The 111,819-nt window shown below is 70.5% G+C and carries 111 protein-coding genes, 5 pseudogenes and 3 riboswitches (2 of these 119 cut by a window edge); of the genes and pseudogenes, 51 read left to right on the top strand and 65 right to left on the bottom strand.

Annotated elements, in window-relative coordinates:
- The 3 genes from QP939_RS11450 to QP939_RS11440 all read left to right on the top strand — a co-directional run.
- Nucleotides 1-886, top strand: partial view of a sensor histidine kinase gene (locus tag QP939_RS11450; protein WP_285456683.1) — the 3' portion only. The gene continues 470 nt to the left of window position 1, outside the view; only the last 886 of its 1,356 coding nucleotides appear in the window; its start codon lies beyond the left edge, outside the window; it ends in the stop codon at nucleotides 884-886.
- Nucleotides 887-891: 5 nt separating this feature from the next.
- Nucleotides 892-1,572: a response regulator transcription factor gene (locus QP939_RS11445; RefSeq protein WP_285456682.1), complete on the top strand. Its 681-nt coding sequence runs from the start codon at nucleotides 892-894 to the stop codon at nucleotides 1,570-1,572.
- A 106-nt stretch (nucleotides 1,573-1,678) separates the two neighbouring features.
- Nucleotides 1,679-1,981, top strand: a complete 303-nt coding sequence (locus QP939_RS11440) for a hypothetical protein (RefSeq protein ID WP_285456681.1) — start codon at nucleotides 1,679-1,681, stop codon at nucleotides 1,979-1,981.
- A 91-nt stretch (nucleotides 1,982-2,072) separates the two neighbouring features.
- Here the strand turns inward: QP939_RS11440 and QP939_RS11435 are convergent, their stop codons facing one another.
- The 5 genes from QP939_RS11435 to QP939_RS11415 all read right to left on the bottom strand — a co-directional run bounded on the left by QP939_RS11435 (nucleotide 2,073) and on the right by QP939_RS11415 (nucleotide 7,407).
- On the bottom strand, nucleotides 2,073-2,867 hold the full coding sequence (locus QP939_RS11435; RefSeq protein WP_285456680.1) for a type 1 glutamine amidotransferase: 795 nt from the start codon (nucleotides 2,865-2,867) through the stop codon (nucleotides 2,073-2,075).
- Nucleotides 2,857-4,119 (bottom strand): DUF1727 domain-containing protein, encoded by a 1,263-nt coding sequence (locus QP939_RS11430; RefSeq protein WP_285456679.1) that lies wholly within the window; start codon nucleotides 4,117-4,119, stop codon nucleotides 2,857-2,859. The genes QP939_RS11435 and QP939_RS11430 overlap by 11 nt, the downstream gene beginning before the upstream one ends.
- Nucleotides 4,120-4,226: 107 nt before the next feature.
- The gene (locus QP939_RS11425) at nucleotides 4,227-4,979 is read right to left on the bottom strand and encodes a COG4705 family protein (protein WP_285456677.1); all 753 of its coding nucleotides are present in this window, start codon (nucleotides 4,977-4,979) and stop codon (nucleotides 4,227-4,229) included.
- 170 nt (nucleotides 4,980-5,149) lie between these two features.
- Nucleotides 5,150-5,824, bottom strand: coding sequence for a response regulator (locus QP939_RS11420; RefSeq protein WP_285456675.1), 675 nt, complete (start codon nucleotides 5,822-5,824; stop codon nucleotides 5,150-5,152).
- Nucleotides 5,821-7,407 carry an ATP-binding protein gene (locus tag QP939_RS11415; protein WP_285456674.1) on the bottom strand — a complete coding sequence of 529 codons (1,587 nt, stop codon included), beginning with the start codon at nucleotides 7,405-7,407 and terminating at the stop codon, nucleotides 5,821-5,823. The genes QP939_RS11420 and QP939_RS11415 overlap by 4 nt, the downstream gene beginning before the upstream one ends.
- 188 nt (nucleotides 7,408-7,595) lie before the next feature.
- Here QP939_RS11415 and QP939_RS51810 point away from each other — a divergent pair, with 188 nt between their 5' ends.
- Nucleotides 7,596-9,284 carry an ATP-binding cassette domain-containing protein gene (locus QP939_RS51810; protein ID WP_352251017.1) on the top strand — a complete coding sequence of 563 codons (1,689 nt, stop codon included), beginning with the start codon at nucleotides 7,596-7,598 and terminating at the stop codon, nucleotides 9,282-9,284.
- A gap of 38 nt (nucleotides 9,285-9,322) precedes the next feature.
- Nucleotides 9,323-10,369, top strand: a complete 1,047-nt coding sequence (locus tag QP939_RS11400; protein ID WP_285456673.1) for an ABC transporter substrate-binding protein — start codon at nucleotides 9,323-9,325, stop codon at nucleotides 10,367-10,369.
- 236 nt (nucleotides 10,370-10,605) lie between these two features.
- Here QP939_RS11400 and QP939_RS11395 read toward each other — a convergent pair whose 3' ends face one another.
- The 17 genes from QP939_RS11395 to QP939_RS11320 all read right to left on the bottom strand — a co-directional run bounded on the left by QP939_RS11395 (nucleotide 10,606) and on the right by QP939_RS11320 (nucleotide 24,385).
- Nucleotides 10,606-11,394 (bottom strand): sulfite exporter TauE/SafE family protein, encoded by a 789-nt coding sequence (locus tag QP939_RS11395; protein WP_285456672.1) that lies wholly within the window; start codon nucleotides 11,392-11,394, stop codon nucleotides 10,606-10,608.
- Nucleotides 11,395-11,397: 3 nt separating this feature from the next.
- Nucleotides 11,398-12,780, bottom strand: coding sequence for an MBL fold metallo-hydrolase (locus QP939_RS11390; protein WP_285456671.1), 1,383 nt, complete (start codon nucleotides 12,778-12,780; stop codon nucleotides 11,398-11,400).
- A 36-nt stretch (nucleotides 12,781-12,816) separates the two neighbouring features.
- The gene (locus QP939_RS11385; protein WP_285456670.1) at nucleotides 12,817-13,131 is read right to left on the bottom strand and encodes a rhodanese-like domain-containing protein; all 315 of its coding nucleotides are present in this window, start codon (nucleotides 13,129-13,131) and stop codon (nucleotides 12,817-12,819) included.
- Between the two features lie 81 nt (nucleotides 13,132-13,212).
- Nucleotides 13,213-13,482, bottom strand: coding sequence for a metal-sensitive transcriptional regulator (locus QP939_RS11380; RefSeq protein WP_285456669.1), 270 nt, complete (start codon nucleotides 13,480-13,482; stop codon nucleotides 13,213-13,215).
- An 89-nt stretch (nucleotides 13,483-13,571) separates the two neighbouring features.
- On the bottom strand, nucleotides 13,572-13,739 hold the full coding sequence (locus QP939_RS52380; RefSeq protein WP_491624968.1) for a DUF8730 family Cys-rich protein: 168 nt from the start codon (nucleotides 13,737-13,739) through the stop codon (nucleotides 13,572-13,574).
- Nucleotides 13,740-13,956: 217 nt separating this feature from the next.
- Complete coding sequence (locus QP939_RS11375) at nucleotides 13,957-14,349, bottom strand: DUF302 domain-containing protein (RefSeq protein ID WP_285456668.1); 393 nt, start codon at nucleotides 14,347-14,349, stop codon at nucleotides 13,957-13,959.
- 152 nt (nucleotides 14,350-14,501) lie between these two features.
- Nucleotides 14,502-15,077 (bottom strand): DUF2231 domain-containing protein, encoded by a 576-nt coding sequence (locus QP939_RS11370; protein ID WP_285456667.1) that lies wholly within the window; start codon nucleotides 15,075-15,077, stop codon nucleotides 14,502-14,504.
- A 23-nt stretch (nucleotides 15,078-15,100) separates the two neighbouring features.
- Entirely contained in the window at nucleotides 15,101-15,838 is a 738-nt protein-coding gene (locus QP939_RS11365; RefSeq protein WP_285456666.1) for an FAD:protein FMN transferase, read from the bottom strand.
- Entirely contained in the window at nucleotides 15,835-16,302 is a 468-nt protein-coding gene (locus QP939_RS11360; protein WP_285456665.1) for an FMN-binding protein, read from the bottom strand. The genes QP939_RS11365 and QP939_RS11360 overlap by 4 nt, the downstream gene beginning before the upstream one ends.
- A gap of 15 nt (nucleotides 16,303-16,317) precedes the next feature.
- A complete protein-coding gene (locus QP939_RS11355; RefSeq protein ID WP_285456664.1) occupies nucleotides 16,318-17,730 on the bottom strand; it encodes a ferredoxin reductase family protein in 1,413 nt (470 codons plus the stop codon).
- Nucleotides 17,731-17,780: 50 nt separating this feature from the next.
- Complete coding sequence (locus QP939_RS11350) at nucleotides 17,781-19,019, bottom strand: HAMP domain-containing sensor histidine kinase (RefSeq protein ID WP_285456663.1); 1,239 nt, start codon at nucleotides 19,017-19,019, stop codon at nucleotides 17,781-17,783.
- Nucleotides 19,020-19,163: 144 nt separating this feature from the next.
- Nucleotides 19,164-19,853, bottom strand: coding sequence for a response regulator transcription factor (locus tag QP939_RS11345; RefSeq protein WP_285456662.1), 690 nt, complete (start codon nucleotides 19,851-19,853; stop codon nucleotides 19,164-19,166).
- 78 nt (nucleotides 19,854-19,931) lie between these two features.
- Nucleotides 19,932-20,912 (bottom strand): hypothetical protein, encoded by a 981-nt coding sequence (locus QP939_RS11340; protein ID WP_285456660.1) that lies wholly within the window; start codon nucleotides 20,910-20,912, stop codon nucleotides 19,932-19,934.
- A 206-nt stretch (nucleotides 20,913-21,118) separates the two neighbouring features.
- The gene (locus tag QP939_RS11335) at nucleotides 21,119-21,631 is read right to left on the bottom strand and encodes a DoxX family membrane protein (protein WP_285456658.1); all 513 of its coding nucleotides are present in this window, start codon (nucleotides 21,629-21,631) and stop codon (nucleotides 21,119-21,121) included.
- 85 nt (nucleotides 21,632-21,716) lie between these two features.
- Complete coding sequence (locus tag QP939_RS11330) at nucleotides 21,717-22,511, bottom strand: nucleoside phosphorylase (RefSeq protein WP_285456657.1); 795 nt, start codon at nucleotides 22,509-22,511, stop codon at nucleotides 21,717-21,719.
- A 45-nt stretch (nucleotides 22,512-22,556) separates the two neighbouring features.
- Nucleotides 22,557-23,714, bottom strand: a complete 1,158-nt coding sequence (locus tag QP939_RS11325; RefSeq protein ID WP_285456656.1) for a cysteine desulfurase family protein — start codon at nucleotides 23,712-23,714, stop codon at nucleotides 22,557-22,559.
- Nucleotides 23,711-24,385: an ArsR/SmtB family transcription factor gene (locus tag QP939_RS11320; RefSeq protein WP_434219644.1), complete on the bottom strand. Its 675-nt coding sequence runs from the start codon at nucleotides 24,383-24,385 to the stop codon at nucleotides 23,711-23,713. The genes QP939_RS11325 and QP939_RS11320 overlap by 4 nt, the downstream gene beginning before the upstream one ends.
- A 74-nt stretch (nucleotides 24,386-24,459) precedes the next feature.
- Between QP939_RS11320 and QP939_RS11315 the strand changes: the two genes are divergently transcribed.
- Together QP939_RS11315 and QP939_RS11310 are read left to right on the top strand one after the other, a co-directional pair.
- Nucleotides 24,460-25,839: an MBL fold metallo-hydrolase gene (locus QP939_RS11315; RefSeq protein WP_285456655.1), complete on the top strand. Its 1,380-nt coding sequence runs from the start codon at nucleotides 24,460-24,462 to the stop codon at nucleotides 25,837-25,839.
- Entirely contained in the window at nucleotides 25,836-27,095 is a 1,260-nt protein-coding gene (locus QP939_RS11310) for an MFS transporter (protein ID WP_285456653.1), read from the top strand. The genes QP939_RS11315 and QP939_RS11310 overlap by 4 nt, the downstream gene beginning before the upstream one ends.
- Here QP939_RS11310 and QP939_RS11305 read toward each other — a convergent pair.
- Nucleotides 27,073-27,705, bottom strand: coding sequence for a class I SAM-dependent methyltransferase (locus QP939_RS11305; RefSeq protein WP_285456652.1), 633 nt, complete (start codon nucleotides 27,703-27,705; stop codon nucleotides 27,073-27,075). The two genes, QP939_RS11310 and QP939_RS11305, sit on opposite strands and share 23 nt — an antisense overlap.
- 68 nt (nucleotides 27,706-27,773) lie before the next feature.
- Here QP939_RS11305 and QP939_RS11300 point away from each other — a divergent pair, with 68 nt between their 5' ends.
- Nucleotides 27,774-28,208 (top strand): MarR family winged helix-turn-helix transcriptional regulator, encoded by a 435-nt coding sequence (locus tag QP939_RS11300; protein WP_285456650.1) that lies wholly within the window; start codon nucleotides 27,774-27,776, stop codon nucleotides 28,206-28,208.
- Nucleotides 28,205-29,260, top strand: coding sequence for a flavin-containing monooxygenase (locus QP939_RS11295; protein ID WP_285456649.1), 1,056 nt, complete (start codon nucleotides 28,205-28,207; stop codon nucleotides 29,258-29,260). Before QP939_RS11300 ends, QP939_RS11295 begins: the two co-directional genes overlap by 4 nt.
- Nucleotides 29,261-29,439: 179 nt before the next feature.
- Here QP939_RS11295 and QP939_RS11290 read toward each other — a convergent pair whose 3' ends face one another.
- Nucleotides 29,440-29,616, bottom strand: a complete 177-nt coding sequence (locus QP939_RS11290) for a hypothetical protein (RefSeq protein ID WP_285456648.1) — start codon at nucleotides 29,614-29,616, stop codon at nucleotides 29,440-29,442.
- A gap of 544 nt (nucleotides 29,617-30,160) precedes the next feature.
- On the opposite strand from QP939_RS11290, the gene QP939_RS11285 reads away from it, so the two are divergent.
- Nucleotides 30,161-31,183: an LppP/LprE family lipoprotein gene (locus tag QP939_RS11285; protein WP_285456647.1), complete on the top strand. Its 1,023-nt coding sequence runs from the start codon at nucleotides 30,161-30,163 to the stop codon at nucleotides 31,181-31,183.
- Between the two features lie 176 nt (nucleotides 31,184-31,359).
- On the opposite strand, the gene QP939_RS11280 is transcribed toward QP939_RS11285, so the two are convergent.
- From QP939_RS11280 to QP939_RS51805, 3 genes and pseudogenes are all read right to left on the bottom strand, one after another.
- Nucleotides 31,360-34,842 carry a tetratricopeptide repeat protein gene (locus QP939_RS11280; protein WP_285456645.1) on the bottom strand — a complete coding sequence of 1,161 codons (3,483 nt, stop codon included), beginning with the start codon at nucleotides 34,840-34,842 and terminating at the stop codon, nucleotides 31,360-31,362.
- A 50-nt stretch (nucleotides 34,843-34,892) separates the two neighbouring features.
- Entirely contained in the window at nucleotides 34,893-35,612 is a 720-nt protein-coding gene (locus tag QP939_RS11275) for an ATP-binding protein (RefSeq protein WP_285456644.1), read from the bottom strand.
- 184 nt (nucleotides 35,613-35,796) lie between these two features.
- Nucleotides 35,797-35,991, bottom strand: a pseudogene (locus QP939_RS51805) (STAS domain-containing protein); the annotation flags it as partial.
- A 564-nt stretch (nucleotides 35,992-36,555) separates the two neighbouring features.
- Between QP939_RS51805 and QP939_RS11265 the strand changes: the two are divergent.
- Entirely contained in the window at nucleotides 36,556-36,687 is a 132-nt protein-coding gene (locus tag QP939_RS11265; protein WP_285456640.1) for a hypothetical protein, read from the top strand.
- A 9-nt stretch (nucleotides 36,688-36,696) separates the two neighbouring features.
- Here the strand turns inward: QP939_RS11265 and istB are convergent, their stop codons facing one another.
- Complete coding sequence (gene istB / locus QP939_RS11260; protein ID WP_285456638.1) at nucleotides 36,697-37,497, bottom strand: IS21-like element helper ATPase IstB; 801 nt, start codon at nucleotides 37,495-37,497, stop codon at nucleotides 36,697-36,699.
- Nucleotides 37,494-39,131, bottom strand: coding sequence for an IS21 family transposase (istA, locus tag QP939_RS11255; RefSeq protein WP_285456636.1), 1,638 nt, complete (start codon nucleotides 39,129-39,131; stop codon nucleotides 37,494-37,496). The genes istB and istA overlap by 4 nt, the downstream gene beginning before the upstream one ends.
- 370 nt (nucleotides 39,132-39,501) lie before the next feature.
- Here istA and QP939_RS11250 point away from each other — a divergent pair, with 370 nt between their 5' ends.
- Both QP939_RS11250 and QP939_RS11245 read left to right on the top strand, forming a co-directional pair.
- A complete protein-coding gene (locus QP939_RS11250; protein ID WP_285456634.1) occupies nucleotides 39,502-40,014 on the top strand; it encodes a chemotaxis protein CheB in 513 nt (170 codons plus the stop codon).
- Nucleotides 40,015-40,434: 420 nt separating this feature from the next.
- Nucleotides 40,435-40,743, top strand: coding sequence for an STAS domain-containing protein (locus QP939_RS11245; protein WP_285456632.1), 309 nt, complete (start codon nucleotides 40,435-40,437; stop codon nucleotides 40,741-40,743).
- A gap of 270 nt (nucleotides 40,744-41,013) precedes the next feature.
- Here the strand turns inward: QP939_RS11245 and QP939_RS11240 are convergent, their stop codons facing one another.
- Genes QP939_RS11240 through QP939_RS11230 form a run of 3 tightly spaced genes read right to left on the bottom strand, consistent with a single transcriptional unit; the run spans nucleotide 41,014 to nucleotide 43,186 of the window.
- On the bottom strand, nucleotides 41,014-41,334 hold the full coding sequence (locus QP939_RS11240) for a hypothetical protein (protein ID WP_285456631.1): 321 nt from the start codon (nucleotides 41,332-41,334) through the stop codon (nucleotides 41,014-41,016).
- Between the two features lie 6 nt (nucleotides 41,335-41,340).
- Nucleotides 41,341-41,808 (bottom strand): MarR family winged helix-turn-helix transcriptional regulator, encoded by a 468-nt coding sequence (locus QP939_RS11235; protein ID WP_285456630.1) that lies wholly within the window; start codon nucleotides 41,806-41,808, stop codon nucleotides 41,341-41,343.
- Complete coding sequence (locus QP939_RS11230) at nucleotides 41,795-43,186, bottom strand: MFS transporter (protein ID WP_285456628.1); 1,392 nt, start codon at nucleotides 43,184-43,186, stop codon at nucleotides 41,795-41,797. Before QP939_RS11230 ends, QP939_RS11235 begins: the two co-directional genes overlap by 14 nt.
- A 401-nt stretch (nucleotides 43,187-43,587) precedes the next feature.
- Here QP939_RS11230 and QP939_RS11220 point away from each other — a divergent pair, with 401 nt between their 5' ends.
- Nucleotides 43,588-44,163, top strand: a complete 576-nt coding sequence (locus QP939_RS11220) for a Chromate resistance protein ChrB (protein WP_285456627.1) — start codon at nucleotides 43,588-43,590, stop codon at nucleotides 44,161-44,163.
- A gap of 7 nt (nucleotides 44,164-44,170) precedes the next feature.
- Here the strand turns inward: QP939_RS11220 and QP939_RS11215 are convergent, their stop codons facing one another.
- From QP939_RS11215 to eno, 6 genes are all read right to left on the bottom strand, one after another.
- Nucleotides 44,171-44,374 carry a hypothetical protein gene (locus QP939_RS11215; protein WP_285456626.1) on the bottom strand — a complete coding sequence of 68 codons (204 nt, stop codon included), beginning with the start codon at nucleotides 44,372-44,374 and terminating at the stop codon, nucleotides 44,171-44,173.
- Nucleotides 44,371-45,144: a COG4280 domain-containing protein gene (locus QP939_RS11210; RefSeq protein WP_285456625.1), complete on the bottom strand. Its 774-nt coding sequence runs from the start codon at nucleotides 45,142-45,144 to the stop codon at nucleotides 44,371-44,373. The genes QP939_RS11215 and QP939_RS11210 overlap by 4 nt, the downstream gene beginning before the upstream one ends.
- Before the next feature lie 129 nt (nucleotides 45,145-45,273).
- Nucleotides 45,274-45,609 (bottom strand): hypothetical protein, encoded by a 336-nt coding sequence (locus QP939_RS11205; protein ID WP_285456624.1) that lies wholly within the window; start codon nucleotides 45,607-45,609, stop codon nucleotides 45,274-45,276.
- Nucleotides 45,606-46,154, bottom strand: a complete 549-nt coding sequence (locus QP939_RS11200; RefSeq protein WP_285456623.1) for a hypothetical protein — start codon at nucleotides 46,152-46,154, stop codon at nucleotides 45,606-45,608. The genes QP939_RS11205 and QP939_RS11200 overlap by 4 nt, the downstream gene beginning before the upstream one ends.
- Nucleotides 46,151-46,327, bottom strand: coding sequence for a hypothetical protein (locus QP939_RS11195; RefSeq protein WP_285456622.1), 177 nt, complete (start codon nucleotides 46,325-46,327; stop codon nucleotides 46,151-46,153). The genes QP939_RS11200 and QP939_RS11195 overlap by 4 nt, the downstream gene beginning before the upstream one ends.
- The gene (gene eno / locus QP939_RS11190) at nucleotides 46,324-47,616 is read right to left on the bottom strand and encodes a phosphopyruvate hydratase (RefSeq protein WP_285456621.1); all 1,293 of its coding nucleotides are present in this window, start codon (nucleotides 47,614-47,616) and stop codon (nucleotides 46,324-46,326) included. The genes QP939_RS11195 and eno overlap by 4 nt, the downstream gene beginning before the upstream one ends.
- Before the next feature lie 282 nt (nucleotides 47,617-47,898).
- Nucleotides 47,899-47,961: riboswitch (Fluoride riboswitch) on the top strand.
- 20 nt (nucleotides 47,962-47,981) lie between these two features.
- Between eno and QP939_RS11185 the strand changes: the two genes are divergently transcribed.
- Nucleotides 47,982-49,511, top strand: a complete 1,530-nt coding sequence (locus QP939_RS11185; RefSeq protein WP_285456620.1) for a MutS-related protein — start codon at nucleotides 47,982-47,984, stop codon at nucleotides 49,509-49,511.
- The gene (locus QP939_RS11180; protein ID WP_285456619.1) at nucleotides 49,508-51,022 is read left to right on the top strand and encodes a MutS-related protein; all 1,515 of its coding nucleotides are present in this window, start codon (nucleotides 49,508-49,510) and stop codon (nucleotides 51,020-51,022) included. The genes QP939_RS11185 and QP939_RS11180 overlap by 4 nt, the downstream gene beginning before the upstream one ends.
- Before the next feature lie 141 nt (nucleotides 51,023-51,163).
- On the opposite strand, the gene QP939_RS11175 is transcribed toward QP939_RS11180, so the two are convergent.
- The 10 genes and pseudogenes from QP939_RS11175 to QP939_RS11130 all read right to left on the bottom strand — a co-directional run bounded on the left by QP939_RS11175 (nucleotide 51,164) and on the right by QP939_RS11130 (nucleotide 61,090).
- Nucleotides 51,164-51,442: a DUF3040 domain-containing protein gene (locus QP939_RS11175; RefSeq protein WP_285456618.1), complete on the bottom strand. Its 279-nt coding sequence runs from the start codon at nucleotides 51,440-51,442 to the stop codon at nucleotides 51,164-51,166.
- A 25-nt stretch (nucleotides 51,443-51,467) separates the two neighbouring features.
- Nucleotides 51,468-52,888, bottom strand: a pseudogene (gene glnA / locus QP939_RS11170) (type I glutamate--ammonia ligase).
- 43 nt (nucleotides 52,889-52,931) lie between these two features.
- Nucleotides 52,932-53,303 (bottom strand): hypothetical protein, encoded by a 372-nt coding sequence (locus tag QP939_RS11165; protein WP_285456617.1) that lies wholly within the window; start codon nucleotides 53,301-53,303, stop codon nucleotides 52,932-52,934.
- A 122-nt stretch (nucleotides 53,304-53,425) separates the two neighbouring features.
- Entirely contained in the window at nucleotides 53,426-53,674 is a 249-nt protein-coding gene (locus QP939_RS11160) for a B-box zinc finger protein (protein WP_285456616.1), read from the bottom strand.
- 22 nt (nucleotides 53,675-53,696) lie between these two features.
- Nucleotides 53,697-55,739, bottom strand: a complete 2,043-nt coding sequence (locus tag QP939_RS11155) for a proton-conducting transporter transmembrane domain-containing protein (RefSeq protein ID WP_285456615.1) — start codon at nucleotides 55,737-55,739, stop codon at nucleotides 53,697-53,699.
- On the bottom strand, nucleotides 55,736-56,518 hold the full coding sequence (locus QP939_RS11150) for an NADH-quinone oxidoreductase subunit B family protein (protein ID WP_285456614.1): 783 nt from the start codon (nucleotides 56,516-56,518) through the stop codon (nucleotides 55,736-55,738). Before QP939_RS11150 ends, QP939_RS11155 begins: the two co-directional genes overlap by 4 nt.
- A complete protein-coding gene (locus tag QP939_RS11145) occupies nucleotides 56,519-57,982 on the bottom strand; it encodes a hydrogenase large subunit (RefSeq protein WP_285456613.1) in 1,464 nt (487 codons plus the stop codon).
- A complete protein-coding gene (locus QP939_RS11140; RefSeq protein ID WP_285456611.1) occupies nucleotides 57,979-59,436 on the bottom strand; it encodes a proton-conducting transporter transmembrane domain-containing protein in 1,458 nt (485 codons plus the stop codon). Before QP939_RS11140 ends, QP939_RS11145 begins: the two co-directional genes overlap by 4 nt.
- A 2-nt stretch (nucleotides 59,437-59,438) precedes the next feature.
- Nucleotides 59,439-60,128 carry a hydrogenase gene (locus QP939_RS11135; protein ID WP_285456610.1) on the bottom strand — a complete coding sequence of 230 codons (690 nt, stop codon included), beginning with the start codon at nucleotides 60,126-60,128 and terminating at the stop codon, nucleotides 59,439-59,441.
- Nucleotides 60,128-61,090 (bottom strand): respiratory chain complex I subunit 1 family protein, encoded by a 963-nt coding sequence (locus QP939_RS11130; protein ID WP_285456609.1) that lies wholly within the window; start codon nucleotides 61,088-61,090, stop codon nucleotides 60,128-60,130. Before QP939_RS11130 ends, QP939_RS11135 begins: the two co-directional genes overlap by 1 nt.
- A gap of 135 nt (nucleotides 61,091-61,225) precedes the next feature.
- Nucleotides 61,226-61,292, bottom strand: a riboswitch (Fluoride riboswitch).
- A gap of 89 nt (nucleotides 61,293-61,381) precedes the next feature.
- A riboswitch (Fluoride riboswitch) is annotated at nucleotides 61,382-61,459 on the top strand.
- 33 nt (nucleotides 61,460-61,492) lie between these two features.
- On the opposite strand from QP939_RS11130, the gene QP939_RS11125 reads away from it, so the two are divergent.
- From QP939_RS11125 to QP939_RS11095, 7 genes are all read left to right on the top strand, one after another.
- Nucleotides 61,493-61,861 carry a DUF190 domain-containing protein gene (locus tag QP939_RS11125; RefSeq protein WP_285456608.1) on the top strand — a complete coding sequence of 123 codons (369 nt, stop codon included), beginning with the start codon at nucleotides 61,493-61,495 and terminating at the stop codon, nucleotides 61,859-61,861.
- Nucleotides 61,862-62,208: 347 nt separating this feature from the next.
- On the top strand, nucleotides 62,209-62,703 hold the full coding sequence (crcB, locus tag QP939_RS11120; protein ID WP_352250987.1) for a fluoride efflux transporter CrcB: 495 nt from the start codon (nucleotides 62,209-62,211) through the stop codon (nucleotides 62,701-62,703).
- A 1-nt stretch (nucleotide 62,704) separates the two neighbouring features.
- Nucleotides 62,705-63,046, top strand: coding sequence for a DUF190 domain-containing protein (locus QP939_RS11115; RefSeq protein ID WP_285456607.1), 342 nt, complete (start codon nucleotides 62,705-62,707; stop codon nucleotides 63,044-63,046).
- Nucleotides 63,043-63,411 (top strand): fluoride efflux transporter CrcB, encoded by a 369-nt coding sequence (crcB, locus tag QP939_RS11110; protein ID WP_285456606.1) that lies wholly within the window; start codon nucleotides 63,043-63,045, stop codon nucleotides 63,409-63,411. The genes QP939_RS11115 and crcB (QP939_RS11110) overlap by 4 nt, the downstream gene beginning before the upstream one ends.
- A 224-nt stretch (nucleotides 63,412-63,635) precedes the next feature.
- Nucleotides 63,636-63,893 carry a hypothetical protein gene (locus QP939_RS11105; RefSeq protein ID WP_285456605.1) on the top strand — a complete coding sequence of 86 codons (258 nt, stop codon included), beginning with the start codon at nucleotides 63,636-63,638 and terminating at the stop codon, nucleotides 63,891-63,893.
- Nucleotides 63,894-64,714: 821 nt separating this feature from the next.
- Entirely contained in the window at nucleotides 64,715-65,872 is a 1,158-nt protein-coding gene (locus QP939_RS11100; protein WP_285456604.1) for a type IV toxin-antitoxin system AbiEi family antitoxin domain-containing protein, read from the top strand.
- On the top strand, nucleotides 65,820-66,707 hold the full coding sequence (locus QP939_RS11095) for a nucleotidyl transferase AbiEii/AbiGii toxin family protein (protein ID WP_285456603.1): 888 nt from the start codon (nucleotides 65,820-65,822) through the stop codon (nucleotides 66,705-66,707). Before QP939_RS11100 ends, QP939_RS11095 begins: the two co-directional genes overlap by 53 nt.
- Nucleotides 66,708-66,763: 56 nt before the next feature.
- On the opposite strand, the gene QP939_RS11090 is transcribed toward QP939_RS11095, so the two are convergent.
- Together QP939_RS11090 and QP939_RS11080 are read right to left on the bottom strand one after the other, a co-directional pair.
- A complete protein-coding gene (locus tag QP939_RS11090; RefSeq protein ID WP_285456602.1) occupies nucleotides 66,764-67,330 on the bottom strand; it encodes a hypothetical protein in 567 nt (188 codons plus the stop codon).
- 465 nt (nucleotides 67,331-67,795) lie between these two features.
- Nucleotides 67,796-69,739, bottom strand: coding sequence for a hypothetical protein (locus tag QP939_RS11080; RefSeq protein WP_285456601.1), 1,944 nt, complete (start codon nucleotides 69,737-69,739; stop codon nucleotides 67,796-67,798).
- A 72-nt stretch (nucleotides 69,740-69,811) separates the two neighbouring features.
- On the opposite strand from QP939_RS11080, the gene QP939_RS11075 reads away from it, so the two are divergent.
- Together QP939_RS11075 and QP939_RS11070 are read left to right on the top strand one after the other, a co-directional pair.
- The gene (locus QP939_RS11075) at nucleotides 69,812-69,955 is read left to right on the top strand and encodes a hypothetical protein (RefSeq protein WP_285456599.1); all 144 of its coding nucleotides are present in this window, start codon (nucleotides 69,812-69,814) and stop codon (nucleotides 69,953-69,955) included.
- Between the two features lie 285 nt (nucleotides 69,956-70,240).
- A complete protein-coding gene (locus QP939_RS11070; RefSeq protein WP_285456597.1) occupies nucleotides 70,241-70,846 on the top strand; it encodes a Clp protease N-terminal domain-containing protein in 606 nt (201 codons plus the stop codon).
- Between the two features lie 70 nt (nucleotides 70,847-70,916).
- Here the strand turns inward: QP939_RS11070 and QP939_RS11065 are convergent, their stop codons facing one another.
- The 9 genes and pseudogenes from QP939_RS11065 to QP939_RS52375 all read right to left on the bottom strand — a co-directional run.
- Complete coding sequence (locus QP939_RS11065; protein ID WP_285456596.1) at nucleotides 70,917-71,561, bottom strand: hypothetical protein; 645 nt, start codon at nucleotides 71,559-71,561, stop codon at nucleotides 70,917-70,919.
- A 191-nt stretch (nucleotides 71,562-71,752) separates the two neighbouring features.
- A complete protein-coding gene (locus tag QP939_RS11060; protein ID WP_285456594.1) occupies nucleotides 71,753-72,178 on the bottom strand; it encodes a hypothetical protein in 426 nt (141 codons plus the stop codon).
- 174 nt (nucleotides 72,179-72,352) lie between these two features.
- Nucleotides 72,353-74,113, bottom strand: a complete 1,761-nt coding sequence (locus tag QP939_RS11055; protein WP_285456593.1) for a hypothetical protein — start codon at nucleotides 74,111-74,113, stop codon at nucleotides 72,353-72,355.
- Between the two features lie 216 nt (nucleotides 74,114-74,329).
- Nucleotides 74,330-74,563: a hypothetical protein gene (locus tag QP939_RS11050; protein WP_285456592.1), complete on the bottom strand. Its 234-nt coding sequence runs from the start codon at nucleotides 74,561-74,563 to the stop codon at nucleotides 74,330-74,332.
- Between the two features lie 27 nt (nucleotides 74,564-74,590).
- Nucleotides 74,591-74,827: an ATP-binding protein gene (locus QP939_RS11045; RefSeq protein ID WP_285459712.1), complete on the bottom strand. Its 237-nt coding sequence runs from the start codon at nucleotides 74,825-74,827 to the stop codon at nucleotides 74,591-74,593.
- Between the two features lie 8 nt (nucleotides 74,828-74,835).
- Nucleotides 74,836-75,219, bottom strand: a complete 384-nt coding sequence (locus QP939_RS11040) for a sensor histidine kinase (RefSeq protein ID WP_285460054.1) — start codon at nucleotides 75,217-75,219, stop codon at nucleotides 74,836-74,838.
- Between the two features lie 168 nt (nucleotides 75,220-75,387).
- Complete coding sequence (locus QP939_RS51800) at nucleotides 75,388-75,840, bottom strand: tyrosine-type recombinase/integrase (RefSeq protein WP_352250977.1); 453 nt, start codon at nucleotides 75,838-75,840, stop codon at nucleotides 75,388-75,390.
- The gene (locus tag QP939_RS11030) at nucleotides 75,758-76,513 is read right to left on the bottom strand and encodes a site-specific integrase (RefSeq protein WP_285456589.1); all 756 of its coding nucleotides are present in this window, start codon (nucleotides 76,511-76,513) and stop codon (nucleotides 75,758-75,760) included. Before QP939_RS11030 ends, QP939_RS51800 begins: the two co-directional genes overlap by 83 nt.
- A gap of 21 nt (nucleotides 76,514-76,534) precedes the next feature.
- Nucleotides 76,535-76,726 (bottom strand): annotated as a pseudogene (locus QP939_RS52375) (Arm DNA-binding domain-containing protein); the annotation flags it as partial.
- Between the two features lie 1,330 nt (nucleotides 76,727-78,056).
- On the opposite strand from QP939_RS52375, the gene QP939_RS11025 reads away from it, so the two are divergent.
- The 8 genes and pseudogenes from QP939_RS11025 to QP939_RS10990 all read left to right on the top strand — a co-directional run bounded on the left by QP939_RS11025 (nucleotide 78,057) and on the right by QP939_RS10990 (nucleotide 84,643).
- On the top strand, nucleotides 78,057-78,557 hold the full coding sequence (locus QP939_RS11025) for a SigE family RNA polymerase sigma factor (protein ID WP_434219643.1): 501 nt from the start codon (nucleotides 78,057-78,059) through the stop codon (nucleotides 78,555-78,557).
- Nucleotides 78,554-79,075 carry a hypothetical protein gene (locus tag QP939_RS11020; protein ID WP_285456587.1) on the top strand — a complete coding sequence of 174 codons (522 nt, stop codon included), beginning with the start codon at nucleotides 78,554-78,556 and terminating at the stop codon, nucleotides 79,073-79,075. Before QP939_RS11025 ends, QP939_RS11020 begins: the two co-directional genes overlap by 4 nt.
- Nucleotides 79,060-79,557, top strand: coding sequence for a SixA phosphatase family protein (locus tag QP939_RS11015; protein WP_285456586.1), 498 nt, complete (start codon nucleotides 79,060-79,062; stop codon nucleotides 79,555-79,557). Before QP939_RS11020 ends, QP939_RS11015 begins: the two co-directional genes overlap by 16 nt.
- Before the next feature lie 151 nt (nucleotides 79,558-79,708).
- Nucleotides 79,709-80,742: pseudogene (locus QP939_RS11010) on the top strand (xanthine dehydrogenase family protein molybdopterin-binding subunit); the annotation flags it as partial.
- On the top strand, nucleotides 80,740-81,963 hold the full coding sequence (locus QP939_RS11005; protein ID WP_352252615.1) for a xanthine dehydrogenase family protein molybdopterin-binding subunit: 1,224 nt from the start codon (nucleotides 80,740-80,742) through the stop codon (nucleotides 81,961-81,963). The pseudogene QP939_RS11010 and the gene QP939_RS11005, both read left to right, overlap by 3 nt.
- Nucleotides 81,960-82,793 (top strand): FAD binding domain-containing protein, encoded by an 834-nt coding sequence (locus tag QP939_RS11000; protein ID WP_285456582.1) that lies wholly within the window; start codon nucleotides 81,960-81,962, stop codon nucleotides 82,791-82,793. The genes QP939_RS11005 and QP939_RS11000 overlap by 4 nt, the downstream gene beginning before the upstream one ends.
- Nucleotides 82,790-83,254 carry a (2Fe-2S)-binding protein gene (locus QP939_RS10995; protein ID WP_285456580.1) on the top strand — a complete coding sequence of 155 codons (465 nt, stop codon included), beginning with the start codon at nucleotides 82,790-82,792 and terminating at the stop codon, nucleotides 83,252-83,254. Before QP939_RS11000 ends, QP939_RS10995 begins: the two co-directional genes overlap by 4 nt.
- A gap of 87 nt (nucleotides 83,255-83,341) precedes the next feature.
- Complete coding sequence (locus QP939_RS10990; protein WP_285456579.1) at nucleotides 83,342-84,643, top strand: alginate lyase family protein; 1,302 nt, start codon at nucleotides 83,342-83,344, stop codon at nucleotides 84,641-84,643.
- 47 nt (nucleotides 84,644-84,690) lie between these two features.
- Here the strand turns inward: QP939_RS10990 and QP939_RS10985 are convergent, their stop codons facing one another.
- Complete coding sequence (locus QP939_RS10985; protein ID WP_285456578.1) at nucleotides 84,691-85,407, bottom strand: S1 family peptidase; 717 nt, start codon at nucleotides 85,405-85,407, stop codon at nucleotides 84,691-84,693.
- A 246-nt stretch (nucleotides 85,408-85,653) separates the two neighbouring features.
- Here QP939_RS10985 and QP939_RS10980 point away from each other — a divergent pair, with 246 nt between their 5' ends.
- Nucleotides 85,654-87,513: an ArnT family glycosyltransferase gene (locus QP939_RS10980; RefSeq protein ID WP_285456577.1), complete on the top strand. Its 1,860-nt coding sequence runs from the start codon at nucleotides 85,654-85,656 to the stop codon at nucleotides 87,511-87,513.
- Here QP939_RS10980 and QP939_RS10975 read toward each other — a convergent pair.
- Both QP939_RS10975 and QP939_RS10970 read right to left on the bottom strand, forming a co-directional pair.
- Entirely contained in the window at nucleotides 87,503-87,874 is a 372-nt protein-coding gene (locus QP939_RS10975) for a hypothetical protein (RefSeq protein ID WP_285459711.1), read from the bottom strand. The genes QP939_RS10980 and QP939_RS10975 overlap by 11 nt on opposite strands.
- A gap of 22 nt (nucleotides 87,875-87,896) precedes the next feature.
- On the bottom strand, nucleotides 87,897-88,262 hold the full coding sequence (locus QP939_RS10970) for a hypothetical protein (RefSeq protein ID WP_285456576.1): 366 nt from the start codon (nucleotides 88,260-88,262) through the stop codon (nucleotides 87,897-87,899).
- Nucleotides 88,263-88,711: 449 nt separating this feature from the next.
- Between QP939_RS10970 and lanKC the strand changes: the two are divergent.
- From lanKC to QP939_RS10950, 4 genes and pseudogenes are all read left to right on the top strand, one after another.
- Nucleotides 88,712-91,277 (top strand): annotated as a pseudogene (gene lanKC, locus QP939_RS10965) (class III lanthionine synthetase LanKC).
- Between the two features lie 39 nt (nucleotides 91,278-91,316).
- Complete coding sequence (locus QP939_RS10960) at nucleotides 91,317-91,460, top strand: SapB/AmfS family lanthipeptide (RefSeq protein ID WP_285456575.1); 144 nt, start codon at nucleotides 91,317-91,319, stop codon at nucleotides 91,458-91,460.
- 127 nt (nucleotides 91,461-91,587) lie between these two features.
- Nucleotides 91,588-93,255, top strand: a complete 1,668-nt coding sequence (locus tag QP939_RS10955; RefSeq protein ID WP_285456573.1) for an ABC transporter ATP-binding protein — start codon at nucleotides 91,588-91,590, stop codon at nucleotides 93,253-93,255.
- On the top strand, nucleotides 93,252-95,195 hold the full coding sequence (locus QP939_RS10950) for an ATP-binding cassette domain-containing protein (RefSeq protein WP_285456571.1): 1,944 nt from the start codon (nucleotides 93,252-93,254) through the stop codon (nucleotides 95,193-95,195). The genes QP939_RS10955 and QP939_RS10950 overlap by 4 nt, the downstream gene beginning before the upstream one ends.
- Before the next feature lie 212 nt (nucleotides 95,196-95,407).
- On the opposite strand, the gene QP939_RS10945 is transcribed toward QP939_RS10950, so the two are convergent.
- The 3 genes from QP939_RS10945 to QP939_RS10935 all read right to left on the bottom strand — a co-directional run bounded on the left by QP939_RS10945 (nucleotide 95,408) and on the right by QP939_RS10935 (nucleotide 98,390).
- Nucleotides 95,408-96,310: an IS5 family transposase gene (locus tag QP939_RS10945; RefSeq protein WP_285449251.1), complete on the bottom strand. Its 903-nt coding sequence runs from the start codon at nucleotides 96,308-96,310 to the stop codon at nucleotides 95,408-95,410.
- 392 nt (nucleotides 96,311-96,702) lie between these two features.
- On the bottom strand, nucleotides 96,703-97,116 hold the full coding sequence (locus QP939_RS10940; protein WP_285456570.1) for an acyl-CoA thioesterase: 414 nt from the start codon (nucleotides 97,114-97,116) through the stop codon (nucleotides 96,703-96,705).
- Nucleotides 97,110-98,390, bottom strand: coding sequence for a hydroxyacid-oxoacid transhydrogenase (locus QP939_RS10935; RefSeq protein WP_285456569.1), 1,281 nt, complete (start codon nucleotides 98,388-98,390; stop codon nucleotides 97,110-97,112). Before QP939_RS10935 ends, QP939_RS10940 begins: the two co-directional genes overlap by 7 nt.
- 135 nt (nucleotides 98,391-98,525) lie before the next feature.
- Between QP939_RS10935 and QP939_RS10930 the strand changes: the two genes are divergently transcribed.
- The 13 genes from QP939_RS10930 to QP939_RS10870 form a co-directional block, all read left to right on the top strand.
- Nucleotides 98,526-100,184 (top strand): thiamine pyrophosphate-binding protein, encoded by a 1,659-nt coding sequence (locus QP939_RS10930; protein WP_285459710.1) that lies wholly within the window; start codon nucleotides 98,526-98,528, stop codon nucleotides 100,182-100,184.
- A gap of 203 nt (nucleotides 100,185-100,387) precedes the next feature.
- A complete protein-coding gene (locus QP939_RS10925) occupies nucleotides 100,388-100,561 on the top strand; it encodes a hypothetical protein (RefSeq protein ID WP_285456568.1) in 174 nt (57 codons plus the stop codon).
- A 207-nt stretch (nucleotides 100,562-100,768) separates the two neighbouring features.
- Nucleotides 100,769-100,972 carry a cold-shock protein gene (locus QP939_RS10920; protein WP_004563013.1) on the top strand — a complete coding sequence of 68 codons (204 nt, stop codon included), beginning with the start codon at nucleotides 100,769-100,771 and terminating at the stop codon, nucleotides 100,970-100,972.
- 64 nt (nucleotides 100,973-101,036) lie between these two features.
- Nucleotides 101,037-101,261, top strand: a complete 225-nt coding sequence (locus tag QP939_RS10915) for a heavy-metal-associated domain-containing protein (protein ID WP_285456566.1) — start codon at nucleotides 101,037-101,039, stop codon at nucleotides 101,259-101,261.
- A 117-nt stretch (nucleotides 101,262-101,378) separates the two neighbouring features.
- A complete protein-coding gene (locus QP939_RS10910; protein WP_285456564.1) occupies nucleotides 101,379-102,413 on the top strand; it encodes an ATP-NAD kinase family protein in 1,035 nt (344 codons plus the stop codon).
- Nucleotides 102,410-103,219, top strand: a complete 810-nt coding sequence (locus QP939_RS10905) for a thiamine pyrophosphate-dependent dehydrogenase E1 component subunit alpha (RefSeq protein WP_285456563.1) — start codon at nucleotides 102,410-102,412, stop codon at nucleotides 103,217-103,219. The genes QP939_RS10910 and QP939_RS10905 overlap by 4 nt, the downstream gene beginning before the upstream one ends.
- A gap of 11 nt (nucleotides 103,220-103,230) precedes the next feature.
- Nucleotides 103,231-104,103: an alpha-ketoacid dehydrogenase subunit beta gene (locus QP939_RS10900; protein WP_285456561.1), complete on the top strand. Its 873-nt coding sequence runs from the start codon at nucleotides 103,231-103,233 to the stop codon at nucleotides 104,101-104,103.
- An 84-nt stretch (nucleotides 104,104-104,187) separates the two neighbouring features.
- Nucleotides 104,188-105,450 (top strand): GAF domain-containing protein, encoded by a 1,263-nt coding sequence (locus QP939_RS10895; protein ID WP_285456559.1) that lies wholly within the window; start codon nucleotides 104,188-104,190, stop codon nucleotides 105,448-105,450.
- Between the two features lie 9 nt (nucleotides 105,451-105,459).
- Nucleotides 105,460-106,587 (top strand): sensor histidine kinase, encoded by a 1,128-nt coding sequence (locus QP939_RS10890; protein ID WP_285456558.1) that lies wholly within the window; start codon nucleotides 105,460-105,462, stop codon nucleotides 106,585-106,587.
- Complete coding sequence (locus tag QP939_RS10885; RefSeq protein ID WP_285456556.1) at nucleotides 106,584-107,213, top strand: response regulator; 630 nt, start codon at nucleotides 106,584-106,586, stop codon at nucleotides 107,211-107,213. Before QP939_RS10890 ends, QP939_RS10885 begins: the two co-directional genes overlap by 4 nt.
- A 94-nt stretch (nucleotides 107,214-107,307) precedes the next feature.
- Complete coding sequence (locus QP939_RS10880; protein WP_285456554.1) at nucleotides 107,308-108,729, top strand: GlnX family signal transduction membrane protein; 1,422 nt, start codon at nucleotides 107,308-107,310, stop codon at nucleotides 108,727-108,729.
- Entirely contained in the window at nucleotides 108,726-109,697 is a 972-nt protein-coding gene (locus tag QP939_RS10875; protein WP_285456553.1) for a glutamate ABC transporter substrate-binding protein, read from the top strand. Before QP939_RS10880 ends, QP939_RS10875 begins: the two co-directional genes overlap by 4 nt.
- A 55-nt stretch (nucleotides 109,698-109,752) precedes the next feature.
- A protein-coding gene (locus QP939_RS10870) for a serine/threonine-protein kinase (RefSeq protein WP_285456551.1) crosses the window boundary here: on the top strand, nucleotides 109,753-111,819 show its 5' portion. Its footprint extends 612 nt past the window's final position; 2,067 of the gene's 2,679 nt are visible here — the first part of the coding sequence; the start codon lies at nucleotides 109,753-109,755; its stop codon lies beyond the right edge, outside the window.

Here is a 111,819-nt window from a genome sequence, read left to right as displayed (position 1 = left end):
GCTGCGCCCGGTGGAGGTGATGCGACGTACCGTCGCCGACATCTCGACGGCGGACCTCACCGCCCGGGTGCCACTGCCGCCGGCACAGGACGAGATCCATCGGCTGGCGACCACGCTCAACGCGATGCTCGGACGGCTGTCATCGGCGCAGATGGCGCAGCGCCGGTTCGTGGCCGATGCCGGCCACGAGCTGCGATCTCCGCTGTCCACCGTCACCGCGACGCTGGACCTCGCGGCACGTCACCCCGAGCAGACCAGCCTGGCCGAGGTGGTCGACACCGCGGGCGCGGAACTCGGCAGGCTGCGTGAACTGGTGGACGATCTGCTGGTGCTCGCGCGCACCGACGACAGCAGCGACATGCCACCGATCACCGACGTCGACCTGGACGACGTGATCCGGGCCGAGGCCGCGCGGCTGCGGTCGACCACCCGGATGGCGGTCGATGTCCGGGCGCAGCCCGCAAGAACCCGGGGCAGTCCGGCCCAGGTGGCCCGCGCCGTCCGGAACCTGGTCGACAACGCTGCTGAGCACGCCGAAGCCGCTGTGTCGCTGAGCTGCCGTCGCGAGGACGAATGCGTAGCCGTGGTGGAGATCCTCGACGACGGCCCGGGCGTCCCCGCGGCCGACCGGGTGCGCATCTTCGGCCGGTTCGTGCGCCTGGAGGCCGAACGACCCCGCCACGCGGGCAGCACTGGACTCGGCCTGGCGATCGTCGCGGGGATCGCCGCCCGCCACGGTGGGAAGGCGGCGTGCGTCGAACCGCCGCGCGGTCATCGGGGTGCCTGTTTCCGGCTCACGTTCCCGGCCGTGTCGGCTGGGCCCGTCGGCGGGGCGCTTCCCCGGTACGCGAGCGTCCCGCGGGGCCAACCTGAGCACGGAAGGTGACGGACATGCGTGTTCTGCTCGTGGAGGACGAACCCCGGCTGGCCGACGCCGTACGCCGGAACCTGGTGGCCGACGGCTTCGCGGTGGACGTCGCGGCGACCGGGCCGGACGGGCTGTGGGCCGCGCGGGAACGCCCCTACGACGTCATGGTGCTGGACATCATGCTGCCGGGGCTTTCGGGCTACCGAGTGATCGAGGCGCTGCGCGCGGAGGGGAACTGGGTGCCGGTCCTGATGCTGACCGCGAAGGACGGGGAATACGACGAGGCCGACGCGTTCGACCTCGGGGCCGATGACTACCTGACCAAGCCCTTCTCATTCGTCGTACTGCTGGCCCGGCTGCGTGCGCTCCTTCGCCGCGGTGCCCCCGAACGCCCCAGCGTGCTCGAACTGGGTGACCTGGCGCTGGACCCGGCGCGGCGGACGGTGCGGCGCGCGGGCACCGTGATCAGGCTGACTCCTCGCGAATTCAGCTTGCTGGAGTTCTTCCTGCGCCGCGCCGGCGAAGCGCTGACCAAAGCCGAGATCCTGGCCCACGTCTGGGACGCGCAGTTCGACGGCGACGAGAACGTCGTGGAGGTCTACGTCGGCTACCTCCGGCGCAAGATCGACGTCCCGTTCGGCCGCGAGACCATCGAGACCATCCGTGGTGTCGGCTACCGGCTGAGGAACGACGCCGGACGATGACCCGCTCGTCTCTCAGGTTCGTTCAGGGTCTGGCCAGCACCCGTGTGCCAGCGTGGAGGTGTCGGTCCCGCTCGGGGATCCGACGTCCCGGCACCAGGAGGAAAACATGAGACGACGCACGCGCATCGCCGCGGTCGTGGGCGGTGCGGCAGCCCTGCTGGCCGCCACGCTCGGCACGGCCGCGGCCACGGCCGCTCCCAGCCCGTCGGCACCCGCGTCCGTGCCCGCACCGGCGGCCGGCGTCCAGGAAGGCGATCAAGCCGCGCCGGACCGGCCGGGCGCACCGGAAACGGAGAAGGCCGGCGAAGCGACCGGGGTGGAGCAGGAGCCGGCGACCGAAGCCGACGGCCCGGGTGGCCACCAGGATCCCGCCGGCAACGTCGATCACCAGTTCCAGGGCGAGGAGTAAGTCCGGCTCGCGGGAAGCCGGCCGGGGCAGGCGGGGAACTCACCCGTCTGCCCCGGCCGGCCGGGGTGGGGGTGCCGTGTCCGGCGTTCGATCAACCGTGGGCCGCTGACGCCGCGCGTCGCGACGAGCGGCCGGGTATCCCGACCAGCCGGCGAAAGTCGTTCCACGACTGTCGTCGGTGATATCGAGCCAGCCGTTGCCGCCTCAGGTCGGTCAATCCGACGAGCTCGACCGGGGACAGTGGGCGGCCGATGACCCAGCTCAAGAGGAGATCCGCGAGTTCCGGATTGCGGGCGAGCACCGGGCCGTGCAGGTAGGTGCCGATGACACGGCCTTGCACGATGCCGTCGAAGCCGGTGCCGTTGCCGACGCCCCGGATGACGCGGCCGAGCGGTCGCGCCGCAGGGCCCAGCTCGGTGTGTCCCTGGTGATTCTCGAATCCGGTCAGCGGTTCGCTGAGCGGGCCTGGTTCGGGCTGGGTGATGACTTCGCCGATCGCGCGGTGCGTCGCCGCTGTGGTGACGAGATCGAGCAGACCGGCACCGGGCCGGGGCCTGCCGTAGTCCACTGTGAACTGTTGTCCGAGCAACTGGAGGCCGGCGCACACCGCGAGCACCGGGGCACCGCGGTCGACGGCGCGGAGCAGGCCGGGCTGCCGGGTCAGGGCATCGGCGGCCAGCGTCTGGGCGGAGTCTTCACCGCCACCCAGGAGATAGACGTCCAGTGAGGCAGGAATGGCGGTGCCCAGGGGGAGGGCGACGACCGCCGCCGGGATGTCCCGCCACGCCAGGCGGCGATGCAGCACTTCGGCGTTGCCGCAGTCGCCGTAGGTGCCGAGGAGATCCGGTAGCAACAGGCCGATGCGAACGACGGATTCACCGGCCATGCGAAAGCCTCGCTGTCACGTCGCGAAACGCCGTGTAGTTGGCCACGAGGTCGACTGGTCCCGGCGGTAGGCGAGTGATTGCCTCGAGTGGGTCCGGCTCGATCCAATGGGCGACTTCGCCGTAGCTCAGCCGTACCGAGAGGTCCATCAGCCGCTCGCCGGAGACGACGACCCGGCGGCCACGCAGGCCCTCGAAGGTCACGTCCCACAGCCAGGAAAGGTCGGCTCCGTCGGCCTCGCGCGCGTTGACGGCGAGTACCGCCGGGGCGGCATCGGACCCGAGGATGCGCAGGGTTTCGGCCCAGCCGGCCGGGTTCTTGGCCAACAGGACTCGCACTGTGTGCTCGCCGTAGGTGGCGAGGCGATAGCGGCCGTCGACCTCGCTGACCGCTCCGGCGGCCGCGGCGGCCGCGGCCGCCGGGACACCCAGCGAGGCGGCGGCGGCCGTGGCGAACGCGAGATTGCCCCTGTTCACCTCCCCGGGCAACGACGTGGCCAGAGGCACCCGGAGCCCGCCCGTGTGCGTCAGGTCCCCGCCCCGTTCGACGGTCCACCGCGGTTCCGGGCGCGCGAAGCCACAGAAGCAGGACCAGCGGCCAACGGTTTCGCGTATCGCGCTGCCGCACCGGGGGCAGGTAGCGCCGTCGCCTCGCCACGTCGTACCCGGTGATATCCACACCGGCATCGCGGCACCCCATGCCGCCGACGTCACCAAGACATCGTCGCAGTTGGCCAGCACGACTGTCGACGAGCACCGCGCGAGCGCGGCTCGCAGCACGCTCTCGGACCGGCGTACTTCGCCGGTGCGATCCAGCTGGTCCCGGCTGAGGTTGAGCAGCACCACCATGGCGGGGGTGACTTCGGCCAGCACCGCGGGCAGATGGCCTTCGTCGACCTCGAGCACGGCGCACGGCGCGTCCGGCGCGGCCGCGAGGGCCGCGACCAGACCGTCCGGCATGTTCGCCCCGCTGTCGTTGCACGCGACGGCGGCCAGCACGTTCATCGCACGAGCCAGCATGCAGGTGGTGGTCGTCTTCCCGTTCGTGCCGGTGACCAGCACCACGACCCTGTCGCGACACAGATCGGCGAGTGCGGTCGGCTGGAGGGCGAGAATGACCCGGCCGCCGATGATGGCGCCGCGGCCCAGTCCGGCTGCACGGGAGCCGCGGGCCGCGAGCCCGCCCAGTCTGACGGCCAGCGCCGTCCTGACGGGCAGGGTGGGCCGGGCGCGAAGAGCTGACGAACCGGTCATGCTCGTGAGAGTAGGAATGTCCGGGTGGAAGGCCACCTAACACCGGGTTAGCGCCCCGCAAAACTGCTCGATTCACTCAACTGAGGGACACGCGTCATCGCCGGAGATCACCGGGCATATTCCGGCAGCCGCTGACGTCGTTTCTGCCACGAGGTGTAGAGAATCAACGCGGCCAAGGTCGAGGACAGCAACAGGGACGCACCGGCGGTGCCGTAGCCCATGCCGCCGTCGGTGACCGGCTTGCTGACGAAGTCCCCGGCCGAGGCACCGAGTGGCCGGGTCAGGACGAAGGCGATCCAGAACAGCAACGTCCGCGAAACGCGAGTCGTCTTCATCGCCACCACGGCCAGCACGAGCACACCGCTGATGAGGAGCGCGGTCGCGCCGAAGCCGAGGCCGGAGTCGTCGGCGAGGAAGTCGCCGAGCGAAGTGCCGAGGGTGTTGGAGAACAGGATCGCCGTCCAATACAGGAGCTCGCCGGAGAACGTGTCGATCTTCCGCACGTCGAACGACTGCCCGCTGGCCTTCCAGATGACGAACACGGTGCCGAGTGCGCTGATCAGGACCAGCGCGCCGGTGGCGTAGCCGAGTCCGGCGGTGCGGTTCATGAAGTCCGACATGGTGGTGCCGGCGGTACTGGTGGACAGGATGACCGTCCAGTAGAGCAGCGGATGGAAGCTCTTCACGGCCAGCTGCGTGACGAGACTCGCGAGGAACAACACGATGAGGACGATCGAACTGACGAGGTAACCCACCTGCAGCGTTTGGGCAAGCAGGTCGCCGGCCGTCTCGCCCAAGGTCGTGGCCGCGATCTTCATGACCCAGAAGACCACCGTGATCTCAGGAAGCTTGGTGTTCATGATCGCCATTGAAGCGGGCCACGCACCTCTGCCGGCTGTCCGTCAGCCCATCTGATGAACACCTCGTCAGAATATTTTTGCCGAACCTTAACCGTACTCCGGAACGTTTTCCGGCGCCGAAGTCGAATTGCGCTCAGCGGAGACAAAACGGACGAGTGCCGGGCCGCGATTCACCGTCTCTTCTCCGTCGAGTGGTATCGGTGTTCGGGCCGGCCGGCGGTGCCGTAGTTGAGGGAAAGATCGATGAGGTCTCGGCGGACGAGGTCGGCGAGGTAGCGTTGCGCGGTCGCCCGGCTGATGCCGAGCCGTTCGGCGACCCCCGTGGCCGGCAGTGGTTCGGCCGATTCGCGCACCGTGCTGAGGACCTGGGCCATCGTGGTCGGCAGGCGCCGGTCGCCGGCGCGGTTCGCGGGACCACGCAGCAGGCCGTAGAGCGCGTCGACGGTCTCTTGGCTGGCGACCTCGGCTTCGCTCAGCCCGTCCCGCAGCCGCCGGTAGGCGGTCAGCTCTTCGCGCAGCTGCGCGAAGCCGAACGGCTTCACCAGGTAGTACACCGCGCCGAGGCGGATCGCTCGGCGCACGCTGTCGATGTCGCGAGCCGCGGTGATCACGATGAAGTCGGGTTGGCCGGCGCCACGCAGCCCGCTGATGAGATCCAGGCCGTTGCCGTCGGGCAGGTAGAGATCGAGCAGCAGCAAGTCGGGCTGTACGGTCCGCACCATCGCCCGTGCCTCGGCGAGTGAATGAGCTTCGCCGACGGGGACGAAGGGGTCGATCCGGCGGATGCTCGACGAGTGCGCCTTCGCGATCCGGTAGTCGTCGTCGACGATCAACGTCCTGATCACGTCCGCACCACCGGCCGGGCGGCGGGCAGGCACGTGGTAAAGGAGCCGCCGGGCCCAGGCGCGCAGGTGATCGTCCCGCCCAGCCGGGTCACCAACCGGTGCACGAGAGCGAGCCCGAGCCCGCGGCGGACCCCGGCACGTGTCGGTTTCGTGGTGTAGCCGTCGGTGAACACGCGGTCGGTGTCGTCGGCGGCCACCCCTGGACCGGTGTCGGTGACCTCGATCGTGATGACGTCGGCGTCGTCCCGGAGCCGTACGGTGATCTGCCGCGGCGCTGGGCTCTCGGCCACGGCGTCCAGGGCGTTGTCGACGAGGTTGCCGACGATCGTCAGGAGCGCGCGTGGGTCGGGGCCGGGGTTCTCCAGCCGGGAGTCCCCTGCCACGGTGAGGAGAATGTCCCGCTCGGCGGCGATGGTGATCTTGGCGAGCAGCAGCGCGGCCAGCGCGGCGGGGGTGATCTGGGCTCGCAGCTGTTCCGCCTGACCGGTGCTGGTCGTCGTGAGCTCGTCCAGGTAGGACATCGCCTCTTCGTGCTCGCCCATGCCGACGAGCACCGACAGCACGTGCAGCCGGTTCGAAAACTCGTGCTGCTGGGCGCGCAGCGCGTCGGTCAGCCCGGTGACGCTGTCGAGTTCGCGCAGCAGGCCTTCCAGCTCGGTGCGGTCTCGCAAGGTCACCACGGAACCGACGTCCCGCCCGCCGAGCCGGACCGGCATCCGGTTGACCACCAGCAGGAACTCGTCGGTCAGCACGACCTGGTCGGCTCCGGCGTCGGTGCCGGCCAGCACGTCGCGCAACCGGCCGTCGGGCAGCAGGTCGTCGAGGGTGACACCGATCGTGGCGTGCCGGAGCTCCAGCAGCCGCCTGGCCTCGTCGTTGATCACGCTGAGCCGCCCGTGCGGGTCGAAGGCGACGACTCCCTCACGGATTCCGTGCAGCATCGCCTCCCGTTCCTGCAGCAACCCGGCCAGGTCGTCGAGTTCGAGGCCGAAGGTCATGCGCTTGAGCCGGCGCGCCAGGAACAGCGATACCACCACGCCGACCGCGAGCGCGCCGCCGGTGTAGAGCGCCAGCAGCGGGATCTCCGACCACAGCCGGCGTGACACCGTGCTTTCCAGGATTCCGACGGAGACCGCGCCGAGCAGTGTGCCGTCGGCGGCGCGCAGGGGGGCCTTGCCGTTGGCGGACGGACCGAGGCTGCCCTGGTCGATGCCGACGTGGGTCTGCCCGTCCAGCGCGCTCGCCGGGTTGTCGAGGAGCTGTCCGATGAGCGCGGGATTGGGGTGGGAGTGGCGGACCCCGGCGCGGTCGACCACCACCACGTAGGCGGCGTCGTCGGCGGCGCGGACCCGCTCGGCCAGCCGGGCCACTTCGTGGCCGGGGTCGCCGGCGGCGAGCGCGGTGCGGATGCCTTCGTCGGCGGCGACGGACTGGGCGATCGCGAGCGCTTGGCGCTCGGTGTCCTCGTCGAGGAAGCGGCCGCTGACCCGGGTGTAGAGACCGAAACCGAGGCCCATCGTGACGACCAGGATGACGAGCACGTACGTCAGGATCAGAGACGACAGCGTGTGGGGTCGGCGCACCGCGGTTCCTCTCCGTGACCCCCGTTGGACCAGGTGAGTGTCCCTCATCGGACCCGTTCGCTCCAGGCGTGGACCGAGCAGAACGAGCAGAACCTGCACTTTCGCTGTTTATCCGGCAAAGCAGCACAAGGCTGTCGAGGCCGGCTGTCGCTGCCTAGCGTGACCGGTCATCCATGAAGGAGTGATCGATGACCAGCTCACCACCCGCGATCGTGCTGCGGGACGTCACCAAGCGGTTCGCGACTCCGGCCGGCGACGACTACACCGCGCTGCGGGACCTCGACCTGGAGATCGGCGCCGGGGAGTTCTGCGCCGTGGTCGGGCCGACCGGCTGCGGCAAGTCGACCACGCTGACCCTGATCTCCGGTCTCGAAGGCGTTACCGAGGGGCAGGTTCTGGTGGACGGCGCGCCGGTCACCGGTATCGGCGACGGGATCGGGTTCGTGTTCCAGAACGACGCGGTGCTGCCGTGGAAGAGCGTGCTGGCGAACGTGGCCGCCGGACCGCTGTTCCACGGTGTGTCCAAGAAGGACGCCCATGCGCGGGCCCGGGACTGGCTGCGCCGCGTCGGGTTGTCCGGCTTCGAGGACCGCTATCCCCACCAGCTTTCCGGTGGCATGCGCAAGCGGGTCGCGCTGGCCCAGAGCCTGATCAACGAGCCGCGCATTCTGCTGATGGACGAGCCGTTTTCCGCGCTGGACGTGCAGACCCGCTCGATCATGTCCGACGAGCTGCTCGCGCTGTGGGAGCTGACGCGGCCGTCGGTCGTGTTCGTCACCCACGACCTGGAAGAAGCGATCGCGCTCGCCGACAAGGTCGTCGTGCTGACCGCCGGGCCGGCCACGGTCAAGGCGGTGTTCCCGGTTGACCTGCCACGGCCGCGCACCGTGCAGGAGATCCGCTTCGACGCGCATTTCGTCGAGGCTCTACCAGCGGATCTGGGAGTCCCTGCGCGACGAGGTCCAGCTGGCCTACCAGCGGCAGACGAGCGCGGCATGACCACCGCCGAGAGGGACACGATGAACATCGCCGAACCGATCGTGAAGAACACGGTGACCAACGCCAGGAAGGCCGCCGCTACCCGGCGCCGCTGGTTCGTCTACTCCGCCAGGCTCGCCGTCGCCGTCATCGTGGTCGGCGGCTGGCAGCTCGCGGCCGGGGCCGGGATCGTCGACCCGTTCTTCTTCGGCCAGCCCAGCCAGGTGGTCGCCCAGATCGTCGACTGGGCCCAGCACGGCACCTCCGTCGGTCCGTTGTGGACCCAGGCGTGGGTCACCCTGGAAGAAGCCATCCTCGGCTTCGTGATCGGTGTCGTGTTCGGCATCGTGCTCGGCATCGCCCTGGGGCGGATCCGAGTTCTCGCGGACATCTTCGGCCCCTACATCAAGATCATGAACTCGATCCCGCGGATCGTGCTCGGCTCGATCTTCGTGGTGTGGCTGGGTCTCGGCCTGAGCTCGAAGGTCATGCTGGCCGTGGTCCTGGTGTTCTTCGCGGTGTTCTTCAACGCCTTCCAGGGCGCCCGCGAGGTCGACCGCAACCTCATCGCCAACGTGCGGATCCTGGGCGCCTCGCGCGGTCAGGTCACGCGTCAGGTGGTGCTGCCCTCGGCGGTCACCTGGATCATCGCGAGCATGCACGTCAGCTTCGGCTTCGCGCTGATCGGCGCGATCGTCGGGGAGTTCCTCGGCGCGGACCAGGGGCTGGGCCTGCTGATCCGGCAGGCCCAAGGCACCTTCAACCCCAACGGCGTCTTCGCGGCCATGCTGATCATCGCCGTCGTGGCACTGATCGCCGAAGGACTCATCACCCTCCTGGAAAACCGCCTGCTGTCCTGGCGGCCCCCGGCGCTGTCCACCGACGCGGCCGGACTCTGAATCTCCGAAACCCCGCTGTGAACGAAGGAGTTCCCCTCATGGTGTCCCGAAAACTGCTCGCCCTCTCGGCGGGCGCCGCGCTCGCGGTGTCCCTGACCGCGTGCGGCAGCTCGCCCGGCTCCACCAGCAACGCCCAGGGCCAGCCCGTCGTGACGATCATGGTCGGCGGCCTGGACAAGCAGATCTACCTGCCCGCGATGCTCGCCCAGCAACTCGGCTACTACCAGCAGCAAGGCCTCGAAGTCCACCTCGAGGACGAACCGGCCGGGGTCAACGCCGAAAACGACATGATCGCCGGCAAGATCGACGGCGTGGTCGGCTTCTACGACCACAACATCGACCTGCAGGGCAAGGGCAAGGCCACCGAAGCGGTGGTGCAGATGCTGCAGGTGCCCGGCGAAGTGGAGCTGTGCCGGTCCGACGTCGCAGGCCAGATCAAGTCACCGGCCGATTGGAAGGGCCGCAGCCTCGGGGTGACCGACATCGGCTCGTCCACCGACTTCCTCACCCGCTACCTCGCCGTCCGCAACGGCGTTCCGGTCGACCAGATCCACGAGAGCGGCGTCCAGGCCGGCAACACGTTCATCGCCGCCATGCAGCACAAGAACATCGACTGCGGCATGACGACCGAACCCACGGTCTCCGCCTTGCTGAACAGCGGCCAGGCGAAGATCCTCCTCGACACGCGCACCGCCGACGGCGCTCGCGCCGCTCTCGGCGGCGTCTACCCGGCGTCATCGCTGTACATGAGCACCGACTACGTCACCAAGCACGCCGACATCGTGCAGAAGCTCGCCAACGCCTACGTCGAGACCATGCACTGGATCAGCACCCACACACCCGAAGAGATCGCCGACAAGATGCCGGCCGACTACTACAAGGGCGTCGGCAAGGCCGCCTACGTTGCCGCGCTGAAGAGCGAGAAGGGCATCTACACCACCGATGGCCTGATGCCCGCGGACGGCCCGCAGACGGTGCTCAACGTGCTTTCCGCCTTCAACCCCGACGTCAAGGGGCACACGATCGACCTGGCCAAGACCTACACCAACGACTTCGCAGCGAAGGCCAACCAGACCCTCAAGTGACACGCGTTCGGCCCGTGCGCGCTTGGTGACGAGCACGCACGGGCCACGGTCACGAACGGCCTCGGGACACCTGCTTCGTCGCAACTGGAACGAAAGGGGCGCAGGCCCGGGCCGGCAATATCCTGAGAACGGTCCCGTTTCCTTTACCCAGGCAACACTTCCTCGGGGGCAGATTCGCGTTTCTGCGCTGCAGGCAGTCGGCCGGGGCACCCGCTCTTTGCGGCGGACAGGTGCCGTCAGCGGGTGGGCAGGGTGGCCGGCGCGACGATGGCGGTGACAGCGATGGCCGCGGCGATGACCAGGACGAGGTAGGCGAAGCCGCGGCGGATGGTCCGGACGGGTAGCCGCCGGGCCAGCCGGCCACCGGCCAGCGCGGTCAGGACGGCGGCGGCGCCGAAGACGCCGGTGGTGGTCCAATCGAGGGGCGCGCCGGCGTGGGCGGCGAGCCCGGCGGCGGAGTTGAGCACGATGATGACCAGCGACGTGGCGACCGCTTCGCCGGCGTCCAGACCGAGCAGCAGAGTCAGGGCGGGCACGATGAGGAACCCGCCGCCCACGCCGAACAGCCCGGTCAGCAGCCCGACGATGAGCCCGGCGGCGAGGGCCTTGGGCAGGCACGCCCGCCAGTCGACCCGGCCGCCGCTGGTCCGGCACGCCGCTCCACCGGTGCCGGTGGGTTCGCGGAGCATCCGGACGGCGACCACGGCCATCAGGACGGCGAACCCGAGCAGCAGGAACCGCGGCGGCACCAGACGCCCCAGAGCCGTCCCCGCGAAGGCGGCGGGAACACCGGCGGCGCCGAAGACCAGCGCGACCGGCCAGCGCACAGTGCCGGCCCGCAGCCGCGGGATCACCGCCGCGGCCGAGGATACGCCGACGATCAGCAAGGAGGCCGGGATCGCGGAGGCGAGTGGCTGCCCGGCGGCGTAGACGAGAGCGGGCACGGCCAGGATCGACCCGCCCGCGCCGAGCAGTCCGAGCGCGAACCCGATCAGCAGCCCGGCCAGGGCGGCGGCCACCAGCATCGGTCAGGCCGCCATGGGGACGCCGGCGTCGGCGGCGTCGGCGAAGGCGTCGTCGACCAGCACCACCGCGCGGCCCGCGCGGGCGAGCAAGGATGCCGCGGCGGCGGCGCGGTAGCCGCTGCCGCAGTGCACCCACACCGGGCCAGCGGGCACCTCGTCGAGCCGGTGCGGGAGCTCGGGCAGCGGGATGTGCACGGCGCCCCGCACGTGGGAGTCGCGCCACTCGTGGGCCAGCCGCACATCGAGCACCACGGTCGGGGCGGGCAGGTGGTCGGCGTGGCCGTGCCGCAGGGCGTGGGCGAGGTCGGTGAACGACGCGGTCACCATGGTGGTGACCTGCTCGTGGCGGCCACCGGCCCACTGGGCGGGGTCGCCGGTGGCCGCGGCGGCGGGCCGGTCGATGCCGATGCGCGCGAGTTCCCGCTGCGCCTGGGTGACCTGCTCAGGGGTGTCGCCGAGCAGGGTGATCGGCGCGCCCCAGTCGATGAGCCAGCCCAGCCACGTGGCCATCGGCCCGTCCAGTCCGAGGCTGATCGTGCCGGCCAGGTGCGAGTGCACGAAGGCTTTGCGGGAGCGCAGGTCGACGACCCATTCCTGGGCGTCGACCCGGCGCCGCAGCTCGGCGGGGTCGGCGGTGCGGACGGGGGTGAGGTCGATCGGGCCGGGTCCGGCGGTGTTGCGCGCACCCATGTGGGCGTAGTAGGCGGGGTAGGCGTCCAGGCCGGCGAGGGTCTGTTCGACGAACTCGGCCTCGGCCAGGGTCAGGGCCGGGTTGAGCTGCTTCTCCCGGCCGATGGTGGAGGCGTCCCCGTCGGCCTGGGTGGCCGAGCAGAAGCTGCCGAACCCGTGGGTGGGCCACACGTTCGCCCCGTCCGGCAGCAGCTGTGCCAGCCGCTGCGCGGAGGTCCGCTGCCGGCGGGCCAGTTCGTGCGCGTGGTCCTGGCCGAGCAGGTCCGTGCGGCCGGTGGTGCCCAGCAGCAGCGAGCCGCCGGTGAAGACCCCCTCGGGCCCGGTGGGACCGTCGAGGAGGTAGGAGAGGTGGTGGAAGGTGTGGCCCGGCGTCGCGACCGGCCGGATCCGCATCCGCGCCGACACTTCCAGCACGTCCCCGTCGTGCAGCGGCACCCGGTCGTAGGGCACCTCGTCGGCCGCGGCGATCCCGTAGCGGGCGCCGGTCAGCCGGGCCAGCTGCAGCCCGCCGGAGACGTAGTCGTTGTGCACGTGGGTTTCCAGTACCCACTCGATCCGCACGCCCAGCCGGCCTGCCAGGGCGACGATCCGGTCGATGTCGCGCTGCGGATCCACCACGACGGCGGACTCGCCGTCGTGGGCGAGGTAGCTGCGGTCTCCCAGTGACGATGTCTCGATCACCTGCACGTCCAGCATGTGCTGTCTCCTTCCCGCGCGAGTGCGGTTACTGCCTCAGTTGGTTCCGGTTCGTACGGGCCGGCCACCGCGCTGCCAGCCGGCGGTGCCGCCGGCCACCGACACCGCTGCCACGTCGAGGGCATCCAGCGCCTGCGCCGCGCGCAGGCTGCGCGCCCCGGACTGGCAGATCAGCCACACCCGCTGCCCGGCCCACTCCCGGCCCGCGTCAGGGATCTGCTCCAGCGGCACGTTGACCGCCCCGGGGACATGCCCTTCGGCGAACTCACCTGGCGTGCGCACGTCCACCAGCCGCGCACCCTCCGCCAGCGCCCGCTCCAGTTCCTCGATTGTCGCTTCCCGCACTGCCACGTCGTACCTCCACACTCATCAGGTACCCCCGGGGGTATCCATGAAACACACGTCGGCGCTGGAATTTCTGCGCCGACGTGGTCAGGCCAGAGCCAGGAACAGTTTCTCCAGCTCTGCCTCGGTCATCGGGGGCTCCTCGCCCCGGTCGCGGGCGGCCTGGCAGTGCCGCATCCCGCTGGCCACGATCTTGAACCCGGCCCGGTCCAGCGCCCGCGACACCGCCGCCAGCTGGGTCAGCACCGTGGCGCAGTCGTCGCCGGTCTCGATCATGCCGATCACCGCGGCCAACTGCCCCTGCGCCCGGCGCAATCGCACCAGCGCGTCACCCACCAGTTCGGGTGTCATCTCCATGTCCCACCTCCGCAGCCTTCAACATACCCCGGGGGGTAGCAATTCCGCGGCCTCGCTCAGCTGTGTCCGGCATCGCGGGCAGGAACGGGTCAGTCCCGGCCGAGCAGCCTGCGAAACATGCGGGCCACGGCGCCGGGCTCGGACGGGCGTGCGCACCGCCGCGAGGCCGGCACACCGGCAAGCACCTGCTCCACGTGCTGGCCGCACCCGGCGTAGGTGGCTTTCCCGCAACGCGAACACGTCACACGACGACACATCCGTGGATCTCCTTCACTCGACGACCTGTCACTGTCAAGGTACCCCCGGGGGTATGCAGGTGTCAGTGTCTGCGGCGTAAACCACATCCTCGAAACACGGGGAGCCTGCCGCTGGAAGGACGGTGCTGTCACCATCGTCCGAAACTCCGCAACACCCAGGCTTGCCGGTGGGTCGAGAATGTGGCCTCGGCAGACGCTGCGACCGGCGCGATCACCGTCAGCCGTCGTTCACCGCCTGCAACGCGGTACGCAAGCGCCGCCCGGCTTCGTCAGCGATCGGCTGCAGCCGGGCATCGCCCGGCACGCTGACCATCACCTGCGGGTCCAGCGCCTCCACCACCGTCGACCCGCCCTCGGTGCGCACCACGACGTTGCACGGCAACAACAACCCGATCCGCCGATCCACGCCCAGCGCCTGATGCGCCAGCTGGGGGTTGCACGCCCCCAAGATCAAGTAAGGCTCGCTCTCCTCGCCGAGCTTCGCCCGCAGCGTCGCTTGCACGTCGATCTCGGTCAGCACGCCGAACCCCTGCTGGGCCAGGGCCGCCCGTACCCGCTCGACCGTTTCGCCCATCGGCGCTGCCGATCGAACAGCGAAGCCATACTCCATCGCCGATCACCTCTTTCGTCGTCTTTCGACCACCGGATACACCCGGGGGTATCCGGGGTGGCCGGGTCCAAACCTGTCTTGATCGACCTGCGTGGAGCAAGCATCGGCCGGAAATGCGCGGCGATTCCGGAGCCGACCTGACAGTCGTAGACTCAGTGCGAGGGACGCGGCGCGGCGGCGGTGAACTGCCCTTGCCAGCTGGCTTGGGCACCGGAGTCGCCGATGCGGTAGATGTCGTAGCAGGCCGCACCGGCGGCCACGACCGCGAGCACCGCGATCACGACGGTCACCGCCTTCGAGGCAGGAGCGAGGAACGTCCGGCGGGGCGTGGTGACCCGGCTGGTGACGACGGTCCAGCCTGAGTCGTGTCCGGCTGCCGGTTGCGTGGCGGAGAGGCCGATCGACAGGCTTTCGCGGCGCCGCCACCAGATCACCGAAGCCAGCACGGCCACGGGGATCGCCACCCACAGCGCGGTGTCGCCGAGTTCGGTGTGCGTGCGGACCAGGGGGCTGGGTGCGACACGGCGTTCGAGCCATTCGCCCGCGTCCGTCGTGATCGGCACCAGAACCACGACGAGCAGCGACAGCAGGGCGTTCGGTCCGGCCAGCTTGCGGCGTGCCGCGGGCCATACCGCGCTCAGCACCAGGAGCAAGGCGGCGAGCGGCAGCAGCACGACGATGGCGTGCACGAGCAGGACGTGGGCGGGCAGGCCGTTCAGGGTGGTCATGAAGTCCTTCACAGTGTCGGGTCTCAGGAGGCTCGGAGGACGGCGAACGCCTGGTAGTCCGGCGCCCGCGCGCGGATCCAGCGTTCGACGTCGCCGCCGCGGGCGATCGCGGCAGTGGCGTAGACGTCGGCCCACAGCAGCGTGGGACCGGCGACCGTCACCGACCGGATGGCGGTCGGGTGGCCGCCGGTGCGCGGGTCGACGATGTGGGCGCCGCCGGCCGCGGTGCCGGACGTCGCGAGACCACCGGTCCGCAGCTCGCGGACGGAGAGCAGCCGCGTCCGGTCACGCGGGTCTTCGATCCCCACGCGCCAGGCGGTCGCGCCGGGCCGGACCACGGCCGCGATGTCGCCGCCGGCGTTGAGGTAGTGGTCGTAGGGCCCGAGCCGGGCCAACTGCTCGACGGCGTTTTCCACCGCCCAGCCCTTGACGAGCCCGGACGGGTCGAAGCCGCCGGGGAGCCAGGCGTCGAACCAACCGTCGCTCCGTTCTCGGGCCCGCTCACACAGCCGGACGACCTCGCTCACCCACGGATGCCACTGCTCCGGGGGCAGCACGTGGCGCCGGATACGGCTGATCTGGCTGCCGGGGCGGTAGGTGCTGAACAGCCGGTCGACCGCACGCAGGTGCGTGAACACGGCGGCCACGGCCGGCTCCACGGCCGGGTCGGTGCGGACGCCGTCGGCCCGGATGTGGAGGCTGACCGGCATGCCCATGATCGGGTGGGTCCACGACCGGCGTTCCGGCGCCGGGGCGGTCACCGGTGCGCCGCGTCGATCGCGGACTGAAGGGACTGCTGGTAGCCCTCGGAGGTGTAGGTGGCGCCGCTGACGGTGTCGACCTGGGCGCTCTGCGCCCGGATGGTCTCGTCGACGAGGACCGGGACGGCGGCGGAGTTGATGCGGACGTCCCGGCTGCTTTCCTGCGGGACCTGCAGGACCTGGGCCGCCGTGATCCGGCCACCGGCCACGGTGATCCGGACCTGGACGGGGCCGTAGCGGGTGTCCACCGCGTCCCCGGTGTAGGTGCCGTCCCCACCGGACGTGCCGACTGTCGGGGCCGGCGCGGGTGCGGCCGGCGGAGTGGTCGGCCCGCCGAGCGGTCGCGGTGCGCCGATGCGCTGGCTCGGCAACGCTGCCGGGGCCGGGTCCGTGCTGGTGCGGTAGCTGAACAGCAGCACCACGACGGAGATGGTCGCGGCAGCGGTGACGACGATTCTGCGCATGGCGGCTTTCCTTCCCTACCAGCCGAACCGTTCGGAGTGGATGTGCGATCGCGGTACTCCGGCGCCACGGGCGGAGGCGATCACCGCTTCGGTCCAGGCGTCCGGTCCGCAGACGTAGACGTCGTGCTCGGCGATGTCGGGCACGAGGTACTGCAGGATCGTCTCGCCGGCCGCCGCTCCGTACTGTGCGGGCAGCCAGGACACCCGGCCTCGGCCCCGCCGCCCCAGCAGATAGTGCACCCGGATGCCGCGGCGCGCGGCGAGCGCGTCGAGCTCGTGGCGGAACAGCAGCTGGCCTTCGTTCCTTGCCCGGTACAGCAGCACGGCTTCGCCGGGCCGGTAGGGCAGAGCTTCCAGCAGCGCACGCAACGGCGTGATGCCGACCCCCGAGGCGACCATCGTCACCTTTCGTCCACTTCGGACGGACTCGGTCAGCCTGCCGTAGGGACCCTCGAACAGGACCCGCGTTCCGGCGGGCACGGTCGCCAGCCTTCGGCTGCCGTCGCCGAGGTCCTTCGCCGTGATGCGCAGCCGTGTGCCGTCGGGAGCCGCGGACAAGGAGAACGGGTTGCCGCGTGTCCAGCCGGTGCCGTGCAGGAAGCGCCAGAGGAAGAACTGGCCGGCGGCCACGGGCAGCCGGTCGAGGCGGCGGCCGCGGAGGTGGATCGACACGACTCCACGGGCTTCGGGCACCACCCGCTCGACGACGAGCCGGTGCCGCAGGTTCAGCCACACCGGCATCCCGAGGCGGAACACCAGGATCGCGGCGGCCGCGGTGGCGTAGGCGCTCCACCAGAACACCGTCGCGGCCGTCGAACTCGTGAAGTCGGCGCCTGTCCACAGCTGATGAGGCAGCGCGAGTCCGGCGCCCAGGTAGGCATAGAGGTGCAGCAGGTGCCAGGATTCGTAGCGCAATCTGCGGCGCGCGGCCCGGACAGAGGTGATCGCCACCATGACCAGCGCCGCCGTTCCGGCTGTCGCCAGGAGCATGCCAGGGTCGGTGGTGACCAGATCCCAGGCCTCGGAGACCAACCCGGAGCGGTCGGTGACGGCGTAGCCCACGGTGATCAGCACGACGTGGGTCCCCATCAGGGTAATGGACGTGAACCCCGCCAGCCGGTGGCGGCGGGCCAGTTCGTCCTGTCCGTAGCTGCGCTCGACCCACGGAATCCGTGCCATCAGCAGAACCTGGAGCAAGAGCAGGTCCGCCGACAGCAACCCGGCCAGGCGACCCGCCGAAGTCAAGAACCCGGAAACGGAGCCCAGATTCTGGAGGCCACGGCCCGCCACCCACAGAGCGACGACGAACAACAGACTCAGCCACGCGGTCAGCCCCGAGGCATCCCGCCACCACCCCCGCACCGGGTGCGCCCGGCGCGGCACCGGGTACCGGCCCGGCCGACGGGCCATGAGAGGGGTGGTGGACATCGTGCTCCCGGGTCGGTGATCCTTCTGGATCCCACCTTTCCCGAGCGCGGTTAGGCCTCGACGTGATCGTGGTGAGAGTTCGGTAAGAGCCGGTCCGTGCCGATGGTGAACCCGACCACTGCGCCTCCGCCGCCCCGCGCCCCGGCGAACACCGTGCCGTCGTGGGCCAGCGCCACCTCCCGCACGATCGCCAGGCCGAGCCCGGAACCGGGAAGGCCCCGCGCCGCGTCTGCGCGGTGGAAGCGGTCGAAGACGTGGTCCACGTCCGCCTCGTCGATCCCGGGACCGCGGTCTCGTACTTCGATCCGGCCCCCGTGGACCACGACGTCGATCGGGTCGCCGCTGCCACCGTCGAACTTGACCGCGTTTTCCAGAAGGTTCGAGATGGCGCGTTCCAGGCTTTTCGGTCGGCCGCGCACCGTTGTGGCGTCGGCTTCGAGCCGGATGACGCGTCCGGAGCGGCGCCTGACCCGATCGGCGGCTCGTTCCGCGACGGTGGCCAGCCCCACCGGCCTGGCTTCCTCCGCTTCGTGGCGGTGGGTGGCGAGTTCGACGAGTTCGTCGATCAGGTGGGTCAGCTCCCGTGCCTCGCCGTCGACGTCGTCGAGCAGCCGTGCCCGCGCAGATGGAGTCAGCTCGGCGAAGCGCCGTAGCACGCTGGCGTTGGTGCGCAGGCTGGTGAGCGGGGTTCTCAGCTCGTGTGCGGCGTCCTGGACCAGGCGCTCCTGGTCGTCGCGGGCGTCGGCCAGCCGAGTCAGCATCCGGTCGAACGACGTGGCGAGCCGCCCCACCTCGTCCCGGCCGCCGGCCGCCACCGTCACTTCTGGCAGGCCGCCACCGCTGACCTGCTCGGTCACCTTCGTGAGGCGCACGAGCCGCCGCGTGATCCGGCGGGCGATCAGCCAGCCCGCCACCGCGGCGGCGGCCAGTACGAGCGCGCTGACCATGGCGACGCGCGTCGCAAGCTCGGCGAGCACGTGGCGGGTTTCGTCCACGTCGATACCGAGCTGGATCGCTCCGCGACCGGAGCCCAACGCGACGGTGATCACCCGGTAGTCGTCCGGTGCCACCGCGCGGTCCTCGTAGCGGTAGCGACCCGGAGAGCCGGCCGCGGCGAGGGCCCGGTCGGCGTCGTCGACGTCGAGCCGGACCGGGCGGCCGCCGATCGGCCGGACCGACCCGTCCGGGGCGATCGCCTGCGCGACCATGGGCTGGGCCTCGTCGTGGTCGTTGTCGTGCGGGCCGCTGGTGAACGGGTTCGGCGCGAGCACCTGGGTGGCCCCGGCCACGAGCTCGGCCGAAGTCGTCAGCAGCGAGCGGTCGAGGCTCGCCGTCGATCCGGGTGGAGGCCGTCTGGTAGCTGAACACGCCGACCAGTACCGCGGCCGCCGCGCCGACGCCGGCGAAGGCGATCGCCAGCTTGCTCCGGAGGTTCATGCGGACCGCACCGAGTAGCCCACCCCGCGCACCGTGTGGATGAGGTCTGTCGCGCCGGCCTGCTCGAGCTTGCGGCGCAGGTAGCCGATGTAGACGGCGAGGTTCTTGGAGTCCGAGCCGAACTCATAGCCCCAGATCCGCTGGTAGATGGTGGCGCGGTCGAGCACGAGCCCCTCGTTGCGCACGAGCAGCTCCAGCAGATCGAATTCGGTTTTCGACAAGGTGATCTCGGCGTCGCGCCACCACACCCGCCGGCCCCCGGGGTCGACGGCCAGCGCACCGAGGCGCAGCATCCGTGAGTTCGCCGGGCCGGCTTCGGCCGACGTGCGGCGCAAGAGCGCGCGCAGGCGGGCCAGCAGTTCGTCCAGCTCGAAGGGCTTCGGCAGGTAATCGTCGGCCCCGGCGTCCAGACCGGCCACCCGATCGGGCGTCTCGACCCGGGCGGTGAGCATCAGGATCGGGGTGCGGTCGCCCTCGGCGCGCAGCACGCGGCAGACGCCGAGGCCGTCGACACCGGGCATCATGACGTCGATGACCAGCACATCGAATTCGGCGCGACGGGCGGTCGCGAGGGCAGCCACACCGTCGTCGACCTCAGTGACCTGATACCCCTCGAGCTCGAGGGCCCGGACGAGGGACTCGCGGATCGCGCGATCGTCATCAGCGAGCAGGACACGGTGCGGCATCCCGCCATCATGCCCTCGCACTGTGGCGGTTGCCGCCGACCGGTGCGCCGGCGGCAAGCTGACGGACGCGGGCGTAGATCAAGCTCGGCTTGCTTGTGGGCTCGACGTAGCCGCAGCGGCAGCTGGCACCGGCATGCCGGGCCAGGGCACCAGTCGCGTCCACTCGCCGAGCGCCTTGGCGAAGCCGTCGTCGTCGGCGGGCTCCAGGACGGCAACGACGTCAACCGTGTGATTGGTGCGGTGTACATGCTTGATCGTCATCGGAGCCGTCGGGCGCTCGTCGTGGGAGCCGCCATGCCCGGAGGGCACCATCACGTAGAAGACGTCGTTGTGCGTCACCGATTCGCTCCGGGGCACGACGAGGTGCGCGCACAGCTCGGGGTCAAGCTCCGCTGTGGCGCGGCCACCGAACTTCTGGCAGGCCGCCACCAGCTGCTCGATGCGAGTCAGCCGGTCGCGTGCGGCCCACCGGTCTACCAGGACGAGCTCGCTTCCCCACGCCCGGACCATCCATCCGGCAGCGCCTTCCGGCAGCGGGCCGAGCTGGCCGTTGTGCAGCGTGCGCGTCACCTCGAGCGCCTGCCATGCGCGGGACGCGTCCGTCGCCGGGTCTTGCTGGGCGGGGAAGGCCCGGAGCATTTCGGCTCGGCCGGCGGCGTCGGTGGCCAGTTCGTCGGCGACGGTCAGCCGTTGAGCCCTGGTCAGGTGGTTCAGTACATCCGGCAGGTAGAGCATGACTTCGGCGACGTCGACGAAGCTCCACTGGTCGTGGTGGCGGTAACCGTCTCCGGACAGGTCGATCCGCGGGATCGCGGCGTCGTGGCCGCGGAGGTGGTCGATGAGTTCGGCGATGCCGGCTTCGATGACGGGGTAGGTGTCGAGCCACGGTGCGGCGTCCCATGCGCCTTCGGACACGTGGGTGAGGTAGACGGCGAGGTCGCGGGCCAGGTCGCCGTTGTCGAGGGTCGTGACTTTCACGGTGTGGTCGTTGTAGACGCCGGCCCACGTGGCGAGCACGGTGAAGCGGGGGCCGGAGGACAGAATGCTGTAGCTGGTCAAGGGCGTCTCCTGAACGCGTGGACCACCGACGGTGCGCAGGACTCGGCGCGGCACTGTCAGCGAGCAAAGGAAGAGGTCCGGGAGCCCCGCGGCACGACCGCCAAGCCAGTCCGTGGCCGATAGTGTGGCTCAGCCGACGACCGCGGTGTCTGGGCGATTTCTTCGGCGTTCCGGCGTGCGGGGCAGCGTGGCGTCCCCCGAACGCCTCAGAAGGGCCAGCGGCCGGCGAACCGCTCCGCGAGCCGGGCGTCGAGACCGCCGATGCGTCCGGCGGGGACAATGGCCAGCAGCAGGAGCGGAAACAGGTCTTCGGCGGGGTATTCCCACAGGTAGCCGCCGGTGTGCCAGAGCATGATCCAGATGGGGCCGATGAGCAGCAGCCCGCCGACGGCCGCGAGCCGGGTGGCGATGCCGAGGATCAGGCCCACGCCGACGGCGAGTTCGGCGGCGGTCAGGAAGGCCCCGAAGAAGCCCCAGTTCGGCAGCACGAAGCCGTGGTAGAAATCCGCCAACGGCGCGATTCCGGTCTTTCCGGACGCGCCGGTTGCGATCGTGCGGGCGGCGTCCTTGGTGATCAGGTTGAAGGAGAAGAAGCCGAGGTCGAAGGTGCCGACCTCGAACAGCTTCGCCAGCCCGTTGGACAGCCAGACCAGCCCGGTGAAGATCCGCAGCGCGCACATCGCCCGCGCGAAACCACGAGCCGGGTCCTTCAGCGCCACGTCGCCGCGCTCCTCTCATTGGTGCCGCCAGGCTAAGCCCATCCGGGCCCGTTGGCCGGATTCCGTCAGGCTTTCGTAAGCACGATCAAGCCGGGATCAGCGCGCCCGCGACCGCACCGACGACGGCGAGTGCACTGTGGACACCGTTGTCGATGCCTTTCTCGAAGTCGTCGCCGTCGACGGCCATCGCGTTGGTCACGTGGGCCAGGCATACCACGGTCCGGCCGCGGGCTTGGGCGTAGGCGTAGAGCGCGGCCGCTTCCATCTCCACGCAGAGGACGCCGTGGCCGCGGGCGGTGTCGATCGCGGTTGCCGTTTCCCGGTAGGGCGCGTCGGTGGTCCACGATGGTCCGGTCAGGACCGGTTCGGGTGTGGTGTCGAATGCGCCGGTGAGCTTGTCCGCCGTTGTCGGGTCCAGGTGGCTCCAGCGGCCGGGTGGCAGGTAGTGCAGGCTGGTTCCCTCGTCGCGCAGGGCGTCGGTGATGAGCACGAAACACGGCGTGCGCGGCAGTTCGGCGATCTGTCCGGCCGAGGTCACGCTCACGACGAGGTCGGCGCCGGAGGCGGCGAGCTGCTCGGCCACCAGCACGGCGAACGGCGCGCCGACGGCCATGCCGACCACGCCCAGTTCCAGGCCGTTGACCTCGGTGGTCCACATTTCGGTGTGGTAGCAGGCCCAGCCCGGGTGGCGCGACCCGCGTCCGGTCGTGGCGAGGTGACGGACGATGTCGCCGTCCGGGTCAAGGACCGCCACCCGCGGCACCGGCACCGACGGCAGCCCGCGCTGGCGGCGCGCCTCCCGCAGCAGGTTCTCCGGCTCGAACACCGACTGGGCTTGGTAGTCCTTGCCGTGGGCCAGCGGGACGTCCTCGAAGCTCATGATGAGATTCCACCACCGATCCGCTGAAGGTTGGTCGCCTGCTCGTCAGCGGGCGGCATCGGCGACCGCGGCAGCGATGAGGTCGATGTCGGTGTCGGTGCTCCAGCGCCCGAGCGACAGCCGCAACGCGGCGAGGGCGCGCGCGGGTTCGATGCCCATGGCTGTGAGCACGGGTGAGGGGCTGTGGACACCGCTGTGGCAGGCGGATCCGGTGGACGCGGCGAACGCGGTGACGGTGGCGAGCAGGTCGTGGGCGCGGACGCCGTCGACGCTGATGTTGAGGGTGTTCGGGAGCCGGGCCTTGTCGGGCCCGTTGAGGTGCACCCGCCCGGGCAGCGCGTGGTCGAGCCGCTGGTGCAGGCGATCGCGCAGGCCGGCCAGCCGGTCGGGTTCGCCGTGGTCGAGGTCGTCGGCGGCGAGGGCCGCGGCGACGCCGAGGGCGACAGCGAGGGCGGTGTGCTCGGTGCCGGCCCGCAGGCCGCGCTCCTGGCCGCCGCCGTAGATCAGCGGCTCCAGCTCGACACCGTCGCGGACGTAGAGGGCGCCGACCCCCTTGGGGGCATACAGCTTGTGCCCGACCACGGTCAGCAGATCCACACCCCACCCGGCGACGTCGACGGGGATCTTCCCGGCGGCCTGGGCGGCGTCGGTGTGCATCAGCGCCCCACGCTCGTGGGCCATGGCCGCGATCTCCGCGATCGGTTGCAGAGCACCGGTTTCGTTGTTCGCGGCCATGATCGACACCAGTGCAGTGTCCTCATCGAGCGCGGCGGCCACGTCGGCCGGGTCGACGAGCCCGTCTCGGTCGACCGGCAGGACCGTGACCCGGGCTCCGCGCAGGCGCTGCAGCGCGCGGGCGCCTTCCAGGACAGCGGGGTGTTCGGTGGCCTGGGTGATGATGTGCGGGCGTCCGGTGGCGGCGAGGGCGGCGCCGCGCAGGGCGAGCAGGTCGGCTTCGGAGCCGGAGCCGGTGAACACGATCTCGCCGGGGCGGGCGCCGATCAGCGCGGCGACCTGGGCGCGGGCCTCGGTCAGCGCCGCCCGCGGGATGTCGGCGTAAGGGTGGGCGCTGGAGGGGTTGCCGAAGTGGTGGGTCAGGTGCGGCAGCATCGCTTCGGCGACGCGGGGGTCGACCGGGGTGGTGGCGTTGTAGTCGGCGTAGACCGGGCCGTGGGCCAGCGCGGGATGCGGGGGCGCGCTCACGCGGTGGCCGTCACGTCGACGGGCAGTTCGGCGACGCGCCATTCGAGCATGCCGTCGTTGAGCCGGATCGCGCGGCGGCCGTGCTCGGTCAGGGTGCGTACCGCGTCGTAGGCGAAGACGCAGTACTCGCCGCGGCAGTACACGACGATCTCGAGGTCCTCGGGCAGCTCGCCGATGCGCTCGGCCAGCTCGTCGACAGGGATGCTGATCGCGCCGGGGATGTGGCCAGCCGCGTATTCCTCGGCCGGGCGCACGTCGAGGATGACGACGTCGCCCGCGGCGGCACGCGCCTGCAGCTCGGCCCGGTCGATTTCCGTGGCGCTGTCGCTGCCGAGGTAGTCCTGCAGCGCCGGGGTGACAGCGGCCTGGTGGGTTTCGGCGACCTTCAGCAGCAGCGACAGCAGCTGGGCGACGTCGTCCCCGGCCAAGCGGTAGTGGATGCGGGTGCCGTCCCGGCGGGCGGTGACGAAACCCGCCTGCTTGAGCGTCTGCAGGTGCGCCGAGGCGGTCGTCAGGTTCAGCCCGGCCGCCCGCGCGAGCGCATCGACCGATCGCTCGCCCTGGGCGAGCAGGTCGAGCAGCTCCAGTCGCTTGCCGCTGGCCAGTGCTTTGCCGCTGAGAGCGAACGCGCCGTAGAGCGCCGCTTTGCGGTCGGCGCGGGTGTCCATCATGTACTCCTCCATAAATCCATGGATTATTGTAGCTTAGGTTCAGGCCGCATCGCACCCGAGCACGAGGAGGAGCCGTGGGCTTCGCCGAGGACCACCTGATCCCGCTGGTCGACGAAGGGCTCGGCAACAGCGCCTACCTCGTCGACCTGGGCGACGGCCGCGCACTGGCCATGGACGTCAGCCGCGACCTGCGCGCCGTGCGCCGCGCGGCCGCCCGCCGCGGGCTGAGCGTCGCCTTCGCCGCCGACACCCACCTGCACGCCGACTTCCTCTCCGGCGCCGTCCAGCTCGGCCACGACGACGGCGCCACGGTGCTGGCCTCCGCCGCCGGCCACCGCGCGTTCCCGCACACGCCGCTGGCCGACGACGAGGAGATCGAGCTCGGCGGGCTGACGCTGCGGGCCCTGGCCACCCCGGGACACACCGACGAGCACCTGTCCTACCTGCTGCTCGACGGCGCCCGGGAGCTGGGCGTGTTCACCGGCGGGTCGTTGATCGTCGGCTCGGCGGCCCGCACCGACCTGCTCGGCCCGGACCGCACCGACGAGCTCGCCCGCGCCCAGTACCGATCGCTGCGGCGGCTCACGACGCTGCCCGATGCCACGCCGGTGTGGCCCACCCACGGCACGGGCTCGTTCTGCTCCGCGCCGAGCGGCAGCGAGCGGACCACCACCATCGGCGCGGAGAAAGCCGCCAACCCGTTGCTGGCCGCCCCGGATGAAGACACCTTCGCCCGGCGGCTGATCGCCCAGCTCGGCTCCTACCCCGCCTACTTCGACCGGCTCGGGGAGATCAACCGCCGCGGCCCGCAGGTGCTGACCGGCGCACCGACCGTCCCGCCGCTGACCGCCGCCGAGGTCCGGCGGCTGCTCGGCTCCGGCGCGCAGGTCGTCGACACCCGGCCCGCCGCCGCGTTCGCCGCCGGGCACATCCCCGCCAGCGTGTCGATCCCGCTGCGGGATCAGTTCGCCAGCTGGCTGGGCTGGCTGCTGCCCGAGGACCAGCCCCTGGTCTTCGTCGCCGCCGGCGAGCACGATCTCGCCGAGATCGCCTGGCAGGCCTACAAGATCGGTTACGAACGCATCGCCGGGCACCTGGTCGGCGGTATGGAAGCCTGGCTCGCCGACGGGGGCCACCAGACCACCACCGAGTTCCTCCGCCCGGCCGGTGTCCATGGACGCCGCTACCTCGATGTGCGCCAGAGCGCCGAATTCGCCGCCGGGCACGTTCCCGGCTCCGTCCACATCGAACTCGGCGCTCTCGCCGCGCACGCCGCCGAGACGCCGGCGGGCGCGGTTCTGGCCTGTGGCCACGGTGAACGCGCGATGACCGCCGCCAGCCTGCTGGAACGCGCGGGCCGCACCGACGTCGCCGTCCTCGACGGCGGCCCGGGCGACTACGCCGCCGCACACGGGCAGCACCTCATCGAGGGCACCGGAGGTTCGGCGTCGTGACCGGTACCCCGGCGCCTGCGGGCGAGCGCCCGGTTCATCTCGGCCTGCGGGAGAACTGGCTGCAGTTCACCCTGCTGGTCGTCGTCAACGCCTGTGTCGGCGGGCTGGTCGGGCTGGAGCGCACCACGGTGCCGTTGATCGGGTCGGAGACCTTCGGCCTGGCCAGCGATCTGGCCGTGTTCTCGTTCATCATCGCCTTCGGCCTGACCAAGGCGATGACGAACCTGGCCGCGGGAGCGTTGACCGCCCGCTTCCACCGGCGGCAGCTGCTGATCGCCGGGTGGCTGTTCGGTGTGCCGGTGCCGTTCGCGCTGGCGTGGGCGCCGTCGTGGGGCTGGATCGTGGCCGCCAACGTGCTGCTGGGCCTCAACCAGGGCCTGACCTGGTCGATGACGGTCAACATGAAGATCGACCTGGTCGGCCCGGCCCGGCGTGGCCTGGCCACCGGCCTCAACGAGGCCGCCGGGTACTGCGCGGTCGGCGGGGTCGCCCTGCTCACCGGCTACCTCGGTACCTCCTACGGGCTGCGGCCGGTGCCCGAGCTGATCGGCGTCGTCTTCGTCGCCGCCGGCCTGGGCCTGTCCCTAATCGTGCGGGACACCGCCGCGCACGTCGCGCTGGAACTGTCCCGTCACCCCCGACCGGCCCCGGGCGAGGCCACCGGGCTGGCCGCCACGTTCGCGCGGACCAGCTGGCGCGACCGGTCGCTGCGCGGCGCCAGCCAGGCCGGGCTGGTCAACAACCTCAACGACGGTCTCACCTGGGGCGTGTTCCCGCTGCTGTTCACCCAGCACGGCCTCGGCCTCGCCGCGGTCGGCCTGATCAAGGGCCTCTACCCGCTGCTGTGGGGGCTCGGGCAAATCCCCACCGGGCACCTCGCCGACCGGCTCGGCCGCAAACCCCTCATCGTGACCGGCATGCTCGTCCAAGCCGTCGCGTTCGTCCTCGCCCTCGTCCTGCTGGAGAACCCGCTGCTCGCGGGGGTCGTCTCCGCGGTCGTGCTCGGCCTGGGTACGGCCATGGTCTATCCGGCGCTCATCGCGGCCATTTCCGATCACGCGCACCCGAGCTGGCGCGCCAATGCCCTGGGCACGTACCGGTTCTGGCGCGACGCCGGCTACGCCGTCGGCGCCCTGCTGGCCGGCATCCTCGCCGACACCCTCGGCCTCACCACGACGGTGGTCGCGGCCGCGGTCCTCACTGCCGCGTCCGGGCTGCTGGCCGCCCGCTGGATCACCCCGCGGCAGGACGTTTGACCGCGGCGACGCGCTCGACGGTGCCGAGCTTGAGTCGCTCGGCCCGGGTCACCTCGAACCCGGCCTCCTCCAGCAGCGGCAGCGGGCGGCGGGTCTGGTAGTCGCCGAGCATCCGGACGGTGACCTTCTCCAGCAGCCGCTGCCCGAGGCGCAGCACCGCGTGGTGGCTGCCGATGTGATCCAGCAGCAACAACTTGCCGTCCGGGCGCAGGATGCGGTGCATCTCGGCGAGCGCGGCCCGCTCGTCCGGGACGCCGCACAGGCCGAGCGTGCAGACCGCCGTGTCGAACGACGCGTCCGGAAAGGGCAACGCCTGCGCGTCACCCTCCCGCAGCTCGACCTCGAGTCCGAGCTCGGCAGCGCGGGCACGGGCCAGGTCCAGCATGGCCGGGCTCAGGTCGACGCCGGTCAGCCGGATACCGGCCGGGTAGTGCGCGAAGTTGCGGCCGGTGCCGACCGCAACCTCCACGACATCTCCGGTGGCTTGCGCGCACACCCATTCGCGGCCCCCGGCGAACTGCAGCCGTTCCATCACCCCGATGTCGCGGTCGTACCGCGGCGCGTACCGGTCCCAGCGCCGACGCAGCTCGGCGTCGTCAAGATCAGCCATCGCATCTCCCCATATGATGAAGTGGCTTCACTATGTACTATCTACACGGATCAGGGAAGAGGGGTGGCATGGGAGCGGATCCGGTCCAGGCGTTCGACAAGGCTTTCGAGCTGGCGGCGCGGCTGGCCGAGGCGATGCGCGTCGCGTTGGCCGACCGCGGCCTCACCACCAGTCGCGCGGAGGTCATCTACATGCTCGCCCGCGACGGCGACCTGGTGCAGCGCGCCTTGGCCGACGCCTTGAACTGCACGCCGCGTCATGTCACCGGCCTGGTCGATCAGCTCGAAGGAGCCGGCCTCGTCGAGCGGCGCCCGCATCCCCGGGACCGGCGCGCGATCTCGGTGGCGCTGACCGACGACGGCGCCGCCACCGCGCGGTGGATGACCGAGAGCCGGCACGGCGCCGCGCGGGCGATCCTCGGCGACGTCCCGCGAGCCGATCTCACCGCGTTCGTCCGCGTCGCGGACCGCATCCTCGCCACCGTCACCCCTGCCGCGCCGTGAGCGGCCACGACGTCGCGATCGTCGGCGGCGGGCAGGCCGGGCTCGCACTCGGGCACGAGCTGGCCGCGACCGGGCTCGACTTCGTCATCCTCGACGCGGGCGAGGCCGTCGGGCACGTGTGGCGGGACCGCTGGGCCTCGCTGCGGCTGTTCACCCCCGCCCGCTACGCCGCCCTCCCGGGCCTGCCGTTCCCCGCCGCCCCCGACAGCTACCCGGGCAAGGATCAGGTCGCGGACTACCTCGCCACCTATGCGGCCACCTTCGATCTTCCCGTCCGGACCGGGCTCTCCGTCGCGACGCTGACCCGACGCGGTGACGGCTTCGCCCTCGCCACTCCCGGCGGCCCGGTCCGGGCACGCCAAGTCGTGGTCGCAACCGGCCCGTTCCAGCAGCCGACGATCCCCGCCTGCTCGGCCGATTTCGCCCCGGAGGTGCTCCAGCAGCACAGCAGCGACTACCGCGACCCAGCCCCGTTCGCTGGCAGACGGGTCTTGGTCGTCGGCGGCGGAAACTCCGGCTTCCAGATCGCCGCCGAACTGGCCGCCCACCCCGCCACCGGGCCGGTCGCGCTGGCGATCGGGACCCGCAACGCCTGTGTCCCGCAACGGATTCTCGGCCGTGACCTGTTCTGGTGGCAAACCCGCACCGGCCTGATCACCGCACCCACCACCTCGCGCCGCGGCCGGTGGATGCGACGCGGCGAGGGCACCGTGATCGGCCACACCCGCAGGTCGCTGCGCCGGTGCGGCATCAGTTTCCGGGTACGGCTGCGGCACGCGCACGGCCGCACGGCCGTCTTCGCCGACGGGACGTCCGCCGAGATCGACGCGGTCGTGTGGGCGACCGGGTTCCGCCAGAACCACAGCTGGATCCGGATCCCGGAGGCCGTGTGCGGCGGCCGGCTGTGTCACCGCGGCGGAGTCACCTCGACCGATGGCCTGTACGTCCTCGGCCTGCCCTGGCAACGCACGGCGGGCTCGGCCCTGCTCGGTTTCGTCGGCCGCGACGCAGCCCAGCTGGCCCGGCACATGTTCGAACACGAACGCCGCTGAGCCGGACGCCGGCGGGATGAGTTCCGGGAAGCGTGAGCTGCCTGGCGAGTTACGGTCAGCCTGTTCGTCATCCTCTTCGGCGGAACTCCCCGGGGGACCATTCCCGGACACGTGACAACGGTCGTCGGTGTACTCGTCGGCCGCTGATCCACCGACCGGCGCCGGCGGCACCACCGTCGTCAGCCGAAGCGGATCATGGCCAGCAGACATGCACCCAGGACGAATACGATCCCGGCCATACCCGCCCAGCCACCGAGGCTGGCCAATCCGAGCACCACGCCCACGACCACGAGGACCGCGAGAAGCATGGCGGCCGGCCGGAGGGTGCCCTGGGAGTCCAGCAGTAATCGCCGCATCGCCCGAGACTAGAGCAGGCCTCGCCCTCGCCCATCGACGGGCGTTGGACACGAGCAGCCGAGAGCGGACGGGCGAACCCGGCTTGGTCGCCACCATCGAAGCTGAGGACGCCTTCGAGCATCTCGGCTGGACAGCTGGTTCTTTACCCGCAACGTGGGCACATGACCGTCTTCCGACGCCGGAACCACCCCGCCGACGCTCGTTGCCCGGAGGGACGACGGCCTGCCGGCCAGGTCCCTGGCGGAGTAACGACCCGCATCCCGGCACCGACTTCCACACAGGCTCGCCCGCGGTCATCGCCGCGCGGTGCCCCGCGATACAGGGAAGAGGCACACGGTGCGGACGTGTCCGTATTGCGCGGAACAGGTGCAAGACCTCGCCGTGCTGTGCCGGTGGTGCAGCAAGCCGATCCCGCACCACACCGCCGCGCAACAACCGGCCTCACCAACGGCAGCGAACCCGGCACCACCGTGGGCGCGCCTCGGCCTGCTCCTGGGCGGCCTGCTGGTCGCGGCGTCACCGTGGCTGCCGTGGCTCACCGTCGTGCTGATCGGCGACCTGACCTTGGCTCAACTTTCCACCATCGCATCGGCTCCCGCCGTGCCCATCATGCTTGTCGTCACCGGGATCGCGGCCGTGGCGTGCGGCGCGCTGATCCGGATGCCGACGGCGGCGCGGGTGAGCGCGGTGGTCTTCGGCGGGTTCACGGTTCTGCTGGTCGGTCTGCTGCTGATCCAGGAGTTCGAGGTAGTGGCGCAAGTCGCGCCGCTCGCCGAGGTCGCGTTCGGACCGTGGGTCGCGCTGGCCGGCTCACTGGCGGCTTTTCTCGGTGCCGCGATGCCCGCACCGCCGCCGCGACTGTCCTCGCCGAGCGCCCGTTCGAGCTACTCGCCCGGCCAGGTCCGGTACGTGGTTCCCGTCGCGCTCGTCCTGGGAGCGGCGGTGGCTCTGCCCCTGGCCGGAGTAGCTGCCGGAGGATGGCAGTCGCACGTGCGGGAGCTCTCGGCCGCGGCCCCGCCGACGACATCGGCCGCCACCAAGCACCAGCCGGAACCGGTGCCTGAACCGACTCGAGAGCCTGCCCCGACGCCATCGGCGAGCCCGCAACTTCTGCCTATCGCCTCCGCCGCGCCCACGCCTGTCCAGTCGCCGGATCCCGGCGCCCCGGGCGAGGTGTACGTCGGGAACTTGGACAGCGCTGACTCATTGATCGCCGCTCGCGGCTACACGCCCAACACCGCACCCGATTGGTCGGACGGCAGGGGCCTGCACGTGATCACGGCTACCGCGACCGGATCAGCCGACGGGTACGACCAAAGAGCCTTTTTCTTCTACGACAACTACTACCTTGGCACCGACGCGAAACTCCCCAGCGCGACGATCACCGAAGCGTGGTCCACGGGCGACACCATCGCTCTGAACTACCAGCTGTACGAACCCGACGACCCCGCTTGCTGCCCGACGGCAGGCTCGGCGACAGTGCGTTTCCACTGGTTCGGCCACAACCTCCAGCCACTCGACCCCATCCCACCCGCCGACCCGAACAGCCGGATCGGCCGACGCTGAACTACCGCGGCACGAACTCGAGATCTGCCCCAGTTCCTCTAGCGTGGCCGGCAAAGGCCGCAACAGGAATTCCAGGCGCCTTGAGGCCGGTCAATGCTGTACAGGCGAAGCGGAGAGCGGGTCCGCAAGATGATCTTCAGTCTCGCCCACAACACCACCCGCACGCGCGCCGTGCGTCACCCATGCAGTGGCAGCTCGTCAGCGAAATAGGTGAGCACGTCTGGCTTGGCGCGGACGAGCGGTGTCAGTGCCGCGGTCCAGTCGTCGAATCGAAGGATCCGGGCGATCAACCGCTCTGCTCGTTTCTGTTCGGCTTGCAGAGCGAGGACGGCGAGGAGTGCCGCTCGCTGCGCCGGCAGGGCGATTGTGGTGGCGAACTCCTCGGCGCGGCCCCGGCTGCCATCGATCGTGACGGTCTGCACGAAGTGTGTCGTCGCGCGTGTCCGCGCGGATACGTCGGGGATGGCGGCGATGAATGCTTCTGTCTCGACGGCCAGTGTTCGGGCCTTGTCGGCATCGCCGGATTGCGCGATCGCTCGGATGAGAACGACAGCCGCGCGGACGCGGTCCACCGGATCGGCGATCGTTCGCACCAGCTCGCCCGCGCGGTCGACGTCGCCGATGCCGGCAAGGACGTCCGTCAGCCGTGCCGTGAGAAGCCCTCTGCGTTCGAGGTCATCCAGCTCGAGAGTGAGGGCTTCGGCGCGGCTGGCGAGTTCGCGGGCGCGTTGCGGTTCGGCCGCGTCGCTCGCGGCGGCCGCGGCCAGACTGATCGCGGTGTCAGCCACGTTGTGTGCAGTAGTGGCGATTCGGGCGAGCGACTCGGCACGATCCCGATAACCGTGTCGAGCGAATTCCCCAACCAGCGCTACAACGGCCCGTTCCTGCACCTCGGGCTCAGGCTCCGCTGCGACCATCTGTTCCGCCTGGGCCACAAGGGTATCGGCTCGGGTTCGGTCGCCGATGGTCATCGCCGCGGTGATCATCCAGGTAACCGGACCAACCCTGTCTGCGGTTCCAGTGATCGTTGCGACAATTTCCTCGGTGCGGTCGAGCAGTTTTCCAGCGAGGACGAGGTTGCCGTTTTCTGCGATGCGCTGGGCGCTGAAGAGCATCACTTGCGCACGGAGTGTGGGAGAACCGATCTTCTCGATGAGCGCAGTCGCCCTGGCCGGATCGTGTACCGCCACCTCGTCGAGGCCGGCGCCGACGAGGTCGTCATAGTTGAAGTCCGGGCAGGAGCGGATGAGGGCCTCGGCACGGTCGAGGTCCCCAACGTGAAGCAACGCTTTGACCACGTTGCGAATCGCGCTTCTGCGCGTTTGCGCGTCCGCGAGGCCCAAGGCGAGCCTGCTCGCTTGGTCGAGAACGTTTGTGGCCCGGTTCCTGTCCCCTGCGTCGGTCAGCGCATTTGCCAGAGCCGTCGCCTTGTCGACTGTGCTTCTTCGGTTGGCCAGGCCGCGAGTCACCGTCTCCGCGCGATCGCCCAGCTCTCGCGCACGGCCGGAGTTGCCGGCAGCGATCTCGGCCATCGCCAGCAAACAGAACACGCGCGCCTGATGTCCGGCGTCCTCGATTCGCTCCGTCAGGGCGGAGGCTTGGTCGAGTCGGCCGATCCCGAGCAGTGTTTCTGCCAACCTGGCGGTCAGGCTGCCAATGGTGGGCACTGGGAAGAGCTGGATTCCGCCGTCCTCGATCGGGTCCGGCAGAGCCCACAACATAGCCTCCGCCTGGCCAGCGAGGCGGCCGACACGATCCCCCTCCGCGATTGTGATCAGCCCGATCACGGCTTCGATCTGGAACTGTGGCATCGGGATGGCCTGGACGAGAATGTCGGCGTGGTCGGGGTCCCCGGCCTTGGCCGCCGCCAGTGCCAGGTCGACCATCCCGACCGACCGGAAGTAGTGGCTGTCGATCGTGGGGAGGATCTGTTGGGCCTGGTCGATGAGGACTTGAGCACGCGCGGGCCCTGCAGCTGCGATGGCTTGTGTCAGCTCGGTCAGCGAGTCGAACGGCTCGTTGCGAAGAGTAAACTTTTTGGTGAGTGACTTGCCGCGTTCGACGAGCTGGTCGCACCGCTCGATCTCGCCGACATCGAGCATGGCCGATGCGAGCGGGAAGGCCGTGGACGCCTCTACATAAGGGTTGTCGGAGTTGGCGCGGACGATGTCATCGGCTCGATGCGCGAATGTGCGAGCCGTGTCCAGATCGCCGACTGTCGAGAGCGCTCTCGACACGGCGATCGTCGCCAGTGCCGCCCGGGCCGGATCGGGGATGGCCCCCAGAAGCGCCTCGGCTCGCGGCAGGTGGCCGAGGGCTGCCCAGACAGCCGGGAGGCCGGGGGATGTGTCGGTGTTGCGTTCGGACAGTTCGCCGCGGTGGACTGCGGTACTGGCCAGTGCGGCCAGATCGGGTCGGTCGGCGCGGAGCAGTAGGTCCTGCAGGGAGGTGATCTCGTTGAGGGCGGCGGTGTCGCCGCCGGAGACGGCGCGCATCCGGTCGTGGCGCACCCGGTCGGTGGTGCACGCCAGCGCGCGGGAAACGTCGCCGGTCGTGATCAGCATGTGTGCGTAACCGCGCAGCAGGTACTCCGGGGTGTCGGCCGGCCAGTCCCGCTCGCGGTAGCGAGCCGCCCACTCGTGCAGCCGCTGCCGGTATTCGATGAGCTGGTCCTCGGTGAAATCCTCGATCGCCGTGTCGTGCAGCTTCTCGTGGCCGAGCACGTACAACTCGGATTCGGCACCGATGGGCCAGCCTCCGGCGCGCCGCACGAAAGAACGCCCCGCGACAGTGGTCAGCAGTCGCTCCACCCGCCGCCTCGACCACCCCATCAGCTCGGCGAAATCCGCGCCCGTCAGCCCGTCCCGGGCCGCGACGACCAAGCCGACCAGATCTCGCCCTGGGCCGCCGAGCAGCCGGTCCAGCTCGCGCTCCATCGCGTCCTGGACCACCTTCGCGGCGGGAGACGCCGCGAGTGGCCGCACGACGGCCGGGTCACGCAACGGATGATCGTCGGGAACATCGCCGGGAATCGTGGGATGCGGCCGGCTCGACACGATCACCCGCACACCGGCCGGCGGCCGGTAAGGCAGGAGGGCGGCGATGCTGTGCGCGTCCGGTCCGGAATTGGCCGCGCGGTCCTCGTCGAGGCCATCGACGAGCAGCACCAGCCGCTCCCCACGTTCGGCACACAAGTCAGCGGCCTCGGCGAGCATGCCCAGCAGGTGAGCGTCCCGGGTGGACTCGGTGAGCAGCGGAGGAAGTGGTTCTTCCAGCAGCGCCGCGAGTTGCTCGATCACGTTGTCGCAGAATGCCGCCCGGTCGTCCTGGCTGGCCAAGCGCGCCGTGATGAAGAACGACACGACGCGCACCCCCGGCGGAGGGTGCAGCACGAACCACGACATGAGCGCCGACTTGCCCGACCACGCGCCCGCGCACCACCACATGTACGGTTCGGCCACATCCGGTTCCGTGCAGAAGTCGGCGAGTGCCTGCAGCTCGTCGGCGCGGTCCACCAGCGTCGGTGGGGCGATGCGGAGCACGCTCTCCCGATAGTGCGTCGTGACGACGGGGACCATCGTCACGTCTCCATTGATGATCCCCGAGTTCGCCAGACCACTGCCCGCTGCGGTCGCGGAGCCCGTTTTGGACGCGGTCATCTGCTGCGGCTGAGCAGGTGCCCCCGGTGGATGTCGTCGTCGCACCCGAATCAGTCCCGGACGACCCCGCTCGTCGCGTCGCCGCCACGAGTCGCGTCTGCCGCACCGGTGCGCCTGGCCGCCAAGGACCCGTCGGCCTGGCCTCGGACCCGTATCCCGCTGGTTGCGATGCCGGACCCACCGGAGACGGCGTCACCCGTGCGTTCGGCTCGAACCACGGTGGATGCATTCGACGCGGACCGCTTCGATGGCAGCGCCGCCCACACCGCGATGCCGACGGCGGCGACGGCCCCCAACGCCGATGCCATGGTCGCCACTCTGTTGGCCACGTCCCATTGCACCACCGCGAACACGGCGCCCATTCCCGCCACCACCACGCAAGTCGCCAGCAGCGCCCACCGTCGGTTGCTCATACCGTCCTTATCGCTCGACGACAGCGCATTGTGACAAGAAGAGGGCGGGCCGACGGATTTCCAGGTCGTCATCGTCACCCGACCGCGGTCGGTGACGATGACGGTCACCCGGGCATCGTCGCGTCGGGCGCTCAGGTGCAGGATGCTCGGGGCGCCGGCGTAGGCGTGGACGGCGACGTTGGCCATCGCCTCGTACACCGCCGGCACGAGGTCGTGCACCCGGCCCGTCGCCAGGCCGGCGCGGGCTGCCCACTCGGCGAGCTGGCGCCGTACCCGCTCCAGCACCTGCGGGGATGCCGTGAGTTCCGGAAGGTACAGATCCTCGACCTGGGTGGCCTCCGGACGTCCGGAGGCCACGTCGGAGAGGCGTCGGGGGCATCAGCCATCGCGTGGGCCTTTCTTCATCGAACGCGTCGGGTGCCCCGAGGCCGGATAGTCCATGGCCACCGGCAGGCGCAGGCAGCTCATCGGGGGCGATAAGGGCGTTCTCGAGCGAGCTGAAGACCGACAGCAGGTGGTGCAGCCCGGTCGGCGTGATCGACCGTTGCGCGGCTTCACCGGCCACGACACGTACTTCCGTGCCGTCCCCCTTCTGCTGGTCGGCATCGACCAAGACCGAGAGTCCGGCAGAGGAGAAGAACGTCACCGACGTCAGGTCGATGATCAGGACGGGCGGACTGTCCTTCATCGCTGCGGTCACCGCGTCGGCCAGCTGGCCCGCGGTCAGCAGGTCCACCTCGCCGCCGACGGCGAGCACAAGCGCGCCGTCGACGTGCCGGCTGGACAGCGGCAACGTGGTGGAGGACTCGACCGGACAGCCACCGACCTCAGGCTCGGGGAACGTCGTCCGCACATCATTCCTGAGGAGCAGCAGAGGACCAACGCTTCAGGCCCGGAATACCTTGAGTACGACTACGTCGCGGACGTGACGGCTGGACAGGCAGCGTCGTACGGGGCGGCGGGCCACCGATTGATTTCGGCAAGTTGAATTGGCCCCGGTTCGGCACTCTGAACTGGCCCCGGCGGCTGGGTTGCGGGATCGGTCGGCATCTTGATGTGGCCCCACCTGCCCTTGTCGGCGGCGGGTCGGCACTCTGATTTGGCCCCACCTCGTTCGGGTGTTTCTGCTGGTCGCGGACTGGCCCGCTGGTGACGATGGCGTGGTGAGCGAGCGTGAGCCCGGCCCGGTGGTGACGCTGGTGTGGGCGCTGGACGAGGTGTTCATCGGGTTCGCGGGCCGACCCGGTCGCGGTGGTCCGCCGTGAGCTGGAGGACGCCTGCGAGACGTGGGACTGCCGGGTTGGACGAGGACGCGTTGGACGTGTTCGCGGCCGAGAACGCCGCCGGTGAGCGGGTCGAGATTGACGCGGGAACGATCCGCGTCCCGTCGGCCGGATCGGTCGAGGTGGACTGGCGCGACGCCCCGTTCTGACCGGTGTGGTCAGCTGGCTCGGTTGGTGCGCCGGCGTTTGGTGGTGCGCAGCCGGAACGACTCGGTGCCGGTCTCGATGATCGACGCATCGAACGTGAGCCGGTCGACGATCGCGGCGCAGAGTCGCGGATCGGTGAAGGTGCGAGCCCACTCGCTGAACGCGGAGTTGCTCGCGATCGCGATGCTCGAGCGTTCTTCCCGCTCGGTGAACACCTGAAACAGCAGCTCCGCGCCGCGCCGGTCCAGCTCGAGATAGCCGAGCTCATCGAGGCAAAGGAGGTCAACGCGGCCGTAGCGGGCGATGGTCTTGGACAGGTGCTTGTCGTCGGCTGCCTCGACGAGCTCGTTGACCAGCGCGGCGGCGGTGACGTAGCGGACCTTGAACCCGGCCTCCGCGGCGGCGGTGCCCAGCCCGATCAGCAGGTGGGACTTGCCGGTGCCGGAGTCCCCGATCAGGCAGACCGGCTGCCCGGCGCGGATCCAGGCGCCCTTGGCGAGGGTGTGCACGAGTGCGGGCGGGACGTTCGGGTTGGCGGCGAAGTCGAAGTCCTCGATGCGTTTCGTGCGCGGGAAACCGGCCTGCTTGACCAGGCGGGCCTTGCGGCGGACCTCGCGGTCCTCGCACTCGATGAACAGCAGCTCCGACAGGAAACTCTTGTAGGTGGCCTGCTGGCGGGCCGCGGCGGCGGCCTGATCGCCGAACCGGTCGCGGATGGTGGGCAGGCGCAGGATCCGGCAGGCCTGCTCGATGGCGGCGTCGGCGGCTTCCTCGGCGATCTGGTCCCGGCCGCGGGCGGTGGTGCGGGTCATGACGCGTTCCCCTTCTTCGGAGTGTTGTGCAGCAGCTGGTCGTAGGCGGCGACCGAGGGTGCGGGGCGGGAGTCCGCCGGCAGGTCGGGATCGCGGCGACGTTCGGGCAGGGACACGACTTTGCTGCGGCTGCGCCGAGGCTGCAGCGGTTCCTCCGTGGCGCTGGGTTCGCCGGCCGCGGCGGCGTGTTTGCGGGCCTCGATCGCCACCACATCGGGCGAGACCGACCCGGCCTCGAGGGTGACGCGGATCCCGGCGATCACGTGCGCGTGGCGCATGCGCCGGTGCAGCAGCAGAACTTCGATCAGCAGCCGGGTGCCGGCCTGGTCGCCGTGCTTGGCTCGCGCGGCGGCCCAGAACGCGTCGTGGGTGGCGGTGAACCAGCCCTTCTGCCGCGCGTGGACCAGCGCGGTCGCCCCGCGCAGCGCGCCCGGTTTGCCGGCCAGGACCTCCAGGTAGTGATCGAGCACGAGGTGCTGCCCGCCCTTGGTGGTCACCCGGGGGTGCCGGGCGACCTCCTCGGATCCGTGCAGCACCACCAGTTCCTCCGCGTCGAGCTTCGCCCGGACCGTCTGCCCGATCAGCCGCGCCGGGACCGAGTAGAGCGCCTGGCGGACGGTGATCCGTGCGTAGCGGTCGACCCGCGGAGTCGTCGTCAGCGCGATGTCGAACTCATCCACCGGCAACGGCGCCAGCAGCGGCGCCTCAAGAGCGAAGTTCTGCCCGATCGTGGCTGTGCGCTGGTCGATGTGGCGGGCGTCCTCCGCACGGTCCGCCGCGGCGAGCCGGTCGTTGATGCCGGCCAGCCCCGAGATATCCGGGATCTTCGGGACAGGGACGAACCAGCGGCGCCGGAACCGGCCACCCTCGCCCTCGACACCGCCTTTCTCGTGGGCGCCTTCTTTGCCTGGCATGCAATAGAAACTCGTGAGCCCGTAGGCGGACTTGAACAGCACCCACTTGTCGGTCTCCAGTCGTGAGCGGCCGAAGCAGACCCGGCGGACCGCGGAAGACAGGTTGTCGTAACGGATCTCCCCGGCCGGGACACCGCCCAGTTCGGTGAACGCGGCGACATGCCCGGCGAAGAACGCCTCCTGTCCCTGCGACGAGTAGACGCGGTGAATTGCCTTGCCAGAGAACGACATTCGCAGCGTGAAGAGGAAGCACTTGGTGTCGACACCGCCGACGTTGACCCAGACCTCGGCGAAGTCGACCTCGGCGTCCTGTCCCGGAAGGTGTGTCTGCGGAACAAACCCGTCCATCACACTCGCCCGATTCCTGGCTTCCAGCACGATCTCCGGACGGCGGCGGGCGACGTACTTCGACACCGTGCGGTACGCGATCGTCGCGTCGTGCTCGTCGACCAGCCGCTCCCAGATCCGGTGCGCGGTATGCCGCTGCTTGCGCGGCGCGTCCAGATCCGCCCGCAACATCCCGTCCATCGCCTCACGCAACGGACCCGTCACCGGCGACGACCGCGCCGGGGTCTTCCGCAGCGGTGGCACCGCCGGCCCCAGGGCCTGGCGCACCGTCCGGCGATGCACCCCGTGCCGCTCAGCCAGCGCCCGGACCGACAGGCCTTCCACCCGGGCATCCCGCCGGATCAGCGCGAACAACTCCACCCTGGACACCATCCCGGCTCCCACGCGGACGGCCCCTCACCGGCACTGTCCACCCAGGACCCTCAACTCGACCCACCGACTCGCACGTCACGAGCAGGAATTCGCCCGATCGGTGGGGCCCGCTAACGGTGCCGAACCGGGGCCAGATCACGATGCCACGGCCAACCGATGGCCGCCCGCTGGGCATCGAACCGGCGCCCGACGCCCGGCCGATCGTCTGTGACGCCGCAGCGGCCGCTCAGGTATCGACGCAGCGCACCGGCGAAAACGCACCGACGTGGCAGGGTTCGCACCATGAACCCCGCCGAGACACCATCCGACCCGACCGCCGCCGGCGCGCCGAACACGCCGTCCCATCCTGGCGAGCTGACGGGAATCACGCGTGGCCACGATCCGCTGGCACGGCAGTTTCCCGTCGTCGCACTGGTCACTTCGGTCGGCGGCCTGGACGCTCTCACCCACGTGCTCGCCCCCGCTGCCCGCCGATCTCCCGGCCGCGGTCGTCATCGCCCAGCACTTGGCTCCCGACCGCGCCAGCCACCTCACCGAGATCCTGGCCAAACGGACCGCTCTGCGGGTTCGCGAAGCCCGCAACGACGACGAACTGACTCCCGGGACCGTGCTGCTCGCCACCCTCGCCGTCACCTGCGGCTCGCGCGCCCTGGCCGTTGTCCTCACCGGGCACGGCAGAGACGCCCAGGCGGGAATCCGCGCCATCCGTCATTGCGGCGGCACCGTTTTCGCCCAAGACCACGCCACCTCCGCCGACTTCGGTATGCCGGGCGCCGCCATCGCCACTGGCCTCGTCGACGACGTCCTCAGCCTCCCCGATATCGCCGCCGCCATCCGTGCCCACGTCGAACGACACGTCGACGGGAGCACCGAAGATTGCTGAGGCGAAACGACGACAACCGTCGCCTCGTGAACAGAACGCCCCAGGCCGAGGCGCTGCCGGCGGTGTGACCGACGAGCTGCCCAGCCAGCTCGTCGAGTTCGCGCCGGTCGACTACCCCGAACCGGTCGCCGGTTGCGGTTTTCTCTGGGGCTGCTCGACCAGCATCAAGGTCACATCGGCACCGATAGGGAGAATCGCCATGGCGAGCCTGTGTCGTAGTCGAAACCCTCGCGGCCGCGCAGGGCAGCGCAGCCGCCCAGCGGTAAATCACCTCAGCGCCGAGCGTTACGCTGACCCTTTCCGCCGTCGGCCCGGACCTCGCCGCGAAACGTTCGACATCCGGAGGCGCACGGTGACGTTCACGGCAAGCACCCACAGAACGCCACGCTCGGTCGTACGGCTGCATGTACGGGGCCGGGGGTGTGCGCTGGCGAGGCTGCCACGCTGACGGCACTGATCATCGACACGGTTGCCATGGAGCTGCCCACCACACTCCTGATCGACCTTCGTCATGTCACCGCCCTCGATTTCGCCGGCCTGCGGGCCCTGCTTGCCGGCTACCGCGCCGCGGTCGACCACGGCACCTCCTACCACCTCCTGCACGCCGAAGGCCCGGCCCGCGACCTCCTGCAGGCCACCGGCACCCTGGACATGCTCGCCGACAGCGACGATCTCGGCGCACTGATGCTGGCCGTGCTCACGCAGCCAAGCACGGACCGGTCGGCCTGATCTCCGGAGACGACATCCGGACCCGCGAGTGTGGGGGTCTCGGTTGGCTCTCGAGTGCCTTCGGAGCTCGTCGGCGCCGACTTCGATCGGCCTGGTGCCGAGACGCACCCGCTGCGGCGCCGCCGCGACGGTGAAGGTGCGCGTCACTTCGACCAAGGTCAGTCCTCTCGCCGATGTCAGCAGCCACCGCACTCGGTGAATAGCCGCTGAGTACCCGAATAGGAGAAGCCACCCATCCGGGCCGCGCGGGATCGGTCGGTGCCGGGTCGGCTATGAGGAGGCGAGGAGCCCGGCGCCGAGGACGAGGACCGGGACGATGACCAGCGCGGCGCCGAGCAGCGCTGTCGCCGGCGGGAGATCGCTGCGGGCACCGGGGCCAGCTCGGCGTATCCGGGCAGCGCGCCGTCCACCGACCCAGGCGAGGGCGACGGCTGCCACGACCTCGAGCCCGCCCGCGACCTCGAGGTAGCCGGCGAGGGCGCCGCGGGCGAGCGCGAGCATGAGCACGCCGGTCAGGGCAGCTGTGGCCGCAGTGCTCAGCCAGGACCGCCACACGCTCGAGGCGGCCTGTTCGCGTTCGGTGGAGTCCATGCCGCCCTACCGTCCGGCTCGTGGGGCTTCGGCGAGGTCGTCGATGGAGCCGACCAGTTCGCGCAGCGCGGGCAGCGCGGCGGTGAGCAGGTGCTGCCAGGCCGGGTGCAGGTTGGCCACGGCCGTCTCGACGATCGCGGTGTTGGTGGCCTGCCAGCGGCGCACGGCGTCGCGGCCGGCACCGGTGAGTTCCAGGGCGACCGTGCGCCGGTCGTCGTTGCCACTGGTGCGGGTGAGCAGGTCCTTCGCCTGCAACCCGTTGGCCATGGTGGTGACCGTGTTCGGCGCGAGCTTGAGCAGCTGGGCCAGCCGACTCGGCCGGGCGCCGGGGTTCTCGGCCAGGCAGGACAGCAGTTCCAGCTGCGCCACCGACAAGGTGGTCGCGGGGTCGGCGTTGCGGGCCGCGCGGCGCATCGCCCGGCGCAGCCGCGCGACGACCTCGGCCAGCGCAACGCCGGAGTCAGGCTCGGGCATCGGCACCCGCCGGCCCGCCGCGCCCAGTGGACAGGCCGGTCACCGCGGCAACGGCACCGCCGGCGGCGAGCGCCGACAGCGCCAGCGGAACACCGGCGCCGCTGCCCGCGTGCAGGCACAAGGTCACCAGCGCGACACCGAGCGCGGTGCCCAGTCCCCGGGCCATGTTCACCAAGCCTCCTCCGGTCGCCGACATCGTCGCCGGGATGGCCGCCATGATGGACGAGTTGTTCGCCGGGATGAACACTCCCAGCCCCAGTCCGACCAGGAACAGCGACACGCCGGTCAACCCGGCCGAGCCCCCCGCGGCGAGCACCGCGAGGCAGCCCGCCGCGCTTATCGCCGCGCCGGTCACCGACCGTCCCCGGGGCCCGAACGATGCAGGGAGTATCCGCTCGGCCGCGAGGGCGGCGACCGCGAATCCGGCGGGCAGGCTGGTCAGCACCAGCCCGGCTATGCCGTGGTCGCCCAGCACCTGCGGCAGCAACGTCAGCGGACCGAATAGCACCAGGTAACCGCACAGCGCCCCGGCCAGGCCCCACGACACCGCCGGCGGGCGCAGCACACTCAACCGCACGATCGGGTTGCTCGCGCGGCGTTCCCGCCAGGCGAATCCGAGGGCGGCGAGCACGCCCAGCACCGTCAGCGCGGGGATCGACCACGCCGGGAGACCCAACCCCGACAAGCCTGACAGGGCGAGCAGGATCGCGGTGGAGGTGGTGGCCAGCAACGCGACGCCCGCGCCGTCGAACCGGCGGCCCAGCGGGCTGCGTTCCCGCGTCCGCGGCAGCAGGAACCGGCCGGCAACCAGGCCGAGGATGCCGACGGGAACGTTGACCAGGAACACCCAGCGCCAGCCGACCGTACCGACCAGCAGACCACCGACGGCCGGCCCGAGCGCCAGCCCGAGAGCCTGGGCGGCGGCCTGGACACCCAGCGCCGCGCGGGCCTTCGCCTTCGGCACGCTGGTGACCACCAGGGCGACGCTGTTGGCCTGCAGCATCGCCGCCCCGACTGCCTGCAGGATCCGGAATCCGACCAGCATGCCGAGGGTGGGCGCCAGCCCGCAGGCGACCGACGCGGCGGTGAACACCGCGAACCCGTAGCCGTAGGTCAGCTTGCGGCCGACCGCGTCCGCGATCCGCCCCACCGCCGCGAGCAGACCGACCAGGGTCAGCAGATACGCCAGCGACACCCACTGCACGGCCGCCAGCGGGGCGCCGAACTCGCGTTGCAGTGCCGGGAAGGTCAGCGTCACGATGCTGGCGTCGAGCTGCCCCATGAACGCGCCAAAACACACCGCGCCCACCGCGAACCACCCCGCGTTCGGGTGCTCGCGCACCACCCGTGGCCGCGCCCGCTCGGTCAGCATCGCCATCCGATCACCTCACCACTCATCAAATCATTCTAGGACAGAACAACTAGTCGGCGATGCATGAAGTCGGCCACATCCGCAACCCTGTCCAACTTGCGAGAATTCGCCGGTCCCGCTGTGGTGATGCGGCTGCGAAGCGGGTAGCCGCCTCGACGTTTAGTTCGGACATCGAGGTAACTAGCTCGTGGTCGCCATCGTCGCGAGGAAGCGGGCAGCGATGTATGTGGCCTCATTGCCGAGCCCCTCACCGGCCGTATGGCACCTGGGACCGATCCCGATCCGGGCCTACGCGCTGTGCATCATCGCGGAGATCCTGGTCGCGTTGCCCGTCGCGGAGCTTGACGGGTCGGAGCTGTGCCAGACCTGCCGCGTTCGGCATGGGCGCGGGCTTGCAGACTGTGGGGGTGTCCGATGAACAGCCCAGCACGGTCGCCGAGCCGGCCGGGATCCCTCAGTCCTGGCTGGTTCTGATCTACCGTGTTCCGCCCGAGCCGAGCAGGTTGCGTGCCGCGGTGTGGCGTCGGCTGAAGGGGCTGGGAGCAATTTACCTGCAGAACTCGGCCGCCGCGTTGCCGGCTGGGGCCGCGGCGGAACGGGCGCTGCGCAAGCTGCGTCACGAGATCGTCGAAATGGGCGGGACGGGCGTGTTGCTCTCGAGTGTGGCGCTGGCCGGCGGGCCGGACGTGGTCGCTGCCTTCCAGGCCGCGCGGGACGACGAGTACGAGGAGATCATCGACAAGTGCCGGGATTTCCTCGCCGAGATCGACAAGGAGACCGCGGCCGAGCACTACACCTACGCGGAACTCGAGGAGAACGAGGAAGACCTGGTCAAGCTGCGGAACTGGTTCGCCAAGATCTCCGAGCGGGATGTGCTCGACGCTCCTGGCCGTCCGGCGACGGTGCAGGCGCTCGAACGGTGCGAGAAGGCGCTCGAGACCTACGCGGCGACGGTGTACGCCAGGGACGCCGACGGGCACTGAGCCTGTGTCAGCGGGTTGAGCGGGCGCGCCACAGGCTCCAAGGCAAAACGACGACCACCACGGCAGGCAGGACCCACCAGGCGGGTACGCCCGCGTGGGCGAGCCCGTAGGTCGCCGCGAGCGCGAGCACCACCGCGAGCGCGACGCGCCAGTCGTCGCCGACGACGAAGTCGTACCAGAACGCTCCGAAAGCCCGCAGCCGCGCGATCACGTCGGCTTCACCTCCTGGTCCGGTGCCACAACGGCGTCTGTGCGCCTGGCCGGGCGGCGCAGCAGCACCACCAGCCCCAGCGCGAACAGGGCGACGGCAGGTGCGATGACCGGCAGCGCCGCGTCCGAACCGGGCCAGTCGGCACCGGCGCCTTCGCTGCCCCAGAAGATCCCGAACGTGGTCAGCATGACGCCGACGACGAACTTCAGGGTGTTTTCCGGGACTCGTGCCAGGGGTGCTTTGGCGGCGATGCCAGCCGCGGCGACCACGACCACGGCGCAGCCCGCGGCGAGCGCCGCCAAGGGCACGTTGTGCTCGTTGCTGCCGAAGGTCACCACGATGAACGCGACTTCCAGGCCTTCCAGCAGCACACCTTTGAACGACAATGTGAACGCGTACCAGTCGGTGACCATGCCGCGCGTCTGGGCCGGTGCGGTTCGTGCGGCGGTCAGCTCGGCTTGGAAGATCGCGGCTTCGTCGTGACGTGCCTTGAGGCCGCCGGCGCGCAGGATCGCCTTCCGCAGCCACTGCAGCCCGAAGATCAACAGCAGGCAGCCGACGACGAGACGCAGCGCGGCGAGCGGAACCACCGTCAAGGCCGGGCCGAGAACCGCGACGATCGCGGTCAGTGCCACCAGCGCCGTCCCCAGCCCGAAGCCGGTCGATCGCCAATCGCGGGCCGTGCCCGCGGCCAGCACGATCGTCAACGCCTCGACGGCCTCGACCACGCAGGCCAGAAATACTGCCAGGAACAACGCGCTGCTGGTCACGACACCTCCTTCGCGGACATCAACAGCTGCTCGGATCGCCTGAAATCTAACAGCTGTTAGTCTGTCATCCTAACGGCCGGCGCGGCGCGAGCAAAGAGCGCGGCGGTGATCAGCGCCTGCCGCAGGGTGTCACGACGGGTCCCGCGGTCGTCTGGCTCGCTTGCCGCGCAGGACCTCCATCAGGACGTCCTCGGCCCGCCGGTAGCGCAGCGAGTCCACCCACAACCGGTAGGTGACCGGCCCGTCATCGCCCGCGAACGGCAGGTGACGCAGTTGCGCCACATACGCGGCGATGCGCGCGTCGGCCAGGGCGAGCAGGACCCGGGAAAGCTCGTCGTCGGTGAGGTGGGTCAGCTCCGCCCAGGCGGTGGCGTCGATGCCGTTGCCGAATCCGTGCGGGGGCAGCCAGTACATCAGGCCGCGACGGCCGTGGGCCGGATCGGGAACCGCGGGTGATGCGGTCATCGGCCGCCCTCCTCCGGCGAGGGTCCCATGGGTGGGGCCGCCCTGTCGCGGTCGGCGTGGTCACCGTCGTGTCCCGCGTCGGTGGTCCGCCGCGCGGTGGAGGCGTCCAGCTGCCGGGCGACGTCGGCGCGGAGGGCGTCGAGGCGGGTTGCGGACGGTCCGAGGCCGTCGAGCCGGCGCCGCATCGCCTCCGTGCGGGGATCGGGGTTGAGCGAAAACGCGAGCTGCAGCGCGCTGCGCACCAGCCACTGGTGGTAGTGCAGCAGCCGGTCGATCTCGTCGGCCGTCCCGCGCAGCGCGCCCTCTGCCGGGATGTCGCGTAGCTCGGTGCGCAGCTGCTGGTAGGCGGTGACCAGCTCGCCGCACGTCCGGCCGACGTGACCGGGCACGTCGCCGGGTGCCCCGCACGCACGGACCGCGCCGTCGGCCACCGGAGCCAGCTCGGCCGCCCGATCGAGTACCGGCAGGAGCAGGTTCAGCTGCACGCCGGTCGGCGGCCGCGCCGCACGGTGCCACCACCGCCGCCAGAGGCTCCGCACGGTCATGGCGCGCGGCCTTGGCGGTGAGCGCGGCCCAGCAGCCGGTGAGCCTGCCGGACATCGACGATCTCGACGGGACGCAGATCGGGCAGCGGTTGTCCGACTGTCCACAAGGGACCATCGATGACGTTCGGGCCGGTGGAGCCGTGGCAGGTCGCGGTGTCGGCCATCGTGCTCACCGGCCCGGTGTGCTGCGTGCGTCGGCGGGGATGCCGTAGGGGAGGCCCGCGCAGGCGGTGTCGATCATCATCAACCGGTTGTACTTTGCCACCCGCTCGCCGCGCGCGGGCGCGCCGGCCTTGAGCTGACCGCAGCCGGTGCCGACGGCGAGGTCGGCGATGAAGTCGTCGCACGTCTCGCCGGAGCGGTGCGAGATCATCTGCCGGTAGCCGCGGTCCCGGCAGACTCGGATGGCCGCCAGGGTTTCGGTGACGGTGCCGATCTGGTTCGGCTTGATCAGGGCGGCGTTGGCGATGCCCGCGTCGGCTCCCCGGGCGATCAGCGCGGGGTTGGTGACGAAGTTGTCGTCGCCGACCAGCTGGACGTGTTCGCCGAGTTCGTCGGTGATCTCCTGCCAGCCGGCGTCGTCGTCCTCGGCCATCCCGTCTTCGATGCTCCAGATCGGGAAGTCCCGCACCATCTCCACGTACCGCTGCACCAGCTCGGTTGCGCTGTGCCGATGCCCGCCGACGACGTAACTGCCGTCCGGCTGGCAAAACTGGGACGCCGCGGGGTCCAACGCGATCGCCACCGCATCGAGCCCCGCAGGGTAACCAGCCTCCTCGATCGCGCGCACGAGCAGCCGCAGCACGTCCTCCGGCTGGGTGAACTCGGGGGCGAAGCCGCCTTCGTCGCCGAGCCCCACGGAGTGGCCGGCGTCGGTGAGCAGGCCGCGCAGCGCACGGTAGATCTCGGCGCCGGCGCGGATGGCGTCGCCCATGCTGCGCGCACCCAGCGGGGCGATCATGAACTCCTGGAACGCGAGGGCGGTGCGAGCGTGGACGCCGCCGTTGAGCACGTTGAAATGCGGGACCGGCAGCCGCGCGGTTGCCCCGGAGACTCGCAGCCAGGTCCACAGCGGCAGTTCGTCGGCGTCGGCGAGCAGCCGCGCCACCGCCATCGACACGCCGATGACGGCGTTCGCCCCGAGGCGGGACAGGTTTGGCGTGCCGTCGAGGTCCCGCATCGCCGAGTCCACACCGGACAGTTCGTGCCACGGCCGCCCGCACAGCAGCTCGCGCAGCTCGCCGTTGACCGAACCGATCGCCGTCAGGACACCGGCTCCGCCGTACCGGGCGGAATCGTCATCGCGAAGCTCGTGCGCCTCGTGACGGCCGGTGGATGCCCCGGACGGCACCGACGCGGTGGCGTGACGGGCACCGCGGGACACGGTGACCGCGAGGGTGGGACGTCCGCGGGAGTCGAGGATCTCGTGGGCGCGCAGGTCGGTGAACTGGACAGTGGTCATGACGCTCTCCTGCCGGGTTCGTCGGGAAGATGCGTGTGATGCGACCGGTGTCCCGCCGGAACAGCGGGCTCACGGAGCCGGGAGCCGGGAGCCGGGAGGCACGGAGGGACTTGGGAGTGCCCTGAGCTGCGGGTGCTGCATGCGACATCACTCCCTGACGTCGTCGCCAGGGACCGTCAGCGGTGTCTCCGCGCTTGAGGTGAGCCCCATCACCTTCCCGCGATTGTGCCACGCCGCCGCCCGTGGCGCGATCGGCCTGCGGTGGCGCCCCGGCGCGGTATCCTGGATGAAGGCGATGAAGCTCGCCTCAACCGCCGACCCTCGGCTGATGGCTTCTACCCCTCGTGGTGGAAGCAGGTGAGCTGGTGCTGCCCTTTCAAAGCATCCTGTTCGACCGGCCCGGCGTCGATGTCGGCGGCGGCGAGCCGGACTACTTCGGCGATCTGAACCTCGACCAGGTCGTGAACGCCGTCCTGGCCGGTCGCGAGGAGTACGACCTCGCGCCGCTGTACTACACCCCGCTCCACGACGTCGCCACGGTCTCCTACCGGCACGAGGTCCTGGGTGATCTCGGGCAGGACCCGATCCGCGACCCGATCGAAGAGTTCACCCGGCAGCTGCGGCGGATGCGTGAGCGGCTCAAGGCCGGGGATGGCTCCCGCTACCCACGCCAGCGACAACGATGGTTCCTCGACGCGGTCGGCGGGTACTGCGATGCCGTCGCGGCCCTGCACGAGCGGCTGGCGCAGGCCGAACCCGCTTCGCGCGGCCTGCGGGGGTTGCGGGACCACCTCGGCGGCTACCTCGCCTCCGCCGCGTACCGGACGCTGGTCGCCGAGACCCGGGCGCTGCGGGAGCGGCTGGCCGAGGTCAAGTACCGGCTGCACGTCCGGGGCCCGCGGATCACGGTGAGCCGCTACGAGGGCGACCGCGACTACAGCACCGACGTCGAGAAGACGTTCGCCCGGTTCCAGCAGGGCGGGGTCAAGGCCTACCTGCTCACCTTCCCCGATCGCGCGGGGATGAACCACGTCGAAGCCCAGGTGCTTGACCAGGTCGCACGGCTGTACCCCGGCACCTTCCGCGCCCTCGCCGGCTACACCGTCCGCCACCGGGACTACCTCGACCCGGTGATCGGCCGGTTCGACCGCGAAGTCCAGTTCTATCTCGCCTTCCTGGCCCACGTGCGCCGGCTCACCGCGGCCGGGTTGGACTTCTGCCGGCCGGACGTGACGGCTGACCCTGCCGAATTCGGCGCCGACGACGCGTTCGATCTGGCCTTGGCCGCGAAGCTGCACACCGACGGCGCCACAGTGGTGCGCAACGGCTTCCGCCTGACGAGTCCGGAGCGGATCCTCGTGGTCACCGGCCCGAACCAGGGTGGGAAGACGACGTTCGCGCGGATGGTCGGCCAGCTGGTCCACCTGGCCGCGCTCGGCCTGCCGGTCCCGGCCCGCCGCGCCCGGTTGTTCCTGCCCGACCGGGTGTTCAGCCATTTCGAACGGGAGGAGAACCTCGCGACGCTGCGGGGCAAACTCGACGACGAACTGGTGCGGATCCACGACATCCTGACGCGGGCGACCGAACGCAGTGTCATCGTGATGAACGAGAGTTTCGCCTCGACCACGCTGCACGACGCGTTGTTCATCGGCACGCACGTGGTGCGGCGGATCGCCGGCATCGGCGCGATCGCGGTGTACGTGACCTTCGTCGACGAGCTGGCATCCCTGGACGAGGCGTGCGTGAGCTTGGTCGGGTCCGTCGACCCCCACGACCCGGCCGGGCGGACCTACCGGCTCACCCGCCGCCCCGCGGACGGCCTGGCCTACGCCGCGGCGCTCGCGAACAAGTACGGCCTGTCGTATGAGTCGCTGAGGAGGCGCATCCACCGATGAAGGTCTTCCTCCTGCACCGCGGCACCGATGTCGACCTCGACGCGCCGCCACCACCGAACGAACGAAATCTCATCGCCGACCTCGACCTGGACACGCTGCTCGACGCGATGGCCGCCGGCGACGAGTTGCTCCGCGACGTCGCCCGCAAGGTCCTGCTCGCCGGCCTGACCGATCCCGACGCGATCGTCTACCGCCAGCGCGTCCTCGCCGACTGCCTCGCCCAGCCCGCCGTCGTCCGCCGGATGTACGCCATCGCGATCGACGCCCTGCAGACGGGGCGGAAAGTGTGGCTGGGCATCCTGTTGCGCGACGCCCCGGAGCACATCCTCCGCCGCGCCGTGCAGATGCTGGAATTCCTGGTCGAGAACCTCCACCAGCTGCGGCGGCTCGCCGAAGAGCACGCCGCGGACTTCCGGTCGGAAGGCTTCACCCGCTTCTTCGGCATGCTCGGCGACGAACTCGACGGCGACTACTTCGCCACCATCGACGAGCACCTCAGGACCCTCCGGCTTCCCGACGGGGTCCTGATGAGCGCCGAGCTCGGCACGGGCAACAAGGGCACCCGCTACGTCCTGCACCGCACGCCGCGACGCACCTGGTGGGAACGGGTCACCGGCCGCGGCAGCGCCGGGTACATCGTCCGGATCCCGCCGCGCGACGAAGCCGGATTCCGTGCACTGGGCGACCTGGCCGACCGCGGCGTCAACGTCGTGGCGAACGCGCTGGCTCAGGCCACCGACCACGTCCAGAGCTTCTTCCGGGTGCTGCGGGCCGAGCTCGGGTTTCTCCTGGGGTGCCTGAACCTGCACGAACGTCTCACCGCCCATGGCGAGCCGGTCTGCCTGCCCGACCCGCACCCGGCCGATGCGCGCGTGCTGTCGGCGCGCGGGCTCTACGACCCTTGCCTGTCGCTGCGCCTGGGCCGGCGCACCGTCGGCAACGACGTCGACGCCGACGGCCGTGACCTGGTCATGATCACCGGCGCGAACCAGGGCGGCAAGTCGACCTTCCTGCGTAGCGCGGGAGTGGCGCAGCTGATGCTGCAGAGCGGGATGTTCGGGTGCGCCGAGTCGTTGCGCGCCAGTGTGTGCGCCGGGGTGTTCACGCATTTCAAACGCGAGGAGGACACCAGCATGACCCGGGGCAAGCTGGCGGAGGAACTCGCCCGGATGAGCGACATCGCCGACACGATCACCCCGGGCTCGCTGTTGCTGTGCAACGAATCCTTCGCTTCGACCAACGAACGGGAAGGCGCCGAGATCGCCCGTCAGGTCGTGCGCGCCCTGACCGAGTCCGGGATGCGGATCCTCTTCGTCACCCACCTCTACGACCTCGCGCACAGCTGCTACCGCGACCGGCGCGACGACACGCTGTTCCTCCGCGCCGAGCGCGGCCCCGACGGGGTCCGCACCTTCCGCCTCGGCGCCGCAGAACCACTGCCGACCAGCTACGGCGAAGACTCCTGCCGCCGGATCTTCGCCGCGGCGGGCCCGCGCGGCGAAGGCGGGTGATCCACGATGAGCGAGGGCGGGGGAAGATCCGCGGTGTCCGAACGGGTGCCGGAGCGGATCCACCGGCGGACACCGCCCCGCGGTGGTGCGGGTGGCACGGGCGGCGACCTGCCCGGGCGAGACATCGGTGGGGTGCGCTGGTCAGCGGTAGCGCCGGAGATACCAGCCGATCGCGGCGGGCACGACCGCGGTGATCAGCGCGCCCAGGATGATCGGGCCGGGCCGGCCCAGCTGCACGCCCACCACCATGATCACCAGGCCGGTGGACAGCAGGATGACCAGGCCCGCGACCCCGGCGACCAGCGCTGAGGCTGGGACGTGGCGGAACTCGGCGAAGCGGCGGGCGAGCCGCGGTGCTTCGGCGGTGAGCTGCCGGTCGATTTCGTCCAGCTTGCGTTGTTCGTAGTCGTGCAGGGCCATCGCGCACCGCCCGTGCCGGTTGTCGCTATACGTCGTAGTACAACGCGAATTCGTAGGGGTGCGGCCGGACCCGCAACGGGTCGATCTCGTGTTCGCGTTTGAAGTCGACCCAGGTGTCGATCACGTCCGGGGTGAAGACCCCGCCCTGGAGGAGGAACTCGTGGTCGGCCTCGAGCCGGTCGATGACCGCATCGAGGGACGCGGGCACCTGCGCGACGTCGCGGGCTTCCTCCGCGGGCAGCTCGTAGAGGTCCTTGTCGATCGGGGCGGCGGGTTCGATCTTGTTGCGGATACCGTCGAGCCCGGCCATCAGCATCGCGGCGAAGGCGAGGTAGGGGTTGCCCGAGGAGTCGGGGCAGCGGAACTCGATGCGTTTGGCCTTCGGGTTGCTGCCCGTGATCGGGATGCGGACGCAGGCGGACCGGTTGCGCTGGGAGTACACCAGGTTGACCGGGGCTTCGTAGCCGGGGACGAGGCGGTGGTAGGAGTTGACGGTGGGGTTGGTGAAGGCCAGCAGGCTGGGGGCGTGGTGCAGGATGCCGCCGACGTAGTGGCGTCCGGTGTCGGACAGCCCGCCGTAGCCGGTCTCGTCGTAGAACAGGGGTCCGTTGCCGTCCCAGAGGGACTGGTGGCAGTGCATGCCGGAGCCGTTGTCGCCGAAGAGGGGTTTGGGCATGAAGGTGGCGGTTTTCCCGGCGGCCCAGGCGGTGTTCTTGACGATGTACTTGAACAGCTGCAGGTCGTCGGCGGCGTGTAGCAGGGTGTTGAACGTGTAGTTGACCTCGGCCTGGCCGCCGCTGCCGACCTCGTGGTGGGCCTTCTCGACGTCGATGCCGACACCGGGTTGCGCACGATGTCGTCGCGCAGGTCGGCGAAGTGGTCGCGCGGCGGGACCGGGAAGTAGCCGGCCTTGTAGGGAGTCTTGTAACCCTGGTTCCCGCCGGGTTCGTCGGCGCCGGTGTTCCACCAGCCCTCGATCGAGTCGACTTCGTGGAACGCGCCGTTCTCGGCGGAGTCGAAGCGGACCGAGTCGAAGATGTAGAACTCCGCCTCCGGGCCGAAGTAGGCCCGGTCGGCGATGCCCGATTCGGTGATGTACTGCTCGGCCTTGCGGGCGATGTTGCGGGGATCGCGGCTGTAGGCCTCGCGGGTGACCGGGTCGTGCACGAAACAGTTCAGGGCGAGGGTCTTGTGGGTGCGGAACGGGGCGACGCGGGCGGTGGCCGGGTCGGGCAGCAGCAGCATGTCCGACTCGTGAATGGACTGGAACCCGCGCACCGACGACCCGTCGAACGCGAGACCGTCGTCGAAGGCGCCGGCGTCGAAGGAGGCGGCGGGCATGGTGAAGTGCTGCATCACGCCGGGCAGGTCGCAGAACTGGACGTCGATCACCTCGACGTCCTGCTCGGCGATGAAGCCCAGGATCTCGTCGGCGGTGGTGAACATCTCACCTGGCTCCTTTGCTCGATCGGTGGTGGTGCCCCGGGGTTCAGGACACCAGGACGGCGCCGAGGGCGACGCCGGCGGTGGCGGCACCGAATCCGGACACGACATGGGTGAGGGCGGGTATGAGCGTGTGCCGGGCCATGCCTTGGCGGACGAGGCTGGTGGTGGCGCTGCCGAACACGCAGTAGGTCAGCAGGGCGGCGGACAAGCCGATGCCGGCGGTGAACAGCGGGCTGTCGGGGTGGACACCGATGAGGACCGCGCCGGTGAGGCCGCCCAGGAGGAAGCCGCCGCCGACGCCGGCGGCGATCGGCCACCAGCGCGGCGCCGGCCGCTCGGCGGGCCGGACGGGATCGATGGTGCTGCGCAGCGTGAGGCCCAGCAGACCGCCGAGAAGCATGACCAGAGTCGCCACCCGCGTGCTCCTACCTGTGTGATCGCAGGGATCATCGGATCAGGTAGGGACTGTTGTCGGCCGTGGCCGCGGTTCGGGTCCGGCGAGCCCCACCGCCGGGCGCAGATGCACTGTGGCGCAGCTTACTGCATGTCGGGAACAGCTTCGGGCAGAGCGGCGAACCGGTAACCCCCGGCGTGGCGGGTGGCCAGCGCGGCCGCGCAGCCGGGGCAGGCGAGCTGCCGGGTTTCGGTCGTCGCGGCGTCGGCGGAGGAGAAGACGGCATGGTGCTCGACCGGGTGGACGCCGACGCGGACGCAGCCGCGGCAGACCGCCGCGCCGCAGGTGGTGCAGACCGCTACGGCGGGTACGGCGCATTCGAAGCACAGCATCGGTTTCTCCTTCGTTCGTAGGTCAGGTGAGGATCAGCACGAGGGCGAGGACGGTGAGGAAGGCGATGAGCATGTAGCCGACGTAGGCGTCCAGCCGCCCGTTCTGCAGCCGTTTCGCCGTCCGCACGAGGCTGCCCAGCGGGCGCAGCAGCGGCCGGTAGAGGAACCGCTCGACGGCCTCGACGACGTCGGAGGTGTAGCCGAGGTGGGCGCCCGCGGCGTCGCGTCGCGGGTCGTCGTCCCGGCCACCGGTCTGCCGCTCGACGGTGCGCAGCTCGGCGCGGGTGAGCAGGATGTTGGCCAGCACCTTGCGGGTGGGGTTGGTGAAGGCGAAGGGTTTGTACTGGTTTTCCCCGGCCACGCCGCCGGTGGCCGACCGCCACGCGGGCACGCGGCGCACGGCGAACATGCGGTGGCGGGCGAAGGCGAAGCACAGCAGGGTGGCGGCGCCGAACAGCAACGGCAGCATGACCGCCAGCCAGGACGGCGACAGGATCGAGAACCCCGGATACACCGGTTGCAGGACCCACGGCTCCTTCACCGCCGAAGCGGTCACCGCCCGCGGGACCACGTCCTGGAGACCGGCGGCGAGGAACCGGACCTCCAGAGGTGCCACGGCCGCGACGACGAGACAGCCGGCGCCGAGGACGACGATCGCGGCCTTCCCGGGCAGACCGATGTCCCGCGCGAGCTCTTCTTCGTGCGCGCCGCGCGGGCCGAGCACGGTGAGTCCGACGATGCGCACGAACGCGACAGCGGCGAACCCGGCGGTCAGCGCGACCAGGGCCCCGGTGACCGCCAGCGGCAGGGTGTAGCCGAGCGCGCCGAGGCGGAACTGCTGCATCAGCGATTCCAGCAGGAACCATTCGGACACGAATCCCGCGGTGAGCGGGAGACCGGCGAGGGTGAGCGCCCCCACCGCGAGCCCGGTGCCGGAGAACCTCAGCCGATGTCCGACCCCGCGCAGCTCGTCAAGCTCGGTGGTGCCGGTGGCGTCCTCGATGCCCGCGGTCGCGGTGAACAGCAGCGACTTGGCGAGGGCGTGCGCGATCAGTTGCAGGGTGGCCGCCAGCAATCCGACCGCGACCAGCGACGTCATGCCGGTCGCGGCGCCGACCAGCGCGACGGCGTAGCCGACGGTGATCAGGCCGGCGTTCTCGACACTGGAGTAGGCCACCACCTCGGTCAGGTCGGTCTGCACGCTGGCGTGGGCGATGCCCAGCAGCGCGGTCGCGCCGCCGAGCAGCAGCACCACGACGGCCAACCAGGGGGGTGGCTGGTGCAGCAGGTCCAGGGTGCGCCAGAGGCCGTAGAAGCCGACGTTGACCGCGACCCCGGCCATGATCGCGCGCAGCGGCCCGGGGGCGGCCCGGTAGCCCCGGGGCATCCACACGTGCACCGGGACAAGCCCGACCTTGACGGCGAACCCGAGCACGAGCAGCGCGTAGGCCGCGTCGCGCACACCGGTGTGCGGCAGCGCCGCGAACCCGGGCAGGGCGAAGCTCCCGGTCTGGGCGGCCGGCAGCAGGAACCCGATCAGCAGCGCGGCGCCACTGATCTTGCCCATCACCACGGTGATGATCGCCGGCGTGCGGCGGCGATCGTCGCGGCGGTGCGCGGTCAGCAGGTAGAACGCGACGGTCAGCGACTCCCAGGCGAACAGGAACACGAACACGTGATCGGCGGTGACCACGACCGCGACCGAGGCCAGCGTCAGGGCGTAGGCGCAGCCGAGCCCGCGGGCCGTGACGCGGCGCGGCCGGACGGCCCACGCCGCGCAGGCCAGCGACACCGGAATCGCGACCCCGAAGCTGGCCACGAGGAACAGCGCCGAGAGCCGGTCGACGGTGAGGTGGGCCGCGCCGAAGCCGAGGAACGCGTCCAGGCTCACCCGGATCGGCGTCCCGGCCAGGCCCGCACTTCCGGCGACGGTGAGCAGCACCGACGCGGCAGTGCCGAGCAGATACGGCACCGGCCGGGCCCAGGTGTGGCGGACCCCGAGCACGAGATCGCTCAGCAACGCGATGCCCAGCAGCCCGAGCGCGGTCAGCAGGACGTCGGTCATGGCGCTCGCTCCGTCCCGGGCAGCCGGCCGGTGGCCAGCAGGATCGCGTGCAGCAGGCTGAACGGGCTGGGCGGCGAGCCGGGAACCCACACGTCCACCGGCACCTGTTCGCCGATCCCGCCCGCGCCGGCGTAGGACGGGCAGACCAGCCCGCCGCTGATCGCGTCGGTGCCCGCGGCGATCACCACCAGCGGCCGCGGCAGGGCCTGCAGAGTGCGGGCCAGCGGGGCCGCCATCCCGTGGGTTCCGACGCCGGTCACCAGGAGGATGTCGGCGTGGCGCGGGCTGGCGGTGAAGAAGATCCCCAGCCGGTGCACGTCGTAGACCGGGTTCAGCAGCGCCAGGACCTCCCATTCCTCGGACCCGTCTGATCCGGCGTCGACGTGTCTGATGTGGACGGACCGGCGCAGCGCCTTGGTGCGCAGCGAAAGCCGGTGGCGGAGGGCGCGTAGTTCCCCGTCGGTCTCGGGCAGCTCAGGCACGACCAGCGCCCGCCGCGTGAGCCGGGCAGTGGCGCCGGCGGTCTGCCAGGTGAACGTGTCGGGCCGTGCCGCCACGCAGGCGCCGCAGCCGATGCAGCGGCCCTGGTCCAGCCGCGGCGCGCCGTGCTCTTCGCTGATCGCGCCGGTCGGGCACAGCGCGTCGAGCCCGGGCTCCCATCGTGCGCCCTGCCGGGGCTGGGCGAGGGAGCGGACGCCGGTCTCGGCGTAGTCGTCGGGACGGCGCGGGTAGCCGGTGGTGACGACTCCGTCGCGCAGGCCGCGGAACACCCAGGGCATCTACATCACCACCCCGGCGATCGACAGTCCGAAACTGGCTTCGATGAAGGGAAAGTCGGTGAGGATGTCGCCGTGGAACGTGTGCGAGAACGCCGCAAGGTTGTGGAACGACGCCGAACGCGGCGCGCAGCGGCGCAGTCTGCCGGCGGCGTCGGTGCGGATCAGGTAGAGCACCTCGCCTTGGGGTGCTTCGGCCCACCCGACGCTCTGCCCGGTCCCCGGCTCGACCGGCACGCGGGGCACGTCGTCGCCGGTGTCGGCGAGCAGGTCGAGGACTTGGCGCAGCAGGTCGAACGACTCGGCGACCTCGTCCCAGCGCACCCGCAGCCGCGCCATCGCGTCCCCGTCGGCGTACCGGCGGTCAGGCTGCCTGCTCAGTTTCGGATAGGCGTCGTAGGGGCGCTGCCAGCGGGCGTCGTCCGTGCTGCCGGACGCCCGCCCGACGGGCCCGAGCAGACCCCAGGCGCTCGCGAAGTCCTCTGCCAGCGGCCCCGTGTCGCGCAGCCGGTCCAGGAACGACGCCGTCTGCATCAGCGCGGCCGCGTCGGCGGTGATGGCATGGCCGAGCGTCTCGAGCCGGACGCGGATCTCCCCGGCCGCCAGCAGCGGTAACGCGCGCACTCCCCCGGGAACGACCACGCCACGGCCGAACCGGTTGCCGCACAGGGCGGACACCAGCCGCAGCACGCACTCCTTGTGCCGGCCGAACCGCGCCACCGCCACCGCGAGACCGGCCGCGTCGGCGAGCTTGAGGGCGACGTCAAGATGGTTCGCGACCCGCTCCAGCTCCGCGTGCAGCACCCGGACCAGCTGCGCCGACAGCGGCGGCTGCGCCCCGGCGAGTTCTTCGACGGCGTGGCAGAACGCGAGCGCGTGGGCGACCGAGGCGATCCCTTCGACCCGCTCGGCCAGCAGCACGCCCTGCTCGGGGTGCATGCCCTCGAAGCGGACTTCGAGGCCGCGGTGCTTGAAGTGGGGCCGCACGTTGACGTGCGGGATGTCCTCGCCGGGTGATTCCACGACGTACTCGACCGACTCGAACACCCCGGAGCGCACGGGGCCGTGCGGGATGCTGAACATGCCGGTGCCCATCACGTGCCTGTGCAAGGCTCGCTCGTCGGGTTCGACGTGGCTGGGGTGGAAGCTCGCGCCGGGGCTGGGCAGCGGCTCGCCGTCGTCGGGATGCGGCAGCACGAGCGAGTCGAGGCGGGGGTGACCGTCGGGGATCAGCCCGAACAGGTCGTGCAGCTTGCGTTCGTACCAGAACGCGCCCGGGACGTCCGCAGTCAGGCACGGGTATCGCGTGGTGCCCGGGGGCAGGGTCACGTCCAGGGTGTCGATGCCGCCTTGCTCGGCGAGCAGGACGTGCAGGGTGATCCCCTCGGTGATGTCGCCGTCACCGGCCAGGCCGGCGAACCGCGCGCCGGTGTCCCAGCGGGTGAGCAGCCGCGCCCAGAGGCTCATGTGCCACCTCCCAGCTCGGTGACTCCGCGGGCAAGGAGGTTGGCGAAATCGGCGGGCGGGTGGATGCCCAGGACGAGCAGCACGGCGAACCCGGCCAGCATCGGCGCGACCATCCACCCGCTCGGTTCGCCGCGGACCGGGGCGTCGGCGCCGGGAACGAACAGCATCCGCGTGGTGGCCACCGACAAGCCGAGGAACGCGATGGTCACCAGCACCACGAGCACGACGGTGACGGTGTTGTGCGCCGCGCCGAGGCCGCCGGCGACGATCTGGAACTCGCTGCGGAACAGCCCGAACGGCGGCATCGCCGACAAGGCAAGGATTGCCAGCAGGAACAGCGGTGCCGTCCACGGCAGGGTGGTCAGACCGGAGCGGATGGTGGCGACGTCTTTCGTGCCGTACTTGCGCACCAACACCCCGGCGCCGAAGAACGCGTTGCCTTTCGCGGCGGCGTGGGCGATCACGTGCAGCAGGACCCCGGCGATCGCCGGCGGCGCGCCGAGCCCGATGCCGATCGCGAGGATGCCCATGTGCTCGACGCTGGAGTATGCCAAGAGCCGTTTGAGGTCCCGCTGCTCCAGCAGGTACAGCGCCGCCAGCAGCAGCGACAGCACGCCGAAGACCAGCAGCACGGTGCGCGGGAAGCTCGGCCCGAGGGTCGCGGCGGCGACCTGGTAGTAGCGCAGCAGGGCGTAGAAGCTCACCGCCAGCAGCGAACCGGACAGCATTGCCGACACCGGCGTCGGCGCCTCGGAATGCGCGTCCGGCAGCCAGGTGTGCACCGGGAACAGCCCCACCTTCGTGCCGAAGCCGACCACCGCGAGGACGTACGCCAGCTGCACCGCGGTGTGCGGCAGCGCCGCACCGGTGGCCAGCAGCGGCGCGAACGCCAGGTCGTAGGACCCACCGAGCACAGTGGAGCCCGCGTAGTACATGACGATCGTGGCCAGCAGCCCGATCCCGAGCCCCGCCGAGGCGAGCAGCACGTACTTCCAGGCCGCTTCGGCGGCGCGGTCGGTGTTGTCCAGGGCCACCAGCAGGGCCGAGACGACGGTGGTGATCTCGACCGCGATCCACAGCAGCGCGAGCCCGTCCATCAGCGGGGCGCACATCATCGACCAGGCGAACAGGTTCAACCCGAGGTAGAACCGCAGCGCGTACCGGCCGGCTCCGACTGTGTCCTTTTCGGACCCGAGGTAGCCGATGGAGTAGACCGCGGCCGCCGCGTACAGGAACGTGGTGGCGAGCAGGAACACCACCGACACCGCGTCCGCGCGCAGGAATCCGAACCGGGCCGGCCCGTGCACCACCGCCGGCACCAGGGAGATCGCCAGGGCCAGGCTGGTGATGCCGGTGAGCACGCTCAGCCCGCCGGTGACCCGGGTCCGTCCGGCGAACGCGGCCAACGCGGGGACCAGCGGCATGGTGGTCAGCAGAACCAGCACGACCGGCATCGTTACCCCCGCAACCTGGTCAGGTGGCTGGTCGAGAGCGACTCCGACCGCTGGTGGTGGACCTTCATCAGCACCCCGAACACCACGACCGCGACCAGCAGGTCGAACAGGAACGCCACCTCGAGGATCAACGGCATCCCGGCGGCCACGACGAGGCTGGCCAGGGACACCCCGTTTTCCAGGGAGAAGAACCCGATGGCCTGGGACACCACGTCCCGGCGGACGATCATCAGCACGAACGCCACCAGGATCACCGCGATCGACAGCGCGAGCGCGGTCTCGGGCAGCGCCGGGCTGGTGACGTGGAACCGGCCGGTGGCGAAGAACCCGAACGCGGCCACGCCGACCGCGAGCAGGACTTCGCTGGCCACGCCGAGCGACCCGCTCCCGGCGATCTCGCTACCGGCGGTCCGCAGCATCCGCAGCACCAGCCAGGGCACCACGATCACCTTCAACGCCAACGACAACGCCGCCAGCACGTACAGCTCAGGCACGTCGCGGCCGATCGCAACGACGACGGCGAGCACCGAGACCAGCAACGACTGTGCCGCGTAGACGCGGACCTGCGCGCGCAGCAACGCCGTGCGCAGCATCGCGAACTCCGTCAGCAGCACCAGGACCGCGAGCCCGTTGGCGACGCCGGCGTAGACGCCGGGAGGAGCGACCGCGGGCGATTGCGCGAGGGCGATCATCAGCCGCCTCCGAAGTAGAGGGTGAACACGGCCAGCACCGCGAGCAGGAACGCCGCCGCGACGAACTCGGTGATCTTGAACAGGCGCAGCTTCGCGAACGAGTTGTCGATCACGGCGATCACGACGCCCAGCAGCACGCATTTCCCCAGCAGGGCCAGGATCGCCAGCCCGACTGCGCCGACCCCGGCGCTCGGCGCGAGGCCCCACGGGGCGATGAAGACGTTGAGCAGGATGGTGAACAGGATCAGCTGCTTCATCGCCGAACCCCAGCGCAGCATCGCCAGATAGGGGCCGGAGTGCTCGAACGAGCGGGCTTCCTCGATCATGCCGAACTCGTTCGTGCCGGTGTGGGTCTCCACGGGGATCCGGCCGGTCTCGGACAGGATCACCAGCAGCAGCGCGGCCGCGGCGAGCAGGTGCGCGGGCCGCACAATCTGCTCCGCGGACGAGCGGACCGTCTCCGCCAGCGCGTAGGGCAGGTCGGTGCCGGTGACCAGCGCGACGGTGAACACGACGAACAGCACGACCGGCTCAGTGATCGCGCCGAACGTCTTCGTCCGGCTGGCCCCCATCTGCGCGTACGGCGACCCGGTTTCCGCCGCCGCGACCGCGATCAGGAAGCTCGCCAGCGCCAGCACGAACCCGCCGCCGACGATGTCGCCCATATAGCCCAGCGGCAGGGGAAAGGTCGTCAGGACCGGGATCAGCAGCGGCACGGTCAGGTAGCAGGCCATCGCCCCCAGCGGTGCGGCCAGGAACACCCATGTCGCCCCCTGCGGCGCGAGGGTCTCCTTCCGGAACAGCTTGCCCAGGTCGCAGTAGGGCTGCAGGACCCGTGGTCCGCGCCGGCCCTGCAGCCGCGCCTCGATCCGGGCGATCACGCCGGAGATCCCCGGTGCCGCGACCAGGACGGTCAGCACCTGCAGCAGCTGCACGACGGGAATCGGCACGAGCGCGGTCATGACGGCACCGCCATCCGACCATGTCGGACGGCATGTACAGCAGGATGATGACCGGGGACTGCGGAGTCCTCGTCCGGTGCGACGCTCACGAGCGGGACCTCCTCTACCGGCCTGCCAGCGTGCGAACACGAAGGTGGTGCGGTAGAGGCCATCAGCGGACCGAACGTCCGCGGTTAAGGCGAGCCCCATCGCCTGTGATCACCCAGTGTGGAGCTTCCACGGTCGTTGTGCAACCCCCTGGCGGGCGCGACACCCTATCGGTGCTTGACCCCGCCACGGGGCGGCGGATGTACTGGACGTGGTGATGGATCCCGCCGGGGCCGCCGGCCCGAACCGCCTCGCCACGAGGCTGATGGTTCCTGGTCTCACACGTTGCCACGACCCCGTGACCAGGAGGACCCAGTGAAGAGTTCCGGGCGGGCACTCCGGTTGTCGATCTTCATCGGTGAGAGCGATCATTGGCACCACAAGCCGCTGTACGCCGAGATCGTGCACCGCGCCCACAAGGCCGGCCTGGCCGGCGCCACGGTGATCCGCGGCGTCGAAGGCTACGGCGCGGCCTCGCGGATCCACACCACGCACCTGTTCCGGCTGTCGGAGGACCTGCCGCTGCTGATCATCATCGCCGACGCCGAGGAGCGCATCCGCGGATTCCTGCCGCAACTGGACGAACTCGACCTCAGCGGCCTGGTCGCCCTCGACGAGGTCGAGACCATCCACTACACCCAGCCCGAGCGCAAGCACGCCCACTGGTGGTCCACCTCGAGCTGACTCCTCGCCGGCCGCCGGCCCGGCGGGTCCGCAAAGCGCTCGTCGCAAGCGGGGAGAGCACCATCCACGCCGCGGCGTAGCCGCGCGACGAGCGCGGGCTCCGCAGTCTCCGCCGGGCCGATCCCCGCACCCGCCAGGGCAAACGCCGCGACGTCCGCGACGCGGCGGTGACGATCGCGAGTGAACCTGCGCACAGCCTGCCGGGTCCCGACCAGCGCCTCGGCTATGGTGAATCGATGCGGCGGTGGGGCTCGCCGCTCCGGGAATCTCCGGAAGAACCGTGGTGTCGCCACCGCCAACAGTCCCTACTTGACCAGAATCGTCGTGGGTTCAAGTAGGAGGCGTGTGTGAGCAGCGAGATCAAGGTGGCCGAACCGATCGACCCGGACGTCGATCTGCGGACGCCGGCTCAGCGCCGCGAGCTGGTCCGCTCGCACGGTCCGGTCCTCGCGGTCATCTCCCTCGGCGGAGGTGTCGGAGCGATCGCCCGCTACGGCCTCGCACAACTGCTCCCGACCCAGCCCGGCCGGTTCCCGTGGGGCACGTTCGTGACCAACGTCGCGGGCTGCTTCCTCATCGGCGTCCTGATGGTGCTGATCACCGAAGTCTGGTCCGCGCACCGCCTCGTGCGCCCGTTCCTGGGCGTCGGATTCCTCGGCGGCTTCACCACCTTCTCCACCTACGCGCTGGAAACCCGCGGCCTGCTGCAACCCGGCACCGTCGGTCTTGCCTTCGGCTACCTCGTCGGCACCCTGATCTGCGCGATGCTCGCGGTCATCGCGGGCGTCTGGCTCACCCGGACGGTGACCGGCTCCGTTCGTGACCCGGAGAAGGTGGCTTGACATGCAGCTGACCGGACACGCTCTGCGCCTGTCGATCTTCCTCGGCGAGGACGACACCTGGCACCACAAGCCGCTGCACCACGAGATCGTCGAACGCGCCCGCGAAGCCGGACTCGCTGGCGCCACCGTGCTGCGCGGCTGCGAAGGCTACGGCAGTTCCTCGGCGATCCACACCACCCGGATCCTCAGCCTCACCGAAGGCCTGCCCATCGTGGTGATCATCATCGACGCCGAAGACCGCGTCCGAGCGTTCCTGCCCGAGCTCGAAGAGCTCGTCGGCGAAGGCACCGTCCTGATCGACGAGGTCGAAGTACTCCGCTACGAAGGAAAAACCCAGTCATGACGCTCGCCCTCGTGTTCGTCGGCGCCATGATCGGCGCCCCGCTGCGCTACCTCACCGACCGGACCGTCCAGAACCGCCACGACAGCCTCTTCCCCTGGGGCACCTTCAGCGTCAACCTCGCCGGCTGCCTCGTCCTCGGCGGCCTCGCCGGCGCGGGCCTCGCCGTGCCCGCACCGCTGCTCGCGCTGATCGGTACCGGGTTCTGCGGCGCCCTCACCACATACAGCACCTTCAGCTACGAAACCCTCCGGCTGGTCGAGCAGAAAACCTACTTCTACGCCGCCATGAACGTGATCACCAGCGTCGTCGCCGGCCTCGGCGCCACCTTGCTCGGCTCCACCACCGTTCACGCACTCGTGGGCTGACCCCGGCTCGACGCAGCCGGTACCGAGACCTGATCACCGGGCAGGTCGTCTCTTCGGCGCGGCCGGGATCACTGACGCGGTTCGGCCTGCGGACGACCGGTGGCCGCGGGGGCCCGGTCGGACTGCGTGAACGTGTAACAGGGCCACGATCACGAAGGATGTGTCCAGCGCGCGCGAGGAGCCTGCCCGGCTCCCACCATAATCCGGGAAGACCGGGCAGCCTGGTGGTCTCGCAGGGGGCGAACGTCCACGCGGGCGCGGAGTTCGGCATCGACGCCGCGATGGCCGGGAAGATGGGGTCGGCCAAGTCGCTGGAAGCGATGGAACGGCCGTACCCGGAGCTGCGCAAGCGCGGGCTGCGGGTACTGTCCGGCGGCGACTACGGGTACCCAACAACGGCGGAACCAGGGGGTCAGTATTCAGCCGGAACCGACAAGGCGACCTGCATAAGCGGAGGCGGCACAGCCGGTGACGATCAGTAACAGGCAGCGGGGAAGCTTGAGTGCGGTGCTCGGCGCGGTCGCGAATCCACGTGCGCCCTTTCGAAAGATCAATAGGATCCGGCTCGGCCATCCTCGTGCCAGGGGAATTGGCCCAGCTTCGGGGTGCGAACGCAGGGATTGGCCCGGCTGGGTGACCGCGCGTCGGGAAGAAGCCTGTGGGTGCGCGGGCGGGGTGATTGGGAAGAAATGGCGACCGACTCGATACTCGGACCGGGCGAGGGACGTGAGAGGCATGCTGCGCCGGTAGCCGGCCGCGTTGTGATGACTATCACGGCGGCGCCGGACGGCCGGTTGTGGGTTTCGTTGACGGTGCAGATGCCCAGCAGGTGGCAGCCAGGATCAGTGCGGCATGTGACGTGCTGACCCGGGCGTTGGCCGACCGTGGCGACGACAGCTGACGTCCTCGATGGCCGCTGAGGGGCGTCGGCCGATGCGTGCCGGGGAGGGGCACTGCCGGGGCCGTGGTCATGGCGTACGTCCGGCCCTCCCTTGCCGGCGGGTGCCGGGTGCCGGCAAGGTCGAAGCGACTTCGGGCGGGGGAGCCCTTCCTGCACGCGGGCGCTGTTATCCCGTCCTACGGGCGCCAGCGCTGCGGCGAAGCGTCTCGCGACCTCCGGACCGCTCTCCAACGAGAGTGACCTGCCCGCCGCGCGAGAGCGTTATTCTGGCGCCAGGTGATTGCGGTACGCACTCTCATGCCTGCCAAGCCGGGCTTGATCGCAGCGTTTGTCGCACAAGTGTCCGTCGTTGTTGGCGCTCAAGGCGCGATAAACGCTGCGAGATGGCGTATACTTTGCTGTATGGAGATGGGGCCAGCGTTCGAGCTGCTCGGCGCCTACACCGCGGACCAGTGGGGCATGGTGACGTCCCGCCAGGCAAAGAGCCTCGGCGTGGACGCCTCCACGCTGCACCGTCTTGAGACTGCCGGGTACCTCGACCGGGTCCGGCACGGCGTGTACGCGGCCACGAGTGCCACCGTCACCCCAGCGAGGGAGGCACAAGCAGCGTGGCTGGCGCTGAACCCGGCGGTACAAGCCTGGGCCCGGCCACCGCTGGACCCCAACGGTGGCGTGCTGTCCCACCAGTCCGCGGCTGGGCTCCACGGGCTGGGAGAGCTGGTCGACGACCGGATCTGCTTCACCACGCCCCGGCGGCGCACGAGCCGCGACCCGGACTTGTGGTTCAAGCGCGCCGAACTCGCTGACGACGACGTCATGGTGATCGACGGACTGCCGGTCACCACACCGCTACGCACGGTCTGTGACCTGCTTGACCAGCACATCGACGGCAGTCACATCGCCACGATCATCCGTCAGGCTGTCCTGGTCAACCAGGTCGGTCTCGACGTTCTCGCCGAGCGCATCGGCTCCTACGCGCTGCGCTACGGGGTCCGCCGGCCGGGAGACGGCGCGGCGCTGCTGGAGCACCTGCTCGCCGAGATCGGCACGAGCACCGCCGAACTCGCTCGCCGGCCCGCACCGGCCTCCGCCGACCCGGGCGCGGCGTTGAGCGCCTTGCTGGCCGCACATCCCGAGATCGCGATGTCCTCGACTGCGCGGGTCGCGAAGCTCGTCGCGGATGCCGGGATCGTGCCGCCGAACACCATCGTCTCCGGCCTATCCCCGGATCTGCTGGCCATGCTTGCCCAGGTGACATCCATCATGTCAGCCGTCAGCGACAAAATCGGGCCCATCGCGCGGCTGCTGAGCGACACGGGCACGCCGATCGCGACTCTGGTGAACGGATTGCCGCCGGACCTGCTGCCTGCCGTCGCCCAGATGCTGAAGGACCGCGACGCCGGTGACCGCCGCAAGCAGATCGGTGCCAGTGCGAACGAGGCGAGCACGATAGGCGACGATGAGGCACATGCCAGCCCCGCAGCGTCCGCGCACCCCGAGAAGCTACTTGGACTCCCAGAAGGGCAAGGCGCGGAACGCGGCGAAGAAGACGAACCGTAGTCACGGTGAGCTGCTGCAGCTGCACTTCTACCGGCGGCTGATCGCCCGCGTCTTCCACGCCGATCACGGCACCTGGATGCTCAAGGGCGGTCAGGCGCTGCTCGTACGCTGGCCGAGCGCTCGCTACTCCACGGACATCGACCTGCTCGGCAACCAGGACACCACCGACACTGCGGTCGACGAGCTGATCGCCGCGGCCGCGCTGCGGCTGGACGACGAAATCTGGTTCGCCCACCGCAGAACCTTCGACCAAACCCACGTCGAGCGCCCGACCCGCAAGGTCACCTTCATGACGATGTTCGAGGAGGCGCCACTGGGCTACGAGGTCAACGTCGACATCGTCGTGGCCGGTCACCACCCCCGCGGCACCGTCACCACCACCGCGCTCGAGCCGGCCTTCCCGACCGACTGCGGGCCGTGGCCGCAAACCCGGGTATTTCCGGTGGAAGACCACGTCGCGGAGAAGATCTGCGCGATGTACGAGCTACATCAAGTCCGCCGAACTTCCTCCACTCGGGCAAAAGACCTCGTCGATCTGGTGCTCATTGCGCTGAAGACCGATATCGAGGGCGCGCGGATGCACCGCATCCTGGCTGACGAAGTCGAACGCCGCCGTGCTAGGCACATGGTCGTGGACCTGCCCGGCACCTTTCGAGTGCCGAACCGGGCCTGGGCGGGCCTCTACCGGGAAGCCGCGCAGAAGGCCCTGGATCTGCCTCAAGAAATGCGGACCCTGGGCGGGGTGGAGGCGTTCGCCGATGCCTTTCTCACCCCTCTGATGCAACTGACGCCTCCGCCCGGCTCATGGCGCCCGAATGAGCGGATCTGGCGCTGACCAGGTGGCCTCCGCGCGCCCGACACGCCTCGGCGTGAACCCAGCGGTACCACAGGTCAGCCGAGAAACGGCGGCCAGCCGGGCCGGGGAAGTTCCCCCCGGAAGCTGGCCAGCAACCAGAGGCCCGAGACGCGGCGGGCGACCAGCGGCCACTGCAGCTCGGGCGGCTCTTCTGTGCGCACCTGCTTCAGCTCTTGGCCGTCCACGGTCATCGGCGTGACCGAGCTGGTGTCGTACTCGATCAGCAGTACACCTTCGTGCTCGATGTCGATGGGCCGCGGCCGCGTGCTGTGCGCCAGATGCTTTCCGCGGACGTCGTCGAAGCTGTCGAGGCTGGCCGTGGCGTAGGCGTTCCAGAGCGCGTGGCTGGTGTCGATCGCTGCGAGCTCGGCTGCGAGCTCATCCCGGATCGTATCGGGGATATCGAGTGCCTTGAGGTGTTGCGCCTGGACGATGAAGTGCTGGGCAGTGGCCAGCCTCAGCTCCGGTGTCGACGCTCCCATCGCCAGTGCCCAGTCACGGTGATTGAGGACGACGTCCACCCAGGCGCAGACGAATTCCGTGGCCGTTCCCTCTCCGCGGCTGGCGGCGATCTCCGCCGCGCTCTGCCCATCGCCGGTCATGAGCTGGCCACTGGCGACCGGCTGTCACGAGTCTCCGGAGCGAACCTGTTGTTCATGGAGCCGAGTGTGACAGCAGACATCGACATTTCCTCGTACCCCGTTTCGTCGCACCTGCGTGTCATGGTCGGAGACACCCCACGTCGCTGCTTCATCCGGTTGAACCCCCGCTCCATTGTGTTGCGCTACTGGTAGATCCCCGTGTCGAAGGCCAGTGGCTGGCCGAGCCCTTGGCCGTGCGCGCGGCGATCTGGTCACGCCGTTCGGGGATCGTGTGCTTGATCCGGTGCCGGCGTAGTTTCCGCCGGGTCGAGGGACGGGCCGACTCTGAGGGGCCGTGACCGCCGAATCCTGCGAACCGCGCTTGAGCGTGGCTGCCGACGGCGCAGGAGCAGTGCCGCCCCAACTACCGCCAGTACCAGCAGATGGCCGTCTTCCGCGCCCGGTCGGGTTGATGGCCTGGCAGGGTCACCGGAAGATTTCAACGGGAAGCTCGGGAGCTTCGAGTGCGAGGCTGATTGCCGAGATGGCTTGGGCGACGGCCACGGCGGCGTGGGCTGTAGGCAGGTCGTCGAGGGTTCCGGACGGGACGTCGCCGTCTGTTGTCGCGGATTTGAGTAACGCTCCTCCTGGATCTGGGCAATGTGGCTGTTGGCCGAGGAGTTCGGGCTGGCGCCGCAGGACCTGGAGGGTGCGGTTCCACCAGGTGGTGATTTCGTTGCGGAGGGCGGGTTCGTCGCGGGGGTCGGTGCTGCGCAGGGCGGGTAGGTCGGCGGCGAAGCTTCCGGCGATGGTGGGGTCGAGGGCGGCTGCGGCGGTGAGGATGTAGGTGCGCAGGCGCCGTATGGCCCGGTTGTCGTCGTCGGTGGATAGCAGGACGCAGGCTGTGGTGGCGGGGTCGAGGAACAGTTCGCGGGCGACCCGGGCCGGTGTGTCGGGGGTGGCCGCCGCGGCCGCCGTGATCAATAGCAGGAGCTCACGGGCCAGCCGGAGCCGGCGGCTGGTGCCGCCCGATCTGGGCAGTAGTTGTTCGAGAGCGTGGTGGAGATCGTTGTACGGGTCACCGTCAACATCGTCATCGTCCACGCGGAGTGCTTCGATGGCCCGCAGCGGGGGCAGCAGGAGGTCCGCGGCCTTGTTCTGCTTCGTTGTGCCGGATGCCGTCGCGATGGCGTCGGCGCCCAAGATGATCAGGGCGTCGTGGGCGACGTGATGCAGCGGCCCGGAAGTGACCTCGGTGTCGGACAAGGCCGACTCGACTTCGTCGGAGGTCGCGTCGTCGAGCAGGTCGGGATGCAGCAGCGCGGCGCGGACGAGCACGTGCGCGTCGGCTGCGGCGGCGAGCTCCTCGTCATCGTCTTCGGCGGCGACGGTGAGGCGTTCGTCGTCGAGTTCGGCGAGGACGCCGACGGCGGGGCTGAGGTCGTCGCATTCCAGGTCGGCGAGCCAGAGCCACGGCGAGGGGGCCTGGTCGGTGAGGTCGTGGGTCAGGGTCGCCAGGACCCGCAGTCCCGCCCACAGCAGTGCCCGCAGCTGCTCGCGGCTGCGCCGTTCGTCGGCCTCGTCGTCGAGGTCGCCGGTGCGGCGGTTCCATTGCAGGTCGTGGTGTTCCATGAAGCCTTCGACGAGGACGTGGCCGCGCATCCGGTCGTCGCCGTAGTCGAGGGCCGGATGGTCGATCTCCGCGCGCACCGCCTCCAGCAGCTGCTGCGCCAAGGCGGAATCCCCGCCACCGTGACCGGTCAACGGCCGCCGGGCGCCGGACGTGGCCTCGTGGCGGCCGACGGCGATCAGCAGCGTGCCGAGCCTACCCCCGACTTCACGGCCCCACGGGTGTTGTGTGACGGCACCGGCGACGAGGTCGGCGGCATCGACTGCTTCGGGGGTGTGGCGGCTTTCGCCGGTGGGGTCGTGCAGGTCGCGTATGGCGCCGGCGATCAGGAACTGGGCGGCCATCTCGAGCAGGTCGTGGCGTAGGTGTTCCGCGACCGGGAACCTCGGGCTGTCGTCGCGCAGTGACGGTAGCCAGTCACCGTCGGCGTCCGGTGCGGTCAGTTTGACGGCGCGGAGGGATTCGGTTGTCCAGCCCAGGAGGGCGGGTGCTGCGTCGGCGAGGTGGCGGCCGAGGCTGGCGCCGATGGTCGTGGCGACCTCGAGTACGTCGGTGTCGACGGCGAGACCGATCACGGCGCCGTCGCGATAGCCCACCACCCGCATATCGAGAAGGCCGGCACCACCGGGTTCGTCATCGTCGGCAACGGCAGGGTCGTCTTCGTCCTCGAGCCACGGGACAGCGGGTACCTCCCAGCCCGCTCCCAGCAGGTCGGCGACCAGCCCCGGCAGTTGCGCCGCGGCGGCCGCGTCGGTGATCGGTTCCGGTGCGGTCATCTCCAGCCACACGGCGTACGGCACGCCCTCACCCCTCCACCCACGGGTTACCTGACCGGTGCCAGCTTAGGGCGAGCCGCAGGTCGCTTGCTCCCGTTGTCTGTCCGGGCTGGGTTCCGGTGGCGTCCCCTGGAGGAGGCGTGCGGCGTGCGGGAGCTGAACTCCGCGGAAGTCGCCGAGGCCGTGCGTGCGGCCGCGCAGCGGGTCGCCGAGATCGCCAGCGCGCAGGCTACCGCGTGACCGCGGGAACGCGGTGCCGGCCGAAGTGATCACCGCGCCCGCTACAGGCCGGGGGCCGCCGCGGTCGCGATCCAGCACCCGGCCGGGATCGGCATGGAAGCCCGGCACAGTGTGCTCAAGCGGGCCGCCGAGGCCAACGGCTTTGAGGCAACCGGCCCCGAATCGGGAGACGATGATGGCGCTGCGGCAACTGGACACACCTGAGGTGCGGTGGCAGACGATAGGCTGAGAGGGCAGGGAAGGGTTTCCTGTTATGAAGCCGTCCATGCAAGCGGGGAGATGCCGATGTTGGAGAAACTTTCGGCGGCTGCGCACCGCGCGCTGGCCGAGGCAGCAAAGCAGGCGACCGACATGTCGGCCGAGCGCATCAGCCCTGCCCACCTCCTGATCGGTTTGGCGATGGACAGTCACAGCGCTGCTGGCTCTGAGCTGGCTGGGGCGGGCATCAACAGCGACGTCGTGCGCGACGCTATCCGAACAGTAACTCCCGTGACAGTTGCGAAATCGGCAGGACATCGTCCGATGTCGTCGGACTTACTGAGTTTGCTTGAGGAAGCCGTCCGGATCAGTGCCGCTGATGGCTACGGGTGCGCGACGACGGCCGACCTCCTTCGCGCAGCCATCGCTGATGACGGGGGACCGACGCGACGGTTGCTCACTCAAGCGGGCCTATCAGAGGTGGAATTGTTGAGGATTCGGCGCAATATTGCCGATCACCGTGGACAGCGGGCCGAGTACGAACGTGCCGAGTCGGCAGAGGCAATCTCGATCGAAATCCTCAGTTCATCGCCAGGAACTGGCAATGATTCCTCGGCGACTATTGGGAGGGAAAGCCTGGCTCGGATCAGTTCCACTATCGCAGCACCTCGACGTGACCGACGTGACAAATAGCGAAATGTCGAGACGGAGCCGGTCCACTCTGCGGCACCGGCCGACTCCGCCTCGTCATGCTTGATTACCGCTAGTTGAGAGGTGGAACCACGGCCCTCTCCGAGTAGGCGTAGCACTGGATCTCCCGCGGATCCAGGATCACGCAGTTGCCCGACACCGGCGTCGGCCAATACCAGCCCTCGGGGAGCGGCAAGTCCACGTAATGGTAAATCTGGTAGGCGCCGGAGCAGTTGAGATCTCCAGCGCACGGGTAGTAACCGACCGATCCGATCGCGGTGCAGGGATCGACTGCCGGGTAGTCACACTGGGCCAAGTTGCCTTCGGCTCGCTCTTCACTGTCGACGAAGAGTTTCGCGATGTCGGACAGGTAGTCCATGTTTTGACCAGGGGCAGTGGTCGTGCAAATGACGGAAGAGCTGTACGACGCCTCCGTAGTGACCAGAGCATGATCCTGGTACAACGCGCTGACGTTTCCGCTGACCTGACTGAAGTCGCAGCCACCCAGTGGCGGCGTTGTGAACGGCGCGGCGACCTGGCCGGTTTTCGCGTTGACCGCCTTGATCTGTGAAAGCTGAGCCACGCTGGATTTGTCGAGTTTGAGTTCGTAGGTGACAACGGTCTGCTGCGAACCCGCATGGGCGATCCCAGTACCGGAAATTCCCAGTAGAAGACAGGCGCCCATAACAGCGAGCGCTCTTCGGACCGTGTTTCTCATGCCTGCCTCTCCCTGTCGCCAAGGCATTTTTGGCGCGACCAGACGGCGCAGGAAATCTGAGAAACCCTCAAATTCGTGCCCGGAGGCGCCTCCCTACGCATCCTGGCTTCGATCACGGTCGCCGCCCCTGGCAAACTACCCCAATCGGGTGAGTCTGTTGGACACTAACGGTACATATGAGTGGTGAGGCGTCACTTTTCGGTCGACTCAATGGGTGGGGAGTGCGACTGGCATGGCCGTGCCGAAACCTGCGGACCTGGCCGAAGTGGTCGTGCGACGCCTACCGCCGCCAGCCCGGCGGGCTGGGTGACGTCGCTGAAGATGTGGACGAGCTTGCCGTCCTGGGTGACCGCGACGCTGCGGCCGTTTTCGTTGGCGGCGAAGACCCGGCCGTTGGGCGCGCGAGTGGCGTCGTGTGGCGACATGCCGGTGGTGACCTCATCCGGTGATGCGTCGCCTGCCGGGATGACGGGTGGCTGCTCGACCGGTGCCGGGCGCGACGGTCGACCTCGGCGTTGGTCCCGGCCACCTGACCGGTTCGTCGGTGCCGGGGTGGCCAGCCACTCGATCCGCAGACCCTGCAGCTGGGCGGCTATCGTGTAGTCGAGGGCGATCATTCGGTTCCTGGAGGTACTTTTCGGAGCAGCCAGTTCTGGGCGCATGGTGCGGGCTGGCATGTCTGGCACGGACGTCGATATGGGCTCGTCGTTGCCACTCGTCGGCCTCGGATGACTCTCTGATTGTCCGGACACCTCAGGTCGAGAAGTCCGGACAAGTCGGAAGCTCATGGGTTAGTCGCCGCGCGCCGCTTCGATCCGTTTGAACAAGGTCGTGGTGAGGAGTTGTGTCTGTGTTCCCCACGCTGCGGCGAACGCCCGCCATCGGTCGGGCGAATCACCGCAGATTTCGGCGACTTTCGCCGCGAGCCGCGGCCCGTACACGGGATGGCGCTCGAGCTCGCGCACAGGCATGCGCCAAGCGAGGTCGTCGGTCATGTGGGCGGAGCTGAGGGCGTGAGCGACGATTGCGTCCCGCTCTCGGCCTCGATCGCGGAGGAGGTCGGCAAGCGCCGCCACCGGGTCTGCCATCGCCGAGAGTTCCTCGTCCGTCGGCAGGTTTTCCGTGGTCGGCGCCGGCCGGGCTGCGGAGACCGTACGCGATTGCCGAGCGGTGAGCACCTCTGCGCACAGACGACGTGCGCGGCTGCGGGCGGGCAGTGACTCCTCGATGTCACGGAGGTGATCGTCCGATAGGTGCTCGAACAGGCGACGGAGCTGCGAGGTCGATGCCGCGGGGTTTGCCACGATCGCGTCGACGAGCTGATAGTGCGAGACCTGCTGTCGTGGTCGGGCGTCTACGGCGGCGGTCACCAAGGCATCGACGCACGCGGAACGGGTGGTCGCGCGGGCGACCACGACGAGGTCGGCCCATTCGCCCGCGTGGGCGATCCGCACCGGATCCCATCCGCCGGCGATCATGTCGGCGATCACGTCGCCCACCTCGTCTCGCGCGAGCTGCGTGAGTCGTGGAAACCGCTTCAGATAAGCGAGCACATCAGTGGCCTCCGCGGTCTTCAATTCCGGCAGGCACTGAAGTAGTTCGGTGTCGGTGAGTTCGTCGGCGGCGAGAAACGCGCGCCTGATCCGTGAACCCAGTTCGGGGTGGGACAGCAGTTCCTCGCGCCGATCGGACGGCTGCTCGGCGATCAGGTCTCTGAGCAGCATCTCCGGGGTGTGCCGATCCCGCCAGCCTGGGACTTCGGACGGGGGTTCCGGCGGCTGCGAACCGAGCACCACGTCGAGGATGGTCGCGGCGAGTTGCGTTTTCGTCTGAGCGGGCCAGTTCTTGGCATCCCACCAAAGCTTCGCGGCGTCGTCGTAGGACAGTGTGGCGACCTCGCGCATGGCTGTCTGCGAGATCTCGGGCCGCTGTAGCGCGGCTCCGAGAACGCTTGCCTTGGCGGGAAACCGGTTCAGCAGTTCGAGAGCCTCCGCGGCAGTGCAGCAGTCGGCAGCGACGAGATCCGCGGCGTCCCACGACTCCACACCGGCCAGCAGTCTCTGCCGCGTCTCGTTGTCGAGGTCCGTCCGAGCGAGCAGCGGCTTGATCCCCCGCGAGGATATCCACTGAGCGGCTTTGTCGACGAGTTGCCGCTTTCCTTCTTCCGGCAGCCCCGGCAACGCGGCCAGGCGTCCCCACAGACCTTGCGACTCGGCGGAGGACCAGCCGGTACCCAAGGAAGGTTCAGGGTGCTCGTTCGCCGTCACGGCGGGAGCCACCCTCCGGCGTGGGAGACCGACAGCGAGTCTGGCCGCCGGCAGGTCGTCGACGACGAAGAGATCCTGGCTCCACTCACCTGGCCAAGCCACGATCAGCAGGTCACTCTCTTCGGCGGCACCGAGCATCGCGCGCTTCGCGGCGTCAGTCTTGGCCTGGGTGACCAAGCCGTCCGCGCCTATTCGTAACAGTGTCACCGTCCCGGCCATCCACGGCAAGGACTCCACCGAACTCGTCACCCTCAGGCACACGTCGAAAACGATCTTTCCCCTCATCCGCACCAGCATAGGCGTCGACCTGCTCGCATACATCGCTGCCGCTATGAAAGCCGGTGAGCTCTTGGCGCTGACACTGCTGCAGGTCCGGACGCCGTGTGCTGGCCAGCGCTGCCGACGACGGCTTGATCCTTCTTGCCGGCGAGAACAGCGTCGTTGTCGGGTAGATCTCGTCGACGACGCAACGCCCGACCAGGCCCGGCGTTGCGCTCACCGTCAGTAGGAGGTGGGCGGCAAGGGGGCGACCCGGGCAACACACAGCGGGTCGTCCGGCGGACCGGCGCTCGGGTCGGCCGTGCCGCCGGTGGGGCCGCTGGCGCTGGTCATGGCGGGAGCCTGGCCGCAGCCCCCGCCCTCGCCCGTTGTCGCGTAGGCGACGCTCGCGCCGGCGAGCAGTCCGGCGAGGACCACACCGCCCGCGATCGTTGCCTTCAACCGCTTCTTCGGCATTTCGCAATTCCCCCCCCAGCGGAATTCCTACACGCCGGGACGTGCTCGTCCGGCTGTGTCCCATTCAGCCGGACCGGGGATTTCGCGGCGTTGGGCAATGTTCTCCGCTTCGGTAAAGGCAACGGTGACGGTCAGGCCGCCGCCGGGGTTAAGCCGCGCGGAGACCGTGCCGCCGTGCGCGTCGGTGACCGCGCGGATGATCGCCATGCCGATCCCGTGGCCGCCGCGGGTACGGGGCGCGGCCCGGACGAACGGCTTGAACAGTTCCCCGATCAGCTCGTCGGGAACCGGGGGCCGGTGTTGGACACGGTCGGCGTCGGATGGCCGGGGTCGTGGGCTACCCGGACCTGGACGTGTCCGCCGGGCTCGTTGTGCCGAATGGCGTTGTGCAGCAAATTGACGGCGAGCCGGCCGGGGAGCGTGGGGTCGCCGTCCACGAGCACCGGCACACAATCGACCTCGACCATCACGCCTTGCTCCGCGGCTTCGGCCTGGGTCTCCTGAACGGCCTTCGCTGCGACATCGGCGAGGTCGACGGGAATAGCCTCGCCGATGCAGACCGCTTCGGTATTGTTTGTCCGTTGACGTTCGCGAAGCGGCGACGGTGCCGAAGGGCCGATCCAGGTGAGCGGTCCGGACAGGGCGAAGTGGGTCATGGGCACAGTTTCCCTGGTGGGTCCGGTGGTCAGTGGCGGCTGGTTCGGCCAGTGACTCCGGTGCGGTCATCTCCAGCCACGGCGTACAGCACGCCCTCACCTCGCCCCACCCACGGGTACTCCGACCGGTGCCAGTTTAGGACGAGAGCCGCATGTCGTCCCGCTGTCTTACCCCCTGGCGCCGGATTTGTGTTTGCGGCCCAGGTGGGTTCGCCGGACTGGACGCCGCCGTCCGGAGCGAGGGCAGGTGGCGTCGTGGAGGAGGCGGGCGGTGGCTTCGGCGGCGTGGTGGGCGAGGTCTGGCAGGACAGCGGCGTAGGTGTCGGCGGTCAGCGTGATGCTGGAGTGGCCGAGCAGGGCTTGGACGGTGCGCAGGTCGTTGCCTGCGGCGAGGGAGAGGCTGGCGGCTCCGTGGCGGAGGTCGTGCAGCCGTACCGGCGGAAGCCCTGATGCGGTGTTGAGCCGACGGAAGATGACAGTCAGGAAGTCCGGCCGCAACGGAGCACCGGAGTGGTCGGGGAAGAGAAACCCGACCGGTTCACTGCTGCCTGGGTGGGTGGCCAGCCATTCGATCCGTAGACCCTGCAGCAGCGCGGCTGTCGTGTGGTCCAGGGCGATCACCCGGTTGCTGGAGGCGCTTTTCGGCGCCGCGAGCTTCCAGGTGCTTGCCGACCTGACGGACTTGACGGGCCACGGTGACCGTTCTCGCCCGCAGGTCGACATCGGCCCACTGCAACCCGGCCACTTCGCCGCGCCGCAGCCCGAGCAGCGCGACGAGGTGGAACAACACGTACAGCGGATGCTCGCTCCGGCGGAGCCAGGCAAGGAACTCAGCGGTCTGGGCAGCGGTCCAGACCGCGACCGCCGACCGTATCCCGCCCGCCTGCCACAGCGCGATCCGGGTCGCGGTCCACACCACCGGATGGGGCTTCGACCTGGACGGCAGCTCCACGAAGCGCGCCGGGTTCGAAGCCAGCAGACCCCGACGGACCGCGGCGTTGAGCGCGACGCGCAGGGTGGCCTGGATACGCTGTAGCGTCGCCACCGACAACGGCCGGCCGGTGGCCGCGTGCGTGCGGATCAGGGAGGTAAACATCGCCTGCACCCGGGCCGGGGTCAGCTCGGTGACCCGTTCCCGCCCCAGGTTCGGTATGAGGTGGCGCCGGGCGTGCATGGCGTAGCTGCGCATCGTGGACGGCGCGAGGTTCTCCCGGCTTTCCAGCCACAACCGCAACCACTGCGCCACCGTTGTCGCCGAGCCCGAAGTGCCGTCCAGGGTGGCGGGTTTGCTCAAGAAGTCCCGCGCCGCGCCTGCTGCTTTCCGTGAGGCGAAGCCACCGCGGCGCAGCTGCCGTCGCCTGCCGTTTTTCCCTGGCGGTATCTCCAGCCGGAAATACCAGCTCCCATGCCCCCGCGCCGCCAGTTGCGGGCACCGGCTCCCCGACCTGCGACCCGTCACGGGGTCGTGACACCCGCATCGTTTGAACAATCCATCATCTGATGTCATGGCCATGCACCTCATTCACAACGAAACCCGTGACCACTGCTGCGTCATAGGCGGGCGAAGTGGCGGTGTACTGCCGTGAACACGGCGAATCGCCACCGGACTTGATCGTGAACCCGTGTCCGGCGAGTGTCCACAGAAGAAGGCCTATTCGTTACAGGGCAGCGTGACGATGGGCGGAATTTGGCAGTGTGGCATTGACCTCGGTCGCTGCCGTGATCGTAGACCACAAAGGACAGATATGCGGTGGCGTCGAATGCTCAGCTGGGACGAGATGCGATCTCCAGTCACGAGCTTCGACCTGGCGCGGCCTGTGGCGATAACGGCGATGACCCCGGCGGCGTCCGAGGTGGGGTCATTTCTGAGTGATCTTGCCGTGTTCGGCGGGCGCGGGCTTGGCTGCGTGTTCAAGACTTGATGATGATCTTAAGGTGTCAGCCCGGCGAGACTCGGGAAGAGTTCATTGCTCGTGTGGTGCGGTCCGCGCCGCCGCTCTCTGATGCCGCGATGTCCGAGATTCGACGTCTCCTGCCACCGGTCCGGGCCGATCATGGCCAGGTCGGTCCGGTCCGCCGGGAGAAGTCGTGACGCCGGAGCAGCGATCCATGGCGGCACGCGTTGCCAGCTACACGCGATGGGCGTATTGCGACGACCGGACCGCCGCAACCGCGCCAGCTCGACGTGGTTTCGACGACCGGTGGACGAGGCAGGTCGATCCGGGCGGTGTGTTACCGCACGACGAGCGGATGAAGCGGGCGGAGGCGTTGCGGAGGGCGCACTTTGTGCGGTTGGCGCTCCTGTCTTCGCAAGCACGCGCTCGCAAGCGCAGCACTTCATGACCCTGCAGCCGAAGCGGCGGTCAATGAGGCTGGGAGTAAGGGTGGGTCGCGAGAGGCTGGCGGGCGTGGTCGGACAGCTGCCGGCTGTGAGCTTCAACGCCACCCTTGGGTTGCTGTCGCTCGCGATCAGCGGTGCACAACACGGCGCCTTCGGATGATTGACGGTGGGTCCGCAATGACCCAGAATCATGGGTAGTGCGTCTCCGATGGGGCTCCGTTGCCGAAGTAGAGCCTGACACTGGGCGACACTCCGCGACACTGAAAAACGGTGAAGATGTCGGCTGACCTGCATTTATTGGCACAAGGCGGCATTCGGTGACACTCGCCGACATTGGTTTCCCGTAGACTTTTAATCCGTAGGTTCTGGGTTCGAGCCCCAGGCGGCCCACTCAAACTCCCTGGTCAGCGGCCAGTCTCGAGCACACCCGAGTTCCCGGTCCGCGATGCAACGGTTTGCCGCCTCCCTCTCGTATGTACCTGCGAGAGGGGTGGTCGTGGCCGATCGGTGGGAGTTCAGTCAGCTCGTTCGCGAACGCGCCGTCGTCTGGCGCCGCGAAGCTTTCCTGATGTGCGGTGACTGGTCGCTGGCCGAAGACCTGGTCCAGACGGCCTTGCTGCGGATGTACGTCCGCCGCCACCGGCTCGACCCAGCTGGGATCGACGCCTACGCCCGACGGGTGATCTCGCGGTTGGCCATCGACGAGACTCGTCGGCCGTACCGCCGCGCCGAACTGCGGAACGCGCTGCCGGACACACCGGTCGACGACCCCGAGGCCGCCGCGGCCTTGGACGTTCGCACGGCCCTGCAGAAGGTGCCGCCGAAGCAGCGAGCCGTGCTGGTCCTGCGGTTCTTCAGCGATCTCACCAACGCCGAAGCCGCCAAAGTGCTCCGAATATCCGAAGGGACCGTCAAGTCTCAAGCCGCCCGCGGCCTCGCCACCCTTCGGCAGCTTCTCGGCGAGAACACCGAGCCCATCGAGGGGAGCGTCCGATGACGAACGAGAAGGACCTCCTGGTCCAAGCCCTGGGCACCGACGAACCACCCCTGACCCTCGACTTCAACGCCATCGAGGCCAAAGGCCGAGCGCGGCGCAGTGCCGTCGCGACAGCCGCCGTCGTCTCGGGAGTCGGCGTGATCACCAGCGGAGTCGTCCTGGGGCTTGGTTCGGCCGGAGACCCGGGCGTCCCCACCGAGCGGGAGATCGCCTATTGCTACCGAACAGCCGACATCACCAGCGACTCGCCGAACCAGCACATCCCGGTCGGCATCGGCGGCCACGGCGGGCGCGGCGACGTCACCGTCGACATCATGCAGATCTGCGCCGACAGCTGGCGATCCAACGTGTACGGCTTCCAGCCACCCGAAGCCGACCACATCCCCCCGCTCGTCGCGTGCGTCCTCACCGACGACGCCGTCAACGCGACCGCAGGAGCCATCGGAGTTTTCCCCGGAGATTCCGGTACGTGCGCCGCACTGGGGCTCGCTAGGGTGACGCCATGGACAGGTGGCTGATCGTGCTCCGGCACGCCAAGTCGGACTGGTCGGACGACCTCCCCGACCGCGAACGCCCCCTCGCCCCGCGCGGCATCCGCGACGCCCCCAAGCTCGGCCACTGGCTCACCGACCACGGCCACGTCCCCGACCTGGTCGTCTGCTCCACCGCGACCCGCACCCGCGAAACCTGGCAGCGCGTCAGCGAAGCCCTCCCGGCCAAGCCACCGGTCGAGTACGACGACGACCTCTACGGCGGCGACGTCGACGAGTTCCTCAAAGCCGCCCACCGCACGCCGTCCGAAGTGAAAACACTGGCTCTCGTCGGGCACGAGCCCGGCGTCAGCGACTTCACCCTCCATCTCGCCGGGCACGGGCACGACACCCGCGAGGTCCAGGCCAAGTTCCCGACCGGAGCCGCCGCCCTCCTCGCCGTCAACAGCGACTGGGGTCAGCTCAGCGAGGCAAGGCTCGTGGCCTTCTTCCGACCCCGGGACGCCTGAAAGATCGCACGTTCGTACCACGCGCGCCGCACCCCTCGAATGGGAATGTGGACGCGTGGGAGGGCTCATCGGAGCGCGTGCGCTCCGCACCGAAGATCTCCGGCTGCTGACCGGGCGCGCTCGCTTCGTCGACGACGTCGCACTGCCGCGGATGCTCGAAGCCGCCGTTTTGCGCTGTCCGTTGCCGCACGCGCGGATCACATCCATCGATCTCCGCGCCGCCGCCGCGTTGCCCGGGGTCGCCGTCGTTCTCACCGGCGCCGAGGTCAAGGCCGCCGTGCATGCCCCGCAGCCCGTGGTCTGGCGCAACGTTCCCGACATGCGGCTCACCGATGCCTACCCGCTCGCCGTCGACCGCGTCCGCTATCCCGGGCAGGGCGTCGCCGTCGTCGCCGCGAGCGACCGGGCCATCGCCGAAGACGCCCTCGAACTCATCGACGTCCAGTACGAGGAACTCCCCGCCGTCAGCACGCTCGAACAGGCGACGGCCGAAAGCGCCCCTCGCCTCTACGACGACTGGCCGGACAACGTCTGCGCCCGCACGACCGTCGCCGCCGGGGATGTCGATTCCGCCTTCGCCGACGCCGACGTCGTGCTCGCCGAGTCCTTCCGCTTCGCGCGACAGATGGGGACACCCCTCGAGACGCGCGGTGTCGTCGCGACCTGGGACCCGTTCACCGGCCAGCTCGACGTCTGGCTCGCCACGCAGGCGCCGAACCTGGCCCGTGAGCTGCTCGGCGAGGTCCTCGGCCTGCCCGTCGCGAAATCCGCGTGCGGACGCCGGACGTCGGTGGCGGCTTTGGCAACAAGTTCGACTTCTACGGCGAAGAAGTCCTGGCCGCGCTGCTTTCGCGACGTGCGGGGCGGCCGGTAAAGCTGATCGAAGACCGCGTCGAGAGTTTCGTCGCCAACGTCCATTCGCGCGAGCAGAAGATCGACGTCGAGTACGCCGCGAAGGCCGACGGCACGATCACCGGCGTGCGGGGCACCGTCCACGGCGTGCTCGGCGGCGAGCTCGGGACGATCGCCTTCGGTCCCTGCTTCACCACGGCGGCGCTCATCACCGGGCCATACGCGATCCCCGCCGTGCGGATGGACGTCGTCGCCGTTGTCACCAACCGGACGCCGTACGGCTCCTACCGCGGCTGGGGTCTGCCGAAGGCGAACTTCGTACAGGAGCGGATGGTCGAGCTGCTCGCCGCGAAGCTCGGCCTGGACGCGCATGCCGTGCGGCGCAAGAACTTCGTGCCGCCCGAGGCGTTCCCGTACCAGAGCCCGGTGTTCGTCTTCGACAGCGGACGCTACGAGGAATGCCTCGACCTGTGCCTGAAATCCGTCGAGCAGGCGGGCTGGGCCGAGCGCGTCGCCGAGGCGAGGGCGCGCGGCGCCTGCGTGGGCATCGGGTACTCGTTCCACAACGAGCTCACCGCCTTCGGCCCGAGCCGGATCGTGAACTTGAGCGGGCTGCAGCATTCGGGGTTCGACGAAGAGGTCGTGCGGATCGACGCCACCGGGCACGTGACCGTCCACACCGGACAGTCGGCGATGGGGCAGGGCATCCACACCGCGCTGGCGCAGGTGGCGGCCGACGCGCTCGGCGTGCCGCTCGAGCACGTCACGGTCGTCTCCGGCGACACGGATTCCTGCCCCTACACCGGGTACGGCACCGGCGCGAGCCGCGCGGCGGCCGTCGGCGGGGCCGCCGTGCTGACCGCCGCGACTCGGCTCAAGGCGAAGGTGCTGCGGATCGCCGCCAACATCCTCGAGGCCTCGCCGGACGACCTCGTCGTCGAGGACGGCCGGATCTCCGTCGCCGGCGTCCCGGACCGCTCCATCGGCATGGACCAGGTCGGCGACGCGGCGTACCGGCGACTGCAGGGCTTCCTGCCCGAAGACGAGACGCCGACGCTGGAGGAGACCGAGGTCTACGACCCGGCCAACGTCGCGACGGCGTTCGGCTGCACGGCCGTGCTCGCCGAAGTCGACCCCGAGACGGGCGTGGTGACGCTGCTCGGCTACCTCATCGCGCACGACTGCGGCACGGTGATCAACCCGCTGATCGTCGACGGCCAGCTGCACGGCGGCGCGGCCCAGGCCGTCGGCGGCGCGCTCTACGAAGAACTCACCTTCGACGACGGCGGGCGGATGCTGACCAGGACGTTCCGCGACTACCTGCTCCCGACGGCGACCGAGGTGCCGCCGTTCACGCTCGCGCACATGAGCACGCCTGCCGACCACATCCCCGGCGGTTTCAAGGGCATGGGCGAGGCCGGGGTGATCGGCGGCGGCGCGGCGATCGCGCACGCCGTCGAGGACGCGTTGCGCGACTACGACGTCAAGATCACGGCGTTGCCGATCACGCCGCCGAACCTCCTGGCCGCGATCAAGCGCGGGAGCGCGCGGTGAAGGCGGCGGCGTTCGACTACGTCCGCGCGGATTCGGTGGGCGACGCGATCGACGCGCTGGCCGCCGACGGCGCGCGGGTGCTCGCCGGTGGGCAGAGCCTGGTGCCGCTGCTGAACATGCGGCTCGCGCGGCCGTCGCTGCTCGTCGACGTCAACGGGCTCGACGACCTCGCGTACATCCGCCGAACCGACGACGTCGTCGAGATCGGGGCGCTCACGCGGCAACGCGCCGTCGAGACGTCGGAGGTGGTGCGGCGCGATCTGCCCCTGCTCGCGCAGGCGTTGCGGCACGTCGGGCACGTCACGACCCGCAACCGCGGCACGCTCGGCGGCAGCCTCGCGCACGCCGATCCGGCGGCTGAGCTGCCCGCCGTCGCGCTCGCTCTCGACGCGGAACTCGTCGTCCGCGGGCCGTCCGGGGACCGTGCCGTGCGTGCGCTCGACTTCTTCGAGAGTCCATTCAGGACAGTGCTGACGTCGGGGGAGTTGCTGGTCGCGGTCCGTGTCCCGGTGCAGCGCGGTGCCTGCGCCATCGAAGAACTTTCCCGGCGCAGCAAGGATCTTCCGCTCGTCGCCGTGTTCGTCACGTTCGAACCCGCGGACGGCCGAATCCGCATCGCCGTCGCGGGCGCCGGGCCGACGCCGATCCGGGCGCGCGCGGCCGAGGAGCTGCTCGCGGGCCGGACGCTCACCGACGACGTCATCACCGAAGCCGCGCGGGAGATCGCGGCGGCCGCGGATCCGCCGTCCGACCTGCACGCCCCCGCCGACTACCGTCGCGACATGGCCGCGGTGCTCGGACGGCGGGCCCTGACGAAGGCGGTCCGATGAAGGTCACCCTGACGGTCAACGGCCAGGTCTGCGCCGCCGAGTGCGAACCGCGGCGCACGCTGGCCGATTTCCTGCGACACGACCTGGGCTTCACCGGCGTGCACGTCGGCTGCGAACACGGCGTGTGCGGCGCCTGCACGATCACGTTCGACGGCGCGACCGCGCGGGCGTGCTGCCTGCTCGCCGTGCAGGCGGACGGCGCCGAGGTCACCACGGTCGAGGGCCTGGCGGCCGACGGCGAGCTGAGCGCGCTGCAGCAGGCGTTCCGCGACCAGCACGGCCTGCAGTGCGGCTTCTGCACGCCCGGCGTGCTGGCGACCGCGGCCGAGCTGCTCGCGACCAACCCGGACCCGAGCGAAGCCGAGATCCGCGAAGCGCTCGCCGGGAACCTCTGCCGGTGCACGGGCTACCAGTTCATCGTCGACGCCGTCCGAGCTGCCGCCGCGTCGAAGCAGACCTGACCGCAAGGGCATTGCCTAGGTGATGTTCACATGCGTACTCTCCATTCACTCACAGGTCTGATGTTCATATTTGTGAATGGAGCGGACATGGTTTTCCGCCACACCGTCGTGGCCGCGCTCGCCGCGCTCGGCCTCGCCACGTCGTTCGCCGCCCCGGCGCAGGCCGCGCCGCGGCCGTCCGGCTGCAGCGTCCCGGTCATCGGGCCGATCTGCGCGCCCGACACCGCCGTTCTCGACGGCGGCCAGCTGCTCCGGACGAAGTTCGCCGCGCTCGTCGGCGAAAAGACGTCCCGCACGGCGTTGAACAAGCTCCTGGCCGCGGCGAAGAGCGACCTCACCGCTGGGCCGTGGAGTGTCACGGCGAAAGAACAGGTCCCACCCAGCGGGGACAAGCACGACTACCTCAGCCTCGCGCCCTACTGGTGGCCGACGACCCAGCCGACCGCGGAAAACCCGTGGGGCTGCCCGTTCGTCCAGAAGGACGGCCAGCGCAACCCGATCGTCGACGAGATCACCGACCACGCCTACCGCGGCGAGGCGTTCGCCGCGATCTACCGGCTCGCGCTGGCCTGGTACTACACCGGCGACGCGCGGTACGCCCAGCGCGCGGCGCTCGACCTGCGCACGTGGTTCCTCGACGCCGAAACGAAGATGAACCCGAACCTCGACTACGCGCAGGGAATTCCCTGCAAGGTCGACGGGCGCGGCATCGGCATCATCGAGTTCTCCTACACGCTGACCCAGGTCGTCGACGCCACCGCGATCCTCGCCGTCGGCGCGCCCGGCTGGACGAAGGCCGACCAGGCGGGCATGACCGGCTGGTACACGCAGTTCCTGACCTGGTTGCGCACCAGCAAGAACGGCACCGACGAAGCCGCGGCGCAGAACAACCACGGCAGCTTCTACGACATGCTCGCCGCCGCGCTCGCGCTCGGCACCGGGCAGCGGGACCTGGCCAAGACGATCGCCGCGGACGCCGGTCCGAAGCGGATCGCGGCGCAGATCCAGCCGGACGGCTACCAGCCCCAAGAAGCGAGCCGGACCCGCAGCTGGCACTACTCCAACTTCAACCTCGTCGCGCTCACGCGGCTCGCACAGATCGGCGAGCACGTCGGCGTCGACCTGTGGCACTACACCGCACCCAGCGGCGCGACGCTGTTCAAGGCAGTCGACTTCGTGATCCCGGGCGCGACGCGAGGTCAGTCCGCGTGGCCGTACCCGGAGATGGACTTCCGGCCGTACGCGGCCCTGGACGTCCTGCACGCGGCGGCGGACGCGGGCGACCAGGCCGCGCGGACGGCGTTGCCGCTGGTGCCGGTCCAGCCAGGCGGCGACCTCTACCCGGTGCGGCCCGCCGCCGAACAGCTCGACGACATTTCGACGTCCTGACGGCGGAAAAGGGCCCGGCCTGCGCGGCCGGGCCCTTTTCCCGGGGATCAGACCCCGGCGACCTGCGAAATCCAGCTGCGGTACCGCGTGATGTTCGTGTAGGCGGTGTTGTTCACGCGGTCACTGGTCGACGCGACGCCGACCTGGCGCCCGGAAGCGAACATCGGGCCGCCCGAGTCGCCGCCGGCGGTGATGCCGTTGACGCGGTTCGCGCACACCGCGACGCCGCCGGTGTAGTCGCTGCAGCTGATCGAGTTCACCCGGACCGTCGCGACCTTCAGGTACCGCGACTGGCAGTTGATCTCGGAGCCGCACTGGCTGGTCGCGCCCCAGCCGTAGACCGAGACGTTCTGGCCGACCGAGACGTCACCGACGCTGCCGAGCGGCGAGTACGCCGCGTTGACCGAGGTCGTGAGCCGGACGATCGCCAGGTCGGCCGCGCCGGGGTACCTCGTGATGCTGGCGCCGGTGGCCATCGTCCCGCCGCTGGTCTGGTCCAGGCTGCCGATGCGGAAGGTATAGGTGCCGGAGCTGCTGACGCAGTGCTTGGCGGTGAGGATGTACTGCGGCGCGATGATCGTCGCGGTGCAGTTCTGCTGGCCGTTGACGAACAGCCGCGCCGCCCACGGACCGCTCGTGGCGGTGCTGCCGCCGATGATCGACGGCTGGGCCTGCGGGGTGCTCTCGGCGGCCGCGGGGCCGGCGAGGCCGACGACGGCCAACGCGGCGCTCGCGGCGAGCAGGACGAACTTGCCGAATTTCACGCTGACTCCTTTTCACGCGGAGAACCGCGTGGGGAAAGCCGGTGGGGACCGAACACCGAAAGTGTCCGAGTTCGCGGGGAATGTCCGGAACCGACGAAAGTCCGGTCGGATCCGTATTTATTTCCGCGGACGGGCTACGTGCAGTTCCCGTACTGTTCCGCGCTCAACCCACGGGTGGAGACGTACCCGACGGGATCAAACCCGGGCTTGAGGACTCCGGCGTCGCGCCGCCCTAGCGTTTTTGCCATGACGCGGAAGGCCGAGCGGGTCGCGGTGGGTGTGGTGCTGGCCGTTGCGGCGGTGCTGTGGGGGTGGGCGCTCGGTGGCCGGGCGCTGCAGCCGTACTACGTCGCCGCCGTGCATTCGATGACCCGCGACGTCACGGCGTTCTTCTTCGCGGGCTTCGACCCGGCGGGCGTCGTCACGGTCGACAAGCCGCCGCTCGCGTTCTGGGCGCAGGCGCTCGGCGTCGTCGTGTTCGGGTTCCACCCGTGGGCGATCGCGCTGGTGCAGGTCATCGAGGGCGTGGCCGCGGTGTTCGTGCTGCACCGGGTGGTGCGGCGCTGGGCGGGGCCGCGGGCCGCGTTGCTCGCCGCGGCGCTGTTCGCGCTGACGCCGATCACCGCGGCCATCAACCGCGACAACCTCCCGGACACGCTGCTGGTGCTCCTGCTGCTGCTCGCGGCGTACTGCGTCACCCGCGCCGACGGCGGCGGCCGGTGGCTGGTGTGGGCCGGGGTGTTCGTCGGCCTGGGCTTCCTGACGAAGATGCTCGCCGCGTGGATCGTGCTGCCGGGGTTGGCGCTGGCCGCGTTCGTGGTGATGCCCGGTTCGCGCGGGCGTCGGGTCGCCTGGGTCGGCCTGGCGGGAGTGGTGACGGTGGCCGTGTCGCTGGCGTGGCCGGTCGCGGTCAGCCTGTGGCCGGGGGCGAAGCCGTTCGTCGGCAGCACCACGGACGGCTCGGTGTGGCAGCTCGCCTTCGGCTACAACGGCTTGACGCGGCTGGTCGGCGGCAGCGGCGGCTACGGCGCGGCCGTCGGCACGGCGCTCGGCGGCGGACCGGGGCCGTTGCGGCTGTTCGACGCCGAGGTCGGCGGGCAGATCGCCTGGCTGCTGCCACTCGCGCTGGTCTCGCTGGTCGTGGCCGCGTTCCGCGCACGCGGCGCTGCGCCGGGGGTGAAGGCGGGCTGGGTGTTGTGGGGTGGCTGGCTCGTCGCGGGAGTCGCGGTGTTCTCGTTCACCGGCGGCATCTTCCATGCGTACTACACCGCCGAACTGGCCCCGGCGATCGCCGCACTCGCCGCGAACGGCCTGGTCACGGCCTCGACGTGGCCCCACGCCCGGCTCGTGCTGCCCGCCGCGGTGGCGGGGACGGCCGTGTTCGCGTACGTCCTGCTCGACCGGACGCCGGACTGGCTGCCGTGGCTGCGGTACACCGTGCTCGTCCTGGCGCTGCTCACCGTCGTCGCGGCTTCGCTGCGGGCTTCACGCGTCGCGGTCGTGACGGGGTTGGCTGCCGTCCTGGCCGGGCCCGCGGCCTTCGCCGTCGACACGGCCGCGCGGCCGGTCAGCGTGCTGGAGACCGCCGACCCGGGTGCCGGGCCGCCGTCGACGTCCGCGATCCGGCACGTCGTCGGGATCAGCACGGGCTCGGGGGCCGAGGCCGGGTACGTCCGGTTCATCGAGAGCTCGTACCAGCTGAGCCCCGGCCAGCGGGAGGTCCTCGCGTACGCGCAGGCCCAAGCGCCGTCGGCGGGCGTCGTCCTGGCGGTCGAGGGCGGGACGTACGGCGCGGACCCGTTCGTCTTGAACACCGATGCTCGCGTCGCCCCGCTCGGCGGCTACCTCGGCTTCGACCCGGCGCCGTCCGCCGCGGACCTCCCGGGCTGGGTGGCGGCCGGGAAGCTGCGGTTCGTGCTGCTGCCGCGGGTGTTCCTCGAGATCGGCCGCGCGTCGGGCCGCGCGTCCGCGATCCCGGCGGCGGACGCGGGGGAGCTGCCCCGCCGGGTCGCGTGGGAGGCGAAGCACTGCCGCCCGGTGCCGCCCGCGCGGATCGGCCCGGACGCCGCCAGCGTCGGCGTGCTGTTCGACTGCGTCAGGCCGTGACTTTCGCGGGCGCGGTCCGGCGCAGCCAGTACAGCCCGACGACCGGCAGCACCAGCGGGATGAACAAGTAGCCCTCGCCGTAGACCGACCAGACGGTCGGGTGCCGGAACGCGGCGGCGTCGACCAGGCTCAGCGTGCCGATGGTCAGCACGCCCAGCAGCTCGATCGAGCAGGCCACGAGGGCCACGCGCCACCAGGCGTCGCCGCGCTTGGCGAGCGCGACCGTCGCGACGATGTAGACGACCGCGGCGAACGCCGAGAGCAGGTAGGCGAGCGGGGCTTCGTGGAACTTTGTGCCGATCTGGACGCCCGCCCGCGACGTCGCGGCCAGCGCGAAGATCGCGTACACGGCGACGAGCACCCGTCCGGGGCCGGAGGCCGTCCTACGCTGTTGCTCCACTCCACACCTCGTTCAGTCGCAGCACCATCACCGGGATGGCCAGGCAGGCGATGCCGAGCACGACGGTGCTCGACCGGCTCCGCTCGGCCAGCGCCCAGGCGGCGCCGACCGGCAGCACGACCAGGCAGCCGATCAGGTAGGCCAGGTACGTCGCCAGGCTCCCGGGGCGATCGCCGCCGGCGAGCAGCACGATCCCGATCACCAGCTGGGCGACCAGCAGCAGTTCGAGGACCGCGAGCGCGATCAGGAGCGGGTTGTCCGGCAGCCGGTTGCGGGCCGACTGCACGAAGCTCCACAGCGCGACGAGCGTGGCCGCCACGGCGACCGTCACGGCGAATCCGAAGATCACCCGTTCCTCCTTCCGGTCCGCCGGCCGCCAACTTACTCCGTGGTACCGGCGGACCCGTCGGCCGAGGTCCCGCGGGCGTGGCGCGGGCCACCCAGGCTGTTCCACAATGGACAAATCAAGGTCACGCGACGCGGGGGTATTGGGAAAATTGATCACCAGGTCGTGTTGATGGCGTTCTGCCAATTCGGTGGATTAATCCGCTGAACCCTTGTGTGGACCAGCAGGAATACCGTAGAAACCTTCGCGTTACACCCCGACAGGGTGGTTGGCGGATCACGCCGGAATCACGCTGGGTCCTCCTACCGCTCGGTAAGTGCCCTTTCTGCCTACCTCGGATAGCCCAGTTGAACCCCCGGGTTGGCGGATTGGCCCGGGACCGTTCGGCGTGGGGAAATATTCCCGTCCCGGAACCGAGGTGTCCCGGGGGATCGCACGGAGGGGTATCTTCGATGGACCTGCGCTACGAAGCATTTTGCTTCGCCGACCCGTTGTTCTACGACGAACAACGGGAAATCGGTGCGCCGGTCGACGATTTCGCCCAGGCGCTCCCGGCGCCGGCGTCGGGCTGGGTCACCGCCGAGCGCGGGGTCTGGCGCGTGCTGCACCCCGAAGCCCGCGAACTCCCCGGCCAGGGTTGGAAAATCCACGTTTCCGCTGGCTTGGACAACGCCCGCCGCGTGCTCGTGCAGGTGCACGAGTACTGTATCGAGAACTCGATCTCCTACAAGCACCTCCGCTCGGTGCTCACCCTGCTCGCGCGGAATTCCAAATACGCACCCCGCGACGGCAGCGCCAAGCTGGTGACGATTTACCCGGCCGACGACAACGAGCTGGCGCGGGTTCTCGAAGACCTGTCGGCGCGCCTCGAGGGCGAGCACGGCGCATATATCCTCAGCGACTTGCGATACGGCGACGGACCACTCTACGTCCGTTACGGAGGATTCGCCGAACGGTGGGTCGAGCACGACGGCAACCGCGTCCTCGCGATCCGCAAGCCCGACGGCAGGCTGGTGCCGGACAAGCGGGAACCGACGTTCTCGGTGCCCGACTGGGTGAAGATTCCGGCGTGTTTGCAGGGCAGCATCGCCGCGCGCAAGGCCGGCGACCCAGCCCAGTTCCCCTACCAGGTGAAGAGTTCGCTCCACTTCTCGAACGGCGGCGGCGTCTACCTCGCCGACCCCAAGGCGGGCGGCGAGCAGGTCGTCCTCAAGGAGGCCCGCCCGTACGCCGGCCTGGACAAGGCGCGGATCGACGCCGTCGAGCGCCTCCGCCGCGAGCACGAGGTCCTCGATCGGCTGGCCGACGTCCCCGGCGTGCCGAAGGTCTTCGAGCGCTTCACCGTCTGGGAGCACCACTACCTGGCCATGGAGTACATGCCGGGCAACTCGCTGGGCAACTGGCTGGCCCGCAACTACCCGCTGACCAGGCGCGGCACGACGGACGCCGACCTCGCGGACTACGCGAAGCGCGCGTTGGAAATCGTCGCCAAGGTCGAGCGGACGATCGAGGAGATCCACGCCCGCGGCATCGTCTTCGGCGACCTGCACCCCCTGAACATCCTGATCGACGAAGACGACGACGGCCGCATCTCCCTGATCGACTTCGAGATGGCGTTCGACGTCGAGTCCGGCGACCGCCCGGCACTGGGCGCGCCCGGCTTCCGCGCCCCGGCCGACCGCGCCGGCTTCGAGATCGACGAGCACGCCGTCGCCGCGCTCCGGCTGTGGCTGTTCCTGCCGCTTTCGCAGCTGACGGAGCTTCGCCCCCGCGAAGCTGCGCGGCATCGCCGACTTCGTCGAACGCCGGTTCGCGCTGCCCCGCGGCTACGCGGACGCCGCAGTCGCGGTGCTGGCCCCGCGTGCCGTTCCCGCGGAGCCGGCACCGGTCCACACCGAGCTCGACCAGGACGAACCCGACTGGCCGCTGGTCCGCAAGCAGATCGCCGAGGCGATCCTCGCGAGCGCGACCCCCGAGCGCCAGGACCGGCTGTTCCCCGGCGACATCGAGCAGTTCCGGGTCGGCGGCGCCTGCTTCGGCGTCGGTGCCGCGGGCGTGCTGCACGCCCTCGACATCACCGGCGCCGGCCGGTTCCCCGAGCACGAGCGCTGGCTGATCGACTCGGTCCGCCGTGAACCGCCGACCCGCCCCGGCTTCTACGACGGCAGCTACGGCATCGCCTACGTGCTGGAGAACTTCGGTCACCACGACGAGGCGACCAAGCTTCTGACGTCGTCCGCGCGGCTCGTCGAGCAGACGACGGACCACGCGCTCGAGGGCGGCCTGGCCGGCATCGGCCTGACCATGCTCCACTTCGCGGCGGCCCGCCAGGACAACGAGTTCGGCCGCCAGGCGCTGACCACGGCCGTCCGGCTGGCCGAGGCACTGGAGACGGCCGCCCCGCCGGGCAACTTCGCCCGCGCCGGCCTGCTGTCCGGCTGGTCTGGCCCGGCGCTGTTGTTCATCCGGCTCTTCGAGCGCACCGGCGAGCCCGCGTGGCTGTCGTTCGCCGACCAGGCCCTGAGCCGCGACCTCGAAGAGTGCGTCGAGGCCGACGACGGTTCCCTCCAGGTCCGCGACGGCGCGGCCCGCACGTTGCCTTACGCAGGCATCGGCAGCGCCGGGATCCTCCTGGTCGCCGAGCAGCTGGCCCGCCACCGCCCCGAGGCGGAGGCTTGCGCGAGCCTCCCCGGCCTGCGCGAATCGTGCCGCGGCGAGTTCGTCATCCACCCCGGCCTGCTCTACGGCCGGTGCGGGCTGGCGGTGGCGCTGGGCATGAACCCGGACCCGGAGCCCCCGATCCGCGCGGCGATCGACCTCCACCTGGCCCGGCTGGCCTGGTACGCGGTGCCGTTCAAGGGCGGCCTCGCCTTCCCCGGCAACCAGCTGCTGCGCCTGTCGATGGACCTCAAGACCGGCAGCGCGGGGATCCTCCTCGCCCTCGCCGCCCTGCAGGACGGAAAGGAGGTGCTGCCCTTCCTGGGCGGCACGCCGTCCCCACAGACCTCCGGTCGCTAGGACCGGCGGACACGAAGAACAACCGGAAAGGAACCCCCGATGGAACTCGTTCTGGAGCTGCAGGCCATGGAGACCCCCGAGGTGCTCGACGGCGGCCACGGTGGCGGTGGCGGCGGCACGTCGAACCTGAGCCTGCTCGCTTCCTGCGCCGACAGCACCGTCAGCCTGCTGACCTGCCACTGACCTGGTGGATCGACGGCAAGTAGTGCCGAGGTGAACGGTGCGGGAGCGGCACAGGCCAAGTGCGCCGCTCCCGCGCCTTCATTCTCGCCCGGTACCGCCCCGGCGGCACCTCGTCCGAAGGAGTGAGATGCGCGGCCCCGCCGATCGGCTGCTGGCCCGGGTGGCCGGTCTCGATCGCCCCCGACTGGCCGCCGTCGTCCTCACCGCGCTGGTCGCCACCGCGGCCGGCCTGCTCCTTCCCGGCGCGCTCGCGGCCGCGGTGGACACCGTGGTCGCGGGCCGCCCGAGCTGGCGCGAAGTCTCCTGGCTCCTGCTGGTCGGTGGCGCGGAGATCGCCGCCGACGTCATCGGCGGCATCCTGACCACCCGCGTGGCCGCGACCGCGTCCGCGTGGCTGCGCCGCACCCTCTCCGACAAGCTCTTCCGCCTGGGCACCCGGTCTCGCTTCGCCGAGGGCGACGCGATCAGCCGCCTCACCGGCGACTGCACCGGCGCCGGCGGCATCGTCACGATCGTCGTCCAGTGCGGGTCGATGCTGATCATCTCCACCGGCGCCGTCGTGCTCCTGGCTCTCCTGGACTGGCGGCTGGCGCTGGTCTTCCTCGGCAGCATCCCGTTCGCCCTGCTGCTCGCCCGCAGCCACCTGCGCCGCACGGCCGACGACGTCCTCACCTACCAGCGCGTTTCCGGCGAACTGGCGGCCAGGATGGTCGACGCGGTCGCCGGCCTCCGCACGATCGCCGCGTCCGGCACGGCCGACCGCGAGGCCGAGCGCGTCCTGCGCCCGTTGCCGAAGCTGACGCTCGCCGGGCAGAGCCTCTGGCGCACCCAGGCCCGCATGGTCTGGCGCGCCGGGCTCCTGACCCCGGCGGTCGAGCTGTCCGTGCTGGCCGCGGCCGGCTTCGGCGTGCTGGCGGGCCGCCTCAGCGTCGGCGACGTCGTCGCCACGCTCGGCTACGTCGCCCTCGCCCTCGGTCTCGTCACCCAGATCCCGCTGCTCACCATGCTCTCCCGGGCCCGCGGCTGCGCCGAACGGATCGTCGAGGTCCTCGACGAGCCCGAACCCGTGCCCGGCAAGCTGCCGCTCCTGCCGGGCGACGGCACCGTGGACCTCCAGCACGTCGGGGTCGCGGGTGCGCTCGCGGAGATCGACCTGCGCATCGACGGCGGCACCTTCGTGGCGGTGGTCGGCCGGTCGGGCGCGGGGAAGTCCGCGCTGGCCGGCGTGCTCGGCGGGCTCATCCCACCCGACGAGGGCCAGGTCCTGCTCGACGGCCGTCCGCTCCAGCGCATTCGCCCCGAGGAGCTGCGGGCGGTGGTCGGCTACGCGTTCGAACGGCCCGCACTGCTCGGCGCCACGGTCGCCGACGCGGTCGGCTACGGCTCGTGGGCCGGCGAGTCCGCCATCCGCGGCGCATGCCGGACCGCGCAGGTCGACGAGGTCGTCGTCCGCCTGCCCGACGGCTACCGCACCCCGCTGACCGAGACACCCCTTTCGGGCGGCGAGGCCCAGCGCCTCGGACTGGCCCGCGCGATCGTGCACAACCCGCGCGTCCTGATCTTCGACGACGCCACCGCCAGCCTCGACACGGTCACCGAGGCCGCGGTCGAGCGCGCCCTGGCCGGGGCGATGCCCGGCCGCACGCGCGTCGTCGTGACCCACCGCGCGGGCACCGCCGCCCGGGCGGACCTCGTCGTCTGGCTCGAGGACGGCCGCATCCGCGCCGTGGCCCCGCATGCCGCCCTCTGGCGGGAGCCGGGCTACCGGGGCGTCTTCACGGAGGACGACCAGTGAGCCTGCGCCGGTTGTACTGGTCCGCACTCGCCGGTCAGTGGCGCGGCGGTGTCGTCCTGCTCGCGTGCTCGGTGCTCGAAGGCCTGCCTGCTTTCTTCTCGGGACGGTTGGTCGAGCTGTCCGTGGACCGTGGCTTCTCGGTCGGCGACCCGGCGGCCGGACTCGGCTGGCTGGCCCTGTTCGGCCTGGCCGCCGTGCTCGGCGCGTTCGGCGCGCGGATGGTGTGGCACCAGCTCGGCAAGGTGGTCGAGCCCCTGCGCGACGCCCTCGTGACGGCCGTCGTCCGTGGCGTGCTGCACGACGAGTCGCCGCCGCGCAACCAGCCGGACTCCAGTGGCGTCGCCCGGATCACCCAGCACGTCGAGGTGGTCCGCGACGCGACCGCCGGCCTGCTGGTGCAGGCCCGCGGAATGCTGGTGACCACGGCGTCCGCCCTCGCCGGGCTCGTGACCGTCGCCGGCGCCCTGGTGGTGCCGGTCGCGGTGCCCGTGATCGGTGCGCTGGTCGCCTTCGTCTGCCTCCTTCCGTCGCTGGCTCGCCGCCAGCGCGCGCAGGCGCTGGCCGACGAGCACACGGCCGCGACCATCGGCGCGTCCCTGGCCGGGATGCGCGACGTCGTCGCGTGCGGTGCCGAGCCGGTCGCCGCCCTGGCGATGTACGACGCGGTCGACGCCCAGGCGACCGCCGCCATCCGCGTCGCGCGGTCGAGCGCTCTTCGCTCGCTGGTGATCTCGCTCGGCGGGTTCGTCCCGCTGCTGCTGGCCCTGGCCATGGCGCCGGGGCTGGTGGCCCGGGGTGAGCTGACCGCGGGGGCGGCCCTGGGCGCGCTCGTCTACCTGGCCACGACGATGCAGCCCGCCCTCCGCGGCCTCGCGGCCACGGCGGGCACGGTCGTCCTGCGCCTGCTGGTCGCTCTCCGCCGGCTGGCGGAGACGGCCGAGCTGCCCGTCGTTTCCGATGGGACGGCGACCCCGCGAAGCACCGACGTCCAGGTCCGCGGCCTGACGTTCGGCTGGGGTGCCGCGGCCGAGCCCGTGGTCCGTGAACTGGACCTGGGGTTGCGGCCGGGGGAGCACCTCGCCGTCGTCGGGCCGAGTGGCATCGGCAAGTCGACATTGGCCGGCCTGCTGACCGGGATGCTCACGCCACAGGAGGGCCGGGTGCTGCTGGGCGGTGTCCCGGTCCGGGACGTGCCCGCGGCGCTCCGGCACCGGCTCGTGGCGCTGATCCCGCAGGAGGCTTACGTCTTCGCGGGCACCGTACGGGACAACGTGGGCTTGTTCGCCCCGTCCGCCTCGGACGATGCGCTGGTGGTCGCCGCGGATGCGGTGGGCGCGGGCGCGTTGCTACGTCGCCTGGGCGGCCTCGACGCCGAGATCGGTCACGGCGGCGAAGGCATCTCCGCGGGCGAAGCCCAGCTGCTCGCTTTGGCGAGGGTGTACGCCAGTTCGGCGGAGTTCGTGATCCTGGATGAAGCTACCTCCCATCTCGACCCGGTGTCGGAAGCCCGCGCGGAGCGGGCCTTCGCCGCGCGGGGTGGTGTGCTGGTGGTGATCGCGCACCGGCTTTCCTCGGCCCTGCGCGCGGATCGCGTGCTGGTCATGGACGGCCGCGAGACCGCCTTGGGCACTCACACCGAGCTGCTGGCCAGGTCGGCGCGGTACGCGGAGCTGCATGCAGGCCTGGGCGGCTCCGGTGGCTGGGGCCCCAGCCACCGGAGCCGGTCCGGAGGCGGACGCGGACGGGGAACCGGCCGGTACCGTCGTCAAGTCGCCTGTGGACAGTGGTGCGGGCGTCGCCGGGGCGTCTGCCGGCGACGGACCCGCACCTTCGTCCGGGCTGCCCGCGCGCAATGGCTTCGCGACCGTTGCCGGGAGCGTCGCCGGGCCGCCCGTCGGCAGTGGCCTCACCGCCGGCGGGACGCTTTCCGCCGACGGTGAGGCGAGCGCTGACGGGCCGCCTGCAGTCGGTGGTCGCGCTCCCGCCGGCGGGGCGCCTTCCGGCGACGGTCCCGCGACCACCTCCAGTCCGGGCGTGGACAGCGGTTCCGCGAGCGCCGCCGGGGCGCCTTCCGATGACGGGTCCGCAACCACTGCCGGGCCACCCGCCCACCTCGGTGCCTCCGCGACCGGATCGACGCCTAGAGCCTGTTTCAATGTCGTAGCCACTCGTTGATCGCCGCGATGTGGACGGTTGCCTCGTAGCGGACTGCGAGTTTGTCGAACCGTGTGGCCACCGCCCGGTTGCGTTTGAGCCGGTTGATGCCGCACTCGACCGCATGCCGTTGCTTGTAGATCTCTGGGTCAAATGCTGGTGGTCGCCCACCGGCCCGGCCGCGGTTGCGGCGATGCCGGACCTGATCAGAAGGCTGGGGAATCGTGCACGCGATCCCGCGCCGCCGCAGATAGGCCCGGTTGGCGCGGGAACTGTAGGCCTTGTCCGCCAGGACACGATCCGGCCGGGTCCGGGCTCGCCCACCACCAATCCGGGCGACCCGGACCCTTGCCAGCACCGCCTCGAACTGCGGCGAGTCACCGCGTTGACCGGCGGTCACCAGCAACGACAGTGGTTTCTGGCCTTGCTCGGTGGCCAGGTGCAGCTTGGTCGTCCAGCCTCCCCGCGACCGGCCCAGCGCGTGGTCGGCTGGTTCGGGCTCGCCGATACCGCCTGGCGGTTCTTTCTGCAGGTCACACTCGATGCGGGCACCTGCTGCGTGCTGGTGCGCCCGGTTGATCGTGGAATCCACGCTCACGTCCCAGGTGATCAGCCCGGCGGCGTCGGCCCGGGTCTGCAACCCGGCCAGGATCAGCGCCCACACACCGGCGCGCTGCCAGCGCCGGAACAAGCCATAGACGGTTTGCCAGCAGCCATACTCGGGTGGGACGTCACGCCACGGCGAGCCGACACGGACCCGCCAGCGGATGCCGTCCAGGAGCTGGCGTTTACTCCACAGTGGCGGGCGGCCGGGCTTCTTACCGACGGGCAGCAGCGGTTCCAGGATCGCCCACTGCGCGTCAGTCAGATCGGCTCGCCCCGCCGCCGCTACGCTGGGCACGAGGTCTCCGGTGTTCTTGATCAGCTTGGTCGTTGATCGGTCTACCGGAGACCTCGTCTATTTGATCCAAGACACGCCGCACCCACAACGCCGGCCAGAAACTCCGCTGGTCAGCACATCAAAACAGGCTCTAGGTCGCCATCCGTGCCTCGAGCTGCCGGGGTGAGCTGATCGCCCATCCACTGTGGACTGATTTGCTGCCCTTCCACGGTATCGCCGTCGAAGGGCTTGGGAAGACCTCGTCACGAATCTGTGGACAACTCGCCGATCGCCGAGCCGGCTGTGGACAACTCGGGCCGCTCGGCCGGTTTTGTCGGCGCGCGGGTGCATGATCGGAAGCACGGCAAAGACGCAGCACCGATCAGAGAGGAGGAACCCGCAGCCGACGCACCTCAGCCGGGTTGGAGGGCTTCCAAAGCCTCGCGCAGTTTCCCGGAGACCGGGGTCGGCCGTCGCGTTTCGCGGTCCACGAAGACGTGCACGAAGTGCCCTTCGGCGACCAGGGACTCGTCGGCGGCGTACATCCCGATCTCGTAGCGGACGCTGGACTTCCCGAGGTGCGCCACCCGCAACCCCACCCGCAGCGAACCAGGAAAGGAAACCGATGCGTGGTAGCCGCAGTGCGACTCGACGCACAGCCCGATCACCGCCCCGGCCTCGATGTCGAGGCCGCCCTGTTCGATCAGCCAGGTGTTGATCACCGTGTCCATCAGGGAGTAGTGCACGACGTTGTTGACGTGCCCGTAGACGTCGTTGTCCTTCCAGCGCAACGGAACCGTCTGCCAGTGCGGATACCCGTTCACCACAGGGACACCGACTCGCGCAGGATGTCCGAAAGGTCGTCAGCGGACGCCTCGCGCGGTGCGGTGGCCAGCAACCGCTGCTGCTTCAGCGTTCCTTCGACGAGCGAGTCCACATCGGACTCGCTGTAGCCGACGGCGCCGATGCCGTCCGGGATGCCGATCCTCCGCATCAGGTCGATCAGCACGGCCGGCAGGTGGTCGGCGAAGTCGCCGGGCCACTCGAAGTCGGGCGCCAGCAGGCGCGCGACGCGCAGGTGGCGGTCCGGTGCCGCGTCGAAGGTGAAGCGGAACGCGGCGGGCGCGGTCAGCGAAACGGCCATGCCGTGGGGCACCATGGGCTCTTCGCCCGGGTACCCCTCCGGGTGGAAGTCCCTGACCTGCCCGGCGATCGGGTACGCGTTCGCGTGCGGGATGTGCACGCCGGCGTTGCCGAACCCGAGTCCGGCGAACGTCGCGGCCAAGGCCATGGCTTCGCGGGCCTTGAGGTCGGAACCGTCGCGCACCGCGGCGGGCAGTGCCCAGGACAGCAGCCGCAGCGACTGCTCGGCGAACATGTCGGCCAGCGGGTTCGAGCCGCAGTACGGCACGCGCTGTTCCGGGCGCTTGCGCTCGAACTCCGTGTACGGCTTGGCCGTGTAGCTCTCGGCGGCGTGGCACAGGATGTCCATGCCGCTGGCGGCGGTCACGCCGGCCGGCTGGCTGACCGTCAGCCGCGGGTCGACGACCGCGAGGGTCGGGCGCAGCCGGAGGTGGCTGATCCCGCTCTTGACGCGAAGGGACAGCACGTCCAGCACGCAGACCGTGGTGCTCTCCGAACCGGTGCCCGTGGTGGTGGGAACCGCGACCAGCGGCTTCAGCGGGCGGTCCGGTGCGCGGCCGCCGCCGACCGGCGCGTTGACGTAATCCATCAGCTCGCCGTCGTTGCTGGTCAGCAGGTTCGCGGCTTTGGCGGTGTCGATGGCAGACCCGCCGCCGACCGCCACGAAGGCGTCGTACGGACCGGTTCCGCGGGCGAAGTCAACCGCCTTCTGCATGCTGACATCGGTGGGCTCGACGTGTACGCCATCGAAGATCTCGGTCTCGATGCCGTAGCCCGCGATGCCGTCGGCGATGCGGCGGGGCCAGCCGGTCGCGGCCACCTGCGGGTCGGTCACGACCAGCACGCGGTGCGCGCCGTACTGCGTGAGGTCGTAACCGATCTCGTCGCTGGCTCCGGTGCCGTACTTCAACGCCGGTGCGCCATAAGTAAAAACGGTTTCATGTTCGGTCGCGGCCAAGACTGCGGTCCTCGCTCCCTTGATCGGCTGACAGTCGGTCAAAGCGGACATTCGGCCTATCCTTGCCGGGTTTCGGCGAAGATCACTTGACTGCACTGAACGGTGCCCGCCTAAGCTCTCCTCATTAGATACCAACTGGGAGCGACCGTCGCCCAGACGGCCGTGCGGATCCTGACCGAGGCGCGTGTCCGCCGCGTGTACGCGGTGGTCGGTGAGTCCTTCCTGGAACTGCTCGACGCCCTGCAGCGCGAGCGGGAGATCACGCTGGTCTCGGCGCGGCACGACGCGGGCGCGGCGTTCATGGCGGAGGCGGAGGGCAAGCTCACCGAACGTCCCGCCGTGCTGCTCGCCAGCCGGGGGCCGAGCGCGGCGAGCCTGGCGATCGGCGTCCAGACGGCCTACCAGGACGAGACGCCGATGGTCGTGCTGCTGGAGACGCCGGCGATCGAGCCGGTGCCGTCTTCGTCCGGCGAGCTGCCGACGTCGGACCTGACGGCCATGTTCGAGTCGATCGCCAAGTCGACATTGCGGGTGACCGATCCGGACGGGCTGCCCGGGCTGCTCGCGCACGCGCTGACGACGTCGCAGGAAGGGCGGCCGGGGCCGGTCGTGCTCGGCGTGCCCTGCGACGTCTGGGGCATGCCCTACGACGCGGCGAAGCCGATGGCGCGGGTGCGGCCGCCGGCTTCCGGGACGCTGGGCCGTTCGGCGGACGCCGTGGCGCAGCTGGTGGACGAGGCGAAGTACCCCGTCGTGATCGTCGGGGGCCGGGCGCGGTCGGCGCGCGACGAGCTGATCGCGGTCGCCGACGAGCTCGCACTGCCCGTCTACAACGCCTTCCGGCGGCAGGACGCCTTCCCGGAGAACCACGCGCGGTACGCCGGTCACCTCGGGCTCGGCATCCCGGCCCGGCAGCTGGACGCGCTCGAGCGCGCCGACCTGGTGCTCGCGCTCGGCACCCAGCTCGACGAGGTGACGACGCAGGCCTACCGCTACCCGACGCCCCAGCAGACGCTGGTCATGGTCGGCACCGGCATCGACGTCAGCCCGAAGCGGCGGGGGCTGACTTTCCGCGTCGACTCCGAGGTCGAGCCGTTCCTACGGGAGCTGCGCGAGGTCGCCTCACCGCGGACGCGGCGGGCTTCGGCGGCGAACGCGGCCGTCCACACCTTCATGACGCCGCCCGACACCAGCGGGAACACGCGGGTGCACCCCGTCGACGTCGTGCGGGCCCTGCGGAAACTCGCGCCCGAAGACACCATCGTGACCAGTGACGCGGGTAACTTCGCGCAGTTCATGCACCGCTACTGGTGCTTCACGGCCCCGCGCAGCCAGCTGGGCCCGAGCAATGCCGCTATGGGGTACGCCGTGCCGGCCGCCGTGGCGGCGAAACTGGCCGAGCCGCGGCGGACCGTGGTAGCCATGGTGGGGGACGCCGGGACGTTGATGACCGGCCAGGAGATCGAAACGGCCGTCCGGTACCGGGCGCCGGTGATGGTGGTGGTGTTCCAGAACGGCGTGCACGGCGCGCTCGCCATGCACCAGGCGCGGACGTACGGCCGGCTGTCCGGGGTGTCGATCCCGTTGACCGACTTCGCTTCCTGGGCGCGCGGGCTGGGCGCGGCCGGGTACACGGTGGACGATCGGGAAGAGCTCGAACCGATCATCGCCAGCGCGCTCGTGCGGCAGCGGCCGTGCGTCATCGACGTGCGCACCGATCCCGACGTCGTTACTCCGGACGTGCGGCTTTCGGCCCTGCTCGGGCAGGCGCGCCCGCAACCTCCCGCCCAGTAAGGGTTTTGGTTCGGTAAACCCGGGAATGTCGTGTGGTAGCACGGCGTTGGCTCAGCTATCCTGGCGGTGTTCCGGTGGTGGTTCGCCACTGAGCCTTCCCGGCCGGGTCCCGGCGGGAAACTACCGGTTTCTGTCGGTGCCGCGTGGCACCATCACGGTCATGACCCGCGCCGAAGCGGGCAGGGAACGAGGGGAGTTTCGACGTGACCGATCACCAGCACGCACCCGACCCAGCGCGGAAGTCCTCCGGCGTCGTACCGGTGCTGTTCAGCGCCAGCGCCGAGGCCCACGACGACGCCGTGGTCGCCGCGGACCGCGACGCGACCTGGCGTTCGCCGTTCGCGACGGAGGGGCTTCGCCCGGCGAGTGGCGAATAGCTCACCCCTCCCGGGTGAAGACGGCTTGTCCGCCCTGCTCAGGGTGTGCTTTACTAGCCTAGGTCTTGATTTTTGTGTTCGTGTTGAGTCACGCTCGCAGGAATTCAGCGGGCGTAGTGTCTCCTCGCCGAGGAAGCAAACCGTCCGGGTGTTGACCCGGGTCGCCGAAGTGGCTTCCTGTTTTGGTGTTACACATGGAGATTTTTAATGACTCAGGGCACTGTGAAGTGGTTCAACTCCGAGAAGGGGTTCGGCTTCATCACCCCCGACAACGGTGGCGGCGACGTCTTCGTTCACTACAGCGAGATCCAGGGTAACGGCTTCCGTACCCTCGAGGAGAACGCTCGCGTCGAGTTCGAGATCGGCCAGGGCCAGAAGGGCCCGCAGGCCACGTCGGTCACCGTGATCTGACTTTGATCTTGGAAAAGGGCCGCCACCCGTTCGGGGTGGCGGCCCTTTTCGTATGCTCCGCGGCATGATCGAGCACGGTTACACCGTCTCCGGGATGAGCTGCGGGCACTGCGCCCAGTCGGTCACCGAAGAAATCACGGCGCTGCCCGGAGTGGCCGAAGTGGACGTCGACGTCGCGGCCGGCCGGGTCGTCGTGCGTGCCGAGACGGCGCTGGCCGAGGACGACGTGCGGGCTGCCGTCGAAGAGGCGGGTTTCACCTACGCGGGCACCGCCAGTCTCGTTCCGTAGTTTCTCCAGGTTGGACAGTCCACTGGAGATCATCCGCACACTGCAACGCCCTGCAACCCTTCCGTTCGGCCGAACGGCGGAGTCTCCTGTTCCCCTGGGGACTACCAGGAGGTCAGGTTGGGTGAAACGGTGGCGGGGATCGTCGCGAATCCGGCTTCGGGGCGGGACATCCGCCGGCTGGTCGCGCAAGCTTCGGTGTTCCCCACCGCGGAGAAGGCGAACATGGTCCAGCGGCTGCTGGCGGCGTTCGCCGTGGCGGGGCTCGACCGTGCTCTCGTGTCGACCGATCTCGGCGGCATCTCCGCCGCGGTCCTGCGTTCGCTCGGCCGGGGCGGGACCTGGCCGAAGGTCGACTTCTGCGACGACGACCCGATCACCGGCACCGCCGCCGACACGACGAACGCCGTCCGGCGGATGGTCGAGGCCGGGGCCGGGGTCATCGTCGTCCTCGGTGGGGACGGCACCGCGCGCGTGGCCGCCGCGGCCTGCGAAGACGTGCCGATCCTCGCGCTCTCGACCGGGACCAACAACGCCTTTCCGCAGATGCGGGAGGCGACCGTCGCCGGGCTGGCCGCCGGGCTCATCGCGACCGGGCAGATCGATCCCGACCTCGTCACCCACCGCGTCAGCGTGCTCGAAGTCGTCACGAAGGCTCGGCGGGAGATCGCGCTCGTCGACGTCTGCGTGACGCTGAGCAGGCACATCGGGGCGCGGGCGCTGTGGGACCCCGCCTCGCTCACCGAGCTGTACTGCACCTTCGCCGAGCCGGACGGCATCGGCCTGTCCAGCGTGCCCGGCCAGCTCTGCCCGAGCCCGCGGTCGAGCCCGGACGGCGTCGCGCTGCAGCTCGGGCCCGTCGGGGAGACGCCGTACGTCGTGCACGCGCCGATCGCGCCCGGGCTCGTCCGGCCCGTCGGCGTCCGGGGGTGGGGCGTCCTCAAACCCGGGATGCGCGTCGAGCTCGCCGCGGCCGGCGGTGTCATCGCGCTCGACGGCGAGCGTGAGCTCGAGCTGAAGACCGGGGAGAGCGCGTTCGTCGAGCTCAAACCGGACGGGCCGTGGTGCGTCGACGTCCGCGCGGCGATGGCGGAGGCGGCGCGGAAAGGGCTGTTGCGCACGGAAACCGATCCGGGGAAGGGGCGGCGGAGATGACGGACACCCTGCGGGAGGCGTATCGCGTGATGCGCACCATCCGCACCTTCGAAGAACGCGTCCACCGGGAGTTCGCGACCGGCGAAACGGCCGGTGACGAGGCTTCCGCCACCGGTGTCTGCCTGCACCTCGACCACCGCGACGCGATCGTCACCCACCGCGGCCACGGTCCGTGCATCGCCAAGGGCGTCGACGTCAAGGCCATGGTGGCCGAGGTCTACGGCCGCACGGCCGGCTCCTGCCACGGCAACGGCGGCTCGATGCACGGCGAGAGCGGAGTCGGCGGGGGTCCGCCGCTCATCTGCGGGACCGCGCTCGCGGCCAAGCAGCAGAACACCGGCGGTGTGGGCGTCGCCTTCTTCGGCGACGGCACCGGCAACCTGGGGACGACCCTGGAGGCGCTGAACCTCGCTTCCGCGTGGAACCTCCCCGCGATCTTCGTCGCGGAGAACAACGGCTACGCCGATGTGACGTCCAGCTCCTGGTCGGTCGCCTCGGACAACATCGCCGACCGGGCCGCCGGGTTCGGGGTTCCCGGGGTGATCGTCGACGGCCTGGACTTCTTCGCCGTCCACGAAGCCGCCGGTGAGGCGGTCCGGCGCGCCCGTGCGGGCGGCGGGCCGACGCTGATCGAGGTCAAGTTCACGCACTTCGCGGACGGGCTCGACTGCCTCGAGTGGTTCCGCGCCCGCGTCATCGAACGCGGTGACCTGGCCGGGCGGGTCTTCGACGACATCGACGCCGAAGTCGCGAAGCTCATCGACGACTCCGTGGCCGCGGCGAAGACCGAACCCGGCTCGGACTGACGGGAACCGGCATGGTCCGCACGATCAGCTACCGCGAAGCGATCACCGAAGCGCTGACGCAGGAGATGGCCCGGGACACGTCGATCCTGCTCATGGGCGCCGACGTCACCCGGCGACTCCCCAAGTTCCCGGGCCGGGTGCTGGACACGCCGACCTCCGAAGCGACCGTCGTCGGCGCGGCGATCGGGGCGGCCGCCTGCGGGCAACGGCCTGTCGCGGAGCTGACGTCGGGTGGCTGCTTCGACCAGATCTTCACCCAAGGAGCCAAGCCGCGGTCGTTGTTCGGCCGCGCCGCGCGGACGCCCGTGGTGATCCGCTGCCGGTACCCCGTCTTCACGCACGTGCCCGGGTTGACGGTCGTCGTGCCGTCGAGCCCGTACGAGGCGAAAGGCCTGCTCATCCAGTCGATCCGGGACGACGCCCCGGTGATCTTCTGCGAGCACGAGGCGCTCTACGAGACCCGCGGCGACGTGCCGCGTGACAGCTACACGATCCCGTTCGGCCAGGCGCACGTCGTCCGCGAGGGCGACGACGTCACGATCGTCGCCTTCGGGCGCATGGTCGCCGTGGCGGTCGAGGCGGGGGACGAGCTGCGCGCGTCCGGGGTCGCGGCCGAGATCATCGACCCGCGCACCACCAGCCCGCTCGACACCGGGACGATCCTGCGGAGCGTCGAGAAGACCGGACGGCTGGTCGTCGTCGACGAAGCTTCGCCGCGCGGCAACCTCGCCGCGGACGTCTCCGCGCTCGTCGCGCACGAGGCGTTCGGGTCGCTGCGGGCGCCGATCGAGATGGTGACGTCGTCGTTCGACGCTTTCGAAGACCTCCCGGACGCGCAGAAAGTCCGCAACGCCGCGAAAACCGCTGTGGCCTATCGGCGGTGACCCGAGGTGGCGAGATCGTCACCACCTTCCGATCACCGGACCGAAAAGGCAGACTCTCAGGGGGTAGAGCGCAAGGAGCGGCGGTTGGGGCAGCGAGACCTCGAGGCGGCGTTGCCGGCCGGGGTGGATCCCCGGCGGCACGCCCGTGTCCTCGCGCAAGTGCACGAAGCCGCGCTGGCCGGAAAGGCGCTGCCCAGGCGCCCGCGCTCGGTCATCGGCGCGTCCTGGCAACGGATGCGCCGCCTCGGCATGGACCCCGACAGCCGGGCCGCCGCGCCCGTCCTGAACGTCGAAGAGCTCGAAGCACGCCGTCGCAGCAGCGGACTCGCCGAAGCTCTGCCGGCCCTGCGCGGCGGCCTGATCAGCCTCGCCGAACAGGCCGCGCACATCATGGTGATCGTCGACGCCGACGGCAAAGTGCTCTGGCGGGACGGCAGCGCCGCGGTCCGGCGGCGCGCCGACGGGCTCGGGTTCGTCGAAGGCGTCGACTGGCAGGAGGAGGCCGTCGGCACCAACGCGATCGGCACCGCGCTCGTCACCCGCCGCCCGGTGCAGGTGTACTCGGCCGAGCACTACGTCCGCTCGCAGCACTCCTGGACGTGCGCCGCCGCGCCGCTGCACGACCCGCGCGACGGCAGGCTGCTCGGCGTCGTCGATCTCTCCGGCCCGGCCTCGACCGTCCACGCGACGACGTTGGCCCTGGTCGACGCCGTCACGCGGCTCGCCGAATCCCAGCTACGGACCGCTCACCTCACCGAGCTCGAACGCCTTCGCGGCTTCGCCGTCCCCGTGCTCGCGAAGGTCGGCGGGCGCGCGGTCGTGGCCGACGAGCACGGCTGGGTCGCCGCGGCCGCCGGGCTCGCGCCGGTCGACCGGATCGCGTTGCCCGCCGGCCTCAAACCCGGCGGCGTGTGGCTGCCCGCCTACGGCAACTGCGCCGTCGAGCCGGTGCCGGGTGGCTGGCTGATCCGGCTCGTCGAGAACGAGGCCGCGCCGCCCACCCGCGTCGTCCTCGACGTCCGGTCGCCGCGCGAGCCCGAGCTGACCGTGACCGGCGCCGCCGGGACGTGGACGCACCGGCTCAGCCCACGCCACGCCGAGATGCTGTACGTGCTGGCGAAGCACCGCGACGGCCGTTCGGCGTCCGAACTCTCCTCGGACCTCTTCGGCGACGCGAACCGCACGGTGACCGTCCGCGCGGAGATGTCCCGGCTGCGCCGCCACTTCGGCGGCATCCTCGGCGCGAAGCCGTACCGCTTCGCCGACGACGTCGAGGTGGTCGTCCGGCAGCCGCCAACACCCGAAGCGGTGCTGCCGCACTCGCTCGCCCCGGCGATCCGCGGCTGAGGGGGCGGCTTGCCGAAACGGCCTTCGCTGCCGGACACGATCGCGCCGACCTGGCTCGTCGTGCAGCTGCTCGGCACGCTCTTCGTCGCGGGGACGCTGCTGACCGCGCGCGAACCCGCTGCGTGGATCTGGACCTGCTATGGCGTCGCGAGCGCGTGCTGGCTCGGCTTCGTCGCCCTCGCCTCCCGCCGGCCGAAGACGGCGGCCGCGCTGCTCGCCGCGTCGGCCACGCTGCCGGCGGCGATCGTCGGCTGGGCGGGGGACTCGTCGGCGATAATCCTGTCCGTCATCGCGCTCGGGCGGCTCGCGACGCTCACCACCGTCAGCGTCGGCGCGATCCTCGGCATCGGCCTGCTCGACATCGCGCTCGCGGTCGCGTCGCACCTGCTCGCCGGGCATTCGCTCGGCGAAGCCCTCGCCGACCCCGGCGTGATGCTGCTGCTCGTGCTGATCGGGCTCAACCGCCGCCAGTACGAGGTCCAGGCCACCCAAGCCGAGGCCCTGCTCGAACAGACGCGGGTCGCGCAGGCCGAGCACGCGCGCGCCGCCGCGCTCGACGAGCGCACGCGCATCGCCCGGGAGATCCACGACGTCCTCGCGCATTCCCTTGGCGCACTGGGTGTCCAGCTCGAACTCGCCGAAGCACTGCTCGCCGAACGGTCCGATGTGGACGGTGCGCTGACGTCGATCCGGCGGTCGCGGCGGCTCGCCGCGGACGGGCTCGTCGAGGCGCGCAACGCCGTCACCGCGCTGCGCCGGGACGTGCTGCCGCTGGCCGACGCGCTCGCGTCGGCCGCCGCCACGCACGCCCGCGACCACCGCGTCACGGTCGACTTCGACACGGACGGCGAGCCGAGGCCGCTGCCGTCCGCCGTGGTCGTCGCGCTGGTCGGCATCGCCCGCGAAGCGCTGACGAACGCGGGGAAGCACGCGCCGGGCGAGGACATCCGCGTGCGGCTGAGCTACGAACCCGGCGCGGTGAAGCTCGACGTCCGCAATGCGCGAACTGAATTCACTCGGACAGGTGAAGGTTTCGGACTGGCCGGGATGCGCGAGCGGCTCGCCCTCGCCGGTGGCACGCTGACCTCGGGCCCGGAAGACGGCCACTGGCGCGTGCTCGCGGAGGTGCGGAGTTGATCAGGGTGGTCGTGGCCGACGACCAGCAGGTGGTGCGCGAAGGGCTGGTCGCCCTGCTCGGCCTGTTCGACGACGTCGACGTCGTCGGCGAAGCGGGCAACGGCCTCGAAGCCGTCGAGGCGGTCGACACCCACCCGGCCGACGTCGTGCTGATGGACCTGCGGATGCCGCGGCTCGACGGCGTCGAGGCCACCCGCCGGATCCGCCGCGACCACCCGGGCACCGCCGTCGTCGTCCTGACGACGTACGCCGACGACGCGTCGATCGCGGACGCCCTGCGTGCCGGCGCCCGCGGCTACCTGACCAAGAACGCCGGGCGCGCCGAGATCGCCGCCGCGCTCCGGTCGGCGGCCGCCGGGCACGCGATCTTCGCCGCCGAAGTCTCCGACCGGCTCGTCGAAGCGCTCGCCGCGCCGAAGCGCGCACCCGAGCGCCCGGCCGGGCTGACCGCCCGCGAAGCCGAGGTCCTCGGCCTGGTCGCGCGCGGGCTGACCAACCCGGAGATCGCCACCGAGCTGTACATCGGCGAAGCCACCGTCAAAACCCACATCAACAACTCGTTCGCGAAGATCGGCGCGCGGCACCGCGCCGAGGCCGTCAGATACGCGTTGACGCACTGCCTCTGAGATCACGTGCTGATGACGGCGGGCGGTGCCGGTGGCTGCGCGCACCGCGACTCGGCTACCTTCTGCGAGGATGCTTCATGGGGAGGAATCGGGGATGACCAGCACAGCGACGGCCCCGGGTCCCAAGGCGCCCGCGCCGGGACCCCCGCCGCCGTCGCCACCGGAGCACCGCGACCGCGCCGGGGGCCGTAGCGGCCTGCTCGGGCTGCTGGACCTGCCGGGCCAGGGGGTGCGCGCGATCGTCCGGTCCGCCGCGACGACCCCGGGCCGGCTCACCGTGATCGCCGTCGGGCTGGTGCTGCTGGCGCTCGTCGCCGGCCTGGTCGCGACGCTCTCGGTGCAGGACCGCGACGACACGATCTCCGGCGTCATCGACCACCGCGAGCCCCTCGCCGCGGCGGCGCAGCAGGTCTACCGCTCGCTCTCGGACGCCGACGCGACCGCGGCGAGCGCGTTCCTCTCGATCGGCACCGAACCGCCGGAGCTGCGTCAGCGCTACGAACGTGACATCGCCGAAGCGGGCGCCGCGCTCGCGAAGGCGGCCTCGGACGCTGCCGACGTCGCCGACGCCGCCGCGCCGGTCGACATGCTCAACCAGCAGCTGCCCGTCTACACCGGGCTCGTCGAGACCGCGCGGGCGAACAACCGGCTCGGCTACCCGGTCGGCGCGTCCTACCTGCGCGAGGCCTCCGAGCTGATGCGGGCGAAGATCCTGCCCGCCGCGCAGGACCTCTACCGCGTCGACACCGAACGGCTCATCGAAGAGCAGGACAGCGCGACCGGCTTCCCGTGGCTCGCCACGATCCTGGTCGTCGCCCTGCTGGCCGCGCTCATCGCCGCGCAGGTCTACCTCACGCGGCGCACCAACCGGCTGCTCAACGTCGGGCTCGTCGTCGCGACGGCCGCCGTCGTGGTTTCCCTGCTGTGGGGCGCCGTCGCGCTGATCGTGCAGGGCAGCCTGGTCGGCAGCGGCCAGGACGACGGCTCGCACCGCGTCGACGTGCTCGTCCGCGCGCGGATCGCCGCGCTGCAGGCCCGCGCCGACGAAACGCTGACGCTGGTCGCCCGCGGCGACGGCGCGGCGTACGAGAAGGACTTCGGCACCAACGCGGCCCAGCTCGTCGGCCCGGACGGCCAGGGCGGCCTGCTCGGCGAAGCCCGCGGCCTGATCCAGGAGGGCGAAGGCGCCGCGAAGGTCGCCGACGCGACGAAGGCCGCGAGCGAGTGGATCAAGTCGCACACCCAGGTACGCGCCCTGGACGACTCCGGGCAGTACCAGGAGGCCGTCGACTTCGCCGTGCTGGAGGACAAGCCCGACGGCTCGGCGCCGGCGTTCCGGCGCGTCGACGACAGCCTCCAGGCCGCGATCGACGTCGGCAGGCAGGAGTTCCTCGACGACACCCACAACGGCGACCTCGCCTTGACGCTGCTGGCGCCCGGCCTCGCCGTGCTCGCGGTCGTCGCCGCCGCGGGTGTCACCATGGGGATCCGGGAACGACTGAGGGAGTACCGGTGAGCAGGCGGGGGAACACGGTCCGGGCGGGTGTGCTGGCGGTCGTCGCGCTGCTGGCGGCGTCCTGCGGCAGTCCCGGGAAACCGGTCGACCCGGCGCCGGTCAGCAACGCGGCCTGGCCGCAGCCCGCGCACGTCGGCGGCCCGGACGCGACCGCCGGCGGCGGCGCCGACACCAGCTGCAACCCGCTGGCCAGCCTCGCGCCGAACGGCACGAGCATCCCCGACGGCTCGACGATGGCGGAGATCAAGAAGCGCGGCAAGCTGGTCGCCGGCGTCGACCAGACCACCTACCTGTTCGGCTTCCGCAACCCCACCTCGGGCAACCTCGAGGGCTTCGACATCGACATGGTCAACGAGGTCGCCAAGGCGATCTTCGGCTCGTCGGAGGGGCGCGTGCAGTTCCGCGCGATCCCGTCGTCGCAACGCGAGGAAGTGCTGAAGAAGCACCAGGTGGACATCGTGGCCCGGACCTACAGCATCACCTGCGCGCGCAAGAAGGACGTCCAGTTCTCCTCCGTGTACTACAAGGCGGGCCAGCGGATCCTGGTCGCGAAGGAGTCGAAGGCGACCAAGCTCGCCGACCTGAGCGGCAAGAAGATCTGCGCGACGAAGAAGTCGACGTCGCTGGCGAAGATCGCGACGGACCCGGCGAAGCCGATCCCCGTTTCGGTCGACAACTGGTCGGACTGCCTGGTGATGCTCCAGCAGGGGCAGGTCGAAGCCGTCTCGACCGACGACACCATCCTCGCCGGCATGGCCGCGCAGGACCCGACGCTGCAGGTCGTCGGCGACCAGTTCACCGAGGAGAACTACGGCATCGGCGTGCCGAAGGACCACGAAGACATGGTCCGGTACGTCAACGCCGTGCTCGAGAACATCCGCAACGGCGGCGCCTGGCAGAACAGCTACCGCCGCTGGGTGGAGCCGTCGCTGGGGCCGGCCTCGCCGCCGTCGCCGCAGTACCAGTGAGCCGGTCGCGACTAGGATCGATCCCCGCACGTCGCCGGGGATCTGGGAGGTAGCAGTGTCGGAGGAGCCGCGCCGTCCTCGGCACGCCGCGCCGGACGACGAGCCGCAGCAGGCCACGCCGAGCTGGCAGCCGCCGCCACCGGTGCGGTGGGAGACGCCGGAGCCGTCGATCTCCGGCCGCCTCGACGACGGTGCGCCGTCGGGCGGGGAAGAGACCGTCATCCACGCGCCCGTACGCCGCCCGCCGACGCCGCCGCGCGGCCAGCCCGCCCCCGCGCGCGGGCCGATCCCGGGCGCGGAAGACCCGACGCGCCCGCCGGGCAGCATCAACCCCGTCCTGCCGCCGGTCCAGCCGACGCAGGCGGTCGCGCCGCCGACGCAGGCCGTGCGGCCGGACCCGGACGCGCCGCAGCCGACGAGCGTGCTCGCCGCGCCCGCGCCGGAAACCCAGAGCATCATGCCGCCGGCGCCGCGCCCCGATTCCGGCCCCGGCACGCCGTTGCCCGACCCGGGCACCGAAAGCGTGCTGCCCGAACGCACCAGCGAAGGCCGCCACACCGGAACCGGCACCGGCACGGGGACCGGCAGCGGTTCGGGCTCCGGGCCCGGCGCGTTCCCCGGCACTTCGCGGCGGACGTCGTCCCGGACGTCGCGGTCCCGCCGCGGCCGCCTCGGCGCCGGGCTGGTCGAGGTGCCGCCGGTGCCCGCGCGCGACCCCGCGTCGGCCGTGCTCACGAACCCCGTGGTGTCCGAGGAAAAGCGGTTCTGCGGCAGCTGCGGCGCGAAGGTCGGCCGCGGCAAGGACGGCCAACCCGGTGCGGCGGAAGGGAAGTGCGACAACTGCGGCGCGCCGTTCTCGTTCCTGCCGAAGCTGCAGCCGCACGAGCTCGTCGGCGGCCAGTACGAAGTGCTCGGCGCGCTCGCGTACGGAGGTCTCGGCTGGATCTACCTGGCGCAGGACCACAACGTCAGCGACCGCTGGGTCGTCCTCAAAGGACTGATCGACACCGGTGACGCGACCGCGATGGCGGCCGCGGCCAACGAACAGCGGTTCCTCGCCGAGGTCGAGCACCCCAACATCGTCAAGATCCACAACTTCGTGCAGCACCCGGACGCCCGCAGCGGGACGACGGTCGGCTACATCGTCATGGAGTACGTCGGCGGGCAGTCGCTGCGGCAGCTCGCCCTGGCGCACCACCGCGAAAGCCGCCGCCCGGAGCCGCTGCCGATCGGGCAGGTCATCGCGTACGGGCTGGAGATCCTGCCCGCCCTCGGCTACCTGCACAGCCAGGGCCTGCTCTACTGCGACCTCAAGCCGGACAACGTCATCCAGACCAACGAGCAGCTCAAGCTGATCGACCTGGGCGCGGTCCGCCGGATGGACGACTACGAGAGCCCGCTGTTCTTCACCACCGGCTACAGCGCGCCGGAACTGGCGAAGCAGGGCGCGTCGGTGGCGTCGGACCTGTTCACCGTCGGGCGCACGCTCGCGGTGCTGAGCTTCGAGTTCACCGGCTACACCACCAAGTTCAAGACGACGCTGCCCGGCCCGGACGCCGTCCCGTTGTTCGCGCTCTTCGGTTCCTACTACCGGTTCCTGCGGCGCGCGACGCACGCCGACCCGGACCGGCGGTTCCTCTCCGCCGAGGAGATGGCCGACCAGCTGACCGGCGTGCTGCGCGAGATCATGGCGCTCGGCACCGGCAAGCCGCGGCCCGGCGCGTCCACCGTGTTCGGCCCCGAGAGCCGCACGTTCGGCGTGCACCTGGTGGTGCCCGAAGCCGGCCAGAGCGTGTCACTGCCCGGTGCCGACGAAGTCGTCGCGGGCCTGCCGATCCCGCAGGTCGACACCGACGACCCGGCGGCGGGCGTGCTCGCCACCACAACCGCGCTCGACCCGCGGGGGGCCATCGAGGCACTCGCCGGCGCGCCGCGGGAGTCCATCGAGGTGCGGCTGCGGATCGTGCGCGCCCGCATCGAGCTCGGCGAGCTGGCCGAAGCGCAGCGGCAGCTGCAGGCCGCGCAGTACCTGGCGATCAAGAACGGCTTCCCGCACGACTGGCGGATCGACTGGTACCGCGGCCTGATCGAGCTCGCGGGCGGCCGCTCCCGCGTCGCGCAC

Origin of the sequence: Amycolatopsis nalaikhensis (assembly GCF_030264295.1) — a bacterium.
In the GTDB taxonomy this organism is placed as follows: Bacteria; Actinomycetota; Actinomycetes; order Mycobacteriales; family Pseudonocardiaceae; genus Amycolatopsis; species Amycolatopsis nalaikhensis.
Note: the sequence above shows the minus strand (reverse complement) of the source record. Positions and strands in the feature narration are given on the sequence as shown.

What these genes read in the sequence shown, in the direction of transcription:
- QP939_RS11345 (WP_285456662.1), bottom strand. Translation starts at nt 19,853, where the DNA reads ATGCCGCACCGTGTCCTGCTCGCTGATGACGATCGCGCGATCCGCGAG.
- QP939_RS11160 (WP_285456616.1), bottom strand. Translation starts at nt 53,674, where the DNA reads ATGCTGTGCTTCGAATGCGCCGTACCCGCCGTAGCGGTCTGCACCACC.
- QP939_RS11440 (WP_285456681.1), top strand. Translation starts at nt 1,679, where the DNA reads ATGAGACGACGCACGCGCATCGCCGCGGTCGTGGGCGGTGCGGCAGCC.
- crcB (WP_285456606.1), top strand. Translation starts at nt 63,043, where the DNA reads ATGACGCTCGCCCTCGTGTTCGTCGGCGCCATGATCGGCGCCCCGCTG.
- QP939_RS52380 (WP_491624968.1), bottom strand. Translation starts at nt 13,739, where the DNA reads ATGTGTCGTCGTGTGACGTGTTCGCGTTGCGGGAAAGCCACCTACGCC.
- QP939_RS10905 (WP_285456563.1), top strand. Translation starts at nt 102,410, where the DNA reads ATGACGGACACCCTGCGGGAGGCGTATCGCGTGATGCGCACCATCCGC.
- QP939_RS11140 (WP_285456611.1), bottom strand. Translation starts at nt 59,436, where the DNA reads ATGCCGGTCGTGCTGGTTCTGCTGACCACCATGCCGCTGGTCCCCGCG.
- QP939_RS11135 (WP_285456610.1), bottom strand. Translation starts at nt 60,128, where the DNA reads ATGATCGCCCTCGCGCAATCGCCCGCGGTCGCTCCTCCCGGCGTCTAC.
- QP939_RS11155 (WP_285456615.1), bottom strand. Translation starts at nt 55,739, where the DNA reads ATGACCGACGTCCTGCTGACCGCGCTCGGGCTGCTGGGCATCGCGTTG.
- QP939_RS11280 (WP_285456645.1), bottom strand. Translation starts at nt 34,842, where the DNA reads ATGACCGCGTCCAAAACGGGCTCCGCGACCGCAGCGGGCAGTGGTCTG.
- QP939_RS10960 (WP_285456575.1), top strand. Translation starts at nt 91,317, where the DNA reads ATGGAACTCGTTCTGGAGCTGCAGGCCATGGAGACCCCCGAGGTGCTC.
- QP939_RS11375 (WP_285456668.1), bottom strand. Translation starts at nt 14,349, where the DNA reads ATGGAGTATGGCTTCGCTGTTCGATCGGCAGCGCCGATGGGCGAAACG.
- QP939_RS11180 (WP_285456619.1), top strand. Translation starts at nt 49,508, where the DNA reads ATGAAGGTCTTCCTCCTGCACCGCGGCACCGATGTCGACCTCGACGCG.
- QP939_RS11430 (WP_285456679.1), bottom strand. Translation starts at nt 4,119, where the DNA reads ATGACCGGTTCGTCAGCTCTTCGCGCCCGGCCCACCCTGCCCGTCAGG.
- QP939_RS10880 (WP_285456554.1), top strand. Translation starts at nt 107,308, where the DNA reads ATGACCAGCACAGCGACGGCCCCGGGTCCCAAGGCGCCCGCGCCGGGA.
- QP939_RS51810 (WP_352251017.1), top strand. Translation starts at nt 7,596, where the DNA reads ATGACCAGCTCACCACCCGCGATCGTGCTGCGGGACGTCACCAAGCGG.
- QP939_RS11395 (WP_285456672.1), bottom strand. Translation starts at nt 11,394, where the DNA reads ATGCTGGTGGCCGCCGCCCTGGCCGGGCTGCTGATCGGGTTCGCGCTC.
- QP939_RS11400 (WP_285456673.1), top strand. Translation starts at nt 9,323, where the DNA reads ATGGTGTCCCGAAAACTGCTCGCCCTCTCGGCGGGCGCCGCGCTCGCG.
- QP939_RS11055 (WP_285456593.1), bottom strand. Translation starts at nt 74,113, where the DNA reads ATGAGGGGAAAGATCGTTTTCGACGTGTGCCTGAGGGTGACGAGTTCG.
- QP939_RS11100 (WP_285456604.1), top strand. Translation starts at nt 64,715, where the DNA reads ATGGAGATGGGGCCAGCGTTCGAGCTGCTCGGCGCCTACACCGCGGAC.
- QP939_RS11020 (WP_285456587.1), top strand. Translation starts at nt 78,554, where the DNA reads ATGACGAACGAGAAGGACCTCCTGGTCCAAGCCCTGGGCACCGACGAA.
- QP939_RS10955 (WP_285456573.1), top strand. Translation starts at nt 91,588, where the DNA reads ATGCGCGGCCCCGCCGATCGGCTGCTGGCCCGGGTGGCCGGTCTCGAT.
- QP939_RS10995 (WP_285456580.1), top strand. Translation starts at nt 82,790, where the DNA reads ATGAAGGTCACCCTGACGGTCAACGGCCAGGTCTGCGCCGCCGAGTGC.
- QP939_RS11230 (WP_285456628.1), bottom strand. Translation starts at nt 43,186, where the DNA reads ATGGCGATGCTGACCGAGCGGGCGCGGCCACGGGTGGTGCGCGAGCAC.
- QP939_RS11205 (WP_285456624.1), bottom strand. Translation starts at nt 45,609, where the DNA reads ATGACCGCATCACCCGCGGTTCCCGATCCGGCCCACGGCCGTCGCGGC.
- QP939_RS11380 (WP_285456669.1), bottom strand. Translation starts at nt 13,482, where the DNA reads ATGGAGATGACACCCGAACTGGTGGGTGACGCGCTGGTGCGATTGCGC.
- QP939_RS11240 (WP_285456631.1), bottom strand. Translation starts at nt 41,334, where the DNA reads ATGGACTCCACCGAACGCGAACAGGCCGCCTCGAGCGTGTGGCGGTCC.
- QP939_RS11040 (WP_285460054.1), bottom strand. Translation starts at nt 75,219, where the DNA reads ATGACCCACTTCGCCCTGTCCGGACCGCTCACCTGGATCGGCCCTTCG.
- QP939_RS11235 (WP_285456630.1), bottom strand. Translation starts at nt 41,808, where the DNA reads ATGCCCGAGCCTGACTCCGGCGTTGCGCTGGCCGAGGTCGTCGCGCGG.
- QP939_RS11200 (WP_285456623.1), bottom strand. Translation starts at nt 46,154, where the DNA reads ATGACCGTGCGGAGCCTCTGGCGGCGGTGGTGGCACCGTGCGGCGCGG.
- QP939_RS11425 (WP_285456677.1), bottom strand. Translation starts at nt 4,979, where the DNA reads ATGAACACCAAGCTTCCTGAGATCACGGTGGTCTTCTGGGTCATGAAG.
- QP939_RS11050 (WP_285456592.1), bottom strand. Translation starts at nt 74,563, where the DNA reads ATGCCGAAGAAGCGGTTGAAGGCAACGATCGCGGGCGGTGTGGTCCTC.
- QP939_RS11005 (WP_352252615.1), top strand. Translation starts at nt 80,740, where the DNA reads ATGGTCGAGCTGCTCGCCGCGAAGCTCGGCCTGGACGCGCATGCCGTG.
- QP939_RS11065 (WP_285456596.1), bottom strand. Translation starts at nt 71,561, where the DNA reads ATGAGAAACACGGTCCGAAGAGCGCTCGCTGTTATGGGCGCCTGTCTT.
- QP939_RS11360 (WP_285456665.1), bottom strand. Translation starts at nt 16,302, where the DNA reads ATGCGCAGAATCGTCGTCACCGCTGCCGCGACCATCTCCGTCGTGGTG.
- QP939_RS11435 (WP_285456680.1), bottom strand. Translation starts at nt 2,867, where the DNA reads ATGGCCGGTGAATCCGTCGTTCGCATCGGCCTGTTGCTACCGGATCTC.
- QP939_RS11150 (WP_285456614.1), bottom strand. Translation starts at nt 56,518, where the DNA reads ATGCCCTGGGTGTTCCGCGGCCTGCGCGACGGAGTCGTCACCACCGGC.
- istB (WP_285456638.1), bottom strand. Translation starts at nt 37,497, where the DNA reads ATGACCCGCACCACCGCCCGCGGCCGGGACCAGATCGCCGAGGAAGCC.
- QP939_RS11090 (WP_285456602.1), bottom strand. Translation starts at nt 67,330, where the DNA reads ATGACCGGCGATGGGCAGAGCGCGGCGGAGATCGCCGCCAGCCGCGGA.
- QP939_RS11115 (WP_285456607.1), top strand. Translation starts at nt 62,705, where the DNA reads ATGCAGCTGACCGGACACGCTCTGCGCCTGTCGATCTTCCTCGGCGAG.
- QP939_RS10915 (WP_285456566.1), top strand. Translation starts at nt 101,037, where the DNA reads ATGATCGAGCACGGTTACACCGTCTCCGGGATGAGCTGCGGGCACTGC.
- QP939_RS11175 (WP_285456618.1), bottom strand. Translation starts at nt 51,442, where the DNA reads ATGGCCCTGCACGACTACGAACAACGCAAGCTGGACGAAATCGACCGG.
- istA (WP_285456636.1), bottom strand. Translation starts at nt 39,131, where the DNA reads ATGGTGTCCAGGGTGGAGTTGTTCGCGCTGATCCGGCGGGATGCCCGG.
- QP939_RS11390 (WP_285456671.1), bottom strand. Translation starts at nt 12,780, where the DNA reads ATGCTGGACGTGCAGGTGATCGAGACATCGTCACTGGGAGACCGCAGC.
- QP939_RS11300 (WP_285456650.1), top strand. Translation starts at nt 27,774, where the DNA reads ATGGGAGCGGATCCGGTCCAGGCGTTCGACAAGGCTTTCGAGCTGGCG.
- QP939_RS11290 (WP_285456648.1), bottom strand. Translation starts at nt 29,616, where the DNA reads ATGCGGCGATTACTGCTGGACTCCCAGGGCACCCTCCGGCCGGCCGCC.
- QP939_RS11445 (WP_285456682.1), top strand. Translation starts at nt 892, where the DNA reads ATGCGTGTTCTGCTCGTGGAGGACGAACCCCGGCTGGCCGACGCCGTA.
- eno (WP_285456621.1), bottom strand. Translation starts at nt 47,616, where the DNA reads ATGACCACTGTCCAGTTCACCGACCTGCGCGCCCACGAGATCCTCGAC.
- QP939_RS11320 (WP_434219644.1), bottom strand. Translation starts at nt 24,385, where the DNA reads ATGATGGACACCCGCGCCGACCGCAAAGCGGCGCTCTACGGCGCGTTC.
- QP939_RS11305 (WP_285456652.1), bottom strand. Translation starts at nt 27,705, where the DNA reads ATGGCTGATCTTGACGACGCCGAGCTGCGTCGGCGCTGGGACCGGTAC.
- QP939_RS10980 (WP_285456577.1), top strand. Translation starts at nt 85,654, where the DNA reads ATGACGCGGAAGGCCGAGCGGGTCGCGGTGGGTGTGGTGCTGGCCGTT.
- QP939_RS10990 (WP_285456579.1), top strand. Translation starts at nt 83,342, where the DNA reads ATGGTTTTCCGCCACACCGTCGTGGCCGCGCTCGCCGCGCTCGGCCTC.
- QP939_RS11355 (WP_285456664.1), bottom strand. Translation starts at nt 17,730, where the DNA reads ATGTCCACCACCCCTCTCATGGCCCGTCGGCCGGGCCGGTACCCGGTG.
- QP939_RS11015 (WP_285456586.1), top strand. Translation starts at nt 79,060, where the DNA reads ATGGACAGGTGGCTGATCGTGCTCCGGCACGCCAAGTCGGACTGGTCG.
- QP939_RS11070 (WP_285456597.1), top strand. Translation starts at nt 70,241, where the DNA reads ATGTTGGAGAAACTTTCGGCGGCTGCGCACCGCGCGCTGGCCGAGGCA.
- QP939_RS10920 (WP_004563013.1), top strand. Translation starts at nt 100,769, where the DNA reads ATGACTCAGGGCACTGTGAAGTGGTTCAACTCCGAGAAGGGGTTCGGC.
- QP939_RS11060 (WP_285456594.1), bottom strand. Translation starts at nt 72,178, where the DNA reads ATGATCGCCCTCGACTACACGATAGCCGCCCAGCTGCAGGGTCTGCGG.
- QP939_RS11130 (WP_285456609.1), bottom strand. Translation starts at nt 61,090, where the DNA reads ATGACCGCGCTCGTGCCGATTCCCGTCGTGCAGCTGCTGCAGGTGCTG.
- QP939_RS11330 (WP_285456657.1), bottom strand. Translation starts at nt 22,511, where the DNA reads ATGAGCTTCGAGGACGTCCCGCTGGCCCACGGCAAGGACTACCAAGCC.
- QP939_RS11370 (WP_285456667.1), bottom strand. Translation starts at nt 15,077, where the DNA reads ATGACCACCCTGAACGGCCTGCCCGCCCACGTCCTGCTCGTGCACGCC.
- QP939_RS10900 (WP_285456561.1), top strand. Translation starts at nt 103,231, where the DNA reads ATGGTCCGCACGATCAGCTACCGCGAAGCGATCACCGAAGCGCTGACG.
- QP939_RS11145 (WP_285456613.1), bottom strand. Translation starts at nt 57,982, where the DNA reads ATGAGCCTCTGGGCGCGGCTGCTCACCCGCTGGGACACCGGCGCGCGG.